The organism is Arthrobacter sp. D2-10, from assembly GCF_054161285.1.
In genome coordinates this window covers 512738-628080 of the sequence record NZ_CP096431.1, presented here as the reverse complement: position 1 = coordinate 628080, position 115343 = coordinate 512738, and the positions used below count along the sequence as shown (strand labels likewise).

Below are 115343 nucleotides of genomic sequence, written 5' to 3'. Positions count from 1 at the left end.
TGAGAAAAGCGCTCTGTTGGGTCTCGTCCTCGTAGTTGACGTCAGCACCGGCGTCGATGAGTCGGCGAGCTTCGGCGACATTGTTTTCCCAGGCCGCCCCGATCAGGTTCCGATTCAGCGCGATCAATTCACCGGGGGCGAGCGACTTTGAAGTAGCTGGTGGGCTGCTCGGCGACACAACTGGAGCAGACTCCAAGGCCTGCGGCGACGGACTCGGTGTGCTTGACGGGCTCGGTGTGCTTGACGCACGCGCGGACGCGGAAGGGGTCTGTTGCGTCGGACCGGATACCTCGCCGTTGTCGCTGCAGCCGGTCATCAGCAGGAGCACGGCAAGAAGACCACCCTTTACGAGGGCCCTCACCGGCACGCCTGCCGCAGGACTACCGAGGTAGCACACCAAACCTTCAGTGGGACCATTCCCATGCCTGCCAGCATACCCGTGCCAAGAATCGGACAACCGTGGGGCCGGTCACGGCTCAGCGGGCGTCACAGGCGGCTCGCTGGGGTCCGGTTACCGATCCGATCGCGCTATGAACGTTTGGCTGAAGCGAATACTGTGGACGGCTTTTTTCTGGTGACTGACAAGGAGGTCCGCTTGGTACCAATCCGGTTCGGGGCCCCCCCGAAGTGCTTAACGTCCTCTACCCCAACAGAGATGTGGAGGCAGAAACATGCGAAACATCATCAAGAAGTCCCTGGCAGTAGGATCCGTTAGCGGTCTGATGCTCGTAGGAGGCGCCGGCATGGCCGGCGCCAACTCTGGGACAGCACTGAGACCCATGTGGACGAGGTCGCCCAGGTGACCGACAACACCATCACCGATAGCGGCAACCTGTCGCTGGATAACATCCTCCACGATGGTGTCGTCGACATCGATGACACCGCGAACGGCAACAACACCAACGTCGACGTTTCCCCGAACGCGGACAGCGATGTGGACGCCGATATCTCGGCCGACACCACGACTGATGGTAGCGAAGACAACGAGGGCCTGCTGGGCGGATTGCTCCAACAGCCCTCACCACTGTGGCGCCTATCCGTCGGGGTGGGCGCCACACCCATGTCCGACTCCTTAGTCTTCCTGCTGCCCTTTCCCATCCTTCGTCGTCGGAGGTGGAACCCTTTTCCAGAGTTTTTGGCGGCGTTGCATACGCCGACAGCAAGCCGTTCTTAGCCTGGGTGAAGGAGTATCACGCTGCGCGGCCAGGATTCGTCACCCCGTAACGCAGTACGGACCAGCGGCCAAATTTTGAATGGTCACTGGTCCGTACTGCGTTATAGATGGAGCGGAAACTAGCCTTTCGAGTCGGTCAGTGTGAACGACAGCGTGGCGACGTTTCCGGCGTCGTCGTACACCTTCAGCTCGTTCACTCCGCTCACCGCACCGAACTTGCCCGGCTTGATGCTGTTCAGCTGAGAGCCCGTCTTGTTCGGCAGATCCCGCTCAACCCCGTTGAGGGTTAGCCGGTCAAGAGTGCCAGCGTCGAACAGGTCGAAGGAGACCTGCCTGTAAGGCTCGCTGCCGTCCTTGTCCTTCGGACTGATCGTGATGGTTGGTGCAGTGGTATCAGCCGGGGCGGGAATCAGGATGTCCTTCCTCTTCTCAGGCAGCTCTGCCTCGTCGCCGAGGTAGAAGCTCGCAAACCCCATCTGGTCGTAGCCGTTGTTCTTGTTGGCGACGCCGTTGCGGTACATCGGATCGTGCATCAGCGTGCGGATGCCGTATTCGGAAGGCGCAAGCGTGGTGACGATACCTAGGCGGTTCCCACTGGCCCGCAACACGAGTTCCTCGCGCCAGTCTCCAAAGAGGTCGGCTTTGAGAGTGGGCGTGCTCTTGTTGCCCGTCGACGTCAGGCCCGTGGCGAGGTACGAGGAGGTTGCGAAGGTCAGGTCATCAACGCTATTGATGTTGGCTCCGTTGACTGCCATGTGCGTCAGTCCGCCGCCAAACCAGATTGCGTTCTGTCCCTGCCCGATGCCCCGCGGAATCGCCGTGGTGGTCAGGATCTCGCCGGTGACCATGCTGCGGACTTCGGTGGTCACTCCGGCTGAACCTGCCTGTGCACCGGGCCAGCGGTTGGAGTAATTGCCAGCCACGCTGCCCTCGTCGTCACTTCCCGCGTAGACGCCGTAGAGGAGCGAATTCTCGTAGATCACCTCGCCCTTTTTGTTCAGTCGCTTGCCCTTCATCGGGTCGTAGCCGGCAGGGCCGGGGATCCAGCCGAGGTGGCGGCCCGTGCGGATGTCATCGAGCAGGTGCTCCTCCATGCCGGACCATTCTCGGATGTTGTTCTCCTTGTCGACGGGGAGCAACGCGCCGCGATCACCGTGGCGCAGTGGAGCCCACTCGTTGAGCGGGTTGTCCCGCACCGCATCGGTGGCGAACTGAAACTTGCCAGCGACCGGTGGGACACCGTTCTGCCCCTCGATGGTGGGCATCACGTCGCCGTTGAGGACCTTGGGCAGGATCTTGGTCTTGTCCTCGTTCAGACCCAGGACCATGGCCTTAAGGACAACTTCATCCCAGCCGTCACCGTCCAGATCCGCGGATTTGGTGTCGTGGTTGCCACGGTTCCGGTAGTCGTACGCTTCCCCTCCGAGTGACCAGTACTGCGGGTCATCCGAATCGAAGCTGGCCTGGAGATTGACCTGGCCGTCCACGATGTTGAAGGCCGCAAGAGTAGTCCGGTGATAGTAGCCGCGCTGCGAAACGGCGTACTTGTTCACTCCGTCAAGAGCAGCGACGACGCCGACGTACCGGTTGGGGCGGTTGCCTTGCGCATCACCGTAGGCTGCCGCCTTCCAGGGGTTCTCAAGCCAGTAGGCTTCTTTTTCGGCCATGATCTGAGCCTTGTAGTCACTGGATGAGGTTCCCGCACCCGGACCGGGGAAGGCCAGATAGGAGTAGTTCCCGCGCTGGGTTGCAGGGGTCATGGCCCAGTTCTCGCCGTCCACGCTTCCCTCATAGGTGAACGGGTAACTCTCACTGTCCAGCAGTTGGCCCTTGCCGGTCTCTGCATCCCACTCGAAGGCCGAGAAGAACTCCTGGTTATCCTTGGCGGGTCCGATCGGACCAACGTGATAGGTCTTGATCCACCGTTTGACTGCAGGATCATTCGGTCCGTCGTTGCCGCCCCCAACCGTTGGGCTCCGGTAGGAGATGCTGAAGCTGTTGAGCAGGGACCAGTACGTGTCCAGTGCCTGCTCGTTCCCGGTGCTGAAGTACTCCTTGAATTTCTTCACGGTCGAGTTCAGGCCGTCCTCACCGCCCACCACCGCGTCCGTAGTGTCGGGATAGACAACGGACTGTGATGCTTCGTCCCAGTTGCCAACCCGTGTTCCCAGCCCGGTCTTGAGCATGAGCTCAGACTTGCCGTCCCCGTCGAAATCTTCCGCGAACAGCGTGGTTTCGTGATCATTGGCTGCCCGCACGTTGTAGCCCATCTCCACCCGGAACATCAGGGCGCCGTCCTGCTTATACACGTCGACGTACTCGGGGGCGGTTGTGGTGTTGCTGCCACCGAAAATGGGTTCGGAGTACATCGGATCCTGCTGGGTGCTGCGCCACTTGACGACGATCTCGTACTCACCGTCGCCGTCGAAATCGCCAACGGTCATGTCGTGGGTTGAGTACGGCGAGCTTTGCGACGTGTGGATCGCGCCCGTGCCGGTCTTTGCGTAGGGAAGTGCTGTGCCGCTGTCCAGGTTCTCGACGTACTTGATGAACTTGGCCTCCAACTCCGCGTAGAGCGCATCGCTGATGAGCCCTGCGGGTCCGAGCGCAGCGGTGGGCTTCCAGCTTTCGCCGTTGTACTGGTTCAGCTTTGTGACCCAGCGGTCGAGGTCGGCGGCGCTGACTGGGGTCTTTTTGTCGTGGGCTTCACGGAAGCCGCGGAGCAGGTCCATGTCCACTACGTACCAGTGCTGGCCCCCCGTGTCAGGGATGACCATGTTGGCCGGGTTGAGGTTAGTGCCGGGCCCGAAGCGGTTGCCCCGGTATGTGAAGTGCGCGAGGGGTACGGATTCCGGTGCCGGCTTGAGCTGGATGAAGTGCGCGGCTCCCCGGTTTCCCTGGCCCGCTTGGCCGGGAAGCGCTGACAGCATCGGCGCGCTCATTCCCTGGCGCTCGCCCTCCTTGCCCTTAATGACAGGTGCCACCTGGTACTCAGAGGTGATCAAGCCGTCAGGGTCGGTGTAGTTGGACGGAGTGACGTCCTCCTTCACCACGCCTAGGTTTGATTCGTAGTTGCTCTCCGGTTGCACGTCCCTCGGTGCAATTGTTGCGATTCGCTGGAAATCGGCGTCCACGTCTTTGCGGTAGATGTTCCAGGACAGGCCGTCCGGTTCGTCTCCTAGGAACCGCCAGCTCAGGAAAATTCCGTCAGCACCCTGAGCTGCGACCAGTCCTCGGGTTAGGCCTTCCATCTGGCGGTGACTGTCTGCGGGACGAGCCTCGGCATCCTGCGGAGTGAAGCCAAAGGTGGACAGGCTCAAGCCCACCACCAGCGACGCACTCCCTAGTTGTCGCATGAGTTTGCGCACTTGTTCTCCTCATTGAGTTCAACAGCTACGGTGAAACGATTCAGTACGAGCGACCATGTGGTCAACCTGGGTCGCACACGGTGCGTGGTGCCAACCCAAAAGTTATCCCCGCGAGGTGCGCAAGCCATAAGCCCAACCTCTCAGAAAACGCTTTCCGCTTATCTTGCCGTTTGCAGCCGTCGCAGCACAAGACCTTGGCGAAACTTAACTAGAAGGGGCTTAGGGCCGGTCTCTCAAATCAAATCCTCGACGCGGCAGACCCGGAAAAGTTACTCTCGGTAATCGCTCTCGTAGCTGGCTCGCTGGCTTGATGGATTTCGAAACCCATAGCAGCCTCAAGGTCTTTGAACGCGTCAGCTTGCACGAGGAGTAGAACGTCGAGGATCTCTTTCGCCCGTTGAAGCCGCCCAAGAAGAGGCACGGTGAAGGATACCCATTGATGCCTCTGCCTGTATGCGAGCTCGGTGTTGTCCTTCTACGCTAAGACGCGGACTGTTGGCTGACGTGTTCCGTTGGATCCCTATCTAGCCAGGCGAGAATCTGAGCCGCTGCCTCCTGTGCTGTGAGATCCCCGTTGTCTAGCCGCATATGCCTGTGTTCAGCTAGGAGTGCGGTTCCTGGCAAAGCCCCGCCAACAGTGGCATTCGTGTCAGTATTCATGAGGAAACGCTCCATATCGCGAACATTGGAGTCGGACCATTCCACGTCGCGCTTCGATCGCTTCTCGGCGAGTCGCAACTCGGTCCGATTCCGTCGCAGGCGCGTGTTCAGGTCCGCTGACAGTTCCACGAATGCTACGTCTGCGCCCTTCTCGACATAGGGGCGGATGTACCTCGAGAGATCATCGGCGTCTGCCTGCTGCTCCAGGCCCCAGACAAACGTGAACAGCAGGTCGGTGCCTGACATGGCTGCTTCCTCGACGACTCCCGCCCGCCATTCGTTGAGTAGGCGGGTGAACGGTGGTGTCCCGTAGTCGAACACTTCGAGCAGGGGCTCGATGAGCGTGTGGTTATGGAACAGGCGGAAGTTGCTCCGCTGAGCGATCTCGCGTCCGACGGTCATTTTGCCGACCGCGGGCGGACCAAAAATCACGAGCAAGCGCATGTAGCAACTCTGCCATAGGGGGTCGCCGACATTCCTCCGCTTGAGATTCGATTGGGCTCTGTGGCTCCGGAAGTGTGGGAGAAGTTCCGACGATCGGAGAGAGTTTTCGTCGCGCGATGAGGGATCGTCTTCTGGTAAGAACGCCGGGCCGCAACCCAAGCAGCGATACAGGCAATCGAACGGTTGTCTCCATCGCTGCTTGAGTGCGCCTGCTTATACGGTCGTGACTTCCGCGGTGCTCCTTGCCCGCTTGGTGGCGGTTACGACTCCGCTTGGAATCTCGCCGTTGAGGACTGCGTCGAAGTTCCGCCAGACTGTTGAGATCCTGCGCTCTACGTTTTCCCAGCCCACGCCGGCCATGTGAGGGGTACAGACGGCCTGGTCTAGTTCCAGCAGCTCGCTGGAAAGGTCCAGGGGCTCATTGGCGTAAACGTCGAGGCCGGCTCCAGCAATCTGCCCTTCGCGCAAGCACTCGATGAGCGCACGCTCGTCGATAACTTCCCCGCGGCCAACGTTAACGAGAACGCCACTCTGTTTCATTAGTGCGAGTTCTTCCCTGCCGATGAGCTTGTCGGATTCGGCGTTCAGCGGGACACTGACGCACACGACGTCAGAGACGGCCATGAGCTCCTCCAGCGGCACCGGCCGGGCTCCAATGAGCTCGGACACGGTCAGCGGAATTTCGGCATTGTCATAGAAGACCACATTGGCGCCGAAACCATGATGTACGACCTTGCCGACCCATCGTCCGATGTTGCCGAGACCGACGATCCCGACAGTCTTGCTGTACAGCTCGGAGTAGGACATCTCGTCCAGATCCTCACGCCATTTCCCATCGCGCATCAATTGCGTGGAGGCCGGGATCCGGCGTAGCAACGTGAGCATCAACGTCACCGCATGCTCAGCTACGGAGATGGAGTGTGTCTTCATTTGAGCCACAGGAACTTCCAACTCATTCAGCACGCCGATCGGCAGCTGGCCATAACCTGAGCTCATGTACTGGATGAATTTCACTTTCTCCGCTGCCCTGAAAACAGCTTCAGGGACGTTGACGCCGGAGATGAGGAAATCGGCAGCAGCCGCTTCCCGGCATATCTCCGACAGGTCGGCATCCAGGGGCATCACTTTCACGCTGTAGCCGACGGGAGTGGAGTCCATGAGGCGATCTATGTAGTCCGCCAGTGGATTCACGAACAAAACTTTGTGTGTCATGACGACGCACCTTTCCTGGTTGTGACAGCCGTGCGTGAGGCAAGGATTTGTGGCTCAACGTTGCGCGTTAGGCGTCACCGCTAGTAGTTGCTTCTGCGACCATGCGGTCGCGCTGGTTACTACGCCGGAAGGGCGCTTACGGCGGGAAGGGCGCCAAGGATCGTCTCCAATACTTCCTGCGTTCCTGCCGTCCCACCGAGGTCGCGTGGAAGCGGGCCTGCTTCCAAAGCCGCCTCAACGGCGCGTTGGATATACCGTGCCACCTGGCTGCACAGTTCGTCACCGTGGCGCTGGCCCAGCCATTCCAGCATCATTGCTGCGGACAGGATCATCGCCGTGGGATTTGCTATTGCCTTGCCTGCAATGTCGGGAGCGCTGCCGTGGGACGGCTGGAACACGCCGTGCGTGAGGCTTACGTCTGCAGATGGCGCAACGCCGAGACCGCCGACCAAGCCTGCTGCAATCTCGGAGACAATGTCTCCGAAGATGTTCTCGGAGACGACCACGTCGTACCGACCGGGGTCGGTGACCATATACATCGATCCGGCGTCAATGTAGTACTTGGCGCTGCCGATGTCCGCGTTCTTGGCTGCGACTTCGTCGAACACCTTCTCCATCAAGACGTTGCTCCGGAGCGCGTTGGACTTGTGAAGCAGCGTCACGTGTCCCGGCGTGCCGCGCTTCCGGCGCGCCCGAGCCTGCGAGAAGGCTACATCGAAGAGTTTCTCGCAGGTCGCCCGGGTGATGGTCATGCGGTCGCTGGCTTGCTCGTTGCTGGGCTCGTGCTTGTCGGCCAGTCCTGCGAACATTCCTTCGGAGGTTTCCCGGATAACGAGCATGTCGACGTTTCCTGCTTTCACAGCGCTTTCCACCCCCGGGAAGAGGCGAACTGGGCGGAGGCTGGAGAACAGTCCATAGTGGGCCCGCATCTCAACCTGGGCGCCCAGTTCAAGACCTTCCGGACCACGCACATCCGGTAGTCCCATCGCACCGAACAGCACAGCGTCCTTCCTGCCGATTTCATCCATATCGGCAGGAGTGATTCTCCGTCCCGTTCGGCGGTATAGGTCGGCGCTGAAGTCGTAGAAGGTGTAATTGAGGCGCAGGCCGTAGCGCTCTTCGCATTCCTTCAATACCGTCAGAGCGGCCTCGACAACCTCGGGACCGATTCCGTCCCCGGGCATGACGGCGATTTCATAGTGGGTCATGGTCTTCCTGCCTTGCTGATTGTCGGGCGCTTCCACGCACGGGCGTCCGATTTGAATGGAGGAGCCTGCTGAAGGATACCGACGGTGGGTATTCTCACTGGATGGGAAGGTAATTCTGCTAAGTGGGAAGACTGTAGCAGGCGATGATCTGGGTCACAAGGGGCCTATCAAGATCCGACCTCCGGCGATTTCCGACCGCTCCCGACGTTTGCCTGTTGATGCCTGACCCCCAGCCTCGCCCTGGCTACGGCCGAATATTCGCATGCAGGAGCCCCTTGGCCAGAAACCTGTTGCGTGCATCACAGGTCTGCTGTTATCGTCTATCCGCCTAATGGAAGGGTCTTCCCACCAGTTGGGATAAGGGTTCCCTTCGTAAGCGGGAACAGTGTGGTGATTCCTCGTAGGGGCCACCCCTTTCCCTTTCTTCAGCGACGTCCTTCTACGCCGGTTACCCAGCGATTTGAAGCCGAATATGCAGCCACAACACCTACTCCTATTCCGTATCGGAGACGATGATGTCTAAAAATCCACACTCGACTGACACGGCGAGCCAAACAACGGACACGACTATGCAGGACAATCACCCCGGCCCCGTCGGCGGTATCAAACATCCGGTCACAAAATCCATCGGTGATCGTCCGGGGACGCACTACCCGGGTAATCTGGGCTTCCGCATCTCGAGCGTTCCGGCACCTCTATACCTGGTTCTGGCTGGCCTGGTCCTCATCGCAGCATTGACAGGCAATTTGCCAGACACAATGGTGGTTGGATTTGCAACCACCATGCTCTTGGGCGGACTGTTCATCTGGCTTGGCAACCTCGTCCCGGTGATCCGTGACTTCGGGTTGCCCACCGTCTTGTGCACCTTCGCACCGGCGACCCTTGCCTTCTTCGGGCTGATGCCGGAGAACATCATCACCGTGGTGCAGAACTTCGTCGACGGATACGGCTTTCTGGACTTCTTCGTCGTTGCCATTATTGCCGGTTCCATCCTTGGCATGCCTCGCACTCTGCTGCTAAAGGCTGGCCCCCGCTTCGCTGTGCCGCTAATTGGTTGCCTCATCTCGACATTCCTTCTGATAGGTCTCCTCGGCGCCGTGACTGGCTTTGGATTCATCGAGGGCATTCTGTTCATCGCGGCCCCGATCATGGCCGGCGGCCTCGGAGTGGGCGCACTACCGATGTCCGAGATGTATGCGGCAGCAACCGGCGGTGACTCGGCAACATTCATGGGTGACCTGATGTCCGCCGTCGTCATGGCCAACGTGGTCTGCATCCTCATCGCCGGCATCTACAACGGACTGGGAAAGCGCAAGAAGCAGTTCTTCGTCGGGTTCAACGGCCACGGACAACTCCTGCGGATCAGTGGCCGCGCAGACGAACTCGCTCTGCCGCCCAAGCGCGATACGTCCTCCTTCATCGCCCTCGGCAAGGGATTGCTTATAGCAGGAGGCCTGTTTGTATTCGGTAACCTCGTTGCGGTCTTCCTGCCGGCCCTGCATCCATACGCCTGGACAATCATCGCAGCGGCCGCAGTCAAAATTTTCGGCCTGCTTCCCCGTGACGTGGAAGACTCCACCGCGGACTGGGGCGATCTGGTCGGAGCTGTCCTAGTTCCCGCCCTGCTGGTCGGTGTCAGCCTCACTTTCATCGACATCACCGAGGTGCTTGCATCCCTGAGTAACCCGATGTTCATCCTGCTGACCGTCTGCACCGTTGTCATCGCGACCACCACATCCGGGATCTTGGGATGGCTGGTGAAATTCAACTTCGTCGAAGCATCCATCACACCGGGCCTTGTGATGGCAGATACCGGAGGCAGCGGCGACGTGGCCGTGCTCAGCGCCGCGAACCGGATGCACCTCATGCCGTTCGCCGCCCTCACCAATCGTCTCGGCGGAGCGCTGGTCCTGTTCGTGACATCCCTGATCGTCCCCTTCCTCGCCCAGTAGGACCCAAGCGACGGCGGTGGCTGAAGAAACCCTCAGTCACCGTGCCGTCGCCCGGCCCGTCACCAAACAAGAGAAGAACATCGCACCATGAGGAGAGCCATGACGAATGCAGGGCCTGAAGTGCCCGGGGGAAACAAGCCCGACCTGCCGGACGAAGGAAATGTCGCCGCCGTCGTTGCGGACGTCGTCGCGGAGCGGGCCGGGCACCTGTTCGGTTTGATGGGCAACGGCAACGTCCATCTCATCAGCCGGCTCACGCGTCGTGGCTTTCCGTTCACCTCTGCCCGCCACGAAGCTGCAACCGTCAGTATGGCTGACGCATACTACCGGGCAACGGGGAGGATCGCGGCTGCAACCACTACCTACGGTGCCGGGTTCGCCAACGCTTACACCACACTGGCCGAAGCTCGAATCGCCAGGATCCCGCTAGTGCTGGTGACCGGTGACGCTCCCTCAAGCGGCCGACGGCCTATGGACATCGACCAACCCAAGGCAGCTGAGGCAGCCGGAGTGATCGCTTTGACCGCGGGGCCCCACAACGCGGCGGCCGTGGCTAACAGGGCTTTCGATCTCGCACTGCGCACAGTTCAACCAGTCGTGCTGTCGATACCCTACGACTGGGCGACGGCGGAACCAGCGGAACCGATGGCGCTTGAACCCCTACCCGAGATGTCGACGTGGCCTGCACAAATCGCACAACTGGACCATGTCGCCAGCTCGTTGTCGCAGGCGCAACGCCCCTTGATCCTCGCCGGCCGGGGAGTGCTGCTGGCTGACGCAACACGTCCCCTGCATGAACTCGGGGATCGCCTTGGCGCATTTTTCATGACCTCGGTCATGGCAGCCAACGCCTTCGACAGCCCCTGGAACCTAGGCCTCGCCGGCGGTTTCACCCGGCTCCACCGCCTTGAGGTTGCCCGACAAGCTGACGTGGTACTGGTCATTGGCGCAAGCCAGAATCTTTTCCAAACCCGGTACGGAACGATGTTCCCGACGGGGACGAAGATCATCCGCGTCGACAACGAACCGGACACCGGAGTACTTCCGGAAGCGGAATACGTTCGCGCCGATATCCTACCGTTCGTCGAGGGCCTCCTCACGCGCATCGACGTGTCTTCTTCGTACCCGCACACCGGCTGGCGGGAGCGAATGCCGGAAGTGGCTGGCGAGGAATTCCGCGCCTCCGTTCCTATCGAAGATCCGCACGAATTCGGCCCCGACGGCCGTCTCAACCCACGCGCCGTCGTCGCGGCCCTCGAAGGAATCCTTCCCAAGGAGCGATCCGTCGTGATGGACGGAGGACATTTCATCGGCTGGGCGCCCATGTATCTGTCCGTACCAGACCCCCAGGCGTTGATTCTTGTTGGCACCGCTTTTCAGTCGATAGGTATGGGCTTCGGATCTGCCGCCGGTGTCTCGGTTGCGCGACCTGAGCGCACCACAGTTCTCTTTACCGGTGACGGCGGTGGCCTGATGGGACTCGCCGATTTTGAGACCTTCATTCGTGCCACACGCAAAGGTGTTGTGGTGGTACTGAATGACTCCGCATACGGCGCGGAGCTCCACCAGTACGCTGTCAAGGGACTACACGAGAAGGCAATGCTCATCGATGAGGTGGATTTCGCCGCCGTCGGTCGCGCGCTCGGGACAGACGGCGCCAAGGCTCTCACCCTTGCGGATCTGCAGCAGCTTCAGGACTGGCTCGCTTCCCATGACACGGGCGTCTTTGTCCTTGACGTTGCAATCTCCCAAAAAATCGTCGCAGAATTCATGGCAGAATCCGTGGCCATCAAAGGTTAGCGAAAACCGTAGGCTTAGACGCATGTCGTCCACAGAGACAAATGGAAGCAACCGGACCCTCGAACGTGCGGCAGCCATACTCGATGCAGTCGGTCGTTCCGCCATCACGGCAAGCGAGTTGGCCCGACGAACTGGTCTGTCCCTGTCCACGGCACACCGTCTTGCTTCGCAGCTCGCCGAATACGATTTTCTCCGCCGTACCGAGAGTGGAACATTCCGTCTGGGAGACCGGTTCGTCCGTTCGGCGCTGGAGAACGCCGGCTTGCCCGTATTACACGACCTGCGTGACCGAACGGGCGAGACCGTCCAATTGTGGGTGAGACGAGGTCATGACCGTATCTGCCTAATCAGTGCCGAGAGCCGCCATGAGCTCCGCGCCACAGTACCACCTGGATTCAGGCTTCCCCTGCCGCTCGGCTCCAGTGGTCGCCTGCTCGCTGCCGAAGAAGACGCACTAACGCAACTCGCATCTGTTGGCTGGGTTGAATCGGTAAGTGTGAGAACTCCAGGACTAGGATCCGTCAGTGCTCCCGTGCGCATCAACGAGGAGATCGTTGCCGCAGTATGCCTCGCCATGCCCCTAGCACGTGTGATTAGCTCCCCCGGGCATGACTTCGGGAACCTCGTCGTCGAAGCTGCAAACAGAATTGCGGAGTCGGCAGGTACACAGAGATGACTTCACCGGAGTCATGATTTCAGGGTGCCCGAGAAGTTGACCTGACGGGACACGACTAAGAACTGAAAACGCCCCTCGAAATCGATCATAAGCAGCGACTGCGGCGCACAAGCCCCCTCCCCAAGAAAGCGTACGGTGACGGATCCATCAGCGTGCAGGTTGGTCCCGGTTCAGCTGAACGGTAACGGCGATGGCTTCCTATCGCTTCCTGGGGTGGCGATACATGTGAATCCCTTCTGTTCTGTGACACGCTGTGGCGAAGCGCTGCGCCCTGGGCCGCTGAATTCCTTTTCAACTGTCATACGAAGCTCCAGCTGCGGACATGATCTCCGACGTAGTGACTAGAGAGCGACCGTCCGAAATCCGGCGTTCGCCATTGACGAGTCGGGGGTGTTCGACGATCTGGCTGAGTTTCGGTACCGGTTGCAGTAGGAGTCATGGCATAGGAATGACCCGCCCCGCATCACCTTGTTCTGTCCGGAGGAGGGACCGTGCGGCGACTCAGAGGGCGAGCTCTCGTAGTAGCGCGGGGAGAACCAGTCAGAACACCACTCCCAGACGTTCCCAACGGTCTGCCACAGTCCGAAGGCGTTCGGCTCATAAGTCTTCACGGGAGCGGTAGTGAGGAATCCGTCTTCGCGTGTATTGGTTCTGGGGAAGGCGCCCTGCCAGATATTGCAGCGCCATTGTCCATCGGGCAGAAGCTCGTTCCCCCAGGGGTAGCGGGCCTGCGATATTCCTCCGCGGCTGGCACACTCCCACTCCGCTTCAGTCGGCAACCGCCGACCAGCCCACTGACAGTATGCGTCGGCATCGTTCCAACTGACATGCACCACCGGATGATCATCCCGACCTGCCAGATTGGACAACCGCCCCTCCGGATGCTGCCAGTCGGCTCCTCGAACCCCGAGCCACCACGGAGTCGCAGGTGGCTGGCCCACAACATCGTCAACGTCCGCCTGCAGCGCGAGATGGAAAACTGCCGATGCAGAAAACTGTTCAGCCTCCGTTTTGTACCCTGTCGCCGCCACGAAGCGCGCAAAGTCGGCGTTGGTGACCGTCGTGGCGTCGATCTGGAAAGCCTCCAATGACACTTCGTGCACAAAAGCTTCGCCATCGAAGGGCCGCCCATCACCGAAAGCATCACCCATAAGGAAAGCACCGGCCGGAATGCTGATCTGCTCGACCCTGTGACTATTGACAGACGTACGGGCCTGACTTACCGGTGCAGCAGCTTCTTGCCTATGTCGCGTAGAAGCAGGCGCACAGCATCCGCGCTCTTCCATGTTGCCCTCCTCAAAAACGCCGTGGGTGCGGGTATAGGATCGATCTAACAATGAGCCGGATAGGCTGGAAGCGCAAGTTATTCACCTCTTGGAGGGGCAGCAATGGGACAGGTCAAGGCACCGCCGCGCATCACTCTGATGGATGTAGCGAACAAGGCAGGCTTTTCCCGTTCCACTGCCTCACTGGTCTTCCAGGAGAGTCCACTGGTCGCAGACACCACCAGGCGCAGGGTGCTTGATGCGGCGCAGGAACTCGGTTATGTCTACAACCGCGGAGCCGCCAGCTTGCGAATGCAGCGCAGCCACACCGTCGGACTGCTGATTCCCGGCCTGAGCAACCCCTTCTTCGCAGACCTGGTTGAGGCAGTCGAAGAGGAGTTCGGCCCCCTGCGGTACACAGTGCTTCTCGGGAACACCCTCGATGATCCCGTACGGCAGGACGCGCTTATCCGGACACTCCTAGAGCATCGAATCGACGGCCTGCTCGTTGTTCCTGCCATCGGTTCCACCTCTAACTTCCTGGAACCACTGGAGCGACTGGGCGTACCGCACCTCGTCTTGACGCGCCATGTCAACGGTGTGCAAGCACCGTATGTGGGGTCCAACGACCGGCTCGCCGGCAGGCTGGCAGCTGAACATCTGCTCTCCCATGGCGTCCAAGAGATCGCCTACTTCGGAGGTCCCGCGGACGTCTACACACGGGTCGACCGCCTCTCCGGCGTGTCCGAAGCGACTGAGAAGTCCGGGGCCAGACTGAACAAGCGCTGGTCCGTTCACACACCGACTTCGAGCACGGCAGGATTCGAGATAACCCAACAGTTGCTACAGGAACACAGACCCCCAGACGGCATCGTCTGCCACAGCGACGCCATAGCGTTCGGGCTGATGCGAGCGCTGAAGGATAATGGCATGGATGTTGGAAGGGATGTGCGCGTCGTCGGTTTCGACGACGTGGAACATGCCAAGAACTGGTCGCCTTCACTTACGTCGGTCTCAGTAGCATCCAAACGCATGGGGGTGGAAGCCACGCGGATGTTGGTTTCGTTGATGTCGGATAGCTCGGACGCCTCCGCACCGGACGCAATCTTCAAGCCAGAGCTACAAATCCGCGAGTCCTGCGGACACTAGATGTGACCCGTGGCACTTGACACACCTCTTCTGGAAGTTTTATGGTTTTTGCATCGATCTAATGGATCGATCCAAACCACTAAGGAGGGCCAATGAGGGCAATCGTCGTCATGTTCGACAGCCTGAACCGCAAGCTCCTCCCGATGTACGGCTCCAATGAAGTACAAGCACCTAATTTCGAGCGACTCGCCGCGCAGTCGGCAACTTTCGACAACTGCTACGCCGGCTCTATGCCCTGCATGCCCGCCCGTCGGGAACTTCATACCGGCCGCTACAACTTCCTGCACCGCAGTTGGGGTCCTCTCGAACCATTCGACGACTCAATGCCAGCCATCTTGAAAGCGAACGGCATCGCCACGCATCTGGCAACCGACCACATGCATTACTGGGAAGACGGCGGCGCCACGTATCACACTCGTTACGGCACCTTTTCTCTGATCCGGGGACAGCAGGGTGATCCATGGAAGGGCAGGGTCGCTGACCCCGCCGTCGGCGAGGACCTCCGTGTGAACCGCAGCGGCACATGGCGTCAGGATCGGATAAACCGCGAATACTTTCGTGGTCTCGGGGATCACCCGCAAACCCTTACGTTCGATGCTGGCCTTGAGTTCATTGCAGACAACAGGGATCAGCAGAACTGGTTCGTCCAGATCGAAACGTTCGATCCGCACGAGCCCTTCTTCAGTGACCCGCAGTTCTCGGATCTCTACCCCTCCAGCCCGGATGCCATCGAGTACGACTGGCCCGAATACATGCAGGTTATCGATGATGACGCAACCTCCGACCTCGTACGCAATCGGTACAAGGCCCTGGTCACGATGTGCGATGCGTCCCTGGGCCGGGTCCTGGACGCTATGGACGAGCACGAACTCTGGGACGACACGATGCTCATCGTGTGCACCGACCACGGGTTCCTCCTGGGCGAGCACGGCTGGTGGGGCAAGAGCGTTCCGCCATGGTACGACGAGACCATCCACACGCCCTTCCTGGTATGGGACCCGCGCACCGACGTTCGTGGGGAGCGCCGCCAGTCGCTGGTGCAGACGATCGATATCGCGCCTACTCTGCTTGATTTCTTTGGGATCGGTCGGCCGGATGACATGCAGGGCCACCCGCTCCAGCAGACCGTGGCGCAGGATACGCCGGTGCGGGACTACGGCCTGTTCGGAGCCTTCGGCGGCCATGTCTCAGTAACCGACGGCCACTACGTTTACATGCGCGCCTGCGTTAACTCCACCAACAGGCCGCTCCTCGAGCACACCTTGATGCCCACCCACATGCGCGGGTACTTCTCAGCAGAGGAACTCCGCGACGCTGAGCTGGTCCCCGGTTTCTCCTTCACGAAGGAGATGCCGGTCCTGCGCACCAACGGAGCCGTCGCCACTAACCCGTTCACCTTCGGGACCCAACTGTTCGATCTGCACAACGACCCCGACCAGCTCCATCCCCTCATTGATGAAGATCTCGAACTTCGAATGGCGAACGCCCTCGTGGCCGCGATGAGGGATAACGAAGCACCGGCAAGCCAGTTCGAGCGATTGGGCCTGCCAGCCGTCGGTGCTGTAGAGACGCATCATCTGCTGTGTGAGGAACAGATGCCCCAGGTACGGCGAGCAACACAACCCGCGCCCGGTCCAGAGGTGTACCCCTCAGCCGAGATCAGCGTCCACTCGCCCATCAAGGAATTACTGCTACACGATTCCGCGGCAGCTGTCCTGAAACGCCACTGCGGGGAATTCACCGCAGGGCCGTTTGCCCGGATCTGCGAGGACATGTCGGCCTACCGAGCGGCCGCCCTGATGATCGGCGTTCTGCCCTGGGACGTCCTGGACAGAATTTCGGACGAACTGCTCGCCCTAAACGTCTCGCATTGAACACGGACAATACCGAGAGAATTCACCACCTAAATCTGGATCGATCCAAAGGAGAATCGTAATGAAACGCACAACACGCCGGGCCACGGCTCTGACCGCCGCTTTCCTCACTGTCGGTATGCTCGCAGGCTGCGGAGGCAGCGGCGGAGGAGCCGACTCGGCCGAGGAAGTAACGGAATTGAACATCCCTGCCGCGGAAACACCGTGGCTGGCAAGCTACCAACAGATCGCCGCGGATTACGAAGCGGAGACCGGTGTCAAGATCAATCTCACAACGTTCCCCTTCGAAGGCCTGCTCACCCAACAGGCCAATGCCGCCCAGAGCGGATCCGGCGCGTTTGACCTGTTCCAGCTCAACGAGCAGTGGGTGGGACAGTTCTACGACAACGAGTGGGTCCAACCCCTGACAGACGTCGATCCCGACTTCCAGTGGGACGAGAACCTGATTGAATTCGACGGTGTGGGCCGGTGGGACGCCGAAGCCCGCACCACCTCGGTGGAAGGTACTCCCTATTCACTGCCGATCAACGGCAACATCCATCTCTTCATGTACCGGAACGATCTGTATGAGCAGCTCGGCCTCGAGGTCCCAACAACCTGGGACCAGGTAATCGAGAACGGCGAGACTGCCATCAATGAGGGCGCTGTCGACAATGGGTATGTGCTGCGCGGCAAGACGCCGTCCTACGATTTCAGCGCGCTGCTGTTCAGTTACGGCGGGAAGTGGTTCCAGGATGAACTTGCTGGCGACTGGACTCCGGCCCTGGACACCCCCGAGGCTGAGGAAGCTCTGACCAAGTTCAAGGAGCTCGCCGAGCTGGGACCGGACGCACCACAGACCGTCGCACAGGCCGAAGCCACCTCCCTGATGCAGGGCGGCAGCGTCCTGCAGTCCACCCTGGTTGCTGCAGTCTCCGCCCCGCTAGAAGACGAGGGTGCCTCCAGGGTTGCCGGCAATATCGGCTACGCACCCCTTCCGGGAGATACGCCGGTCAGCGGAACCTGGACACTCGGAATCCCTGCTGGCCTTGAACCTGCTCGCGCTGAGGCTGCCTATGACTTCCTGACCTGGCTCACCAGCAAGGAAGCCATGGATAAGTGGGCCGAGTACGGCGGAGTGACTACCCGCACCGACGTCGAGAGTGACCGTCCCGAACTCCAAGCCATCGTCGAATCCGCCGATTCCATCCGTGGCGGCCTGCGGTACACCTTCACCCCCCAGATGCTCGAGGTAACTGAGCCGATCATCGGCGAAGTAGTAGCCGGCACAAAGACGGTGGAAGAGGGTCTCGCCGAGATGCAGACCGGCCTCCAAAGGGTAGTTGAAGAAGCCGGGTACACGGAATGACCTCGGCCGCAGTAAGGGGCGCACGGACAACGTCCCGCGACCCTGTCAGCAAGGGGAAGAAGCCCTTCCCCTGGTTCAAGTACCTCACGGTTGCACCGCTGTTCATCTTCGCACTCGTGCTGGTGGCCTTTCCCGTCGGCCAGCTCATTTGGATGGCTTTCGGCGATGTCCGCATGCGAGCAGGATCCTTTGACTGGACCTTCGTCGGCGCAGAAAATTTCGTCCGTATGCTCTCTGATGCCTCATTCGCTAACTCGCTGCGGGTATCGGCGATCTTCATCTTCTTCACTGTCGCATTGACCCTGCTGTTGGGACTCGTCCTGGCGTTGGTGGTTGATCGACTGGTCAGAGTCCAGCAGCTTGCGCAGAACGTCATGATCTGGCCGGCCGTCGTGGCTCCCGTGGTGGTCAGCGTTGTCTGGCTCCTCCTTCTCAGCCCACAAATCGGGCTGCTGAACAAGATACTCAACAGCCTCGGCATGGAGGGACAGGCCTGGCTCGGCGAACCCGTGGGGGCGATGGTGAGCATCATCCTCGTCGATGTCTGGCACTGGACACCCATCGTGTTCCTGTTCATCTACACGGCGTTGAGAGGCCTTGACAGTTCGGTGCTTGAAGCCGCTGAGGTGGACGGCGCGACCTATTGGAAGGCATTGCGGCACATCATCCTGCCCTTACTCGTGCCTGCCATGATCGGCGCGATCGCTATCCGCATCATCATGGGCGTCAAGGCGTTCGATGAGATGTACCTGCTGACCTTCGGTGGACCCGGTGAAGCGACTTCCGTCGTGACCATCTATCTGCGGTCAGTGTTCTTCGAATCATTTCAGTACGGCTACGGGGCCGCTTTGAGTGTGACCGTCGTGCTTCTCGTAGTGGTGCTCCTCGTGCTGACCTTCGCAGCACGCTCAGTGGTAGGGAGGCTTAGTCGTGGCCGTTCGTGAAAGCAATACAAGCAAGTGGTTTACCAACGTCATCCTGTGGGGCGCGGTGCTTGCCACCGTGGTACCCATACTTTGGATGATCGTCGTCGCCTTCCAACGCCCCCGCGCCATCATCACCCCTGGCTGGAGTTTCGAATTCTCGCTTGAGAACTTCGCGTCGGTGTTCGCACCTGGGCAGATTTACGGCCAACAGGTGCTGAACAGCGTGATCATCGTGCTGGCAGCGACGACCATCATTCTTGTGGCCGGCGCGTTCGCCGCCTACAGCCTCAGCCAGCTGGGCTGGTCCTCACGGACCGTCGCCATCGTGCTGTCCGTCGCAGCGCTGCTGCAGGTTATTCCTCCGATGACGCTTGTGCCCGGCCTGTTCGCAACCCTAACGAACCTGAATCTGGTCGGCTCGTTGACGGGTCTGGTGCTGCTCAACGTGGTGTTCAATCTGCCGTTCGCAATCATCATGATCAAGTTCTACTTCGACACATTGCCGTTCGAACTGCGCGAGTCGGCGTCGATCGATGGGGCAAGCGACTTCACCACATTCTCCCGGATCATGCTGCCGTTGGCCGCACCCGGCATCGCCGCCGTCGCGATCTTCACCGCGATCCAGGTCTGGAACGAATTCCTGTTCGGCCTCGTCTTCACGACCGGTGGCGACCAATCTCCCATCACGGTCGGAATCGCCACCCTTATCCAACCGCAGGAGATCAAGTTCGGTGCCATGGCGGCCGTAGGCGTGGTCACTGCGATCCCGATCATCGTGCTGGCCATCGTCGCGAACCGTCAGATCGTTGCCGGCCTCACCGGCGGAGCTGTGAAGGGCTGAACCACCATGAAAGAGCAACCTATGCAACCATCCGGCAGCCAGCCGAACATCGTCCTCGTCCACTGTCATGACCTGGGGGACTGGCTTCCGTGCTACGGCAAGGAAACCATCCCCAGCCCCAACCTCACACGGTTCAGCGACGAGTCGCTGGTCTTCGATTCAGCCTTCGCCACGTCCCCGCTGTGCACACCGGCAAGGTCGTCGCTTTTCTCGGGCCAGATGCCGCACAACAACGGCCTGATGGGCCTGACCCATCAGGGCTGGCAGTACAACACAGGGGTGAGCACCCTGCCCGAAATGCTGGCAGAAACCGGCTACCGAACCGCGCTGATCGGTCTTCAACACGAGGACCTCGACGCGCGAGTGCTCGGCTATGAAGAGGTCCACGGTCTCGGGTTCCTCCCCCGAGCCCTGGAAGTGGCACGTTTGTCACAACGCTGGCTGTCAACCGCGCATGAGGACGCCCGTCCCTTCTTCGCCGCCGTCGGTTTCTGGGAAGTACACCGCCCCTGGCCGGTGGAAGATTACGAGGCGGTAGACCCCGCCGAGGTAGAGGTCCCCGCCTACCTCCCGGACAACGAACACACCCGCAGAGACATCGCCCAGTTCTACGGAGCCATCCGGCAGATGGACGAGGCGTTCGGCCTGGTTCTGGAGGGAATCGAACAGCTTCAGACCAAGAACGAAACCCTGGTTATCTTCACCACCGACCATGGTGTCGCATTCCCACGTGCAAAAAGCACCCTGTACGACGCCGGTGTGAAGGTTGCGTTTCTCGTCCGCCCGCCAGCCTCATGGGGCATTGAACCCGGGCACGTTTCGACCATGGTCAGCCACCTCGATGTCGCGCCGACCTTGCTGGACCTCGCAGGTGCGCCTGTCCCGGACACACTGGAAGGGATCAGCCTGCGATCGCTTCTCCTTCGAGAGCAACAGAATGGCAACGATGAACGCACGCTGGTATTCGAGAAGACGTACCATGACCGCTACGACCCGCTCCGTGGTATCCGTTCGGCTGATGCGAAGTACATCCGCAACTTCGTTGAGGCTCCGCAACTGCCGCTGCCGACCGACCTTGAGGAAAGCGAAACCCGGCGCGGCATGTCAGACGACCACTTGCGTCCGCGACCGGCCGAGGAGCTCTATCTCCTGAAAGAGGACCCCGACGAGCTGAACAATGTCGCGGATGTGCCGGACTTCGAGGGCCTGCGATCACGAATGGCGAAGGCGCTGGAGACGGCGATGCGCCAGTCCAACGATCCAATCCTCGACGGCAAAATACCGGAACCTGTTGTCCCTCATCGTGACGCTCGAGAGGCCAAGCGAGACAAAGTAGACGTCTGATCGCTAGCAACCAGAGTGCCCCGGCTCCTCCCGGTGCCGGGGCACTCCCGACTTAAACAGCACTGGGGTTGAGAGAGTACTACAGGTTCTCGACCTGTGCCTCGGCCGGGAAACTTCTTCCCCTTCACGAGCTTGTGCCCACCTCGTTTGCCCGGGGTCGGTGCCCTGATGGGATGGCAACCGAATCACGTTGGGGACGATGACCGCTCTGACGTTCGCTACAGCATGTACTAACCACCAGACACTTATCCGGGAGCATTACGAGGTGCCGGCATTCTCCAGAGAATCAAAGGCTCATCATCAATACTCGTGGCTCTTTGCCCGAAGCCTGGCCCGTAAGCCGAACGATCAACGTAAAGCCTTCCGGTCCGTCCAACGCGGGAATTGGTAATGCGTCTCGATTCAGGGACAACAAGTCTGAGGCGCTTCTTACCTCGCCGGTTGAGTATCCTCGCCCTGACGCCGCCTCTCAACGCCGGGGTTGGCGAGCTCCTTCCGGACGAAGAAAGGCATGCGACGATGTTTGGTTGCATAGCGCAATACACAGCCGATGCTGCGGTCAAGCGTCTACTAGTCATATTCGTTGTTGCATGTCTGGCTGGGGGGGGCGGAGCGCCAGATGAGCCTCTGCCGGAGCAGGAGCCGCTGTCGCCAATCGTTGAACCTGTCGACGGAGATACTGGCGAAAGTGCCCGTCAGTCCTGCGATAGCGAGCACAACTCCCTAAGTGGAGGCGCCACAACTCCAACGGCAGAATCTGATGCTGACACATCTTCCGGCAGTCCAACCGAAAGGGAATGCGGCGAGCCTCCTGAGGATCTCAGTGAGGATCAGATGAGGAGTGCAAGCCCGGCTCCTATGCCGGTCCGGCCATAATCAGCACAACAAGAAGTGCAACTTAGGTCGGCCCTGGGCTTCAACAAACCACGTAGCCGCTACACAAGCCGAACCCTCTGCGGGGCACTTCGCGGATGCGGCCCAGACAGGTGCCCAACGAATTGCTGCCCGTTCACTTCGAGGTCGCTTCACATGATCGAAACACCGGCATCTTAGGATCTCGTGCAGAAACTGAGTGAGGAAACCTGCAAATGATCTCCGTACAGACAGACAGTCCAATGCGGGCCGACGTCCAACTGCTTCTAGCCGAACATCTGAGCGACATGTACGCGACTTCGCCCGCCGACAGTGTGCACGCCCTTGATCACTCCGCGCTGGCTGCCGCGGGCATCACGCTCTACACCGCCAGAGAACATGGGCTCCTGCTCGGATGCGGTGCGCTGAAGCACCTCTCCCGCCACGAAGCAGAAATTAAGTCGATGCGTACGGCAGCGCCGGCGCGACGACGTGGTGTCGCCGATCTCCTTCTCACCCGGATCATCGCCGAAGCCGCGGCCAAGGGCTATGAGCGCGTGTCGCTGGAAACGGGAACGGAGGACTACTTCGCCGCCGCACGACGCCTATATCAACGACATCGCTTCGAGGAGTGCGCACCCTTCGGTACCTACGTGCCAGACCCGCACAGCACGTTCATGAGCTTGACTCTGAGCCCCTCAAACCTTAATTTCTTTGCGGGGTCACGGAAGGACACCTGAAGGTCAGGTTGACGCAGACGTGCCGCCTCCCGGCGAGCGGCTTCCTAATCTCCCGCGCTCCCTGCCGGCACCTTCCGTGCCTCGTCAACGTCGTCATCGATCAGTTCCGCGTTGACCGCCACTGCCAGGCGGTACGCATCCCCGGCGGCAACGATCACCTGGGCCGCCGGATCCGCTGCATTTCCCACCGCCCACACTCCCTCGACACTGGTGCGTCCGAACTCATCCGTGCTGACACAGCCGTTCTCCAACGTCTGGCAGTCCGGCGCCTTCACGATCGAGGTATCGACCGTTGCTCCCGGTTCATAGAACAGGGCATCGCACGGATATAGCTCTCCACTTTCCAACCGGACGCCGGTCAGGGATTCTGGACCGGCAACCAGCGCCTGCACACGCCCGTCAACGACGCGCACCCCACGGGACCCCAGCGATGCTTGCGCTTCGACATCAACAGAGCTCATCTCGTGTGTGAAGAGCGTGACATCGCTGGAGAACTGCCGAAGCAGGAGGGCTTGCTGGACCGAGCACTCGCCTGTCCCCAGCACGGCAAGCGTCTGGTCCTGGTGCTCCCATCCATGGCAGTACGGACACTGGAACAACCCTCTGCCCCACCGTGCTTCTGCCCCCTCTACATCGGGCAGGACGTCCCGCAAGCCCGTTGCTAGAATCACCTGCCTGGCGGTGAGAGTACGTCCGTCCTCCAGACAGACCCGGCGATCCGGATGAACTTCCTCTGCGGTGGCACTAATAATTTCTACGCCGTAACTCTGGACTTCTTCGCGTGCCAGCTCCAGGAACTTCGCCGGCGGGATTCCGTCACGCGTGAGGTACCCGTGGATGTGGCCCGCACGAATGTTGCGCGGTTCCCCGGCGTCGACGACGGCGACGCGCCGCCGTGCCCGCCCCAGAAGGAGGGCGGCACTCAGGCCGGCTGCGCCGCCGCCGATGACGACGACGTCGTAATGGTCTTCCAGCTTCATGTGCCGTGCCCTCCCATGCCAAGCCGGTCGCAGGACCTACGTGGAGACGTCATTCTCAATGTCTTCGGCAAGATCGTCGACCTTCTCCGGGCGCAGGTGCACTCCGGCTTCGTCGAGTCGCTCCTCGAGGACGTGCGTGACATCATCCTCCACATGGCCGAGCCGTATTTCGGACCGAACGTCCTCGGCAATTTCCTCGACCAGTTCCTCCTGAGCCTCAGGGTCTATGCTCAGCGGTTCCTGGTTGGCGTCGGCGGTCATGCGTCCTCCCTCCCCGGATTCTCGAGCCGGAAGAACGTCGACTGGTTCCCGTCGCTCCGGTTCTCCTGGTAGATGAAGTTCAGCTGGCGCTCGTCAAACGTCTTGAACCACTCTTCCCAGCTGACATGGCGAAGGTTGTCGTCATCTCCGCCGAAGTCGAACCGGAGAACACCAAGGTGGTCACCGTGTTCGGTGCCGTCGACAGTCGCGGGTACCCCTCCGCGTTCCTCTGCCCACTCCTTGATCACCTCGTGATGGGTGGTGACGAGGCTTCGCCCCTCCCGCTCGGGCTCTTCGTCGGGCGAAGTCACTTCCTGGGAGTACTTCAACGATTTCGACGACTCAGGCCCGCGGCGTATCTTCCCACCGTCAGGCCCTGCGCCGAGGTCACCGTCAGAATCGGCATCGGAGTCAGCACCGCCGGAGCCGTCGCCGCTGCGTGCCTCCACGATGGCCTCGACAAGCTCCTCTTTCTTCAACCCAGAGACAGCATCGACGCCAGCGGCCTTTGCTTCCTCACGCAATTCATCGACCTTCATCTCCCGGAGGTCACTTTCGTTGACGTCCGGTGTGTTGGGGGTCTGATTTCCCGGTTGTTGTGCCATGGCAGGATCTCCCTTCTTGTTCAGCGGGGCTGGGCCGGGTTGGTGGGATCACCCTGCGATGGCGGGTTCACGGGTGGACCTGACGTTGCCGGACTTACCGGTGATCCGCCCTGGCTCTGGGATTTCTCCGGTGTCGCTGGATTGGTGGATCCGCTGGGTTCGGCACCATTGCGTAGCGCCTCCAGCCTCTGCTCGAGAACCTGCACAACAGGGAGCCGGTCGCCGTGCGCCCGTTCATAGGCCAAAAGCTGTCCCACTCCGGTTTCATCAAGGCCGTTGATGCGGGTTGGCAAGGTTCCCAGCGGAAGGTGGTCATAGTCCGCTAGGGGAAGGTCGTCGTGTCGTGGTGATTCATTTTGTGCCATGAGATATCACTCCGATGGTTCGGTCGCTACGTCGGTTGGTCCTTCTTCTCCGCTCGTGTCGTCCTCGAGCTCGTCTTCACCTCGGGAGTTGTCCTCCAGATCGGTGTCGATGCCGTTGTTGTCGTCGAACTGTTCAACTTCATCAGGTGACTCTCCGCCACCTGGATCGTCACACCCGGTCAGCAGCACGGCGCTGATGCCCGCAGCAGCTGCCATTGCCCACAATTTGTGCTTCGCCATGATCAGTCCCTTTCTGCTCACATCTTCGGGCGGTTCCACCCTTACCAATAAACAGTATGCTTACTATCTTCGTCTTGTCGACGATTAGGGCACGCGATTTTATAAGCACGCTGATAATCTACGATGAGTACAAATCCAGACAACCGTGACGAAGGAGTCCTGACATGGCGGGCAAATTCGAGCTCTATTTCGACGACGACAAGCGCTACCGCTTCCGGTTGACCGGCGACGACGGCGCCACCCTGATGACCAGCGAGTCGTACGATGACAAGCCCACCGCCGTCTCCGGAATCAACGGCATCCGCGACTGCGCCTCCACTGCGCTGATCAAGGACCTGACCGACGGCGAAGACACCGAATAACTACGAGCGAGCCCGAGGTGACGATGTCCAACAGCCCGGCAGCCAACCTGCAGTCCGCCGCGATGGGAACGGGCATTGGCCCGGTCCTGGACAGGTTCCAGGACGTCGAGCGCATTGCGGTCCTCCGCGGTGGCGGTCTCGGCGATCTGCTCTTCGCCTACCCGGCGCTGAGCGCACTAGCAGCGGCGTATCCCGACGCGTCCATCACCCTGCTGGGACTCCCGTTGCACGCCGAACTCCTCCGCCACCGGCCCGGGCCGGTGGCGGAGGTGGAAGTGCTGCCGTTCGCCTCCGGAGTGCGCCCGGGCCCGGAGGACGGAACGGCGACGGCAAACTTCTTCGCTGACATGCGGTCCCGGCACTTTGATCTTGCAGTGCAGATCCACGGCGGCGGGCGCAATTCCAACCCCTTCCTCCTCAAACTCGGGGCGAGACACACTGTCGGCACGAGGACCCCGGATGCAGTGGCGTTGGAACGCACCCTTCCCTACATCTACTACCAGAATGAATTCCTGCGTTCGCTTGAGGTGGTGGGCCTTGCCGGCGCTGCACCGGTGTCGCTCGAACCCCGGTTGATCGTCACCCCGGAGGAGACGGCGGCCGGGCTTCACCTCACCGGCGCGGGAACACGCCCTCTCCTGGTGATCCATCCCGGCGCAACGGATCCCCGCAGGCGCTGGCCGGCGTCGTCGTTCGCTGTGGTCGCGGCGCGGGCGGCACGGGACGGCAGCGACGTGGTGCTGGTCGGGGACGACGGCGACGCACCGCTGGCCGCGGAAATCGTCCGGATGGCGCAGGCGGAAGCAGCATCAGAGGGGGCGCGCATTCGCTCTCTCGCCGGCCGGCTGTCGCTCAGCGAGCTGACGGGAGTGCTGTCGGTGGCGACCGTCGTCGTCGGTAATGACAGCGGACCCCGCCACCTGGCGCAGGCGGTCGGCACCCCCACAGTGGGTATCTACTGGGTGGGCAACGTCATCAACGCGGGTGCCCTGGGCCGCATGCTGCACCGCGTGCACCTGGCGTGGACCACTCAGTGTGTCGAATGTGGCGTGGACGTAACGCAGGTGGGCTGGACCGCTGAACGGTGCGAGCACGATGACTCATTCGTTCAGCAGATCCAGCCCGATGCGGTCTACGACGACGTCCGGGACCTTACGGCCACGACCCCTCTTCTTCGTGGCAGATAAGCATCTGCCGGATCTCACATCCGCGAGGTTGTGACAGCGCGAAAAGGATTGCGTCAGCCACTCGCCTTGGGTCATTGAGCCGCGAGTTGTCCTGGGGCTTGTACTTCTCGTCCCGGTCATCGAAGAACTTCGTCTCCATGCCGCCGGGAATCATGGTGGTCACGCCCACTTCGCCGGCCATCTCGGCTGCCAGCGCATGACTGAAGCCCACGACGCCGAACTTGGAGGCGCAGTACGCGGTGGCGTCGGCGACTGCCCGGATGCCCAAGGTGGAGGCGATGGTAATCACCCGGCCATGGCTCGTCTTCAGATACGGCAGCGCGGCGCGCACGGTGGAAACGGTGCCGGTGAGGTTGACGGCCAGAACCTTCTCCCACTCAGCTGCCGCTACGTCTTCGAGCCGGCCGCAGCGGTCGATGCCGGCCGCAGTCACGACGGCGTCGAGCCCGCCCAGCGTTTCGGCCGCCTGTTGTACGGCTTGGGTCACGGCGTCCCGGTCCGCGACGTCGACTTCCAGGGCTTTCACGCCCGACGCCCCGCTGATGTCCCGGTCGAGCACCACAGGGGTGCCGCCGGCGTCGAGCACGCGGGCCACGACCGCTGCCCCCAGTCCGGAGGCGCCGCCTGTGACCAGTACGCGGCCGGGGTTGAAGGTGCTGTTGTCAGTAGAAACAGACATGTGATCCTCTCGGTGTCTCTTGCTGGTTACCCGACCTCGGCGAGCGCCGCGGCCAGGGAGGTGGTTGAACGGGCTGGGATGTAGGGGACGGTCACGGTCTGCCCGCCCCACGATCGCAGGAGTGCGGACTCTGGAAGCTCGGTTGCGGAGTAGTCGCCGCCCTTGACCCAGATGTCGGGACGCAGGGCAGCCAGGGCCTCCTCGGGTGTGTCCTCTCCAAAGACGAATACGGCATCGACGCACTCGAGCGCGGAGAGGAGTTCCGCGCGGTCGTCCTCGCCCATGATCGGGCGCTGCGGGCCCTTGAGCCTGCGGACCGACTCATCCGAGTTGAGGCAGACGATCAGGCAGTCTCCGAGCCTTCGCGCCGCGGACAGGGTTCGGGCGTGGCCGGCGTGCAGCAGATCGAAGCATCCGCCGGTGGCCACGACGGTGCCGCCCGCCTCGCGGGTTTCACGGGCAACCCGGAGCGCGTCGACCGCCGGTCCGTGCAGTTGTGTCGGTTCAGGGTCCTCCCCGAGCGCTGACACACCGCCCCGGCCGAGGAACTCCGCCGCCCGCTGGACCGCGGTCTCGACAGCCTCGCCGAGCGTCGTCCCGCCGCCGAGTGCAAGCGCGAGGGCGGAGCAGAACCTGTCACCGGCTCCACACGGATCATTGGCGCCAATCGCGGGCGCCGGCACCAGATGCGGCAGTTCCGCGCTTGTTCCCTGATGGTGGATCAGCGCGCCCCGCTCCCCCAGCGTCACGACGACGGCCTTGCTCTTCCACGTCCGTTCCAGCGCTGCTGCAGCGTCAGCAGCAGCGCGAATGACGTCGGAGGCGCTCCCCTGCGTTGTACCCGATGCCTTCAGTGCTTCACTGAAGTTCGGGGTAACGGCGGCAACTCCGGGCACCGGTTCCGGCCCCGACGGATGCGGGTCCCAAACAACCGGGACACGTCCCGCGACCCGCTCCAGCACTTCCCGCAGCTGTTCGTTCGCTGCAAGCCCGCGCCCGTAGTCGGAAACCAGTACGACGTCGGCCCCTTCCACTGCCTGCAGCATTTCCTCGGTGACGGACGGCACCGGTGCGGCGCCGCAGCCTTCATCGAAACGCACGACGGCGTGGTTCCCCGCGCGCACCCGCGTCTTCACCGGGGTAGGTGCACCGGACGGGCCAGTGACGAGCCGGATGCCGGCGAGTTCCGCGCGGAGGGCGGAGGCGGCGTCGTCGTCGGAGAGCACCGTGACGAGCTCGAGACTGACACCGGACCTGTTGTCCTGCGCATCCTGCTGGAGCATCCGCGCGGTCAGGCCGGCGCCGCCGGCACGCCGCCTGACGGCAGCCACATCCACCACGGGCACCGGAGCGTCCGGGCTCAACCGGCCGGCTTCTCCGGACAAATCCACATCGAGGAGGACATCTCCCACCACGACGATCCTCATGATCCCGCCTCCATAGTCCGGCAGCGCGCCACTTCTGCATCGAACGCCCTGCAGATGGCGTGCAGCGCGATGAGGTGCCCCTCCTGCGCATTGGCCGACCGGGCATCCACGGCCACATGGTCATCGCAGGCCGCGGTCAACGGGTTGGGGCCAGGGCCGGTGAGCGCCCAGCTCGTGATTCCGATCTTCCGGGCCGCTTCAGCCGCGCGCAGGAGGTTGGGGCTCTTGCCGCTCGTGCTGAGGAGCAGCAGTACGTCTCCCTCGCGGCCGTGGCCCTGCACCTGGCGGGCGAAGACGTTGTCGTAGCCGTAGTCATTCGCGATTGCTGTCACCGAGGAGGACTCAGCGTGCAGGGAGATGGCGGAGAACGCCTCTCTCTCGCCGTCGAACCTGCCCACCAGCTCCGCCGTCAGGTGTTGGGCTTCGGCCGCTGACCCCCCGTTGCCTGCGGCGAGCAGGCGCTGGCCGGCCATGAGGCGTCCGGCGAGGTCGACCCCCCAGTCTGCAAGATGGGCGGCAGAGGCCATCAGGGATTCGACCGCCGGCAGCACGTGCTGAAGATGACCCATGACGGCGTCGTAAGCACCGGATCCGGGAGCGCTGAGCGGCGCCGGCTCAGGATGCGGCGGAACGGCGATCAGCGGTTGCCTCCGCCCGGGCCGGACAGTGGCTAGATATTCGGCGCTCATCGGGCGCTCCTTCCAGTGCTCTGCAGATGTGAGTTGGAGGCAAGGGATGACGCCGGCGCCAACCGCGATGTCCTGCGTCGGGTCGGCGTCCGCCCACTGGCCTGGTTGAGCGTCAGCTGGTACGCCTTCTCGGTGTCGGCGGCGATGCGGTCCCAGGAATAGCGCGCATGCACCCTGGCCAGCCCTGCGCTGCCGAGTTCCTTCGCTGCCTCGGGATTCTCGATGACCTGGCGGATGGCTTCGGCGAGCGCCTCGACATCGCGCGGGGGTACGTGCAGCCCGGTCTGGCCGTCCACGACCGTGTCGATCAGCCCGCCCACGGCGGCAGCGATGACCGGGACTCCGCAGGCCATCGCCTCGAGCGGGACTATCCCGAACGGTTCATACCAGGGTGCGCACACCACGGCGTCGGCGCTGCGCAGCAGCTCGGGCATCCGCTCACGGGGCACCTGCCCCTCAAGCACCACGCGGTCCGCGACGCCCAGATCCGTGGCAAGATTCATCAGGCGCCGGGCTTCCGGATCTTCTTCGAGGCGCTTGGCGTCTCCGCTGCCGCCCGCGATCACCAGTTCGACGTCGTCAATTCCGTTGTCTGCCAACCTCCGCAGTGCACGGATCACCAGGTCGACGCCCTTACGCGGCACCAGGCGCCCCACGGTCATGATCCGGTGTGCGCGGCGTCGGGGAGCAGCCGGCCCCTCGGCCCCGAACAGTGTCAGATCCACTCCGCAGGGCGCCACCGACACCCGTGTGCCCTCCACGCCCATGGCCTTCAGCTCAAACACCTCGTCGGAGCAGGTTGCGATCACTCGGTCCGCTTGCCGGCCCACAGAGGGTTCCAGCCAGGCGCGTTCCAGCGGACTCGTGTCCTCTTTGCCCTGGTGCCGACGCTTGACTGTTCCCAGCGCGTGGAAGGTCTGCACCACGGGGACGGCGTAACCGGCGTCGTCCCTCCGGGCGGCGTCGAGTGCCGCGATCCCGGACATCCAGAAGTGCCCGTGCACCAGGTCCGGCGGGCAGGAACCCCAGTCAGCAGCGATGCCGTCGGCGAGCTGGCCCATGAACGGCAGGAGGTCATCCTTGGGGATGGTGGTCGGCGGACCGGCGTCGACGTGAACCACTTCGACTCCTGGCGCAGCCTGGACCCGTTCGGGAAGGTCCGTGCTGTCCCTGCGGGTGTAGACCGTGATGCTGTGCCCGCGCCGTGCGAGCGCCAGTGACAGCGCAGCGACGTGCACATTCTGGCCCCCGGCGTCCACCCCGCCGAGCGCAGCGAGTGGACTCGCGTGCTCGGACACCATGGAAATCCTCATTGTGGTCTCCTTTCCGAAACTGCCAGGACGCGCGAACGCTCAGTGGTGTCCCCCAGGATTTCGTCCCACGCTTCCAGGAACGCCTGCAGGCCATAACGCTCCAGCGCCACCTGCCGCGCCACCTGGCCACGTGACTGCGCCTCCGCCGGATCCTCGATGAGCAGGCGTACTGCGGCGCGCAGTTCATCGGTGTTGGTCGAAATGGCACCTGCTTCCGGCGGCACCGCGCGGGCCGCCTCGGTCGTCGCCAGGGCGACCACCGGCATTCCGAGGTGCATCGATTCCAGCAGCGCAAGGCCAAGTGACGTCCAGCGCAGCGGGTGGACATAGACCCGGCGGCGGGCGAGTTCCGCGTGGAGCTTCGGGGTCGGCAGGTCACCGCAGACCGTCAGCTGCTCCGCACCCAGACCGAGTGCGTTCGGCAGCTCGGCGGTTCCCATGCCGAAGACATCGAGATGAGCTTCCCGGCTGAACAGCGGAAGCAGGTCGGTGCCGGTGACCCGTCCGCGCCGCACCGGCTCATTCACGACGACGGCGGCATGCGGCAGCTCCCCGGTGTAGAGCGGACCGGGGTCCACGATGCCGTGCTCGACCACGGCCGTGGGCGCCATGCCGTTGTCCCAGAAGAGCCGGTTGAAGTGGGTGACGTGGACGATCGGGATCTCGCTCTGCCCGGCGAGGGGATGCAGCGTCGTCGGGATGTCGCCCTTGGGGGTGTTGTGTTCGAGGAAGACTGCGGGAATATCGCGCCCGGGGCGGCGTCCCAGCAGACGCTCAACCTCCTCCAGTTCCTCCAGCCGCTGCAGGACGACGATGTCGGGATTCTCCTCGCGCAGCTGCGCCGGCGGCACCTCGCGCACCGAAGCCGGCCAGTCCCGGCCGGCACGGCCGAGGCCCCACGGACCCCCTTCAGGCGTGGTGGGCAGCAGGTACTCGTGCGCACCATGGACAAACGCATCGGTCCATCCGCCGTGCACGTGCCAGAGCAGTATCCTCATGCGTTCCTCGTTTCTCTTCTGCTGGCCAGGGACGGGATTCCGGAGATCAGCCGCAGCACAGCGGCGTAGGCATCTTCCGGGCTGACATCTGCGAGACAGGGGTGACCGGCCACCGGACAGTCACGGGCCCGGGTGAGCTTGCAGGGCGCGTTCTGATCCCCGAGCAACTCAACCGGCACGCGGTATGGTGCCCACCGGACGGCCGGCACCACCGGTGAGAACAGACTGACGACGGGCGTGCCCACCGCAGCAGCGAGGTGCGCCGGACCGGTATTGCCGACGACGACGACGTCCGCCCCCGCCAGCACCCCGGCCATCGTGCGCAGATCGGTCTGGCCGCCGAGGTCGATGCCGTCAGGGCCGGCGACCGTGGCTGTCAGTTCCGGCTCGCCGTTTCCGCCGGTCACCACCACGCGGTAGCCGGCACCGGTCAGCAGTTCCGCGAGCGCGGCGTGATGCAAAGCCGGCCAGGCGCGGGCGGGGACAGCTGCGCCCGGGTGCAGGACGATGTAGGGACCTTCGCCCACCAGGTGCGTCACGTCGGGGATGCCGTGCACGCGAAGCCGTCCGTCGTCGTCGTCCGGCAGGCAGTAACCTCCGGCGGCGGCAATCTGCAGTGCGCGCTCCGGCTCCGGCTGATCCTCCGGGAAGTCCTCACCGGGTTTGAGCCGTACGTCGAGGAGACTCCCGGCGTAGTCCACCGATGCACCGGTGATGCGCCCGACGCCGGCCAGCCGCAGTACCAGCGCCAAGGGCAGCGGGGACTGGTGGAAGGAAGTGAGGATCACGGCTTCCGTGATACCGGCGTCCGCCACGGCATCCCGCAGGGTATCCAGGTGCCCAGCGGTCACCTCGGGTGCCGGCGACGCGATCCACGGAGAGTTCCAGACGATGACCTCCGACACCCCGGGAAGCAGTTCCGCCCCCGGTGCCCCTTGCGGACCGCACAACATGACGACGCCGGCAGGATCGCTTGCGGCGACGGCCCGGACCGCGGGACCGCACAGGAGAACGTCACCGACGCTGTCCAGGCGCGCCACCAGGACCCGGCCCATCAGGCGGCGCCCCGCAGCAACGCGACTGCTTCTGCGAGCGTGTCTGCCTTCAGCGGCGCGGCATCGATCTCCACCTGGCGGGTGACCGGGGTGGGAACAAGTACGCCCATCGCCCCTGCAGCGGCGGCGGCCTCGACGTCCGCTCCGATGTCCCCGATGAAGGCGACCTCGGAGGGATGCAGCCCCAGCTTCTCGCAGGCGCGCAGAATCATGCCCGGCGCCGGTTTCCGGCAGGTGCAGCCGTCGTCGGGCCCGTGGGGGCAGATCTCCCACACGTCGAAGGGACCCAGCACGGCGTCAACGCGCTGGTTCACTGCTGCAACCTGATGCTCGGTGATCAGTCCGCGCGCGATCCCGGACTGGTTGGTGAGCACACCCAGCGGCACTCCGTCCGCCCGCAGGGTGTTCAGCGTTTCGAGAGCACCGGGCATGGCGACCACGCGGTCCGGGTCGCCGTTGTACGGCACATCGACCACAATGGTGCCGTCCCGATCGAGGAGAACAGCTTTCGGCTCGCTTCTCATACAGGCACTGTTCCCTGAGAAGTGGGAACCTAAACACTTCTCCGCGGAGAAGTTCTTCTCAGGCCCGTTGGAGGTGGACGGCCGCACCGCGCCGGCGGTCCTTTCTGGCAGGATACTTTCATGCTGCCTGACACTGCCGTGGAAGCCCTTGAGCCTGACGGACGCCCTGAAGTACTGGCATTGCGTGCCCTCAAGCTCGGAGATCTCCTGGTCGCGGTCCCAGCTCTGAGGGGCCTACGCCGCGCCTTCCCTGAACACCGCATCCTGTACGCAGCGCAGTCCTGGCTCGAACCGATCGTGCAGCTGACCGGCGCGGTGGACGACTTGCTGCCCACTCACGGGCTCGATGTACCGCTTGCCCTTCGTCCGGGCAGGGTGGACGTTGCCGTGAACCTGCACGGCAACGGGCCCGAGAGCCGCGGGCGGCTTGAAGCTTTGGATGCCTCCCGGCGGATTGGGCACCATGCGCCGGGCTGGTCCGGCCCGGAGTGGGAAGACGGAGTCCACGAGAGGTACCGCTGGGCGCACCTCGTCCAATCCCACGGCATCGACGCCGATCCGTTGGACTACCACCTGCTGCCGCCGCCGGTTCAAAGCCCCGCGCCCGGCGCCGTCGTTATTCACGTGGGCGCCGCCTACGGAAGCAGGCTCTGGCCGGTCAAGCGGTTCGCCGAAGTCGCCCGGGCGCTTTCCGACGCCGGCCAGCAGGTGCTGCTTACCGGCAGCACCGGCGAGCGGCCCCGAGCGGAAGCAGTTGCCCAGGCCGCCGGGCTCGATGAGACCCATGTCGTGGCGGGACACCTTGGGTTGCTGGAGTTCGCGGCCCTGATCTCTTCGGCGTCGCTGGTCATCTCGGCTGATACCGGCGCCGCCCATCTGGCCTCGGCATACTCCCGGCCGTCAGTGGTGCTGTTCGGGCCGGCCCCCGTGGCGGAATGGGGGCCGCCGCCCGGACCGCATCTTGTGCTGACGGACGAATCGGTACGCCGTGGCGAAACCTTCGCCAGTGAACCGGACCCAGCGATTCTCGCAGTAACGCCCGAGGATGTGCTGCGCGCGGCTGCGGAACTGGGTATCTCGCGCTGACACCTTCAGGCGATGCGCGCTGCCGCACCCGTTGCTGCCAGCCCGATTGGTTCGGCGCCCAGTAAGCGTTTCTGGAGTTTCACGAGTGTCCGCGCGAGGAGCCGCGAAACCTGCATCTGGGTCATGCCGAGCCGTCGGGCGATGCGGTCCTGGGTCTCCTCGTGGAAGTAGCGCCGATACAGCAGTTCCCGCTCGCGTTCTGACAGCTCACGCACTGCGGCGCGCAGGGCGAGCACTTCATCGCTCCGGGCGTACTGGTCGTCGCCGGCTGTCAGGACCTCGGCCCAACCCGGGCCCTCCGTCGTTGTATCGAGCGATTCGGGCCGCTGGCTTCCGCCGCAGTTCAAAGCTTCCGCGACCGTTGCCGAATCCTTCTGGAGGTGTTCGGAGAGCTCGTCGAGGGAGGGCTCCCGACCGAGTCGCTGAGCCAGTTCGGAACCCGCCTTGACGGCCGCCGACTTCAGGTCCTGGAGCTCGCGCGGCGGCCGTATCATCCAACAGCAGTCCCGCAGGTAGCGCTTCACTTCGCCTCGAATGGTGGGGACGGCGTACGCGGCGAACTCGATGCCAAGCTCCGGGTCGAAGCGGCGCGCGGCCTTCATCAGTCCTACGTATGCGACCTGGCGGACATCCGCGGCGTCGTTGGAGAAGGGGGAATAGCCCCGTGCTATCCCCTCGGCTATGTGGAGGTGCTCCAGGGCGATGCTCTCCTGCATGGCGGCCTTCAGACTGCCGGACGGCCGCTTGGCTGAGGGGCTGATGCGGGGCTCGGCCTCCCGCGCGGGCGCGACTTCTTGCATACTTTCACCTCGAGTCGGAGACATGGGGCGGTTCTTCTACAGAAGAACATAAGCATGCTGAGCAAAGCAACGCGTTTACTAAATCGTTATCTTAAAAATCTTCTAATCGTTTCTCGACTGCGGTATTGACTACTTCTCCTCGACCAACTAAGGACGGTGCTGGTCAATCACGTACTTCTCCAAGTTCTTCAGAGTCCGTTCCATCGCCGCCGGATGCTTCCTCGTGAAACCCAGCAGCTTCAGGATCGGCTTGCCGAAGACTGCCCGCGCGTCCCATTCCTCTGCGACCAACGTGCCGCCGTCGTGCTCTTTCAGGGTGTAACGCCACACATGGCGCGAAAAGTGCCGCCACGCGATGCGCTTGCCCTCCTCGAATTCCACGACGGTGTTCAGGATTTTGTAGGGCGCACCGATCTTCATATCCATCCCGAAGCGCGCACCGGCGGAAAGGCGCTGAGGCCCGTTGGGCTGCTCACCCGAGACGGTTCCGGAACCGTCGATCACACTATGCAGGGCCGGGGTGGCCAGGACCTCGAAGACGGCGGCGGCAGGGGCAGGGATGAATCGCTCCCGGCGGATCAGGTAAGGGGTGGCCATAGGTTCATTCTCCATCGAGTGGGCGCCCACAACCGCACTTCCCCCAAAGGGTGGTCATGAGCGCCCACTCGATGCGGCAAACGCCGTGGATCCTCAGCTCACGGCGTTGGTCTGCGCAGGGTCCGGCGCTATGCCTGCCTCCCGCTCCACCCGGGTGTCCCGCTCGATGACGGTCGACAGCGCCTTTTCATGGACGAACGCGAGGAGGATCGCAGCCATGACACCGACGGGCGCCATGTAGAGGAACAGTGGAGTGAGCGCATCGTTGTAGGACTGGATGATCGGCAGCTGCAACGCTTCAGGCAGTGCATTGACCAGCTCCGGCGTCAACGAGTTGGCGCCGCCCTGCAGCGCCGTGCCGCCCGCGGGGAGCCGCTCGAGCAGCAACTCCCCCACCCGTGCCGTGAAGAGGCTGCCGATGACGGCGGACCCGAGAGTGGCGCCGATCTGCCGGAAGTAGTTGTTGGACGCCGTCGCTGTTCCGACGACGCGGTTCGGGAAGGTGTTCTGCACGATCAGCACCAGAATCTGCATGCTCAAGCCCAGCCCGGCGCCCATGATGGCGATGAAGACGCAGATCAGCCACACGGGCGTCGTCGGGGTGATGGTGGAGAGCAGCAGCAGCGCTACGGAGACCCCGACGGAGCCCACTATCGGCATCCACTTGTAGCGGCCCGTCTTGCTGACGAGGACTCCAGAACCCGTGGAGGTCAGGATCAGTGCGCCCATCATCGGGATCATCAGCAGTCCGGCGTTCGTGGCGCTGGCCCCGGTGACCATCTGGAGATACGTCGGCAGGTACCCAATGGCGCCGAACATGGTCACGCCGATGAGCAGTCCCCCCGCAGTGGTCAGGACGAAGTTGCGTTCCCGGAACAGGTTCATCGGGAGGATCGGCTCCTTGGCCCTGCGCTCGACCGCGACAAAGAGCGCTCCGGTGATAACGGCGAGCGCAAAGAGTCCGAGTATCTGCGTTGACAACCACGGATACTGGGTACCACCCCAGGTGCCTACCAGGACCAGCGACGTCGTCGCGATAGCGAGCAGCACCATTCCGGCCACATCGACATGGGGGTGGACCCGTTCACGCGCAGGCAGGTGGAGGAAGAACAGCACCACGACGATCGCCAGAACACCCAGGGGCATGTTGATCCAGAACATCCAGCGCCAGCCCGGACCTTCGGTGAACCAGCCGCCCAGCAGTGGTCCCGCGACTGAGGCGATCGCGAACACTCCGCCCATGGCACCCATGTACTTTCCGCGCTCCCGGGCGGGAACGACGTCGGCGATGATGGCCTGGGAGAGGATCATCAAACCACCGCCGCCCAGACCCTGCACAGCGCGTCCGGCGATCAGCCACTCCATATTCGGGGCGAGACCGCCGACGACGGAGCCCGCCATGAAGATGGCGATCGCCAGGAGCAGGAGGCTTTTGCGCCCCATCAGGTCGCCGAGCTTGCCGTAGATCGGCATGACGATCGTGGCGGCGAGGATGTAGGCGGTGATGACCCACAGCATTTGGTCGACACCGTTGAGTTCACCGACGATCGTGGGAAGCGCCGTACTGAGGATCATCTGGTTCAGTGCGGCCAGAAGCATGGACAGCATGAGGCCGACGAAGAGCAGAAGCAGGCCCGACTCTTTGCGTGCAACGGTTGTGGTCATCGAATTTCCTCAAGTACTTCCCGGAGCAGCGCGGTGGCGCCGTCGAGTGCGGAGAACTGGTTCTCAATGGTGGGTGAGTCAGCTGCCTGCTGGAACGCGTACCGCATGGGTGCACCGGCAACGAGGACGATCATGCGGGCCACGTCTTCCCCGGAATTGCGGCTGAGCGCGGCCTGCCAACGGCCGGAATCGGTAAGCGCAGCAGCGACGACGTCCCGGACCAACTGTTCCACGCGCAGGAAGTACGCGTACCGACGCTGGCGCAGGAACGGGTAGGCGGTCAGCACCTCAACGCGCCGGCTCATTTCCGGCTCGCCGCCCTCGGTGGAATGTACGACGGCGATGAGCAAACGCGATACCTGCTCCAAAAGATCATTCTCGGGAGAGAAATCCTGAAGCAGTCCGTCATCGATACTGGGCTCCTGCAGCCCGAGGATCGCGTCTTCCTTGGTGCTGAAGTAATTGAAGAACGTCCGGGGAGAGACGTTGGCGTCGGCAGCGATCTGCTCAACCGTCACGGCCTCCGGCCCCTCCTGGAGCGTGAGGCGGGTTGCGGCGTCGTGAAGCGCGGCCCAGGTTTCGGTGCGCTTACGCTCCCGAAGGGAAACTAGTTGACTCACCGAACCATTGTGTCACGCAACTAAATTTTGCACAACTGCAAGGTTGCATTCGTGCAAAGCGGACCCCTGCCAAATGATTACCAGCAAGGGTTATAACGGCTCCGTGACTGGGAGATGACCTCCATGCCCGGGACGATGTCGTCGTGGGCGAACTTAGGCGCTGCCTTCCTCTGCTGCCTGACGAGGTGCACCCATCGGCGTTTCACCATAGTCTGGCCACGTGGGTACAAGCACCGTTAGATCCGGCGAACAGATTGACCGACAGGCGCGCATTCTCGAAGCGGCGATGGACCTGCTGTCGCGCCACGGGATTTCGGGCGTTAACATGCGCGCCGTGGCGCGCGAAGCCGGTGTAGCGCTGGGGCTTGTCAACTACTACTACCAAGACAAGGCGTGCTTGATTCGTGCCGCTCTGCATCGTATTGACGAGCACGACCTCATGCTGGTCGAGCCCGACCCTGATTTGCCTCCCGACGATCAGCTCCGCAAAGCTCTGCGGCGCGTCGCGGGCGCCGAACTTTTGACCACTCGATATTTGTCGCTGCGTCTCCACCTTTGGGCCTTGGCTCAGGCCAGCGAGGACTTCGCACAGATCAATGCGGTGGCGTTCGAGCGATATCTCGATGGACTCGCGACTCTGATAGGGAGTGCCAAGCCCGAGCTTTCCCATGATGAGTGCAGGGAACGGGCAGCCGACATCGTCGTCGTACAGAACGGTATGTGGCTAACTGCGCTCCTCGGCGTAGACCAGGCATCAATTCAGCGAAACATCGCCCACACCGAGAACATAGCCTTCGCCCCTTCGCGCAAGAACGAGCGTGAGCAGAGCGAGCTCAAGGATTTGTAGGGCCCGCTGGCTCGCGACACAGCTTTGGATCCACTGGTGGACCAACGTTCAAAGTGAATCTTGAACGTTTGTTCAACGTGCACTAATCTGTCTGGTATGAGCTACGCCACACAATCCACGGATACCGCATGCACTCTATTCATCAATGGCTCGTGGGAGCCTGCGGAGTCCAGCGCGATGCGTGAAATTCGCAACCCCGCCGACGGTGAATTGGTCGCCACAGTGTCAGAGGCCGGCAGGGCGGATGCCGAGCGGGCCATCGCTGCCGCCCGCGCGGCCTTCGACTCTGGAGTCTGGTCTTCGGTCCCGGCACCCGAGCGCGGTGCCTTCCTACTAAGGGTTGCCGCCGAATTGCGTGATCGCCGCGAGAAATTCGCCCGCGCCGAGTCTCTCGACACCGGAAAGCGGATCATCGAAAGCCGAATCGACATGGACGACATCGCCGCCTGCTTCGAATATTTCGGCAGGATCGCAGGCCAACAGCCAGGCCGCGTGGTCGACGCCGGGGACTCCACCGTCGTGAGCAGGATCGTCTACGAGCCAGTGGGGGTCTGCGGCCTGATCACGCCCTGGAACTACCCCTTGCTTCAAGCGGCGTGGAAGATCGCCCCGGCATTGGCGGCCGGCTGCACCTTCGTCCTCAAGCCGTCCGAGCTGACCCCGTCCACCGCGATCCTGACCATGCAACTGCTGCAGGACCTGGGACTGCCCGACGGCGTCGCCAACCTCGTGACCGGTGTCGGCGCGGAGGCGGGCGCACCACTCTCGGAACACCCCGACGTCGACCTGGTCTCCTTCACCGGTGGGCTGGAGACCGGCAAGCGCATAGCCGCGGCTGCCGCCGGCACCGTGAAGAAGGTGGCGCTGGAGCTCGGAGGCAAGAACCCCAACGTGATCTTCGCCGACGCGGACTTCGACGCCGCCGTCGACAACGCGCTGAACGGGGCATTTGTGCACTCCGGGCAGGTGTGCTCCGCCGGCGCGCGACTGGTGGTCGAGGAATCGATTGCCGAGCGCTTCGTCGATGAGCTGGTCCGCCGTGCCCAGGACATCCGCATCGGCGGCCCGTTCGATGAAGCTGCCGAGACAGGGCCGCTGATTTCGGCGGCTCACCGCGAAAAGGTACACACCTACGTTCAGCGCGGACTGGAGGAGGGCGCGCGACTGCGGTGCGGTGGCGCGGCGCCTCAAGGAGAGCAGTACGACGCCGGATTCTATTACGAGCCAACCGTCCTGGACCATGTGCAGAAGGGGATGTCCGTCGTCGTCGATGAAGCTTTCGGTCCGGTGGTGACCGTTGAGACCTTCCGAACCGAGGATGAGGCGGTCGCAACCGCCAACGACACGATCTACGGGCTGGCCGGGGCTGTCTGGACACAGGACGCCGGCAAGGCCCAGCGTGTGGCGGGCCGACTGCGGCACGGCACCGTCTGGATCAACGATTATCACCCCTACCTCCCGCAGGCCGAGTGGGGCGGCTTCGGCCAGTCCGGCGTCGGCCGCGAGCTCGGGCCTACCGGTCTGGCCGAATACCAGGAATCGAAGCACATCTACCAGAACACCAACCCGCAGGTGACGGGCTGGTTCTCGGAGCACGGCAAGGAGAACTAGATGCATATCGAAAACGTCGAGAACCTCAACAAGCGCGAGTTCGACTACATCGTCATCGGCGGCGGGTCTGCCGGAGCCGCAGTAGCCGCCCGGCTTAGCGAGGACCCCGCCGTGTCCGTGGCACTGGTGGAGGCCGGTCCTGACGACCGCGGGATACCCGAAGTACTGCAGCTTGACCGCTGGATGGAGCTTCTGGAATCCGGCTACGACTGGGACTACCCAATCGAACCGCAGGAGAACGGCAACTCCTTCATGCGCCACTCCCGTGCCAAGGTTATGGGCGGCTGCTCCAGCCACAATTCCTGCATCGCCTTCTGGGCACCGCGCGAAGACCTGGACGAGTGGGAGTCAAAGTACGGCGCCACCGGCTGGAATGCTGAGACCGCCTGGCCGCTCTACCAGCGGCTGGAAACCAACGACGACGCCGGCCCCGATGCGCCGCACCACGGAGACTCCGGACCTGTGCACCTGATGAACGTGCCTCCGGCGGACCCCACCGGCGTCGCACTCCTGAAAGCCTGTGAACAGGCCGGCATCCCCCGAGTCAAGTTCAATACCGGCACCACGGTAATCAACGGCGCGAACTTCTTCCAGATCAACCGCCGTGCAGACGGCACTCGCTCCTCCAGCTCAGTCTCCTATATCCACCCGATCATCGAGCGCGGGAACTTCACCCTGCTGACCGACCTGCGCGCCCGACAGTTGGTTTTCGATGCGAATAAGCGCTGCACCGGCGTCGATGTTGTGGATTCTGCGTTCGGCCGGACCCACCGGCTCTCCGCGCGCTGCGAGGTCGTCCTGTCGACCGGCGCCATCGACTCGCCGAAGCTGCTCATGCTCTCCGGTATTGGGCCCGCCGCGCACCTCGCCGGGCACGGCATCGAGGTCCTGGTCGACTCCCCCGGCGTCGGCGAGCACCTGCAGGACCACCCGGAAGGTGTTGTGCAGTTCGAAGCGAAGCAGCCGATGGTACAGGTCTCGACGCAGTGGTGGGAGATCGGCATCTTCACACCTACCGAGGAGGGCCTGGACCGCCCGGACCTGATGATGCATTACGGCTCCGTCCCGTTCGACATGAACACCCTGCGGTACGGCTACCCGACCACGGAGAACGGCTTCAGCCTCACCCCGAACGTCACGCACGCCCGCTCCCGCGGCACGGTCCGCCTGCGCAGCCGGGACTTCCGGGACAAGCCGATGGTGGACCCGCGGTACTTCACTGATCCGGAGGGCCACGACATGCGCGTCATGGTCGCCGGTATCCGCAAGGCCCGTGAAATCGCTGCCCAGCCCGCCATGGCGGACTGGACCGGCCGAGAGCTCTCGCCCGGCGTCGAAGCGCAGACCGACGAGGAACTGCAGGACTACATCCGCAAGACCCACAACACCGTGTACCACCCCGTGGGGACCGTCCGAATGGGACCAGCCGATGACGAGATGTCTCCCCTTGACCCCGAGCTGCGGGTCAAGGGCGTCACCGGCCTGCGCGTCGCCGACGCCTCTGTGATGCCCGAACACGTCACCGTCAATCCCAACATCACCGTCATGATGGTCGGAGAGCGCTGCGCCGACCTCATCCGCGCCAGCCGTGCGAGCGAAACAACGACGGCGGAGGCGCGGCTCAGCGCGGTTCTCGCCTGACCGTCAGCGGGCGTAGTGCGGGCTCCGGACCCGTTATGCGAACCCGGTGGAGGGGTGCATCCTGCTCCCTCCACCGGGCCTTTCCGTATGAGCTCGGGTCGTGCGCGCGGAGCTGGCTTGATCTTGAATTCTTCCTATTCACAAGTCTTGAACGTATGTTCAATCTGATCTACTCTCCTCATATGACCTACGCCACACTTTGCGGAGTCGTTCGGGCTCCTCGCAGGGGATCCGGCGGAGGCACAGCAAGACCAGGCAAAACACTTGGGGGAAACGGCCGGAGGCCCACAATCGCTGCCTGCCGTTGATTTCGCCCGCGTCCAATGGCGGTCACGGGTAATAACCATCGTGCTTTTCTGACGTAGGAGTCCAAATATTGGAACGCAACAAGAGTGCTGATTCATGCGGCATGGACGAGTGCGGCTACGTTGATAGCCCACGACGAATGTCCGCGGTTGCCACAATGTGCCCGGATCTGAGTCTGCCCCGTGCCATTTCCGCCTGCACGAAACATCGCCACGACGTGCGGTGCACAACGAGAGGGACGAAATGAGTCAGATAACCGACACTTCGCCCGTAACAGCTAGTGGAGACGGCGACACGACTCCCGCGGCTCGAACCCGCGTCAATTGGACCGTCTTCATCGGATCGGCCGCCGGGATCCTCGCAATCGCCATTTGGGCCATGAGCGACGCCGCAGGCGCTGAGGCCCTGATCGGCTCCATGGTCGCCTGGGTATCCACCAACATGGGGTGGTACTACTTCCTGATCGTCACCGTGGTGGTGGTGTTCGTCCTGGTCATCGCCCTGACCCGGGTGGGCAAGACGAAACTCGGCCCGGACCATTCGAAGCCGCAGTTCAGCATGTTCACCTGGGCGTCGATGCTCTTCGCAGCGGGCATCGGCATCGACCTGATGTTCTTCTCGGTGTCCGAGCCCGTGACCCAATATCTAGCTCCCCCGCAGGGTGACGGCAGCACCGTCGAGGCCGCCCGGCAGGCCATGGTCCTTACCCTGTTCCATTACGGCATCACTGGCTGGGCTCTTTACGCGCTCATGGGACTGGCCCTCGGCTACTTCGCCTACCGGCATAATCTGCCCCTGAGCATCCGCAGCGCCCTGTACCCGATCTTCGGCAAGAAAATCAACGGCCCGCTCGGCGACGGCGTGGACATCGCAGCCCTCCTCGGGACCATCTTCGGCATCGCCACCTCCCTGGGAATCGGCGTCGTGCAGCTTAACTACGGACTCAGCCTCATGTTTGGGCTGCCCGAGAACGTCGCCGTGCAAATCGGCCTGATCGTCGTGGCCGTTGTCATGGCTACCGCGTCTGTGCTCTCGGGCGTCGAAAAGGGAATCCGCCGGCTCGCCGAGCTGAACGTGATCCTTGCACTCGGCCTCATGGTGTTCATCCTCCTGACCGGCAAGACCAGCTTCCTGTTAGACGGAATCATTCAGAACACCGGCGACGTGCTCAGCCGGTTTCCGGCCATGACACTGGACGCCTTCGCCTACGACCGGCCCGGCGACTGGCTGCAGGGCTGGACACTCTTCTTCTGGGCCTGGTGGATCGCCTGGGCTCCCTTCGTCGGGCTCTTCCTCGCGCGCATCTCCCGTGGCCGCACCATCCGCCAGTTTGTGCTGGGCACCCTCATGGTCCCCTTCGCGTTCATCCTGGTGTTCATCTCGATCTTCGGCAACAGTGCCCTCGACATCGTGATGAACGGCAATGCCGCCTTCGGGGAAACAGCGATGGCCCAGCCGGAGCGCGCATTCTATGGCCTCCTCGAGCAGTACCCCGCGGCGCCGCTGATCATCGGCGTAGCCACCTTCACCGGACTGCTCTTCTACGTCACCTCCGCCGACTCAGGTGCTCTCGTCATGGCCAACTTCACGAGCCACCTGAAGGACGCCGGCGCCGACGGACCCAAGTGGCTGCGCGTCTTCTGGGCCCTGGTCACCGGACTCCTGACGCTCGCCATGCTGACCGTCGGCGGAGTGACGACGCTGCAGAATGCGACGATCATCATGGGTCTACCGCTCTCGATCCTGCTGCTGTTCATCATGCTGGGCCTCTACAAAGCACTGCGCGTGGAGAACTCGCTGGCGGACAGCTACCGTTCGAGCCTGCCGGGAATCATCTCCGGCCATAGCGCGGACGGATCGTCGTCACGAACGTGGCGGCAGCGCCTCCACCGCGCCATGACCTACCCGGGTCCGAAGCAGGCGAACCGCTTTGTGGATACCGTGGCGCTGCCCGCGTTGCAGGAGGTGTACGACGAGTTGAAGGCGCAGGACGCCGACGTGACCCTGGCGACGGGTATCGTCGAGACCTGCGGCATCCGCCACGTCGACCTTCTGGTGAGGCTCTGCGATGAGCGCCCGTTCAAGTACCAGATTTACCCGGTTCAGTACGACACCCCGTCCTACGCGCCCGGAAATGCCGGGCTCGAATCGAAGTACTACCGGATGGAGGTCTTCTCCCTGGAGGGCAGCCACAGCTATGACCTCGCCGGCTACAGCAAGGAACAGGTCATCACCGATGTCCTGGACCACTACGAAACCCATCTCGAATTCCTGCACCTGAACCGCGCGGTTCCCGGTACAACGGCCGTCATCGAGGACCAGGCTGCCAAGGACAACTGGGAATCCGACTTCCTGCATCAGGAGGAGACAAAGTGACACGGCGCCTATTTCCGCGCGAAAGCCGGGCGTCGAGGTCGGAGTGATCCATCCTCACTCCGCTGAGCCTTGCTGGTGATGCCATAGGACCGTCCACCCAGAGGAAGGCCGCCATCGCACCCCACGGCGGCCTCCCTCTGAGAGGACGGTAAAAGGGCGGCAAGGTCCCGGACGTAAGACTCTTGCCATCGGCCCGAGGACACGCAACTTCCGCAGGGAGCTCCCTCAATTGCGGGGTGGACCTGTCACTAGGAACTGATCGCTGCGGGCGGTCTTTCCCCGCTGAGCACGGCCAGCACGTTGTCTGCGGCGAGCATTGCCATGGCGGTGCGGGTCTCAACGGTGGCGGAGCCGAGGTGCGGCACGAGGGCTACGTTCTCGAGCTCGAGCAGCCCGGGATGCACGCTGGGCTCGTTCTCAAACACATCCAGGCCTGCGCCCGCGATCTGTCCGTCACGCAGCGCGGACGCGAGTGCCGCTTCGTCGACGATCGGTCCCCGCGCGGTATTGATGAGGTACGCCGAATCCTTCATCGAAACCAGTTGTTCGGCGCCGATCAGATGATGCGTGGCAGGACCGTAGGGGCAGTGCAGCGAGACGACGTCAGAAATGGCCAGCAACTCGTCGAGCTCTACCCGCCGGGCGCCCAGTTCAGCGGCTACCCGGGGATCGATCTCGCTGCGCGACTGGTAGACGATTTCCATGCCGAAGGCTCTGGCCCGGCGAGCGGTCGCCTGCCCGATGCCGCCCATACCGACGACGCCGAGGGTCTTGCCCTGCAGACTGCTCCCGAGCAGGAAGAACATGCCCCACTTCCAGGCCTGACCCGAGCGGATGATCCGTTCCCCCTCGCCGAGCCTGCGGGTCGCCATGAGGATCAGCCCAAACGCGATGTCGGCTGTGGCGTCCGTGAGAACCCCGGGAGTGTTGGTGGCCACGATGCCCCGCTGGGAACAGGCAGGCACGTCGATGTTGTCATAGCCGACTGCGACGTTCGCGACCATTCTAAGCTGCGGTCCGGCGGCGTCGAGCAGCTCGGCATCGATGCGCTCGGTGAGCAGGCTCACCACGGCATCCGCCCCGGCTACCCGGCGCAGGAGCTCCTCACGGCCGATCGACTCCGAGCCCTCCCACGCATCGACCTCATGCTCGGCGCGAAGCTTTTCAATAGCGGCTTCGGGGACCCGCCCCGTGACGACGACCCGGCTCATGCCGTCTCGATCCACTTGCGCAGGCGGCCAAGTCCGTCGCGGATATCGGCGACGTCGATGCCCGAGTATGCAAGCCGGATGTACTGCCGCTCCTCGCCGGGCTGACGGCGCCCGAAGTGTTCCCGCGTACAGAAGGAAACGCCGGTCTCATGCAGCGCTGCGGAGGCGAAATCACCGACTGCCGCGTACCCCAGGCGCTCCATGACCTCGGTGACGTCGGGGAAGAGGTAGAACGTCGACTGCGGCACTGCTACGTACATCCCGGAGATGTCGTTCACGAGTTCGCAGGCGGCATCCCGCCGCTCGCGGAGAATATCGAGCATTTGCTGGACGGGTTGCTGGGTGCCACGGAGCGCTTCGATGCCGGCCCACTGCACGTAATGCGTTGTGCATGACTCATCGTTGGTGTTGAGCGTGCTGAGGACTTTGGCGATCTCGACCGGGGCGACGGCGCAACCGAGGCGGGATCCGGTCATGGCGAACTTCTTGCTGAACGTATAAAGGATCACCGTGCGCTCGGCCATGCCGGGAAGTGACGCGATCGAGGTCGAGACACCCTCATAGCGTGTCTCGAAGTACGCCTCGTCGGAGAGCACCCAGAGGTCGTGCTCCTGTGCGAGCTGCGCGATAGCCTCCCGCTCGGCCTCCGTCGACTCCGCCGAGATGGGGTTCTGCAGGTCATTGTAGATGATCGCTACCGTGTTCGGGGTGATGGATGCCCGTACCTGGTCGAGGTCAATCGCGAAGCCCTGACTCGTGGGCACATAGCGGTACGGAACCGCCGTACCGCCCAGGTACTCGATCTGCGATTCGTAGATCGGGAAGCCCGGGTTGGGATAGAGCACTTCCTGGCCAGGGTTCATGACCGCCTGCAGGAACTTGGTGATGACCGGCTTGCCGCCCGTCATCACAACGACGTTGTCGGGCTTGAACTTAACACCTCTCCGGGACCCGATATCGTCGGCGAGAGCCTCACGCAACGGCGGGATGCCGGGGCCCGGGCAGTAGCCCGTGTACCCGTCTGCGATCGCCCGGTTCATCGCCTCGACGATATGCGGGGCAGTCGGGATGTTGATGTCGCCCAGATGGAAGGGGTACACGAGGTTTCCCTTCGCCTTCCAGGCGGCTGCGGCCTGTGCGACGCTGAAGGCGGTCTCGGTGCCCAGACGTTCGAGCCGGTGCGCGAGTTGCTGCATGCCGTTCCACTCCTCATCGAGTTGGCGATCAAAGTTCAGGTAATAAATGGTGCTCAGGCGATGGAAGCTGTCAGGCGCTCAGCACTCGATGACGTTCACCGCCAGGCCTCCGCGGGAAGTTTCCTTGTACTTGCTCTTCATATCCGCTCCAGTGTCGCGCATCGTTTTGATGGCTTTGTCGAGCGACACCTTGTGGCTGCCGTCGCCGTGCAGGGCAAGGCGGGCAGCGTTGATGGCCTTCACGCTGGCGATGGCGTTGCGCTCGATGCAGGGGATCTGCACCAGCCCGCCCACCGGGTCACAGGTCAGGCCGAGGTTGTGTTCGATACCCACTTCAGCGGCATTTTCCACCTGGGCAGGTGTCCCGCCCAGCACTTCGCAGAGCCCGGCGGCGGCCATGGAGCAGGCCGAGCCCACCTCACCCTGGCAGCCGACTTCCGCTCCTGAGATGGAGGCATTGATTTTGAACAGGATTCCGACGGCGGCTGCGGCAAGCAGGAAGCGGACCACGCCGTCGTCGTTGGCGCCGGGGACGAACTTCACGTAATAGTGCAACACTGCAGGAACGATGCCTGCTGCGCCATTGGTCGGTGCGGTGACTATCCGCCCGCCGGCAGCGTTCTCCTCATTCACGGCCAGCGCGAACAGGTTCACCCATTCCATCGCGCGCAGCGGGTCGGTCACCCCGGTGTCCGCCGTCAGGGTCTGGAATAACGACGGCGCCCGCCGTCGAACGCTGAGCCCGCCCGGAAGTATCCCGTCCGCGGTGCAGCCGTTGTCAACGCATTCGCGCATGACCGCCCACAGTCCCAGCAGCTTTTCCCGCAGCTCCGCTTCGGTCCGCCACACCAACTCGTTGGCGAGCATCACGTCGGAGATGGACATGCCTTCACGGCTGCAAATCGCCAGGAGCTCGTCCGCGGTGTTGAAGGGGTACGGCAGGACAGTCGCGTCGGCAACTACCTTGTCACCGGCGTCGGCGTCCCCGTCAACAACAAATCCGCCTCCGATTGAATAGAAGCTTCGTTCACTCAGCACAGATCCGGCATGGTCCAAAGCGCGGAAGGTCATGCCGTTGGGATGTGCGGGGAGGGATTTGCGCCGGTGCAGCACCACGTCCTCGTCCCAGTTGAAGTCCACCCGGTGGTCGCCGCCCACCCACAGCTCTGCGTCCAGGGCAGCGGCGGCCACCTGGTCATCCGCGGTGGAGGTATCCACGGTTTCAGGCTCCAGCCCCTTGAAGCCCAGGACCACGGCCTTGTCCGAGCCGTGACCCCTTCCGGTCGCACCGAGGGAGCCGAACAGCTCGGCCTGGACCCGCCTGGTGGAGCTCAGGTGTCCGTCTCCCTTGAGGCCGTCGGCAAACAGCTTCGCTGCCCGCATCGGGCCCACCGTGTGTGACGACGACGGCCCGATGCCCACGGAGAACAGGTCCAGGACGCTGAGGGCCATTCAGGGAACCTCAGGCGAGGCGTACTCCCGCATCGCGTCCAGAAGCCAGTGACCCAGGAAATCAGCGAACGACGCGCGGGGGAAAAGCCGGTAGCTTTCGTCACCGGTCTTCCACAGCACCACCGGAATGTTGCCGATCTCCGTCGACAGGGCGGTGCCGGCCTTCAGCACGCGCGGGTGCAGGTCCAGGGAGCATCCCTTCTCAAGTACAGCCCGCGCCCGCGGTCCCCTCAGTTCAAAGGTGGTGCGGTTGGCGGAGAGATCCACCACCTGGCCGGCCCCGTCACCGAGTGCTTCCCGGAGAGCCTGGATGAGGTCTCCGCCTAGGGACTCGTGCGCTTCGCGTGGTGCCACTACCAGGAACTCTTCAGGCCCGAGCCACAGCACCGACGTGTCCCCGTGATCGCTGACGTCACCACACGCTGCGGGCAGCCCGCCGGTGATGGAGACGATGCGCTCTCCGGCGTCGCTCGTACGATTGATTCGGAGGCCGACCATGGTCAGGAAGACCACTTCGGACAGCTCCACCACGCCGCGGACAGACCCGGTTTCAAAGTCTGCCCGGAGCTGGGCGGCTGGGCTGACACGGAGGGAGAGATTCTTCTCGTAGGAGGTTGCGGGTGCTGCTGTTTCAGCCATCTTTGCGGGTCCCTTCGGGGTCAAATAGCACGGTTTCGGCGACGACGACGTCCACGAGTTGGTCGCCGGCGGCCGCCACCAGGGTTTCGCCGATGCGGTTACGGCCGTTTCTGATCAGTGCCAGGCCGAACGACCTGCCCAGGGCCGCGCTGTGATAGCTGGAGGTGACGAAGCCCTCCATCGGGACCGGCCCGTAGGCGGGGTTGGTGGAGCGGCCCTTTTCCACGAGCTGGGTTCCTTCCGGCAGCCGCAGCGTCCCGTCCACGGGTAGAACGCTGACCAGGTGCTTGCGGTCCTCGCGCCGGGCATCGGCCCGGGAGTAGGAGCGCTTACCGATGAAGTCCTTGGCCTTGGAGACGACCCATTCCATCCCGGCATCCTGGGGGGTGACGGTTCCGTCCGTGTCCTGACCCACGATGGGGTAGCCCTTCTCGGCGCGGAGCACGTGCATGGTTTCGGTGCCGTAGGGAGTGATGTTGAATTCAGCACCGGCGGCTGCGACCGCTTCCCACGTGTTGAGCCCGTACCAGGCCGGCACGTTGATCTCGTAGGCGAGTTCACCGGAGAACGAAATCCGGCAGACCCGGGCGCGCACGCCGGAGGCGAGCGTCGTTTCACGGAAGGTCATGAACGGGAACGCTTCGGCTTCCAGTCCCCCGTCGGCGGCCAACTCCGGCGCCACCTTGGCAAGGACCGCGCGGGATTTGGGCCCGACGACGGCAATCGTGCTCCACTGTTCGGTCACCGAAGTGCAGTGCACATCCAGCTCAGGCCACTCGGTCTGCAGCCATTCCTCCAGCCAATCCAGCACCTTCGCGGCGCCGCCGGTGGTGGTGGTCATGAAGTAGGTCTCCTCGTCCAGGCGCAGCGTCACGCCGTCGTCGAAGATCATGCCGTCCGCCAGGCACATGACACCGTAACGGGCCGAGCCCGGGGCGAGCTTTTTGAACGCGTTGGTGTAGATCCGGTTCAGGAACTCACCGGCGTCCTTGCCCCGGATCTCGATCTTGCCCAGGGTCGTGGCGTCCATGAAGCCCACAGACTCACGGACGGCCGCGCACTCACGCAACACGGCCGCGTCCATGTCCTCCCCGTCCTGCGGGTAGTACCAGGGCCGCTTCCACTGCCCCACGTCCTCGAACAGGGCGCCCTTCGCGACGTGCCAGGGGTGAATGGACGTCTTGCGGGCGGGGTCGAACAGCTCCCCGCGCTGGCGTCCGGCCAATGCCGCGAACGCCACCGGAGTGAACGGTGCGCGGTAGGTGGTGGTGCCAATGTCGCCGATGCCACGGGAGGCCTCACCGGCGGTACGCAGCGCGGCCGCGATGACGCCGATTGCGTTGACACCGGAAGTCTTGCCCTGGTCATTGGCGGTGCTGATGGAGGTGTAACGCTTGATGTGCTCCACCGAGCGCATGCCGGCTCCGGTCGAGCGCAGCACGTCAGCAACTGACTGGTCGCGCTGGAAATCCACGAAATGTTGGTGCCAGTCATCCGGAGTTCCCGTCTCACCGGGGACCAGCCACAACTGCCGGGTCGGGGCGGACGCCTTCGGCTCCGCCAGCGGTGACGGCACGACGGCGGACGCGAACCCGGCTGCGATGGCAGCCGACGCGCCGGCGGTGATTCCCTCGGCCAGGCAGTCTGCGGTGCCGAAGGAACCGCGTCCGGAGCCGACGATCTGCTGATTGGGTACCACGGTGCTCGGCACAAAGGCGGCCAGCTCGTCGTCCCAGCGCAGCTTTCCCTGCCGCTGGGAGTGCAGGTGCACCAGCGGGCTCCAGCCGCCGGAAACAGCGAGCAGATCGCAGGCGACCTGTTCAGTGCCGGAGGTGAGCTCGCCGTCGTCGTTAATGGCGCGGACGGTCACACCGTTCAGGCGGCCGCTGTTGTCGGCAGAGGTGTTCGCCACTGCGCTGCCGGTCAGCACCCGTGTGCCCGCTTCGACGGCGGCCGCTGCCACCTCGCTGAGCTGGGGACGGGCATCCACGACGACGGAGACGTTCACGCCGGCGCTGCGGAGGTCAGCGGCAAGGGCGTAGGCGCTGTCATTGGTGGTGCTGATGACCACGCGCTGCCCGGCGGCCACGGCGTAGCGGTTCAGGTAGCTGCGGACGGCGGAGGCGAGCATGATGGCGGGCCGGTCGTTGTTCTCGAACACCAACGGACGTTCGTGGGCGCCGGGGGCCAGTACAACCTGGCTCGCACGGATGTGCCAGATACGCTGGCGGGAGACTCCCGACGGCGCGGGCGAGGACAGGTGGTCGGTACGGTTCTGGACGGCGATGACATAGTTGGCGTCGTAGGCGCCGAAGGCCGTGGTGCGGTTCAGGACGGTGGACTCGGAGCCGGAAACGAGTTCGGCTTCCACGTCCGCCACCCACTCCAGGGCCGGCTTGCCCTCGATGGTCTCGGCCAGGTCCGGTGCTGTGGAGCCGGACAGGAGCGAGCCTCCCAGCTCAGGCTGGTCGTCCAGCAGCATGACACGGGCACCGGTCCGCACGGCTTCCCGGGCCGCGGCCAGGCCTGCGGGGCCGCCGCCGATAACCAGGACATCAGTGTGGACGTACTTCTTGTCGTACTCGGCATGGTCCTCCTCCGGGTCAAGCTTGCCCAGGCCGTTGAGGAGCTCTGCCTTCAGCCCATCCACCAGAGTGACGGTGGTGGCGGGAAGCATTGACTCGGCCACGTGGCCCGGGAAGCGCGGCTCCACCTTGACCATGGCGTTGGATTCCTCGACGCCGGCGGACATGATGCCGCGGGCGCGGCTCTCGTAGAGCGAGTTGCCAACGGCGATCCGGCCGTTGGCGATCAGGGCCGAGGCCAGGGTGTCGCCGGGATGACCCGTGAATTCCTCACCGTCCACGGTGAAACGCCAGGAGATGGTTCGGTCGATGCGTCCGCCGGCTGCGAGGCGTGCGTTTTGGGAAGTCACTTGGTTGCTCCTTCCGGGGCTGTGGTGCTGGAGATGCTGGTGGCGGAGGTGCTCGTGCCGGAAATGTCCGGAGCTGCGCTTCCGGTGGTTGTGCTGTCAGCGGCGGTGCTGGCAGTGCCGGTATCGGCAGTCCGCTGCCCGGCAGCATCGGGCCGGGGCGTACCCATCGGGTACACCGCCTGGATGTCGTAAGTCAGCGTGTCACGGAGCATGTTGAACCACTGACGGCAGCCCGTGCTGTGCAACCAGCGCTCGGCGAAGGAGCCCTTGGTGTTGTCCCGGTAGAACAGGAACTCGGCCCACTCACGGTCGGTCAGCTCATGGGGGTTTTCCGGGTAGGCAACGTGGGCCTGGCCACCGTAGTGGAACTCGGTCTCGTCACGCGAGCCGCAATTGGGGCAGGAGATGAGCAGCATGTGCGTCTTCTTTCTGGAGAGCGTCGGTCGCTGGCGGCTAGTGGGCGACGGCAGCAGCGCCGTGTTCGTCGATCAGCGCACCGGTTTCGAAGCGTTCCAGCGCAAACGGCTTGTTCAGCCTGTGCGGAGCGCCCGTAGCGATGTTGTGGGCGAAGGTGAGACCCGCAGCCGGTGTTCCCTTGAACCCGCCGGTGCCCCAGCCGCAGTTCACGAACATGTTCTCCACCGGGGTGTTGCCCACGATGGGGGACGCGTCCAGGGTGGTATCCACGATGCCACCCCAGGTCCGCAGAACGTGGGCACGGGCAAAGATCGGGAAGAGCTCAACCGCGGCTGCCATCTGGTGCTCGATCACATGGAACGAGCCCCGCTGGCCGTAACCGTTGTAGGAGTCCACACCGGCACCCATCACCAGTTCGCCCTTGTGCGCCTGCGAAACGTAGACGTGCACGTGATTGGACATGACCACCGTGGGGTGGACCGGCTCGTGCAGCTCAGAGACGAGCGCCTGGAGCGGGTGGGATTGGATGGGGAGACGGAAGCCGGCCATCTCGGCCAGGACAGAGCTGTGTCCCGCGGCGCACAGGCCCACTTTCCCTGTATTGATGGTGCCCCGGTTGGTTTTGACGCCAACCACCCGGTTGCCGTCCTTGACGAAGCCGGTGACTTCGCAGTTCTGGATGATGTCCACGCCCAGTTCGTCGCACTTGCGCGCGAACGCCCATGCGACATGATCGTGCTTGGCGATGCCTGCCCGCGGCTGGTAGGTGGCGCCCATGACGGGGTAACGGATGTTGTCATTGATGTTCAGGATGGGGCAGAGTTCCTTGACCTGCTGGGGGTCAAGCCATTCGGCGTCCACACCGTTGAGCTTGTTCGCTCCCACGCGCCGGACGCTCTCCCGCACATCACCCAGGGTGTGGGCGAGGTTCATGACCCCTCGCTGGCTGAAGAGGAAGTCGTACTCGAGCTCTTCCGGCAGGATTTCCCACAGCTTGAGGGCCTGCTCGTAGATGGCTGCGCTCTCGTCCCACAGGTAATTGGATCGGATGATCGTGGTATTGCGGGCCATGTTGCCACCAGCCAGCCAACCCTTTTCCAGGATGGCGATGTTGGTCATTCCATGGTTCTTGGCCAGGTAGTAGGCCGTGGCAAGACCGTGCCCGCCGCCGCCGACGATGACCGCATCATAGGAGGACTTGGGCTCGGGGTTGTGCCAAAGGAAATCCGGGTGCTCCGGAAGCAGATCGGCCATCATGCCACCTCGGTCGCGTCGGAGGAAAGGTTGGGGTAGAGCGGGAACTTGCCGGCCAGGATTTCAACCCGCTGCCGGAGTTCCGCCACAGTCTCGTCGTTGAACTCGCGCTTGAGTGCTGCGGCGATAATGTCAGCGACCTCGGTGAATTCCGCCTCTCCGAACCCACGCGTGGCGAGTGCCGGCGTTCCGATGCGAAGACCGGAAGACACCATCGGCGGACGCGGGTCGAAGGGCACGGCGTTGCGGTTGACCGTGATGCCGATCCGGTGCAGGCGGTCTTCGCCCTGTTGCCCGTCCAGCTCGGAGTTGCGCAGGTCCACCAGGATCAGGTGGACGTCGGTGCCGCCGCTGACGACGGTGGCACCGGACTCGGCGACGTCATCAGCGAGAAGCCGCTGGGCGATGATCCGGGCACCTTCCAGGGTGCGCTCCTGGCGTTCCCTGAATTCGGGCTCCGCTGCCAGCTTGAATGCGACAGCCTTTCCGGCGATGACATGTTCCAGGGGGCCGCCCTGCTGGCCGGGGAAGACTGCGGAGTTCACCTTCTTGGCAATGGCGGCGTCATTGGTGAGGATCACTCCCCCACGCGGGCCGCCGAGTGTCTTGTGCGTGGTGCTCGTGACAATGTGTGCATGCGGGACGGGGCTGGGGTGCAGGCCAGCTGCCACCAGTCCGGCGAAGTGCGCCATGTCCACCATCAGGTAAGCACCGACCAGGTCGGCGATGCGACGGAACTCAGCGAAATCCAACTGCCGGGAGTATGCGGACCAGCCGGCCACAATCAGCTGCGGCTTGTGTTCAATGGCCAGGCGTTCCACCTCCGCCATGTCGATCAGCATGTCCTCTTCGCCGACGCCGTACGGAACAACCTTGTAGAGCTTGCCGGAGAAGTTGATGCGCATGCCATGGGTGAGGTGCCCGCCGTGCGCGAGGTTCAGCCCGAGGATGGTGTCTCCGGGCTGAATGAGGGCGAACATTGCCGCTGCGTTGGCCTGGGCACCTGAGTGGGGTTGCACATTGGCGAATTCAGAGCCGAACAATGATTTCAGACGGTCGATGGCCAACTGCTCGATCACGTCAACGTGTTCGCAGCCGCCGTAGTAACGCTTGCCTGGGTAGCCCTCTGCGTACTTGTTGGTCAGGACCGATCCCTGCGCCTCCATGACCGCAGTCGGCGCAAAGTTTTCGGAGGCGATCATCTCCAGGGTGCCCTGCTGGCGCAGCAGTTCCTGCTGCACAGCGGCGTGGACCCGAGGATCCGTCTCTGCGAGCGAGCGAGTCAGAACGTCGACCATCATTTCTCCTAAGCCGTATCTAATATCCGCTTGATATATTAGTTATTTGGCTCAAGTATGCTACCGGCAGCAGCGAGAGTCAACACCTCAGGTGATTCCCCTCACCCAACCGGCTTAGGCGGCGAAGAGAGCCTCGCGAATCGCATGTTCGAAACCGATGACGTGAGCCCTCGCCAGTTCAGCAGCTTTTGCTTCATCACCGTCGACGACGGCACGCAGCAGATCCACATGCTCATGCACGTGCTGGGAAAGGTCGGGAAGCCGGTCCAGGACCATGCACCAGATACGGGTTGCAAGATTGTCGTAGCGGATCAGGACGTCTTCGAGATGGGGATTGGCAGCGGCTGCATAGATACCCTGGTGCACCTGCGCATCCAGCTGCAGGGTTTCGACGGCAGACGCCGACGCGATATCGAACGTCTCAAGAGCATGCATAACTGACCGCAACCGCTCCCTCGCCGCGTCCGTTGCTATCCGCGCCGCCCGGGAGGCGGCGAGGGGCTCGAGTTGGGTACGAATCTCCGAAATGTACGCAAGGTCGGTAACCTCCACCCGAGTGGCGAAAGTTCCCCTCCGGGGGTAGGAAACAACCAGGCGGTCCAGCTCCAGCCGCTTCAGCGCTTCACGCACCGGCGTCCGGCCCACTCCAAGATCCCTGGCGAGCAGGTCGTCATTGAGGAGATCGCCGGGCCTGATCTTCAAGGTCAACAGCCGGTCCCTGATGTTCTCGTATGCCACGTCTGCCAATGATTTTCTGGGCGTCTCATCGTCGACCGCAAGAGCCTCAAGAACCATAACGCCAACCCCTCTTCTCCAAAATGCGAAGCTATTGACCCCGCCCCTCCAACCAGTATACGCTGATTGCCAGCCCTAATATATCAGTATGTATTTTAGGAATATATCTAGAGGAGAAGACATGACCCTCATGGCATCCGATTCATCCACCAGCATCCTTCCCGAGCCAGAGGCCCGCCCGCAGGAACAGACGAGGAAGTTTGTTCTCACACTGTCGTGCGTCGAGCGCGCAGGCATCGTCCAGGCGGTCACCACGTTCCTCTTCGAGCGCGGGTTCAACATCGACGAACACCAGCAGTTCGACGACGGACTTCGTCAGACACTGCATCTGCGTACAGCCTTCTCGGGTTCCCCCGAGTACACGCCCGAAAGGCTCAATGAGGAGTTCAGCGCGATCGCAGATCGCTTCGAGATGAAGTTCAGCTTTCACGACGAAACCAAGCAACGCATCCTGGTCATGGTTTCCAAGTTCGGGCACTGCCTGAACGACCTGATCTTCCGCTGGCGCGGCGGCAGCCTCGGCGGCGATATCGCCCTGGTGGTATCAAACCATGAGACTCACCGTGCCATGGCCGATGCAGCAGGCCTTCCCTTCATCTACCTCCCGGTGACTCCGGAGACAAAGGCAGACGCCGAAGCGAGACTGCTGGAACTGGTGGACGAGCATGATATCGATCTCGTGGTGCTCGCCCGGTACATGCAGGTGCTCTCCGACGGCCTGTGCCGGGCACTGGAAGGCCGCGCCATCAACATTCACCACTCGTTCCTGCCGGGCTTCAAGGGCGCACGGCCTTACCACCAGGCCTACGACCGCGGTGTAAAGCTCGTAGGGGCCACTGCGCACTATGTGACGGCGGATCTGGATGAGGGACCGATCATTGAGCAGGAAGTTATCCGAGTGGATCACACCTACGGACCCACCACCCTTTCGACGGTGGGCCGGGACGCAGAAGCCCTCGCACTCTCACGCGCCGTCCGCTGGCACTGTGAACACCGCGTGCTGCTGGATCAGACCAGCACCGTCGTGTTCCGGTAAGCACGCCAACTGAAGCAGCAGAGTCCAAAGACGAAAATCAGCAGGAGAAAGCACATGGCATCGACGCCGCGCATTGTCATCATCGGAGCCGGAATCGTTGGCACCAACCTCGCCGACGAACTGGTCTCACGGGGGTGGAACAACATCACAGTCCTAGACCAGGGGCCGCTGAACATGCCGGGGGGTTCAACGTCCCATGCCCCAGGGCTTGTCTTCCAGACGAACCCCTCAAAGACCATGGCGCTCTTCGCCAAATACACGGTGGAGAAGCTTTTGTCCCTCACCGAGGACGGCGTGAGCTGCTTCAACCAGGTGGGCGGCCTTGAAGTTGCCACCACAGAAACGCGCCTCGCTGACCTGAAGCGCAAGCTGGGATATGCAGCGTCCTGGGGCATCGAAGGCAAGATCCTCACCCGTGAAGAGTGCAAGGAGCTCTACCCCCTCCTCAATGAGGAAGGCATCCTCGGCGGGCTTCACGTCCCGACTGACGGTCTGGCCAGCGCTGCCCGCGCCGTGCAACTGCTGATCAAGCGGACGGAGGCCGCGGGAGTCAAATACCTCGGTAACACCGCAGTCACCGGGATTGAACAGTCAAACCGCCGGGTCACCGGCGTCGAGACGTCCGACGGCGTCATCCCCGCCGACATCGTTGTCTCCTGCGCCGGTTTCTGGGGCGCCAAGATCGGAGAGATGATCGGCATGTCTGTCCCCCTGCTCCCACTGGCCCACCAGTACGTGAAGACCACTCCCGTGCCGGCGCAGCAGGGCAGAAACGCATCGCCCAACGGCGCTTCCCTGCCCATCCTGCGCCACCAGGACCAGGACCTCTACTACCGCGAGCACGGCGACCGCTACGGCATCGGTTCCTATGCCCATCGCCCCATGCCCGTGGACCTCGACGAGCTCGGCAACTATGAGCCCGCCACGATCACCGAACACAACATGCCGTCACGGCTGGATTTCACTCTGGAGGACTTCCTCCCTGCGTGGGAGGCCACCAAGCAACTGCTTCCCTCACTGCGGGAAAGCGACATCGAAGACGGCTTCAACGGGATATTCTCCTTCACCCCCGACGGTGGCTCCCTGGTGGGTGAATCCAAGGAGCTGGACGGATTCTTCGTGGCTGAAGCAGTGTGGGTGACCCATTCCGCTGGTATCGCCCGCGCTGTCGCCGAGCTCCTGACCACCGGGAAGTCGGAAATTGACCTGGGCGATTGCGACATCCACCGCTTCGAAGAAGTCCAGCTGACCCCCGAATACGTCAGCGAAACGTCGCAGCAGAACTTCGTGGAAATCTACGACGTCCTCCACCCGCTCCAGCCCAAGCTTTCCCCCCGCAATCTCCGCGTGAGCCCCTTCCACGCACGCCACAAGCAGCTCGGTGGGTACTTCCTTGAGGGCGGCGGATGGGAACGCCCCTACTGGTTCGAGTCCAACGCGGACCTGCTGAAGGAAATGCCGGCCGAATGGCAGCCGCCGGCTCGAGACGCCTGGTCCGGGATGTTCAGCTCACCCATCGCCGCCGCCGAGGCGTGGAAGACCCGCACGGCGGTAGCCATGTACGACATGACCCCGCTCAAGCGCCTCGAAGTCTCCGGGCCGGGGGCCCTGAAACTCCTCCAGGAACTCACCACCGCGGATTTGAACAAGAAGCCCGGCGCAGTGACCTACACCCTGCTGCTCGATCACGCCGGCGGCATTCGAAGCGACATCACGGTGGCGCGACTGAGCGAAGACACCTTCCAGCTCGGCGCGAACGGCAATATCGACACCGCCTACTTCGAGCGCGCCGCCCGTCACCAGACCCAATCCGGCACCGCCGACGACTGGGTCCAGGTTCGGGATACGACCGGCGGCACCTGCTGCATCGGCCTGTGGGGACCCCTCGCCCGTGACCTCATCGGCACTGTCAGCAGTGATGACTTCAGCAATGACGGCCTTCGATACTTCCGCGCCAAGAAGGTAGTCATCGGCGGCGTCTCAGTCACCGCGATGCGCTTGTCCTACGTCGGCGAGCTGGGTTGGGAGCTCTACACCACCGCTGACAACGGGCAGCGTCTCTGGGATGCCCTCTGGAAGGCCGGTCAGCCGTTCGGTGTCATCGCAGCAGGCCGCGCAGCGTTCAGCTCGCTCCGTCTCGAAAAAGGCTACCGCTCGTGGGGCACTGACATGACCACGGAGCACGATCCCTTCGAAGCAGGCGTCGGTTTCGCAGTGAAGATGGCCAAGGAGAGCTTCGTCGGAAAGGCCGCCCTCGAGGGCCGGACAGAGGAGAATTCCGCCCGCCGTCTGCGCTGCCTGACGGTCGACGACGGACGCAGCATCGTGTTGGGCAAGGAACCTGTCTTCTACAAGGAGCAGGCGGTCGGCTACGTCACCAGTGCTGCGTACGGCTACACCGTTGCCAGGCCAATCGCCTACGCGTACCTTCCGGCCGCTGTTTCCATCGGCGATTCGGTTGAAATCGAGTACTTTGGGCGCCGTATCCAGGCAACGGTCACAGCTGATCCGCTCTACGACCCCACCATGACCAGGCTCCGCGGCTAGTAACCGCGGTCCACCAGTGCAGGCGGCCCGGCCCCATCCCCTGCAACCAGGGGCCGGGCCGCCGTTGTTCCCCGGCACCTTCAATCCAGCCGAGCCGACTCGAGCTTTAGCCCAGGAAGACACATGATCAGCTCAGAAACAATCGACGACTACCTCACCCGGCTTGCCTCACGCGAACCCACACCCGGGGGCGGGGCCGCCGCGGCCCTTCATGCCGCCCAGGCGGCGGCTCTGGTTGCAATGGTCGCCAGATACACCACCGGCGGAAAATACGAACAGCATGCCGAACTCGTGAACAGAATCATCAGTGCCGCTGATGAGCTGGTGGCGCAGGCGCTGCGCCTATCGGACGCGGATCAACAAGCGTTCCAGGGCGTCATCGATTCATACAGACTTCCTTCCGGGACGGACGAGCTCAAAGCGGCACGGACGGCGCGCATCCAGGAGGCTCTCATCTCGGCCGCTGAAGTCCCCGCGCAGCTCGTCGGGCTTGCCGGTGCCATCGTGGATCTCGGATCCGAGCTGTTTGAAGTGGCTAATGCCAGTGTTATCAGCGACATTGCCGCAGCCGCAGATGCGGCCCGCGCGGCCGCAACCACCGCACGCGTCAACATAGACATCAATGTGGTGGCAGTCAAAGATCCCGCTACCCGTTCTCAGTTGGCTGAGCAGACTGACGGGCTCGAGGAGAAAGTCATCCTGGCGGCCGACTCCCTCGTGGAGCGCGTACGCGGAAGGATCCTCAGTTGAGCGCCGCACTTCTCACCGGCAAAGCACTCGCGGGGCTGATCCGGCAGGAGGCTGAGGAACAAGCGAGGAAGCTTGAGGCTGACGGGGTGCGCCCCACGCTGGGGGTAGTGGTGGCCACCGACGACAGTTCCACGCACTGGTACGTGCGGTCCATCAAAAGGGCCGCGGAAAGTGCGGGAATCAACTGCCGGATCGTGGACCTCGGTCGTGATGCCACCGGGCCCGTTGTCGCCTCCGTATTGAGGGACCTCAGCGCAACAGCGTCGGTACACGGCATCATCCTCCAGACACCTCTGCCTGCCGGCGTCCGGACCGAGGAACTGGTTGGCCATATTGCCCCCGAGAAGGACATCGACGGAGCGAATCCCCTGAGCCTTGGGCGTCTGGCTGTGGGCCATCGTTCGTTCGCTCCCGCGACAGCGCGCGCAGTGGTGGAGCTTCTTGACCACTTCGACATCCCCGTCGCGGGACGGAACGTCGTCGTCGTCGGGCGTTCCGCGGTGGTTGGAAAGCCGCTGTCGCTGCTGTTGCTGCACCGCGATGCTGCGGTCACGGTCTGCCATTCCCGGTCGGGGCCGCTGGAGAAATACACAAGGTCGGCCGACGTCGTGGTTGTCGCGGCAGGCCGTGCCGGCCTGCTGACCGGCAGCCACATCTCCAACGATGCGGTAGTGATCGACGTCGGCACAAATGTGCTTGCCGACGGCTCTCTCGTGGGGGACGTCGATGATGCCAGCGTGCGCGATACTGCCGCGGCTCTGACCCCGGTTCCAGGTGGCGTCGGTTCAGTCACTACCTCCCTGCTTCTCCTGCACACCATCGAAGCCGCGCGGGAGCAGTCAACCGCTCTGGTCCGGGAAGCTGTCGGGTGATCCACAGCGGGCACAACTGTGATCCGGTTGAACCCGTCGTCGTCTCCGTCCACGGGGCGGATACGCCCGAAGGGCAGGCGTTTGTTACCGCCCTGAGGAAGGCGCTGGATTACTCCTACAGGGTGCGGACGCTTGAGAACCACACCGGGGTGCACGCGTTGGGTGAGTGCCCGGACATTGTCTTTGAGTCCCCGGCCCCCGTTGAAGGCCGGCGCCCGGCGCTGCAGATACTCCTCGGAACTGACAGAGCCGCACCGGTTGATGTTGGTGCAGATGCTGACATCACGGTCGTGGATCCTCTGCACCCGGATGCGCCGCTGCGAACCGCCGAAGCCATGGCCTCACTGCCCACCCTGGATGCGATCGGCGGTCTGGGGACGCCCCTACCCGCACCCGGCCTCCAGCATGTGGAGCTGCTGGACTACCCGGACCCGGAAGCTGTCTTCCAGGAGTTGTACGGGCAGTCCGGTCACCGGGTCTGGCTGGACAGCTCGAACCGTGCGGCGGCGGATGCGGTGGAAGGACGAAACCGGTTCAGCATCATGGCTGACGATTCCGGCCGGCACGGGATGCGGGCACACCATGAAAACGGCGTGACCACTGTGGAGTCGAATCTCATCGTCACCCGGGTGCGCGGCCCCTTCTTTGCCTGGCTGGACAGAATATGGGGCCGCACTAGGGCGGCCCGGACTCCCGAGCTTCCCCCCGGGCTGGGGTTCGCCCTTGGCTGGCTCGGGTATCTCGGTTATGAACTCAAACGCGAATGTGGCGGCAACACCGTGCAGTCATCGCTGCCGGATGCTTCCCTGATTCGGTGCAGCCGTGCTGTGGTTTTTGACCATCGGACACGACGCATATACCTGCTGACGGAAAGCGGGCGGGAAGGCCAGCGGTGGTGTGAAGATGCTGCCCGGCGTATCCGACGCCTGCCTCACGTCCCGGCGCCCCTCACTAGCGGCTTGCCTACCGTGCAGTTCAGCGCGGCTGATTCCGGCGAGTCATACCTTCAGAAGATCGCTGCATCCCAGGATGAGATCAGGCAGGGGAACTCCTACGAGGTCTGCCTTACGACGCAGTTATCCAGCGACACCCACGGAAGTCTCGATCCATGGGAGTTCTACCGGAAGCTCCGCCGGGCCAGCCCTGCCCCGTTCGCAAGCTACATACAGCTGGGACCGGTCACCATCGCAAGCTCCTCACCGGAGCGGTTCCTCAGCATCACCGCAGACGGTCGGGTGCGTGCCGAACCCATCAAGGGAACACGACGGCGTGACCCGTCACCGACGGTCGACAGGCATCTGAAGCATGACCTGATGACTTCCGTCAAAGACCGGGCCGAGAACATCATGATTGTCGACCTGATGCGAAACGACCTGTCCCGCCATGCCCTACCGGGAACAGTATCCGTCACACGGCTTTGCGAACTGGAGACGTATGCGACAGTGCACCAATTGGTCAGCACCGTCGAGGCCACCATCGCGCCCGGACGCTCAAGGGCGGCTGTTGTGGCAGCCGCGTATCCGCCGGGATCCATGACAGGTGCTCCCAAGATCAGCAGCATGGATATTCTCGACAGACTTGAGTCCGAACCGCGCGGCCCGTATTCGGGTGTGGTCGGCTATTTCTCACCCAACGGCGCAGCAGATTTATCCGTCACGATCCGCAGTGCCGTGTTTCATAAGTCCGCCGCCGGCGTTCAGCGGCTTTCTGTGGGAATCGGTGGAGCGATCACAGCCGACTCCCATCCCGAGGAGGAACTTGCAGAAATCCATACGAAAGCCAGGGCCATCCTCGGCGTTCTCAGGACCGGCTTCCCCAGCTGAGCTGACGCTGTTTCCTTCCTCGGGCGTTACAGGACAGCCCTGATCAGCTCCTCGAAATCGCTGACGTGCTGGGTTGTCAGTCGGACTGCGGATTCGGAATCCCCTTCGGCGATACATTCGAGCAGTTTGATGTGTTGAGCGATATGCTCGGACACCGGCGGAAGCTTCTCCAACACCAGGCTCCAGATTCTCGTCGCAAGGTTGTCGTACCGGATGAGGACGTCCTCGAGGTGGCGGCTTCCCGTGGCCCTGTAGATCATCCGGTGCACCCGCATATCCAGCCGCATCAACTCCTTCTGGGACTGCATTTCCGGCAGACGGCGCGCCACCTCCTGCGCGAATTCCTTCAATTCCTGCCTGAGCTGCGGCGACGCCATCCGCGCCGCCCGCGATGCTGCTGCAGGCTCCAGCAGCTGGCGGATTTCGGATATCTCGGCGAGATCAGTGATATCCACGCCCGCTGCAAATGTGCCCCGGCGCGGATAAGCGACCACAAGGTGGTCGCTCTCAAGCCGTTTCATCGCCTCGCGGATCGGCGTCCGCCCTACACCCAGGCGCCTTGAGATGACCTCATCGTTGAGAGGTTCTCCCGGTTTGATGTCGAGCACGATCAATTCGTCGCAGAGAATCCGGTAGGCGTAGTCGGCGAACGATTCATTGTCATGCCTCGTCTGCACGTAGGAATCTTCTCCCCCCACTGCTAATTCGCCAACGTTTGCCATCCTCGAAGTCTCCTCCCGCACTACGGTGAACCTTGACGCAAGGCCCTTTGCGTACATGGTATGCCCATGACTGATATATCTGGACGGCGCGTGGCGATCACTTCAGGCGCCGCGGGGACTCCACTGTCCGCGGCCGGACGAAACGCTCGGACACATGGCTGCCATTAAGGAAAAGTCTGGACATGGCCCCAGTCCTGCCATATCATTTGCTGATATATCTATAAGATATCAAACCGTTTCGTGTTCCGGCACGAGACGTCGACGGCAGCACGATGATCACAGAATCGGACGAGGCCACCAACCTACCGCCCGGTCCGTCTCCCGAGGGTCTGCTTTCACCGCAGGCCCATGCCTCACCGAGCAAAGGACCCGCTCATGGCTTTTGATAGTGACCTGAAACCCCATACGCCCGAGGACATGCCTGCTAACAACGGGGTAGCAGCAGGGCCTCCGCGCAACGAAGGACCTGACAGTGGGGAGGCGAACAAAACAGTCATAACTGTCTCCGACGAAGCAGACAGTAATCCCGTCGCCCTTGACCCGGAGGAAGGAGGCACTGCGCCTTCGACGGACGACGAGTACCAGGAAATTCTCGAAGAGCTACGTCACGCCAAGACCGAGCGAGCCGTTGCGGATCGTCGGAACCATAAGCTCATTCTCGACAAGATCACGTTCGGGATCACAGGCGTCATTGCCATTGCCTTCGTTATCTGGGGCTTTGCGGGACGCGACAGTCTGGCCGATACATCCACAGGGGCCCTCAACTGGGTCATGGAGTACACAGGATGGCTGTTCATGCTCCTGGCATCGCTCTTCGTAATCTTCGTCCTGTGGTTGGCCCTGGGCAAGTTCGGCAATATCCCGCTCGGCAAAGATGGTGAAAAACCCGAATTCCGTACGGTCTCATGGGTCGCGATGATGTTTGCCGCCGGCATGGGCATCGGGCTGATGTTTTACGGAGTAGCCGAACCGCTTTACCATTACATCTCTCCGCCGCCCGGCACCGTGGACGGACGGACCCCCGAGGCCGTCCAGACCGCTATGGCCACCTCGATCTTCCACTGGACGCTCCACCCCTGGGCCATGTATGCAGTTGTCGGCATCGCTATGGCCTACGGCACGTACCGTTTGGGTCGCAGGCAACTCATCTCCGTCGCCTTCACGTCGATCTTCGGCATCAGGACGGTCGAAGGTCCAATCGGGAAATTCATCAACATCCTGGCTATTTTCGCCACCTTGTTCGGCACCGCTGCATCGTTGGGTCTGGGCGCTCTGCAGATTGGCAGCGGCATGACATCCAACGGTTGGCTGGGCGAGATTGGCACCCCCGTGCTCGTGGTGATTGTCACCATCCTTACCTTGTGCTTCGTGGCTTCGGCCGTCTCTGGCATCAGTCGCGGCATCCAGTGGCTTTCGAACATCAATATGGTCCTCGCCGTCGTCCTCGCACTGATCGTCTTCATCGCCGGACCGACCCTTTTCATCCTCAACCTCATCCCATCAGCGGTCGGCGACTACGCCCGCGACCTGGCCGAGATGTCTTCCCGGACTGAAGCGGTCGGTGACGAGTCCCTGCGTACCTGGATGACCAGCTGGACAATCTTTTACTGGGCCTGGTGGATCTCCTGGACGCCGTTCGTAGGACTTTTCATCGCCCGCATCAGCCGCGGCCGCACCATTCGCCAATTTGTTACCGGTGTGCTCTTGGTTCCCAGCGTCGTCAGCGTCATCTGGTTTGCCACCTTCGGCGGCGCCGCCTTCCACGTCCAGCAGGAAGCCGACGAGGCGAATGCCCCCGGCCTAGTCACCATGGTCGACGCGGCACCGACCGTCAATTTCGACGGAGCACTCTTCGACCTGGTCAAGAACCTGAGCATGCCTGACTGGGCTACCACTGCCGTTATTGTGCTGGCCATGGTCCTGGTCGCTATCTTCTTCATCACGGGCGCCGACGCTGCCTCAATCGTGATGGGATCGCTCAGCTCCAACGGCGCCGAGCAACCCCGCCGCGGAGTGGTCATCTTCTGGGGCTGCCTCACCGGCGCAGTGGCGGCGGTCATGTTGCTGGCCGGCGGCGATGAACCTTCGGAAGCCTTGAGTGGCCTGCAACGAATCACCATCGTGGCAGCCCTACCGTTCGTCATTGTCATGATGTTGCTCTGCTTCGCCCTCACCAAGGACCTGCGTCGCGATCCCCTGTCCTTGCGGCGTCGTCTGGCCACATCCGTAGTAGAGCGGGCCATACGTACCGGCGTGGAACAACACGGTGGCGTGCAGTTCGACCTCGTGACAAAGCACGACTGCGCCGAGAAGTGCCCGGATCCAGACTGCCTGGGAGCGAATCCGACAGGGAGCATTCCGACAGTCGAGCCCCGCATCCGTAGCCAGGCGGTTAATGACCGCGAATAGCGAGCCGTGGTAGCAGCTCACTTCGGCGGCACGCGGCTCTCCGGCCCGTGCCGCCGAGGCATGTCTGTACGGAAAAAACACCTACGAAGAAGATTGCTGCGCTTGTCCTAGCCACGCGGGCTTGTGTGCATCAAGCCTCAGAGATCGTCCTCGGGCCGGGCGGTGACGATCCGATTGGCGTTGACCTGGAGGATGCCGAGCGACTCCTGAATCAGGGGCGAGGTGATGCTGCCCTTGCGCACTGCAGCGACAATGCGGCGGGCGGGGCTGCCCTTTCCGGTAATACGCAATCGAACGACGTTTTCGGCACTGTGCAGGGGTGCCAGCCGCGGCAGGAGCCCCACGCCGAGCCCGGCACCAACGAAGGCAATCTGCGTTTCCCATTCAACCGCCTCGTGGGCGATGCGCGGCGTCACACCAACTGCCGTGAACGCCGCGGTGAAGAGGGAATGGTAGGTGGAACCGGCAGCCTCCGTGATCCAGGGTTCCGACGCCAGCTCTTCGAGCGTCACCATTTCCCGCGACGCTAACCGATGGTCAGAGGGCACGATCACATCCAGGGGATCGTCAAGCAGTGCGGTCTGCTCGAAGCGCGGATCGTCCTCCACATGGGTGTCGGACTGCATTGCGACGATAACCGCGAGGTCGATTCGCTCCGCAACCAACAGGTCGAAGCAGCGGGACGGATTGGCCTCAAGCACCTGCACCTCCAATAAGGGGCGTGTTGAGCGCAGCGTAGCGGCCAGCGGTGCGAGTAACCGCGCGGCCGCCGTGGAGAATCCGCCGAGACCCAGGTGGGATTGGACCTGGTCACCGGCTTCCAGGGCCGCGGCGCGCAGGCTCTCCCATGCCGCAACGAGACTGTCGGAGCCGGCCACGAGATGACGGCCAGTGGCGGTCAGCCGCACACCCCGTCCGTCCTTCGTCAGTAGCTGCATTCCAAGAGCGCGCTGGAGCTCTCTCAATTGGGCGGAGACGGCGGAGGGAGAGTAACCAGTGAGCTCTGCGGTCGCGCCAACGGTGCCGCATCGGGCGAACACCCGAAGGGTGATGAGTCGCGAATCAATCATGCACTAATTGTGCACCGTTACCTGCCAAAGTCTGCGCTTTTATCGCAGGGGGATCGTGTCTAATCTCATACCTATAACGATTCTGCAAACGCCCCGGTTGTGCTAAACGGCCCATGGTTTCCACGAATCCCCCACTTGCCCGCCCCTCCCGGGAGGAAATACATGTCTGCTCCAGTGAACGTGCCCCTGAATTCACGCGGAAAACTTGCCTCATCACTGCCTGCCGAGCAGTTGGCGGAAATCTCCGAGTTGTTCGCCTTCAGGCGCCAGGGGTACTCACTCGATGCCCCCTTCTACACCGATCCCACGATTTTCAGCATCGACATGCAGGCCATCTTTGGCCAGCACTGGATTTTTGCCGCCAGCATCGCTGAACTGCCGGAACCGGGCGACTACGTCACCGTCGACTACGGCCCGTATTCCCTGATCGTTCTGCACAATGACGACGGCGGGGTGAACGTCCTGCACAACGTGTGCCGCCACCGCGGCGCCCGCGTCCTGACCGAGCCCGCGGGGACCACAGGCAACCTGGTGTGCGGCTACCATTCCTGGACCTACTCGCCCGACGGCAATCTGATTCACGCCTCGGCACCCGGGGAGACGAAGTTCGACAAGGGCTGTTTCGGTCTCAAGCGTGCCCACAGCCGCATGGTAGCCGGATTGATCTTTGTCTGCATTGCGGACGAACCGCCGGCAGATTTTGACGAGACGTCCAAGATCTTCGAGCCTTACCTCGCGCCCCACGATCTGTCGAAGACGAAAATCGCCTATCAGCAGAACATCATCGAAGAGGGCAACTGGAAGCTCGTCATGGAGAACAACCGTGAGTGCTACCACTGCGACGGCCACCCGGAGCTAGCCTGCTCCCTCTTCCCCACCTGGGGCCTGACAGAAGGCCTCATCCCGGCCCATCTCGAGGAAGTGTGGGACCGCAACAAGGAAGCGCAGTCCTCGCTCGAAGAGCGTTGCCGCCGCTATGGCCTCCCCTACGAGGTCGTCGAGGAACTTGACACGCGCGTAGCGGGAATCCGCATCTCACGGGAATCGCTCGACGGTGAAGGCGAATCGTTCTCCCCTGATGGGCGCAGGCTCTCCAAAAAGTTGCTCGGTGACTTGCGGGACTTCCGCCTTGGCCGGTGCTCGATGCACCTGCAGCCCAACAGCTGGTTCCATTTCCAGGGCGACCACGTCATTACGTTCGGCGTCTTCCCCGTCAACGAACACCAGACACTGGTGCGCACCACCTGGCTGGTGGCCGACGACGCCGAGGAAGGCGTCGACTACGATCTCGAGAAACTCACATACACCTGGAAGCAGACGAACCTCCAGGACAAGGCGTTCGTGGAGCTGTGCCAGAGGGGCGCCGGCAGCCCCGCCTATGAGCCCGGCCCGTACATGAAGAGCGAATACCAGGTGGAGGCGTTCATTAACTGGTACGTGCAGCGGGTGCAGGAGCACTTGGCATGATTGAAATCCTCACGCAGGCGGCAATCCAGGAGCCACAGCGCATTCGCGGTCTTGAGATGCCGTGGAACAGGGTGCTGGGCAGCACCGAGGGACCTGCCCGTGCCGCCCACGCGTTGGGCCCCTGGCATCCGCAGGAGTTCATGGCGGAGTGTGTCGAGATCGTTCCCGAGGTGGGTGGCATGAGGACCTTCGTGTTCCGCCGCTGCGATGGTGCCCCGCTGGCGTTCCGTGCGGGACAGTACGTGAACGTTGCCTTTCCCGTGAACGGCGAGGACCAGGATCCGGTGGACCGCAGCTACTCCCTGTCCAGCTCGCCCACGCGGCCGTGGACGTTCGACATCACGGTCAAACGTGATCCCGCTGGACAGGTCTCACCGTGGGTGCACGAGAACGTCAAGCCCGGCATGGTCCTTGAGATGCTTGGACCGGTCGGGGCATTCCACCTGCCCGACGCCGACCGCCGGGCACGGTTTCTCCTGCTGGCCGCCGGTGCAGGCATCACCCCCATCATGTCGATGGTGCGGACCATCCACTCGCTGCCCGGGCAGGCCGATGTTGTGGTGCTCTACCACGGAGCCGCGGCCGGAGGCTTTGCCTTCCACCTGGAGTTGGCCTACATCGCCTCCGTCGACTCGCGGATCAAGGTTTTCTACTCCCTGGGCGACCGCAGCATGCCCGAGGGGTGGGAAGGGCTCACCGGAAGGCTGACGGCGGCCATGCTTGAGGAGGTTGCTCCCGACGCCAACGGTCGCCAGGTTTATGCCTGCGGCCCCGAAGGTTACCTGAACACCGCCACCGAACTCCTCAAGAAGGTGGGCGTGGATGACACCTCCATTCACATGGAATTCTTCTCCGGGGACCGCCAGACGATTCTTGAGTACCAGGCGGAGCTCGCGTTCGCAGTCGACATTGCGGAGGAAATCGCCGAGGAGATCGCCGATTCCGCCGAGGACTACTATGAGAGCCAGCCCGCCGCCTTCGGACTCTACGAGCCCGGCTATGACGCTGATGGACCCCTGGAGGCCACGGGGCTGCCGCTGGAAACCATTGGCCCGGATGCAGCCGGCCCGGAAGCCACAACCGGCGCTTCCGACGTGGCGCCGGAACCCGGGTCCCCCGACACCTCGAGCTTCGACACGGTCGGAGCGGGAAGCCTCACTCTGTCGTTCATTCGCACCGGCGTCAATGTACGCGTTGACCCCGACCAACACATCCTTGAGGTGGCCCAGCGGGCGGGGGTAAGGATCGGTGCGAACTGCAAGGAAGGCATGTGCGGCTCCTGCAAGGTCGTCAAGCTCTCCGGAGAGATAGAGATGAACCACCAGGGCGGGATCCGGGCGCGGGAAATCGATGCAGGCAAGTTCCTGCCCTGTTGCTCCACCGCGCGGACCGATATGGTGATCGATGCATAGCGGTTTCCACCGCTCCGGTTGCGAAAATCGTTGAAAACCATCCGCGCCAGTCATCCCACTCTTGGAAGAATCTCCCCTGCCCCTGGGGCCGGACTCCCTTGTACCAGGGGCAGACAGCACCACCGGGTGAGGCGGATACTAAGGGTGTCGGCACGCTTGGAGGAGGGTGGCGTATGAAAGCATCAGTCGGCGACCGCATCCTTGTTCACGGAGCTCACGTGGATGACGCGGAACGCGAGGGTGAAGTGCTGGAGACCCGCGGCGAGGGCGGCGCACCGCCGTACCTGGTCCGCTGGTCCAACGGCTCGGAGGGCCTGGTGTTTCCCGGTCCCGGAGCGGAAATCCGCACCACCGGTTCATGACCGGCAGCGGCAACAAACCCAACAACGACGGCGGCCGTTACCTTTCGCTAAAAAGGTAACGGCCGCCGTCGTACTGGTTTGCTAGGGGTGAACCCTAGAGCGCTGCGTAAACTTCACGCAGCAGGCGGGCTGTCTCGGACGGGGTCTTCCCCACCTTGACGCCGGCGGCCTCGAGGGCCTCCTTCTTCGCCTGTGCGGTGCCGGCGGAACCGGACACGATGGCGCCTGCGTGGCCCATGGTCTTGCCCTCGGGCGCGGTGAAGCCTGCAACGTAGCCGACAACCGGCTTGGTCACGTTGGCCTTGATGAACTCGGCCGCGCGCTCCTCAGCGTCGCCGCCGATCTCGCCGATCATGACGATCGCCTTGGTCTCGGGGTCGGCTTCAAACGCCTCGAGCGCGTCGATGTGGGTGGTGCCGATGACCGGGTCGCCGCCGATGCCGATGGCGGTGGAGAAGCCGAGATCCCGCAGCTCGTACATCATCTGGTAGGTCAGCGTGCCGGACTTCGAGACGAGGCCTACACCTCCCTTGCCCGTGATGTTGGCCGGGGTAATGCCGACCAGCGATTCCTCGGGGGTGATGATGCCGGGGCAGTTCGGCCCGATGAGGCGGGTGATCTGCTTGCCGTTCTCATCCACGCGGGATTTTGCCAGCGCCCAGAACTCTGCGGAGTCCTGCACGGGCACGCCCTCGGTGATGATGACGACGAGGCCGATTCCGGCGTCGATGGCTTCAACGACGGCGTCTTTGGTGAACGCCGGCGGGACGAAAACGATGGAAACGTCAGCACCGGTTTCGGCGATGGCTTCCTTCACCGTGCCGAAAACAGGCAGGGTCACGTCACCGTGGGTGACAGTGGTACCGGCCTTGCGTGCGTTCACGCCGCCGACGACCTGGGTTCCGGCCTTGAGCATCAACGCAGTGTGCTTGGTTCCCTCGCCGCCGGTGATGCCCTGGACGATCACCTTGGAGTCTTTGTTCAAGAAGATAGACATATGTGTTCCTTAGTCCTGGAGTCGCGACCGGTCAGCGAGCGGCGTAAGCCAGCTCGGCAGCCTTGTCGGCGCCTTCGTCCATGGTGTCGGCGAGGGTGACCATCGGGTGGTTGGCCTCGGCGAGGATGCGGCGGCCCTCTTCGACGTTGTTGCCGTCCAGGCGCACCACGAGGGGCTTGTTTTCCTTGTCGCCAAGGATCTCCAGCGCCTTCACGATGCCGTTGGCTACCGCGTCACAGGCGGTGATGCCACCGAAGACGTTCACGAAGACGCTCTTGACCTGCTCGTCGTTGAGGATGACGTCCAGGCCTGCGGCCATGACCTCGGCAGAGGCTCCACCACCGATGTCGAGGAAGTTCGCGGGCTTCACGTTGCCGTGCTTCTCGCCTGCGTAGGCAACGACGTCGAGCGTGGACATGACGAGCCCAGCGCCGTTGCCGATGATGCCGACCTGACCGTCAAGCTTGACGTAGTTGAGGTCGTTTTCCTTGGCCTTGGCCTCCAGCGGATCCGTGGAGTCCTTGTCCTCGAGCTCGGCGTGGCCCTTCTGGCGGAAGTCAGCGTTCTCATCGAGGGTGACCTTGCCGTCCAGCGCGAGGATTTCACCGGCACCGGTCTTCACCAGCGGGTTCACCTCGACCAGGGTGGCGTCTTCCTTGGTGAAGACGTCCCACAGCTTCAGGATGGTGTTGGCTACGCCCTCACGGAGCTCCGGCGCGAATCCGGCGGCTTCGATGATCTCGTCGGCCTTCGCGCGATCGATACCGACGGCGGGATCGACGGCGATACGTGCCAGCGCTTCGGGACGCTCAACTGCGAGCTGCTCGATTTCCATGCCGCCCTCTACGGAGCACATGGCCAGGTAGTTGCGGTTCGCCCGGTCCAGCAGCACGGAGAAGTAGTACTCCTCAGCGATGTCTGCGCCCTGGGCGATCATCACCTTGTGGACTGTGTGGCCCTTGATATCCATGCCGAGGATTGCGGACGCGTGCTCGAAAGCTTCGTCCGGCGTCTTGGCTACTTTGACGCCGCCGGCCTTACCGCGGCCGCCAACCTTGACCTGCGCCTTGACGACGACAACGCCGCCAATCTTCTCGGCTGCTGCTTTTGCTTCTTCCGGGGTGTGCGCCACGATGCCGGCAAGCACGGGGACGCCGTGAGCCTCGAATAGATCGCGCGCCTGATATTCAAACAGGTCCACTTATCTAGTGTCCTTCTACGTCGAAGTAGGTTTACACAGGGAACTCTAGCCCCTTGGCTCGGAACGCCTTTCCCAGACTACCGGTTTCGTGAGTAAGCACACAGTTCTATGAGTTGTAGAAAAGTAACCTCGTCGGTTACCGTCACGGCCTACTGTGCAGGGAGCGCTTCGAACGCATCGACCGAGGCCACGAAGCCCAGTCCGGTCTCCGATTCGGCGCATACGAGGCCGCGGTCAGTGCCTCCACACCGGAAGCCATTCAATTCGACGGCTGTACCGTCCTCAAGGAGCGGCAGCCGCGAAAGCTGGCTGTCCCCGCCGTCCGCGCCGGGACCGAGTTCAGCTTCCATCAGGGTCATTCCCACCCGGCAGCCGCCGTAGGAGACCCGCTCAGCTGTAAGCAGGATCGTGCCGCCCTTGAACCCCAGGTTGGTGCCGTGACAGTTGTCCGTGACTTTTGCGGGTTCGGGATAACGCGTGAGTTCGCAGTACACGGCCGGCACTTCTAGCACCGTGTCATCACGCTCTCCGCCTGACAGCCGCGGGTCCACCGGGGAGTTGATGATACCGCCCTGCTCGGTGGTGATCGCGCAGTAGGTGGTGCGGTCTTCGGTCAGGAATGCGACGACGTCCTCGCCGAAGTTCTGCAGCTCAGACACGGGCAGTTCCGGCATGGCCGCCAGTTCCTCCCGCGGTGCGAGTTCCGATTCCGGGGTTGGCGCCGGGCTGGCTACCGGCACTTCTACACAGCCGGCCAGCGCCGCCATGATGAACAGCGCACAACCGACGACGACGGCCCGCATCCGCGCGCGCTTCAGCACTCCCCCAGTGGCTGGCTGCATTCCCCGTTACCCGACCTTGGTCAATGGAGCGTAACGGAGCAGGAGCCGCTTCTCTCCAACGTCGAAGCGGACCTTTGCCACCATTTTGTCGCCGCCGCCCTCGACAGCCAGGACAGTGCCGTTGCCGAAGGTGGAGTGGTTGACCTTGTCTCCCGCCGAAACAGCAACCACCTCTTTCTGGGGCTGCACCCTGCCGGCCGCCTTGCCTGGAAGTCCACGCCCGGACTCGTTGCCGCCCGCTGCTCCCGCACCCCAGTAGGAGCCGCTGAACCGCGGACCACTGATGCTCTGTCCACTGGTCCATGCCGGTTTCGCGGCGCCCTCGCGCTTCCAGTGGATGAGCTCTTCAGGAACTTCTCCCACGAACTGGCTCGCCGGGTTGTACTGGCTCTGCCCCCACAGGCTCCGCACCTCCGAACGCGTGATGTACAGCCGCTTGCGTGCTCGAGTGAGACCGACGTAGGCCAAACGCCGTTCTTCCGCGAGCTCCTTCGGGTCGGTGGCGGACCGCTGATGCGGGAAGATGCCCTGTTCCATGCCGGTCAAAAAGACCACCGGAAACTCGAGGCCCTTGGCTGTGTGCAGCGTCATCAGGGTGACGACGCCCTGCCTGCGTGCTTCCTCGACGGCCTTTTCCACGTCCTCGCCGGCACCGGCGGGCGCGTCCGGGATCTGGTCAGCGTCAGCGACGAGTGAGACCTGTTCGAGGAAGTCCCCCAGAGTTCCCTCCGGGTTGTCGATCTCATACTCGCGCACCACCGCGACGAGCTCCGCGAGGTTTTCCACCCGGGACTCGTCCTGCGGATCACTACTGGTGCGCAACTGTGCGAGGTAACCCGTCTGCTCAAGGACAGCTTCCAGGGCAGCGGAAGCACCTGAACCGGCCGCGACCTCTGCCAGGTCGTCAATGAGCTTTACGAACGACGCCACTGCGTTCACCGACCGGGTGGCCATACCGGGCGCCTCATCGGCCCGCCGGAGCGCGTCCATGAAGCTGACGCGGTCACGTTCGGCGAGCGCCGCGATAGCGTACTCCGCCCTGTCACCGATTCCGCGCTTGGGTTCGTTGAGGATACGGCGGAGGTTGACGACGTCGTCCTGGTTGACCAGGACGCGCAGGTAGGCGAGCGCGTCCTTGATCTCCTTGCGCTCGTAGAAGCGGGTTCCGCCGACCACCTTGTACGGCAGCCCGACCCGCATCAGGATTTCCTCGATCGAGCGGGACTGGGCATTGGTCCGGTAGAACACTGCGACGTCCCCGGGCCGCAGGTTTTCCTCATCCTGCAGGCGGTCGATCTCGTCAGCGATGAAGCGCGCTTCCTCGTGCTCGTTTTCGCCGACGTAGCCGATGATTTTCTCGCCGTTGCCCTCGGCAGTCCACAGCCGTTTCTCGGGCCGGTTCGGGTTGCGCGAAATCACGGCGTTGGCAGCGTTGAGGATGTTCTGGGTGGAGCGGTAGTTCTGCTCCAGCAAAATGGTGTGCGCGTTCGGGTAGTCCTCCTCGAACTCCACGATGTTCCGCACGTCGGCGCCGCGGAACGCGTAGATGGACTGGTCGGAGTCACCCACGACGGTCAGCTCGGCGGGTTCCTCCACGTTCTCACCTGCGACACCTACGATCTCCCGCACCAGGGCGTACTGCGCATGGTTGGTGTCCTGGTACTCATCCACGAGGACGTGGCGGAACCGGCGCCGGTAGTAGTCCGCGACACCGGGGAAGGCGCGGAACATGAAGACGGTCTGTGCGATCAGGTCATCGAAGTCCATTGCGTTGGCCTGACGGAGCCGTTGCGCATACCCCTTGTAGACTTCCGCGACCGCCTGCTCAAAGGGGTCGGAGAAGTTGGCGGTCGAGGCGTACTCTTCCTCGTCGATGAGCTCATTCTTCAGCGCGGAGATCTTGTGCTGGATAGCCTTGGGCGCAAACCGCTTCGGATCGAGGTCGAGGCCCTTGGCCACGAGCGTGATCAGGCGGAGGGTGTCCGCTGAGTCGTAGATCGAGAAGTTGGAGTTCAGGCCGATGGACGTTGCCTCACGGCGAAGGATACGCACGCAGGAGGAGTGAAACGTGGAGATCCACATGCGCTTTGCGACATCACCCACCAACCCCTCAATGCGCTCCCGCATCTCTGCAGCAGCCTTGTTGGTGAACGTGATGGCCAGGATCTGGCCGGCGTGCGACCGGCCGGTAGCCATGAGGTAGGCGATGCGATGGCTGAGCACGCGGGTTTTGCCAGAGCCCGCTCCGGCCACGATCAGCAGCGGAGAGCCGCTGTGCCTGACTGCTTCCTCCTGCTGCGGGTTCAACCCGGCAAGGAGTTCCTGTGCGCGCACTTCATCGACGAAGCCGCCACGACGGGGGTGCTCGGCCACATCCGATGAGGACGAGGGCGCAGAGCCGCGTCGGGCTGCGGAGGGTGTACTGAGGTGCGGATCGAAAAGCAAGTCCATGGTGCCTTTAAGTCTAGGCGCTGGCACGGACAGAACCGGTCCGCCGTCGTCGTGCGGGGTTATGCCTGCAGCGGGCAGGAGCGGATAAGGGGCTCGGACACGGCACTGCCCGCCGGATCGAAGGATCCGGCGGGCAGTGTGCGAACGGGTCGGAACTACTTTCTGGCGGTTTCCCGATCCTCCGGCTCCGTCCCCAGTTCGAGGAGCTTGCCGCTTTTGCGGTCGGCGAGGTAAGCCTTCATTTCCCGCTTGATCACCGGCAGGAGCATGTAGACACCGAGCAGGTTCACGAACGCGCAGATGAAGAGTGCGGAGTCCGCGAACGTCAGGACCTGCCCGAAGGTGAGGACCGTTCCTGTCACCGTGAAGAACAGGAAGATCACCTTGTAGAGGACCTCCGACATCTTGCCGCGTCCGAACAGGTACTCCCAGGCCTTGAGCCCGTAGTAGGACCAGGTGATCAGCGTAGAGAAGGCGAACAGCGCCACAGCAACGGCGAGGACGATGGGGAACCAGTCGATCACGGTAGCGAAGGCATCCGAGGTCAGGATGACGCCGTCGGGGGCTCCTTCGCCTGCCTGGACCTGATCGATGCCTGCCTGCAGACTTGGCGCGCCGGCAATGACGATCGTCAGGGCGGTCATGGTGCAGATGATCACCGTATCGACCAGGGGCTCGAACATCGCCACGAAGCCCTCGCTGACGGGCCGACGGGTCTTCACCGCGGAATGCGCGATCGGCGCCGAACCGAGGCCCGCTTCGTTCGAGAAAGCTGCGCGTTGGAAGCCAACGATCATGACACCTACAACGCCGCCCGCCATTCCTGCCGGCGCGAAGGCGCCTTCGATGATTTGACCGAACGCAGTTGGAACCTGGTCGAGATTCACAATGATGACAAACAGGCATGCAGTGACGTAGATGATGCCCATGGCCGGCACCAGCTTGCTGGTGGTGGCACCGATGGACTTGATTCCACCGAGGATGACGGCGCCAACCAGTGCGGCCAGGATGATGCCGAAGATCAATGCGGCGCCCGGGCTTCCGAGGAATCCGTCCGTACCGCCGGTGACTTCCTGCACCTGGGCGAACGTCTGGTTCGCCTGGAACATGTTGCCGCCCGCAATGCCGAAGATAAGGATGGCAACCGCGAAGATTCCGGTGAGGATTTTCGCCGGCCACTTGCCGAATTTCGCGAACGCCACCGGAAGGTATTTGAAGGGGCCGCCGGAGACGGTGCCGTCCTCGTGCACCTCCCGGTACTTCACACCCAGGGTGCACTCTGCGAACTTGGTGCACATACCCAAGAGACCCGCCAGGATCATCCAGAAGGTTGCACCGGGCCCGCCCAGCGCCATTGCTGCGCCGACACCGGCGATGTTTCCAAGCCCGACTGTGCCCGACAAGGCCGAAGTGAGAGCCTGGAAGTGGGGGACTTCCCCGGGATCGTCCTTGGCGGAGTAGCGCCCACGAATCACCTCGTAGGAGACCTTCAATCCCCGAAACTGGATGAAACCGAAGTAGATGGTAAAGATGACGGCCGCAGCGATGAGCCACGCGACCACGACGGGGAAACTGACTTCTCCAATGGTGATCGGGAAGAACACGACTGCGGAGAACCACGTAGCGACAGGTTCGAAAACGGCGTCAATGGCGTCCTCGATGGCTGCAAGCCATCCCACCTGATCTGCGACGGAAGACATGGGGAGTGTTTGGTTTATGACCATCCGTTAAACAAACACCGCTTTGGGTTGTGATTGCAATCACAGGCCGGGGCTCGCGGTCATCGTAATCAAAACGAGACCAAAAACGCACTAGATTTTCCGGAGCTGTTGCTGCAAGGTAACCGTCTAGCATGGAGCCATGGGCAAAACCAAGGCACAGATCGCTCGCAAGCACGGCCGGGCAGCCGCCGGGCTACCGGGCTCCCCCATCGCTGACCGTCCCGCCCCTCCCCGCCATAACGGCAATCTCATCCTCATCCCTGCGGTGGCGGCGGCACTGTTCCTGTTCTGGTACTTCCACTTGCTCACGTTGCCCCAGATGACCCAGCTGTCGGGCGGCCTGAGTATGCCGGACATGCTCCTCGGCGGTTACGACGTGCCGTACATCGAGCAGCTCAGGTCCGCCATGGACACCGCAGCGCTGGGCCAGTTGAGCTACGTTCACAAAACCGCCGGCACGCTCTTCCCGCTACTCTTCGGATTGGCCTGGCTTCTGCTGGTTCAGCTCAACGTTTCACGGCGATGGCTCCGCTGGGCACTGTGGAGCCCGGTTCTCCTCTTTGTCGTGGTTGATCTGTGGGAGAACGTCGCAATCGATTCGGCCCTGGCTGCGCCCGACGCCGGTTCGGTCGCCCTCGCGTCCACGCTGACAGTCACTCGGTGGGTGCTTTTTGCAGCAAGCTGCGCAGCCGGCCTGCTCGCTGTGCTGCTCCGCCACCGGGTGCGGTCACGCACCTGAGAAGACTGTAAGCTGGTACCGCTCACAGCACCGTTCGGCACTGTGCAGTACCCGCCTCTGTAGCTCAGTAGGATAGAGCGTCCCTCTCCTAAAGGGAAGGCCGTCGGTTCGATTCCGGCCAGGGGCACAATCCACATGGGTACACCTCCCCATGGCACCGTCCCTCGCACTGCATTAGCTTGTCAGCATGGGGAAAATCTCGGCAGTACCTGCGCCCTCGCGCGCAATCAGAGTCTCACCGACCGCCTGGGCGCTCGCCCTCGACGCCGTCGATCCGGTACAGGTTACCGCTCATGGGTCCACCCACCAGTCGGCTGGTTCACAGGCGAAAAAGTCGATCAAGAACCTCGACGCAGAAACACGCGAAGATGCCTGGAAAGAGCTGCAGGGCCTGGGCGTAGCGGAAGGCAAGGTCCTCTCCAGGGTGTGGGCCGACGCACTGCAAGCGGTGCTTCGGCCGGTCACGCTTCTGCGGTTGTCCGCCGCCTATCTGGGCATCGCCTGCAACAGCGATTTCTCCATCTCGGGCGCCCAGGGTGTGGCGGTGCTGCGTAGGAGCACCATCGGTCCAGGCAACGACGGCGGCCTTCGCGCACTCGCGCACGAGCCCGCACTTGAGGTTGCGCTCTTCGACGTTGCCCAGATCTGGGGAGCGATTGCGCCGGTTCTCCCGCCTCTTGCCGAGTTGCGGGCGGACGCGGTTCAGGTCCGAGGCACCTCAGATGACGCCCCCCGGATACCACTGAGCCCGGCCGAAGCCGCCAACATCCCGGAAGAAGCTATTCTCAGCGCGGCCATGACTACGCGCGCGGGGAGCAGACGGCAGGTGTGGGCGGCCCGGTGGTCGGTCAGCGAGGGTACGCTCTACTCCACGCGGACGCCCCATGGCGCCGTCATACTCACCCCGCAGCATCCCGGTCACGTGGCTCGCGAGATCACGTACGCCCTGGCCGGCGCTTACGAGTTCGCCGCTGGAGTGTCGGCGAGCGCATGAGCCGAACGATCGGCATGGATCCGTCCCAGGTCCGGCAGCTGGCTCGCTTCCTGGAGAATGCTGCGGGAGATCTTGAACTCCTTGGAGTGCAGGTATCCGGGAGAATCTCGTCGATCCCATGGCAAGGTTCGGATGCTGACTCGTTCCGCTCCGGTTGGTCGGCCCGGCATCGTCCGACGCTGACCCGGATTGCGGACTCACTGCGCCAGGCCGCTCTTGTTGCAGCTGAAAATGCCGATGCCCAGGATCAGACCAGTGACGCGGCGTCAGCCGGCTCCGTGGCCGCGGCTGCGGAGGGCTCGGCGCCCGGCAGCGCTGATACCCGACCCGAGAATACCGCCGGCGGCTGGCTGGCCGACGGCTGGGACTGGGTTACCGATGGAGCCGGTTGGGTTGCTGAGACGTCTGACGATACCGTGGACTGGTTCCAGGACCGCGCGGAGTTGGGCTTCGGGAACATCCAGCGGTCCTTCATGGATTACGGCGAGCAATCGGCGCACCTGGTGTCTTTGCTCGATCAATGGGTGGGTGGTAGCCCACCGACGCTGATGGAACTCGCTGCCACCGGCATGCTGATCCGCGGGGAATGGACGGAAGCGAAACTGACCGTCCTGACGCTGGGCCAGTGGGACCTGCCCCTTCTCGACGATGGCAGCGCGTGGGCTGGGGAAGCGATCCCCGTAGGTGTGTCAACGAGCGGCACAGGCCTGTCCGCTTCCGGGCATGCTGAAGGGGTGCTGCCCTCCGACCTGCGAGCGATAGCGATGAATACCGGGCAGGCGTACTCGGATCGCCAGGTGGAATCGAGCGTCGACGGATCGGTCAGGATCACGCGCATCGACGGACCGTCCGGCCCGTCCTACATCGTGAACATACCGGGCACCCAGGAGTGGAGTCCGGCGACTTCCGGCACCGCGGCAGATCTGACAGGCAACCTGGTCACAGCTTCCGGACAGATGTCGACGGCGTCAGACGCAGTCGCCTTGGCCATGGAGCGGGCAGGCATAGAACCCGGTGCGCCGGTCATGTTGGCGGGTCACTCCCAGGGCGGGATGACGGCAGCCGCCCTGGCCGCTGACCCTGCTTTCAGTGCACAGTTCAACGTCACGAATGTTATGGCCTATGGCTCTCCCATAGACGGCACGGCCATACCCGCGGAAATCCGTGTCATTGCTTTTCACCACGAAGATGATGTTGTCCCGATGCTGGATCTGGGTGGGGCACGCATCGATGGTACTACCGCGGGCCAATCATCCAGTGTCCAGATAACACTCCCAAATCCCCCGAACACCGGATGGTGGGACGTCGCGGGCCGACACGACTTCAACGCCTACGAAGCTTCCATATCGGACGCTGAAAACGATCCCGGGAGTGCGGCAGCGCAGTACGCTCGGGACCGGTCTACCGAACGGTTTCTGACGAACGATCCCCCGCGCGTAGAGTCCTTCGTGATCCCGATCGAGAGGCGCTAGTGAAGAGATTCACCCGCAGTGGTGCGGCGGTGCTGCTGTGTCTGATGCTGTCCGGATGCGGCCCGTCCAATCCCGAAGAGAAGTACCGGGAGGCCATCGCGACGGTCGACGGCGTGCAGGATGTAATCGTGGATTGGAACGAGAACGGTACGGGCAGCAGTACCCGTATTACGATCTCGGCCGACAGCAATGATCAGGCCGAGCTCGACCGGATACTTGACGAGAGCTTGCGTGCCTTCGCTGACAGTACAGAGCCCGGGGAGTACACCACTTTGAGCTATCAGGTTCTTTCCCAGGACCAGTCCGTCACTCTCACGCCCGACGATCTGGGCGCCAACATGCGAGGCCTGGACGAGATCCGCGAGCACTACGGCCTGGAGTAGCTCCGCGCAGCCGTTTGCTTCAGCGCGCCCTCGGGCCGTTCACTTGTTGCATGTCCCTTCTCTTCGTGCGCCGCATCGCGCAACTGATTGTGGGTGTCTTCTTCTACGGCATCTCTATTGCGATGATGGTTCGCGCCGGCATTGGTGTCTCTCCCTGGGACGTACTGGGGCAGGGAGTTTCGGTACAGAGCGGCATCCCGTTCGGCATCACGACGGCTCTCATCGGGCTCGCTGTACTGCTGCTCTGGATACCGATCCGTCAGAAGCCGGGCGTGGGAACGGTCATCAACGCCGTGTTTGTGGGTGCCAGCGCTGAGATCGGCCTTGCCTTCATACCGGAGCAGACCGTCCTGTGGCTGCAGATCCTGCTCTTCTCCGGCGGTTTGGTGCTGCTTGCGGTAGCGACGGGCCTGTACATCGGCGCACGCATGGGGCCCGGTCCGCGTGACGGACTGATGACCGGGATCCACCAGAAGTGGGGCTGGCCCATCTGGGCTGTTCGTACCTCCATCGAGGTGACGGTGCTGGTGACCGGCTGGATCCTTGGCGGAACCGTTGGAGTCGGCACAGTGGCTTTTGCGCTGCTCATCGGTCCTATGGTTAACGTGACCCTGCCCCTCCTGCGCGTTCCCGAGAAGCCGAGGGACGTACGGCTCGAAGGAGACGCTCCGACGACCTGCACGGCAGGCTGACCGCCGTTCCCCACAAGGGCTGGTCAGGCGCTAGGAGCAGTGAGTGCTTCAGCAGGCTCATCCGGCGCAACACTCTTCTGCACGGCGAACTGCGTGCGATGCAACTCGGCGTAGCGGCCTGACTTTTCAAGCAGCTCATCGTGAGTGCCCTGCTCCGCGATGCGTCCGTCCTCGATGACCAGGATCTGATCCGCGCTTCGAATGGTCGACAGCCGGTGGGCGATGACCAGAGCGGTGCGTCCTTCGAGTGCCTCGGTAAGTGCTGCCTGCACGGCCGCTTCCGACGTCGAATCCAATGCCGCGGTGGCTTCATCCAGAATCACGACGCGCGGCTGGGCCAGGAGGAGCCTCGCGATGGTCATGCGCTGCCGCTCCCCGCCGGACAACCGGTACCCGCGCTCGCCGACCATCGTGTCCAGTTGATCCGGTAGAGACCGGATCAACGGTTCCAGGCGCGCGCGGCGGACTGCGTGCCAGAGCTCCTCGTCCGTGGCGTCGGGGCGCGCCAGACGAAGGTTGGAAGCGATCGTCTCGTGGAAGAGGTGTCCGTCCTGAGTCACCATTCCAAGCGTGTGGCGCAGCGACTCGAAGGTAACGTCACGGACGTCCTTTCCGCCGATTCGCACCGCGCCCTCGTCAACGTCGTAAAGCCTGGCCAGGAGTTGCGCGATGGTGGATTTGCCCGCACCCGAAGTACCCACCAGTGCTACGGTCTGCCCGGGCTCTATCCGGAAGCTGATGCCGTGGAGCACTTCCTCACCGCCACGGGTATCCAGCACCGCAACCTCCTCTAGGGAGGCCAGCGAGACGCGCTCTGCCGACGGATAACCGAAGCGAACCCTGTCAAATTCAACCGCAACCGGTCCGTCCGGGATAGTTCCGGCGTCGGGCTTTTCCTTGATGAGGGGATCAAGGTCCAGGACCTCGAAGACTCGCTCGAAACTTACCAGCGCGCTCATGATTTCCACGCGGGCGTTGGCCAGGGAGGTCAACGGCGCGTACAGGCGGGTGAGCAGCAGCGCCAGCGTGACCACCTCGCCGGTGTCCAGCACGCCGCCGAGGGCCAGGGAACCACCGAGCCCATACACCAGGGCCAGGGCAAGGGCGGAGACGAGCATCAGGGCGGAGAAGAACACGAACTGCAGCATCGCGGTCCGCACGCCGATGTCCCGCACTCTTGCCGCCCTGACGCGGAACTCCTCTGACTCCTCGTCCGGCCGCCCGAACAGCTTCACCAGCGTGGCCCCGGGAGCCGAGAACCGCTCCGTCATCTGTGTGCTCATGGTGGAGTTGTAGTCGGCCGCCTCCCGGCGGAGAGCCGCCAGCCTGCTGCCCATCCTGCGCGCGGGCAACAGGAAGATGGGCAGCATGATGATCGCCAGTACGGTCACCAGCACCGAGGTGCTCAACATGACGATCAGGGTAAGAATCAACGCGACCAGGTTGCTGACGACGCCGGACAGCGTGCCGCTGAAGGCCTGTTGGGCGCCGATCACGTCATTGTTGAGCCGGCTGACCAGGGCCCCCGTGCGGGTTCGGGTGAAGAATGCAATCGGCATCTTCTGGACGTGATCAAAAACCGCAGTGCGCAGATCGAGAATGACTCCCTCACCGATCCGGGCGGAATACCAGCGGGTCAGTAGTCCGACGCCGGTGTCGGCGACAGCGACGATCGCAATGACGATAGCGAGCCACACGATGGTGCTGACGGCGGCCTCGGCGATGATGGCGTTCACTACCTGCCCAGCCAGGACAGGCGTGGCCACCGCCAGAAACGCCGACACCACGGATAGCGCGATGAAGAGCACCAGCTTGAACCGGTACGGCACGGCGAAGGACAGGATCCGCTTGAGCGTCTCCTTCGAGAATTTGTTGCTGCCGTTCTTGGCGGAGGAGATCCGGTAAAGGGAACTCCAGGCCGCGCCTTCCATGCTCATGGTTCGTCTCCCGGTAGTGGACTTCAAGCTTAGGTCCGGCTGCGGACAGTTTCCGTCCGCGGAGCCCCATCGTGCTGGTGCTGCCCGCCGAGAGCTTCCCTGACCAGAGGAAGGACCTCGGTACCCAGGAGTTCGATTGACTCCAGAACCTGTTCCTGCGGAACCGATGAGAAGTCGAGCTGGAGGATATGCCGGTCATGTCCCATGGCTGCGTGTGTCAGGACGATCTTCTCCGCCACTTCCTCGGGTGTGCCGACATAGAGCGCACCGGTGCGGGCTGCCTGCATGTTGTAGGTGACTCCGCTGGGCTTCGGGAAACCGCGCTCGGCGGAAATGCGCGTCATGCTGTCGAGCCAGTAAGGCTTGAAGGTCTCCTTCGCCCCGTTCCGGAGGACCAGCCCGACGCCGCTCACGCCCACCCGTGGAATCCCGCCGGACGCGCCGTCGAACTCTTCGCGGTAGAGCGCAGCGTGCTGCGCGAAGTTGTTCACTGCACCGCCCAGGAGGGCGTAGATCACCGGCTTCCCCAGCCGTGCGGCCCGGACCGACGATGACGGCGTACCGCCGGTAGCGATCCAGATGTCCAGATGTTCGCGGCTTGGCCGGGGCAGGATCAGGGCGTCCTGCAGCGGAGGCCGGAACTGCCCGGACCAGGTAATCCGATCTGCGGCATCGATGCGCAGGAGAAGATCGATCTTCTCCTCGTAGAGAGCGTCGTAATCCTCCAGCGCTGCCCCGAACAGGGGGTAGGACTCGATGAAGGATCCCCTCCCCGCTGTGAGCTCTGCACGTCCGCCTGACAGCAGATCCAGGGTTGCGAACTGCTGGAACACGCGCACCGGGTCCTCGGTGCTGAGCACTGTCACGGCCGAGCCAACATGAATGTTCCGCGTCTGGGCCGCAGCGGCGGCCAACACGGGCACCACCGACGACACGGCATAATCCGGTCGGTGGTGCTCGCCGATACCGAAGTAGGAGAGGCCAACCTCGTCCGCAAGTCGCGCCCGCTCCAGCAAGTCGGCCATCCGCTGTTCCGGCGAAACCCGTTCGCCTGTCACGGGGTTGGGGTGAATGTCGCCGAAGCTGAAGATGCCGAGTTCCATACTGGTGTGCAACTCCGCCCGGGGTACCGCTATTCCGCGCTGATGCGCCGCGGATGCGTGTAGCAGTTCAACGTTTGCCCGCGGCTGAAACCGACGAGGGTGATGCCTGATTCTTCCGCAAGGTCGGCAGCCAACGACGAGGGCGCACTCACCGCTGCGAGCATCGGTATTCCAGCGAGGTGGGCTTTCTGCACCAGTTCGAACGAAGCACGCCCAGAGACCTGCAGGATTGTTCCGCGGAGGGGCAGCTTTCCTTCCCTCAGCGCCCAACCGACAACCTTGTCCACAGCGTTGTGGCGTCCTACGTCCTCCCGAAGGCAGAGCAGTTCTCCGTCGCGGGAGAATAAACCGGCTGCGTGTACGCCCCCCGTACGGTCGAAGAGCTTCTGCTCGTTCCGGAGCAGGTCCGGCAGGGAGGCGAGAACCGCGAGGTCAACCGCGCCGTCGTCATCGTGCACGTCGAAGCGGGCAGATTTCCGCACCGCATCGATCGAGGCGGTCCCACAGATTCCGCACGAACTGGACGTGTAGACATGCCGCTCCATGCCGGTATCCGGTAGGGCGACATCCGGCCGGAGCTGCGCCTCGACGACATTGAAGGTCTGCCGACCATCTTCGTCAACGCCGGCACAATAGCGGAGCGCGAGGATCTCCCCGGGTTCGGCAACCACACCTTCTGAAACCAGGAACCCTGCCACGAGGTCGAAGTCATCACCGGGGGTGCGCATGGTGACGCTGAAGGCACTTCCGCCGAGCCGGATCTCGAGCGGCTCCTCCCCTGCAAGCCGGTCTTCCCTCTGGGTCGCCGGGCCGTCCAGCCTGTAACGCGTGATGCGGCGCCGGTTCAATACTCTCGTCATCATTTATCTCCCGCCTGAGCCTGGATTGAGCCTAGTTGACACTGCGGCGGTCGGGTACCGGCCGTTCGGGTGTCTTTGGGGACCTCTGCAGTGGACAATAGGGGCAGGTAGGAACACTCAGTGCTGAGAAGCCACCAGGAAGGATGCCCCCGATGACACGATCCAACCCTCCCGTCGAGGAAGCTGACGAGAACAACCTTGAGGTGGACAAGCCCAAGGACTGGGCAGCCGGTTTGCCCGGGGTCTATCACTCGATGCAGCCCGCGCTCAAGCACATGGGGATTGAACGCAGCGCACGTACCCTGCTCAGGATGAACCAGAAGCAGGGTTTCGACTGTATGAGCTGCGCCTGGCCGGACCCGTCGGACCACCGCAGCACCTTCGAGTACTGCGAGAACGGCGCCAAGGCGGTGACCTGGGAAGCCACACCGGTGACCGTGTCGTCGGAGTTCTGGGCGGAGCATTCAGTGACTGAGCTGCGCGGACGTTCCGAATACTGGCTTGGCATGCAGGGGCGGCTCACCGAACCCGTGTACAAAGCCGCCGGTGACGATCACTACCGGCCCATCACCTGGGACAGGGCCATCAACATCGTCGCGGACAAACTGAAGAGCCTCGATTCACCCGACGAGGCAGCTTTCTATACGAGCGGCCGCGCCTCGAACGAGGCCGCGTTCATCTACCAGCTCTTCATCCGCGGGCTAGGCACCAACAACCTGCCTGACTGCTCCAATATGTGTCACGAATCTTCCGGCGTCGCTATGGGACAAACGATCGGTATCGGCAAAGCGACGGTGGCCTACAACGACTATCTCAACTCTGACCTGATGATCGTGATCGGCCAGAACCCCGGGACCAACCACCCGCGCATGCTCAGCGCCATGGAGAAGCAGAAAGAGAACGGCGGGAGCATTGTCGCTGTCAATCCCCTGCCCGAGGCCGGACTGCGACGCTTCAAGAACCCGCAGAAGCCCAAAGGTGTTGTAGGCCGCGGAACCGATCTGGCCGACCAGTTCCTGCAGATCCGCGCAGGCGGGGACATGGCTCTCCTTCAGGCGCTCTCGAAGCGCGTGCTCGATGCCGAAGACCGGAATCCCGGAACGGTGCTGGATCACGAGTTCCTTGCGGAGTACTGCGAAGGTCTGGACGAACTGCGCGCGCACCTGGCCCATCTGGATGAGCAGACGGTGCTGGAGGCCACAGGCCTGCGCTCGGAGGAGATCGACGAACTCGCGGAGCGCTACATCAGGTCAGAGAAGACCATCATCACCTGGGCGATGGGCGTGACCCAGCAGAAGAACGGGGTCGGCACGATCAAGGAGATGATCAACCTGCTCCTCCTCCGCGGCAACATCGGGCGGCCTGGTGCGGGTGCGTCACCGATCCGTGGGCACTCGAACGTCCAGGGTGACCGTACGATGGGAATCTGGGAACAGATGCCGCCGTCGTTCCTCGACGCGCTGGGCAAGGAGTTCTCCTTCGAACCTCCGCGCGAGCACGGAGTGGACGCGGTGGCCGCCGTGAGGGGAATGCGCGACGGCGAAATCAAGTTCTTCCTCGCACTCGGCGGGAACTTCGTTGCCGCCATGTCCGACACCGCTGCCACAGAAGCAGCAATGCAGAATCTCGAGATGAATGTGCAGATCTCGACGAAACTGAACCGGTCGCACACCGTCGTCGGGCAGGAAGCATTGATTCTTCCGACGCTTGGCCGTACCGAGATTGACCGCCAGGCAACCGGGCCCCAGTTCGTCTCCGTTGAGGACACGGTGAGCGCGGTTCATTCCTCCGAGGGCAGGGTTGAACCGGTGGCGCCGGGACTGCTGTCCGAGATCGCAATTGTCAGCAGGTTGGCGCGCGCCACCCTTGGTGACCGCATTGCGGCCGACTGGCAGGGATTCGAGGATGATTACGACCGCATTCGCGACCATATCGCCCACGTCGTGCCCGGCTGTGAAAACTACAACCGCCGTATCCGTGAGAAGGACGGCTTCCTGCTGGCGAACGGTCCGCGCGATGCCCGGAAGTTCAGCACCGCCAGCGGCAAGGCGTTGCTCACAGTCAATGAGCTGGACCCCATGCAATGCCCGCCCGGCCGGCTCATTCTGCAGACCATGCGTTCGCACGACCAGTTCAACACCACGATCTACGGTTACAACGACCGGTACCGCGGCATCAAAAAGGGCCGGCACGTGGTCTTCGTCAACCCGGAGGACCTTGCTGACCTGGGCTTCAAGGACGGTGACCTGGTCGACGTTCATGGCGAGTATGCGGATGGCAAGGATCGCGTCCTGCGGAAGTTCCGCGCCGTGTCCTACCCCACCGCCCGCGGGTGCGCTGCCGCGTACTACCCGGAGGGGAACGTCCTGGTGCCGCTCGACGACACGGTCAAGGGCAGCAACACCCCTGTCTCCAAAGGCGTCATCGTCCGGTTGGAACCGGCAGCAGACGGCCCTGCGGGAGGTGCGGGCGAGGAGAACAAGCAGCAGGACATGCCGGCAACCGTCTGAACGGGAGAAGACGCTCCGAAACGGGCGAACAGGCGTGGGACCGGGTGAGCGGTATCAGCTGAACCAGGGCAGCTGCAGCGCCACGACCTTCTCGTCCGGCTCGCACCCCTGCTCAGGCACCACCAGGACGCCGTCGGCGTCGGCGAGTCCGCGCAGCATGCCCGATCGGTGATGAACGGTGGGCATGGCCCGTCCAGTCTGATAGCGATAGGGCACCAGGCGCGTCCGTCCGGGCAGCGCGTCGAACGACTCTCCGACCAGAACCGACCGCGATTCCGGAAAGTCTGCTCCACGCAGGCCTGCCAGCAACGGCGCCCCTACCGTGAACAGCGCCATCATTGCAGCCAACGGATTACCGGGCAGGCCGACGAAGAACCGCCCGTCAGGCAGGCGCGCCAAAAGAGTAGGGTGCCCCGGCCGCATAGCGATGCCATCGATGATGAGTTCCGCTTCAAGCACGGTCAGCGCTCGGCGGATGTGGTCGGCGTCGGATGCGCCGGTGCCGCCGGTGCTGATCAATACGTCCCCGGACGATCGCGCCAGCGACACCTCGTCCATGGCTTCGGCGCTGATGGCCGCCACGACGTCGTCGAGATCATCCCGTGCCCGGCCCACGGTGTCCACGTGGCCGCCCAGCATAGTGATAAGACCGGGTAGCTGGGGGCCGAAGGTGTCCCGCACCTGTCCGGGTTCCGGCAGGCCTGCTTCGATAACCTCGTCGCCGGTCAGCAGCAATGAGACGCGCGGTGCGCGCAGAACGGGCAGGGTGTCATAACCGCATACCGCGGCGAGCGCGATCTGCGCCGGATTCAGGACCGATCCCGCGGCGATAGTCTCTGTTCCTTGCGCCGCTTCCTCGCCGGCGGGTCGGATGTGTTCGTTCTCGCGTGGCTCGTCCGGGCGTGCCCGCTCGTTGCGGTTCAACACGCCGTCGCGGATGGCCCCGTGCTCGGTGCGGAGGATACCCGTAGCCCCGGGCGGGACAACACCGCCGGTGAGGATGAAGGTTGCCTGACCCGGCTCCAGGGTGGCGTATCCCGATTTCTTGTGTTCGTGCGCCCGGTGCCACGGGCTCTCATCCACCGGGACGGGCGTCACGAGCGTCCAGGGCGGCTCCCCTGAGAGCGCCCAACCGTCCATGGCGGACGACGCATAGTGCGGTATGGGCTGCAGTGCCACGGCGGGCTCAGCCAGCGTCTGGCCTAGCGCATCCGCCAGTTTGACGGTCTGCACGGGTTTGGGTGTAGCTGACTCATATGCCAGCCTTCGGGCGTCCTCCCACGTGACCTCGTGTCCCGAACCGCTCATCGGCGGTCCTCCGCCGCAGTTACCGGCGGGCAGGCAGATGCGGCTGCCTGCAGAGCGGACCGCATGGCCGTTACGCTGTCCGCCTGGCCGATCCCAACTGCCATCCCTGCGGCATATCCGGCGATGAACGTGGTCAGCGGTGCAGCGGGGCGAACCACGGAGTGCGCCGCCTTCCCCGCCAGGGCGAGGACTGCGTCGACATCTACCTCAATGTCCTCAAGTTCGAACATCTCCAGCAACGTCTCGCTCCACTGCCTGAGCAGGCGATCCCGATCCTCCATGGTGAACCCTCTCGCTATTTACCCGCATCCGGCGCCTCCGCCCTGAAGTTTCGGGCATCGGACCACGTATCGATATCAATGGTTGAGCCCGCGGGAACGTCAACTGGACTCCATGTCACCCTAGCAAGGAGGGCACGCATGGACAGGTTTCTTACTTCCTCCTGATCAACCGCCGTCGCAAGGTCCGCCCACCGATACAATGCGGCAAGCGGTTGGTCCCTCCCGCCGTCGTGCGCCAGTACGGACGCATTTGTAGCGAGCGCGCCCGCGATGAGCGCTGGCAGCGCCTCGTTGATCCGGGGCATGTCGCAGGCGAGCACAAGCACCCAGGGCGCCGGATCGGGGCTCAAATGTACGACGGCGGCGCTCACGGCCGCGGCCGGCCCGCCAAACGGCGGTTCCTCACGGATCAGCTCTACCCGCGCCGGCATCTCGGGTGCCCGATCACCGACGACGACAAGCCGCCTCGCCGCACGGGCTGCTTCGCAGGTGTGGGCAAGCAGCGTCGAGCCGCTGATTCTCAAGGACGCCTTCGGTACCCCGCCTAGACGGGAAGACCTGCCCCCGGCCAGCACCACGGCGTCGAACGACAGCTCTTCGGTAGCCGGACCCTCGGTAGCGGGCCCGTTCACGCGGCGTTGTCTGCCGGCAGGAATTCGCTCCACTGCGGCGAGGGCTTCTCCAGCTCCCGGATCTGCCACGACGTGCCGCGGGGCGGCCTGGGAACTATGCGAAGGGACCAGCCGAGCGTGGAAAGCGTCTTGTCGCCCTTTGCGTTGTTACAGCGAAGGCAGCAGGCCACAAGATTCTCCCAACTGTCCTCTCCACCGCGGGAACGCGGCACCACGTGATCTATGGTTGAGGCGGCCTTGCCACAGTATGCGCACAGGTGATTGTCACGGCGCAGCACTCCGCGACGCGTCGCGACGGAACTGCTGCGGTATGGGATTTTCACGTACCGGTTGAGCAGAATGACTGACGGTCGCGACAAGACTTCGTTGGGGCCGACAACCGGGTCTTCACCTTCTGCCACGACGCTCGCTTTACCGGTGAGGACAAGGACGAGTGCCCGGCGGAAGGTCACCACCGCCAGTGGTTCGTATCCAGCATTCAGAACGAGAGTGCGCATGCACATTCCTCTTTGCCGTCCATAGCTGCAGGATCAGAGGAACTCCTGGCGCCCTGCGAAGCTACAGCGAAGGTACTTCGGATTAACAGTGCAAGGGTAAGCCGTTGCTACAAGGATTCGTCAATCGCCACTCTGTGCCGGCGGAGGAAAACGATAGGGCCCCCTGCCGTGCGGCAAGAGACCCTATAAACGTTTGCTGACCAGCAATCAGCCGCCGACGCGGATGTAAACTCCACCCGATCCGAGCTCGGCCGGGGCGATGACCGTCTGGTTTCCGTTGAAGCCACCGTGAACTGCCTGGCCTCCACCGATGTAAACGGCAATGTGAGCTGCGCCCATGCCGCCGTCTGCGTAGTAGATCAGATCGCCGGGGATCGCTTCAGCGGCGCTGACCGTGCGGCCAAGGGAGAGGTAGCCGGCCGGCCAGCCGTGGAAGTTGATCCCAGCGGCAGCGAGAGCGTTGCTGGCAAGGCGTGTGCAGTCCTGGGTTACACCGAGCTGAGCCTTGGCGGCAGCAGCGATGGTGGCGGCCACGCCGGACGATACCTCGGGTGCTGCGGGGGCGGGCTTCTCGGCGACAGCTGGCTGCGCAGCAACAGTGGCCGTTGCTTCCACTGCGACTGCAGGCGCGGCTTGAACTGCGGCCTCAACAACCGGAACCTCAACCGGAGCGGCTTCAACGGTCTCCGCCTGCGGCTCTATAACAGCAGGCGCTGCCACTGTAGGAGCTGCCACAGCCTTCACGGCGGTCTTGTTGAACGAGATCTCAGCGTCAGCCGGCGCCTGGACCGGAGCCTTGACGGCCTGGACCTCAAGCGCGGTGGTGACGGTGTTGCGTTCCGACGGAAGTTCGACCGCGTTTGCGGCGACACCGCTGGTCAGAACGAGACCGGAAGCTGCCGCAATGACGGCTGCCTGGCGTCCCACTCCCCCAGCGTTGTCGCTGACGGCGCGTGCGATGGATGAGAGGTGGGCGGAACGCTGCACTTCGGCGCGGTGGCGCGCGATGGCACGGGTATTCGAGGTCATGTGTGTGTGCTCCAGGTAACTGGTTCTAGCTAACGCGGACGAAGCTGTAGCCGGAGAGGTCGGAAAGGCTGTGAAGGCCGGTGTTCATACCGTTCAGGCCACCGCTGATGACCTGGCCGTTGCCGACGTAGATGGCAACGTGACCGCCCGAGACCACGAGGTCACCGGGTGCGGGAGTGGATACTACGGAGCCGAATGCGAAGAAGTCGCTCGGTGCGATATCCCCGACGGACTTGCCGATGGAGCGAAGAGCCTTTTCAACCATGGCGGTGCAATCCTGCGCAACGCCGATCTGGGAGTAAGCGGATCCGACGAGTGCTGCACCGACCCCGCTGGATGTAGGCGCTTCGACAGGGGCTGGAGCCTTCACTGCGGCGGCCTCGACCTTGACCTCGGGCTGGGCGACGGCTGCAACCTCTACGGCCTCAACCTCCACTGCGGCCGGAGCGGGTGCTGCTTCGACGACCTCTGCCTGCGCAGCTTCGACCGGAGCAGCCTCAACGGGAGCAACTTCGATCTCGGGAGCAGCGACGGCTTCGACGGCTGCGCGCTCGAATGAAACTGCTGCATCCGCGGATGCGCTGACGGCGGTTGGCTGAGCGACTGCGCTGAGGGTTCCGACGGCCTGGGCTGAACGCTGGGCGTCAGATGCGCCGTGAGCGGGAAGACCGGCGGTGAGTACGAGGCCGGAAGCGGCGACGATGACTGCTGCCTGGCGTCCTACGGAACCTGCGTTAGAAGAAACAGCCTTCGAAATGGCTGCGAGCGAGTTTGTATGAGCCGGCACCGCACGGTGGCGGCCCAGCGCAGAGCTGTTTGACACGTTAAATTGCCTCTCCCTACGCCTGCGAGGTGAGCTGTCGGATTCGGATGGGAGTCACCCGGCCGCGGATCGTCTCAGATCCAGCGACTTAACCCCAAGGACTTCTGAAGAAGAAGCCCGCAATTGGTTCCCCCGCCCCTGCCATGCGATTGTTGCGAACGGATCTCGTGCAGTGGCAGAGCTAGGCGATCTGCGCGAGAGTGCCAAACCCCCTGCGATTTGGCACGAGTGAAACGGTACATCAGAAAATCAGGTATGTCACATTCAGGTCACGGAACGGTGTGTTCATGGTTACGACGACCTGAGCAACGGCTCAGAGCCAGCCCATTGGGTCGACGTTCTTGCCGTCGACAAGCACCTCAAAGTGCAGGTGGCAGCCCGTTGAGGCACCCGTCGAACCCACCCGGGCGATGGCTTCCCCGCGGTCCACAACCTGGCCCACAGTGACATCCATCGCCGACAGATGGTTGTAGGTGGTCTCCAACCCGTTGGCGTGCTTGACCACCACACGGTTGCCGCCGCCGTAGGCATGCCAGCCCGCGAACGTCACGGTGCCGGCCGCTGCTGCTCTGACAGCAGTGCCGCAGGCCTCGCTCATGTCCTGCCCGGTGTGGAGCTCCCCGGCACCGGTGATCGGGCTCACCCGGGTCCCGAAGGGCGAACTCATCACCACGTGGTCCAGCGGCGCGGAGAGCGATCCCTTCGACTCATCCGCCACGATGTCTCCACCTGATGCAGAAACAATCTCCACGAGCTTGGCGTCCGGATCGAACTTGCCGTGAAGGGCAGCGCGGTCAAACGAAACCTCGGCGCCCGCGGCCGCCTGGATGGGTTGCGGCTCTGCCTGCTCGGCCGAAGCGGCGGCAGCTACCTGAGCCTCTGCGGGCACGACTGCGGCGGTGGTGGGAAGTGCGACGGTCAGTACCATGCCCGATGCGGCGGCTGCAATGGCGACCTTCTGGCTGATCCCGGCGAAGGAGACGTCGCGGCGAGCGGTGACAGCGCGTCGTCGTCGTTCAATCCTCTGGCCATCGCGGGGGCGCAGCGCCGCTGGCTGCGCGAACGTTCCGCTGCTCACGGACGCAACGGAACCAGTGCGGGCTTCACACCGTGACATTGGAGCGGCTGCACAGCGAGGCGCCTCTGGCACCGTCAGACGTGGCGAAGCCGGGGAAGGTGAAGACACCGGGGCAGGCGAAGCGGCTGCGTGCACCGCTGCCTGACTGGCGATTCGCTCGGCCCGCTCCCGCCTGTGGGCGTCGCGTGGCCGCGCTTCAGCGACCGGGGCGCTGGCACGGCGGCGCCCCGAAGCAGTGTTCGACAAGGAGACCCTCTCTCATTTCCGCCTGCGAAGTTAGCTGTCGGATTCGAGTATGAGAAAACTCGGCCCGGATACGCGCGTAGTGGCAGCACCCGGACTTCACCCCAAGGTCATGGCAAGCCATCACCGGTTGTGGGTCCTCCGCCCCTGTCCATCTTTAAACACTGCGTTCGCTGACAGGGTTAGGCATGCGAACCAGGTAACGCTGAAGTATCAGCGCCAGGGATTAACTATAGCTCGGACGGACCAAAAGTAATCATTCCGTAACCATGCTGTGGATATCCTTCGGGAATCCAGCGGGTCTGTCCGGACCGTCGGGGCGGAAACTAAACCGCGACGAAAACGTGCGACGCGACTTCGGGCGGAAGCTCCAATGCACCTTCGACATCGGGCACCCGCACGGACACGTATTCGCCTACAGCCTGCAGCGTCATGCGAGCTCCGGGACGGAGGCCGCCCTCGTCGAGCTGGGTCAGCAACTCAGGATCAACCTGGATCGGCTCAGCGAGACGTACGAGGGTCACGCTCGATCCCGGGACGTATGTTGCCATGGCCTCTGTGAGAGTGCACACACCCATTGTCTGGAGCTCGGAGGGAGTACCCCCGATTGCTTCGAGGCCGGGAATCGGGTTGCCGTAGGGCGACTGCGTCGGCTGACCGAGCAGCTCATACAGCCTCCGCTCAACGCGCTCGCTCATCACATGTTCCCAACGGCATGCCTCGTCGTGGACGTACGCCCAGTCGAGGCCGATGACGTCAGAAAGCAGCCGCTCCGCCAGCCGGTGCTTGCGCATCACCTCAGTGGCCCGCCGGCGTCCGAGCTCCGTCAGCTCGAGATGACGGTCCCCGGTCACGATCACCAGTCCGTCGCGTTCCATGCGGCCGACCGTCTGCGACACCGTTGGCCCGGAGTGCCGAAGCCGCTCGGCAATCCGCGCGCGCAGAGCAACAATGTTCTCTTCCTCGAGCTCAAGGATGGTCCGCAGGTACATCTCGGTGGTGTCGATGAGGTCCGTCATGCGGGGTTCAGCTCCTTGGCACTGGTGCGGTTTGAGCGTTGATGCGGCGGCGGCAGCAGCGCCCCGAAAACGGGCGACCGTCGTCATCCCTACGCCCCACAAGGTTAACCCATATAGGTTTGCCGCTTTGACTGGGACGCATCAGTACGGTGTTGTGCACTCCCATCGGTCACAATGCGCCGGCGCTGCGGCGGCTGGGGCAGAATGGTCTGCGAGACCCCACACCAAGCAACCGTCCTGGAGTAATCATGAGCACTTCCACCGACATCCGCATCCCAACCGAGCTGCTGCCGAAGGATGGACGGTTCGGCGCAGGCCCCTCCAAGGTCCGTCCGGAGCAGCTGGAAGCCCTGAACCGTGCGGGGACTGACCTGCTCGGAACGTCCCACCGCCAGGCTCCTGTCAAGAACCTGGTCGACTCTGTGCGGTCAGGGCTGATGGACTTCTTCCGTGCCCCCGAAGGGTATGAAGTTGTTCTGGGCGTCGGAGGGTCCACAGCGTTCTGGGATGTTGCCTCCTTCGGGCTGGTGGAAGCGCGTGCCCAGCACCTCTCGTTCGGCGAGTTCGGTTCGAAGTTCGCTGCAGCAACCTCGAAGGCGCCCTTCCTCGAAGACTCGACTGTCATCAAGTCCGAGCCGGGGACCCGACCCGCCCCCCAGGCCGAGTCCGGCGTCGACTTCTATGCCTGGCCCCAGAATGAGACCTCGACAGGGGTCGCAGCCCCCGTTGAGCGTGTGGCCGGAGCTGACGAGGGTGCGCTGATCGCGGTCGATGCGACCTCTGCTGCGGGCGGACTTGCGGTGGATGTGTCCCAGGCTGACGTTTACTACTTCGCACCGCAGAAGAACTTCGCGTCCGACGGCGGATTGTGGCTTGGACTGTTTTCTCCTGCAGCGCTGGAGCGGGCTGCGTCGATCAAGTCCTCGGGCCGCTGGATTCCGGATTTCCTCGACCTGCAGACGGCCATCGACAACTCGCGTCTGAACCAGACGTACAACACGCCTGCTCTCTCGACCCTGGTGACTCTGAACGCGCAGATCGAATGGCTCAACGGGAACGGCGGCATCGACTTCGCCGCGCAGCGCACTGCCGACTCCGCAGGACGCATCTACAGCTGGGCGGAAGCCTCGTCCATAGCGACCCCGTTTGTACAGAACCCGGACCACCGCTCCAACGTCATCGCCACCATCGATTTCGATGAGAGCGTCGACGCGTCGGCGGTGGCCAAGACCCTGCGCGCCAACGGGATAGTAGACGTCGAGCCGTACCGGAAGCTGGGCCGCAACCAGCTGCGGATTGCAACGTTCGTGGCGATTGAGCCCTCCGACGTGTCGGCGCTGCTGGAGTGCATCGATTACGTAGTTGAGCGCTCCTAGCCGTCACTCTCCGGCGTGTCCCGTGCCGTGGCGGCCAGGGTCAACCTGAGCCGCCTCGGCTCCGAACGCACGAGGCGAACTGTTACGTGATGGGACCGCCAAACCCACACGAGCCCGGCTACAGCAGCCACGAAGCCCGACGCGGCGGCCACCACCAGGCCCCACCGAGGGCCGAAGGCATTGGTCACCCATCCCACGATCGGTGCTCCGATCGGTGTTCCGCCGAGGAAGATGGCGAAGTACAGTGCCATGACGCGGCCGCGCATTTCCTGCGCCGTAGTGGTTTGAACGTACGCGTTCGCGCTGGTCATGAGGGTCAGGGCAAACAGTCCCACAGGAATCAGCGTCACGCCGAAGAGCCACACTGAAGGCGCAAGCGCAGCTAGCAGGCAGGCCAGGCCGAATGCGCCGGCAGCTCCGAAGATGAACCTGAGACGTGGCCGTTCCCGCCGGGCCGAGAGCAGGGCGCCGGCCACAGAACCCACGGCCATGATTGACGACAGGGTGCCGAAGATACCGGCGTCCGTGTTGAACTCGGTCCGGGCCATCGCCGCAATGTAGACGGCGAAGTTCAACCCGAACGTCCCCACAATGAAGATGGCAAACATCACCATCATCAGGTCGGGCCGAAGTCGCACGTACCGGAAGCCTGCCCGGATCCTGCCACGCCCAGGCGCTGACCTCTTGAGAACGCGCAATTCTCCTTGCCGGATTGTCACGAGGGCAAAGATCATTGCACCGAAGGTCACAGCGTTGATGAGAAAGACCCACCCCGGACCGACGGCCACGGTGAGCAGCCCTGCAACAGCGGGCCCGAACATCCGGGCCCCGTTGAAAGAGGCGCTGTTGAGGGCCACCGCGTTGGGGAGGTATTCGTCGCGTACCACTTCCGAGACAAAGGCCTGACGGGCCGGAGCGTCAATTGCGGCTACTACTCCCAGCGCAAGAGCGAATGCATAGACGTGCCAGAGTTCTGCCAGGCCAAACACGACCAAAAGCCCAAGGCCGACACCGAGCGCGGCCATCGCGGCCTGCGTTCCGATCAACAGCTTCCGGCGATCGACCGTGTCGGCTATCAGACCCGCCCACGGGGCAATGAAGAGCTGCGGACCGAGCTGCAGGGCCATGACGATACCCATCGCCGCGGCGTCCTGATCCGTGAGGATGTCGTAGACGAGCCAGTCCTGGGCCGTGCGCTGCATCCAGGTGCCGATATTGGAGATCAGTGCACCGATGAACCAGAGCCGGTAATTGTGGATGTGCAGGGATCGGAACATGCCCATCAGGCAACCGTCCTTCCTGCAGCCCTCCACACCCTAGGCAACTGGGGATTCGCCCCCGGGAGTGCTCGGATCATCGGCATCGGGGTCCGGGGAGCCGGTCCCGGCCGATCCCCTTTCGACGGGCTCACTGTCAGCAGGTTCGTCAGCTGCAGGTTCAGGTTCAGCATGCGCGCTGTCAGCAGTGTCTTCTTCAGGGTCCACGTCTGCTTCCATGACGGGGTCCACTTCGGCGGCCTCCGCTGAATCGCCGGCCGCTGTTTCCTCCGCGGTTTCCTCCGCGGTGTCTTCCGGGCGGACGCGTTCGGACCACGGGACCCAGTCGGGGGCCAGCAGGGCGTCCGCAGAAGGCAACAACCCGACCTCGCAGACGGTAACGTCCTTGCCACGGGGAACCCGGGCGAGCGTCGCAAACCAGTGCCAGCCCACGTAACCCGGAACATTGGCCGCGAAACGGTGCGTGACGAGCCTCTCCGCCTCCGGGACGACGCCCAGATGCTCACCCACGGGTGTTCCGTCGGCGATCTCCAGCACACCGTTCCGTGCGGCGTCCACAGCGGCAGCCAATACGGCGTCGGGCTTGGACGGCTTCCGGGCGGGGCGGCGCTTGGCAGCGGGAACCGCGGATGCCACGGCTCCCGGTGCTTCCGCTGGTTGAGCCTCCCCGGACTCCGTCGATGCTGGAGATTCAGTCATTGGACCTAAACGTCCAGGTCATCCGCGACGGCGCGCAGCACCGCAGCAACCTTCGCGGAGTGCGACTTGTCGGGGTACCGACCGCGGCGCAGACCGTTGGACACGTCGTCGAGCAGGCGGATCAGGTCCTCGGTGATGACGGCCATATCTTCCGCCTTCTTCCGTGTCGCCTTGGCTACAGACGGCTGGGCATCAAGGATGCGGGCCGACAATGCCTGCAGGCCCTTGCGTCCATCAGCGACGCCGAACTCGAGCCGGGCCCCCACCTTCACCTCTGTTACTCCGGCAGGGAGCGCGGAGGCATGCAGGAATACTTCCTTGCCGTCATCCGTCGCCAGAAAGCCGAAACCCTTTTCAGAGTCGAACCACTTCACCTTGCCGATAGGCACGTAATTACCCCGTTCTCGTACTGCTGGTGCGCAGGCCGTGAGTTACCGACGAATCGATAGGAATCGACGCGATGTCGGTGAACTGGCCGTACGCAGCGAAAAAGTCTGCCTTAACAGGATACCGGCACCGGTGAGGGGAATGGACGATGAGCACCCTTGTACGCTAGGAGCATCATGATGCAGAACCCATCCTCCGTTCCTGACGCGAACGACGGCGCCAGTCCCCTCAGGGAGGCAAAAGGCACCCCTCGAAGCGGGCGCATCCTGTTGATTGCCGCGGTCACGCTCGCAGCTGTCGGCCTCATTTCGCTCGTGGCCGTCCTCGTGTCTGCGTGGATGGGCATGCAGCCGTGGCCGGGATTCATGGCCGCCGCGTATTTTTGCCTGCCTCTGGCCTTCCTGCTGATGCTCGTCAGCGTCGTCAGCAGCGTTATTTCCCGCGGCCGCAGTTAACTCACGCGCAGCCGTCGGTGTCCGGCCACACTACTCGCCCCGCCGTTCCCCGGTGCGAGTAACGTTAATGTGGTGTCCGCCATCCGTGCCCTAGCCGAAGATCTGGCGTCCCGCAGCGACTCCGAACTCCGCCAGCTGATGGCCGCACGCCCCGACGTGGTGCTTCCGCCCGTTCCGGACTTTGCCGCCCTCGCGGCACGGGCGTCAACGCGGGTCAGTGTGCAGCGCGCGCTCGAAACTCTGAGCGCCCCCCAATTGATGGTGTTGGAGGCCGTAGTCCTTACAACGAATCTTGACGGCGAAGTCGGCAGCACGGCAGCAACCCTCAAGACGGTGATCGGCTCGACGACCGCCAAGATTCTCGAGCCCTACCTCGCGCAGCTCCGGGACATCGCCCTTGTGCGGTCCGGTCGTTTGTCGAGGAGCCGGCACTCTTATTTACCACTGGAGACGCTCCAGGAAGCGCTCGGCCCCTATCCGGCAGGGCTGGGGCGTCCGCTCGCAATGCTGGTGCAGCAGTACCCCGAGTATGGCGAGCGCATCAGGACCGGGCTCGAACGCCTGTATGCGTCGGCGGTACCCCGACCGACGGGCTTACCGGCCGGCAGCGATCCGGCGACCGAGCTCGCTCGAGTGCTTGAAGAATCCTGGGACGCGGTTCTTGCAGCGGTTCCGGAGAAAGCACCGGACCTGCTGGCAAAGCTCGCAGCTTCGCCGGTGGGATCAGCCAAAGCCGGCGCAGCATCGGGGACGGTAACGCGGATTGAGTGGCTCCTCGAGAACGGACTGCTCATCCGGCTCGACGCGAACCACGTGGAGCTACCCCGCGAGGTGGGAATCGCGGCGCGTGGCGGCCTGATCATTCCTTCCCTGCCGGTAACGCCGCCTGAACCGCGCCTGAACTCGGTACGGGTGAGCCTTCGGGACAACGCCGCCTTCGGGGCCGTGGCCGAGACACTTCGGCTGGTCACGGAGCTCCTGGCCGCTGCGCAGTCCGAACCCATAGCGACGCTGCGCACGGGAGGAGTGGGCGTCCGTGAAGTCCGTCGGCTCGCGGACTCGCTTCGTGTGGAGCGCGAACAGGTGGTCTGGCTGCTTGAGCTGGCCGCACTCGCGGGGCTCATCGCACTTGACCCGGACAGCTCGCGCTGGACGGCCGCGGCGAGCGGGTCCTGGCACCTTTCTGAACGTCACGAGCAGTGGCTTCAACTGGTGCGCGCGTGGCTTGATGCGGAACGTGCTCCTTCCCTCGTGGGAGGTCGGCTGCCCAGCGGCAGCACCGTCAATCCGCTGTCATCGGAGGCGAGCCGGACCGACGCGCCGGCCGTCCGCCGTCGTGCGTTGTCTGCGGCTCTGGCGATCTCAACGGAAGCAGCAAACGACGACGGCCGCGCGTGCGTTCTCGACGCATCCTCCCTGATCGAGAGGCTCACCTGGCAGCAACCCCGCCTCCGCCGCCGCTTTTCCCGGCTGGTCCCTGGGATGGTGGTGGAGATGGGGCACCTCGGCCTGCTCGGTTCCGGCGCCTTGACTGACCTCGGAGGAGCAGTCGCGGAGGACCGGTTCGATGACGCCGTTGAGGCTCTTCGCGATGCCCTCCCTGAACCGCTCACCCACTTCATGCTGCAGGCCGACCTGACCGCAGTGGCGCCTGGTTATCTTGAGCCCCAGGTCGCCCGTGAACTTGCCCTGCTCGCCTCTGCCGAGGGACAGGGCCCGGCAACTGTGTACCGGTTTTCCGCCCAGTCGGTGCGGCGTGCCCTCGACACTGGTCAGGACGCCGCAGCCATTCTGGCCTTCCTTGAGAAGCACTCTGCCACGAACGTTCCGCAACCGCTGCGCTACCTCGTGGAAGACACCGCCGCCCGCTACGGGTCGCTGCGCGTCGGTCCCGCCTTCAGCTACGTTCGCAGCGATGACGACGCCGCTCTGACGGCACTCCTCGCGGATCCCGCAGCCGCGGCGCTCGGGCTTGTCCGGCTTGCACCAACCGTCGTGACGGCCCAGGCTACGCCTGCCGAACTTGCCTCAGCACTGCGCGAGCTCGGCTACTCCCCCGCGTTGGAGGGGGGCGCTGAAGTGAGGCAGCCGATTCGGAGTGCCGGATCGACGCCGTCGTCGTCTGCGGTGCGGACCAACCCGTGGGTGCTGACCGAGGAAGACCTCGAAGCGCAGATGAGGGTGCTGCGGGGCAGCGCACGGCCAGGTCCGGGAGGGGGCGCCGAGAGTGAGGCGATGATCGGCCTCGAGACGCTCCGGACAGCCATCCGGACCAAGAGGGCGGTCCGGATGGGCTTCGCGGACAGCTCCGGGAATTCCACCCGGCAGGTCTTTGTTCCACTGTCGGTTCATGCGGGACGGGTGCGCGTTTTCGACCCGGAGAACGAGACCGAGCGCGTGATTTCCGTGCATCGGATTATGGATGTGGAAACTGTGGAAGGGGCTTCAACGGATGCCTAACGGGCCGCTTATTGTCCAGAGCGACAAGACCGTCCTGCTGGAGGTTGATCACGAGCAGGCCACCGAAGCGCGGCATGCCATCGCAGCGTTCGCGGAGCTGGAGCGCGCTCCAGAGCATGTGCACAGCTACCGGCTCACGCCCCTTGGCCTGTGGAATGCCCGCGCCGCCGGGCTCGACGCCGAGCAGGTCCTGGACACGCTGCTGAAATACTCGCGCTTCCCGGTGCCGCACGCGCTCCTCGTCGACATTGAGGAAACCATGTCGCGCTACGGGCGGCTGCGCCTGGAGAAGGACGCCCAGCACGGCCTCGTCCTGCGCACCAACGACTATCCCGTGCTTGAGGAAGTGCTCCACGCCAAAAAGATCGAGCCCCTCCTCGGTCCCCGGATCGACGGTGAAACCGTGGTGGTGCACTCCTCCCAGCGCGGGCAGCTGAAGCAACTCCTGCTGAAGCTCGGGTGGCCGGCAGAGGATCTCGCCGGCTACGTCGACGGCACGCCGCACCCCATCATGCTCAACGAGGACGGCTGGACCCTGCGCCCGTACCAGAAGGTGGCTACGGAGAACTTCTGGGCGGGCGGCTCCGGCGTCGTCGTGCTTCCGTGCGGCGCGGGAAAGACACTGGTGGGCGCCGCGGCGATGGCGACGAGCTCCACCACCACGCTCATCCTCGTGACCAACACGGTGTCGGCGCGGCAGTGGAAGGACGAACTGCTCAAGCGGACGTCGCTGACTGAGGACGAGATCGGCGAGTACTCCGGATCCGTCAAGGAGGTCCGGCCCGTCACCATCGCCACCTACCAGGTGCTCACCCTGCGCCGCGGCGGACTGTACCCCCACCTCGAGCTGCTTGACGCCAATGACTGGGGCCTTATCGTGTACGACGAGGTCCACCTGCTGCCTGCACCGATCTTCCGCATGACCGCTGACCTTCAGGCGCGGCGGCGCCTCGGTCTCACGGCGACCCTCGTGCGTGAGGACGGCCGGGAGGGAGAAGTGTTCTCCCTGATCGGCCCCAAGCGCTATGACGCGCCCTGGAAGGACATCGAGGCGCAGGGATACATTGCGCCGGCAGACTGCGTGGAGGTTCGGGTTGACCTCCCCCGCGATGAGCGGGTGGCCTACGCCATGGCCGACGACGGCGACAAGTACCGCCTGTGCGCCACCTCCGAGACGAAGGCCTCTGTCGTTGAGAAGCTGGTCGCCTCGCACAAGGGTGAGCAGCTGCTGGTCATCGGTCAGTATATTGACCAGCTCGACGAGCTTGGCGAACGGCTCGACGCGCCGATCATCAAGGGTGAGACATCCGTCAAGGAACGCCAGCGCCTGTTCAACGCTTTCCGCTCCGGAGAACTGCACACCCTGGTCGTCTCCAAGGTTGCCAACTTCTCGATCGACCTCCCCGAGGCCTCGGTGGCCATCCAGGTGTCGGGCTCGTTCGGATCGCGCCAGGAGGAAGCCCAGCGGCTGGGACGCCTGCTTCGCCCCAAAGGCGACGGACGAGCAGCACGGTTCTACACCGTCGTCGCCCGTGACACCCTCGACCAGGACTTCGCCGCCAAGCGGCAGCGCTTCCTCGCCGAGCAGGGATACGCGTACACCATCATGGACGCGGCGGATATCCCGCAGGGGTGACAGCAGCCTCGTCAGGCTGACCCGCGGCTCCCGCGCATTCGGGTAACATCCAGACAACTCCCAGCATCTGGGAGCAGACTGGGAGTCGTGAATAAATCAGGACCTGAAGCAAAACTGCTTGTAGTCGACGACGAGCCGAACATCCGGGAACTGCTCTCCACCTCCCTGCGCTTCGCCGGATTCGACGTCGTTGCCGCCGCCAACGGACGCGACGCCCTCGCCGCCGCCGAAACCCACAATCCGGACCTCGCCGTGTTGGACGTGATGCTGCCGGACATGGACGGTTTCACTGTCACGCGCCGGCTCCGTGCTGCCGGGCGCCACTTTCCCGTCGTATTCCTGACGGCCCGCGATGACACCGATGACAAGGTCACCGGGCTCACGGTGGGCGGCGATGACTACGTCACCAAGCCGTTCAGCCTGGACGAGGTGGTCGCCCGCATCCGGGCTGTCCTTCGGCGGACCCGCCCGCTTGAGGACGACGGCGCCGTCATCCGTGTCGATGACCTCTCACTCGATGATGATGCTCACGAGGTCCGCCGTGGGGGTGAGGTGATTGACCTGTCCCCCACGGAGTTCAAGCTGCTGCGCTACCTGATGATGAACCCCAACCGTGTGCTGTCCAAGGCGCAGATCCTCGACCACGTGTGGGAGTACGACTTCAATGGAGATGCCTCCATCGTGGAGTCCTACATCTCTTACCTCCGCCGCAAAATCGACAAGAACCCAGACGCCCCCGCACTCATCCAGACCAAACGCGGCGTCGGCTACCTGCTGCGCACCGCCGACAAGCGGTAACCCACTATTCCCATAGCCGCTGTGACTCGCCCCTGGAAATCCGCTTCCCTCCGCACGCAACTGATTGCCATCATGACCCTGCTCATGGTGTTCACGGTTGCCATCACGGGCATCGTAACCATCTCGCTGCTCCGGAACAGCCTGGTGGTCCAGATGGACAAGGACATACAAGCGAACGCCCAGTCGGTGACCAACAGCATCGGCGCTATTGGGAGCGACACGAACCAGAACCTGCTCCGCTTCTACGGGCTGTGGCTCGACGAGAACGGGGAGTCGATCCGCTCGACACACTCCCCCGACGCCCTCGAGGTGCCGGTTATTCCGCGCCTTAGCAGGGAGGAAGTCGAGGCGATGAACCTGGATGCCTTCACCGTCCCGGGAAGCCGGAATGAGAGCGAATGGCGCGTCATCGTGTTCCCGCTGATTGAGGAGGACAGCTCGGTTGCCGTGGCGACCCGCATGTCCACCGTGCATGACACCGTCTCCGAAGCCGGCCGCATCATCTTCACCGTCGGGCTGTTCTCCATCGCTGCCGCCTCGATTGTCGCGTACTTGGCGGTCACCCGGCAGTTCCGTCCGCTCAGCAGGGTGGAGCGGACCGCAGCGGCCATCGCGGGCGGGGACCTTTCCCGCCGCGTCGAGGTTGAGCGCCCGGCAACAGAGGTGGGCAGGCTCTCCCGGTCGCTGAACGCGATGCTCTCGCATATCGAGTCGGCATTCGCGGCGCGCATGGAGTCGGAACGGAAGATGCGCCGCTTCGTCGCGGACGCGTCCCACGAGCTGCGTACCCCCCTCGTGACCATCCGTGGATTCTCGGAGCTGTACCGCCACGGCGCCCTGCAGAATGACGAGGACGTCAAGGCCGCCATGGGCCGCATCGAGAGCGAAGCAAAGCGCATGGGTCAACTGGTCGAGGACCTGTTGACGCTCGCCCGCATCGACGAGCAGCGGCCGCTGGAAGCCCAGCCGCTTGATCTGCTTGTATTGGGGAACGATGCCGCCATGGACGCCCGTGCCATCGCTCCGGACCGGACAATCAGAGTGATCGGACTCGACGGCGGACCGGCAAGGCACGCTCCGACCGTCGGCGACGAAGCCCGCCTCCGCCAGGTTGTCGCGAACCTGATGACCAACGCCCTGAGATACACGCCGGAGGGCTCCCCGATCGAGGTTGCGGTCGGCGTCGCGCCTGTCATCCACGGCAGGAGCGATGCCGTTATCGAGGTGCGGGATCATGGTCCCGGCATCTCGGAGGAGGACGCTTCCCGGGTCTTCGAACGGTTCTACCGGGCGGATTCGTCCCGCTACCGCGAGACCGGCGGCACCGGCCTCGGTCTCGCCATCGTCGCCGCACTGGTGGCGCAGCACGACGGAAGCGTCAGGTTGGAGGAGACACCCGGTGGCGGTGCCACGCTTTCGATCCGGCTGCCGCATGACCCGGAAAGCAGCCTTTCCGAAGACGCTTGACCGTGCACGGTTCAGGAGCCAACGCGACCATTCCTCCCCAAAACACCGAATGCCAGCGGCTTACACACATCCTGAATTCATGGCTCCCCCTGATATTCCCCGCACCCTAGCGTCATGAGGGCAAGCATCCGCAGTACAAGGATTTCAGGAGGAACCCATGACCTACTTCAACGTCAACACGGACTCGCTGGCCGCCAAGAGCGCTGACGTGCAGAACACCATCGCGCGTCTCCAGTCCGAAGTGAACGCCATGCAGTCCGGGCTCCGCTCCCTTGAGTCAGAGTGGCAGGGACAGGCGTCCCAGAACTTCCAGCAACTGGTGACGGACTGGCGTGCAACGCAGTTTAAGGTTGAGGAGTCCTTGGCGAGCATCAACCAGGCACTCGCTGTCGCCACCGAACAGTACAGCCAGGCGGAGCTAAGCAACGCCCGGATGTTCATGCACTAATCCGCGAGCGGGCGGAGCACGAACGCCGAAGGCCGGCCACCCGTTCTCGGGTGACCGGCCTTCTGTGTCTTCGCAGACGTGTCTCTGCAGGCGGTGCCTTCGCAGACGAACCTGCTCAGCGAAACTGGGGCTTAGAAGCCGCCCATTCCGCCCATGCCGCCCATGTCGTCGCCGCCGCCGGCGGGAGCCGCCTTCTCAGGCTTGTCCGCGACAACAGCTTCGGTGGTGAGGAAGAGACCAGCGATGGAGGCAGCGTTCTGCAGTGCAGAGCGGGTCACCTTCACGGGATCGTTCACACCGGCAGCGAGGAGGTCCTCGTAGTCACCGGTTGCAGCGTTGAGACCGTGGCCAGCGGGCAGGCCGCGAACCTTCTCGATCACGACGCCGGGCTCAAGGCCGGCGTTGAAAGCAATCTGCTTGAGCGGAGCGTCGATGGCGATGCGGACGATGTTCGCACCGGTTGCCTCGTCACCTTCAAGGGTCAGGTTGGCGAACGCCTTGGCGCCGGCCTGGATCAGGGCCACGCCGCCACCGGCGACGATGCCTTCCTCGACTGCAGCCTTCGCGTTGCGGACGGCGTCCTCGATGCGGTGCTTGCGCTCCTTGAGCTCAACCTCGGTTGCTGCTCCGGCCTTGATGACTGCAACGCCGCCGGCCAGCTTGGCCAAGCGCTCCTGCAGCTTCTCACGGTCGTAGTCGGAGTCGGAGTTTTCGATCTCGGCGCGGATCTGTGCAACCCGGCCGGCGATCTCCTCGGCGTTGCCTGCACCCTCGACGATGGTGGTCTCGTCCTTGGTGACAACAACCTTGCGTGCCTGGCCCAGGAGGTCCAGGGTGGCGTTCTCCAGCTTGAGGCCAACTTCTTCAGCGATGACCTGGCCACCGGTAAGGATGGCGATGTCAGCGAGCTGCGCCTTGCGACGGTCACCGAAGCCCGGAGCCTTGACGGCGACGGACTTGAAGGTGCCGCGGATCTTGTTGACCACGAGGGTGGCCAGGGCTTCGCCCTCGATGTCTTCGGCGATGATCAGCAGCGGCTTGCCGGACTGCATGACCTTCTCGAGGACAGCAACAAGGTCCTTGACGTTGGAGATCTTCGAGTTGACGATCAGGATGTAAGGGTCTTCAAGGACCGTCTCCTGGCGCTCTGCGTCGGTGACGAAGTAACCGGAAATGTAGCCCTTGTCGAAGCGCATACCTTCAGTGAGCTCAAGCTCCAGGCCGAAGGTGTTCGACTCCTCGACGGTGATGACGCCTTCCTTGCCCACCTTGTCGAGGGCTTCAGCGATGAGGTCACCGATCTGCTGGTCGCCCGCGGAGATCGAAGCCGTGGCCGCGATTTCTTCCTTGGTCTCAATTTCCTTGGCGGAGGAGAGGAGTTCGGCGGTGACAGCGTCAACAGCCTTCTCGATGCCGCGCTTGAGGCTCAGCGGGTCAGCGCCGGCGGCCACGTTGCGCAGGCCTTCCTTGACCAGTGCCTGGGCGAGGACGGTAGCGGTGGTGGTACCGTCACCGGCGACGTCGTCAGTCTTCTTGGCAACTTCCTTGACGAGCTCAGCGCCGATCTTCTCGAAGGGATCGTCAAGTTCGATCTCCTTGGCGATGGAAACGCCGTCGTTCGTGATGGTGGGAGCGCCCCACTTCTTCTCAAGGACAACGTTGCGACCGCGGGGGCCCAGCGTAACCTTGACTGCGTCAGCGAGGGTGTTCAACCCGCGCTCGAGGCCGCGGCGTGCCTCTTCATCAAAAGAAATGATCTTGGCCATAACGGCGTAGGTCCTTTCGGGACGGTCATGCTTATCAGCTGCTACCGACCTGTGATGCCCGCGACGGACGGGCGGACCCGGGAGGATCTCTGTACCTACCGAACCAGCCCTCACCACAGAGGTTGCCTTGTTCACTCACTCGGGTGCCGTCTTAGCAGTCGTCACCTCTGAGTGCTAACTCAATAATTAGCACTCTCGCACCGTGAGTGCAAGCTGTTCGCCCGTGGAAAAACAACGACGACGGTACGCTCCCCGCCGGAAAGCGCGCCGTCATCGTTCGGTATTGAGTGGGTCTATTCAGGATGCGAGCCGCACAGCCTCAGCCTGCGGCCCCTTCTGACCTTCTCCGATCTCGAATTCCACCCGCTGGCCCTCATCGAGAGCGCGGTAGCCATCCATCTGGATTGCGGACCAATGTACAAACACATCTGCCCCGCCCTCATCGACGGTGATGAAGCCATATCCCTTTTCAGCGTTGAACCATTTCACGGTTCCCTGCGCCATGCTGTTCTCCCACTATGTAGACCCCCCGCGTAGCTGTTGATTGCGGGGCTGAAATACATCTAATCCCACTTCTCGGCGACAGTGACGCAGAACACAGTGAATGTTATTGATCCTTAACCCGACTGCTCACTGGAAACCGGGACCGACCACAACAGTGATGTTGCCGAACCCTGCATTGCCCTGGACGGCCCCGATACCGAGGGCCGCTGCGAGTGCTTCAGCCGTCGGTCTCTGCTCCTCGCCGTTGTAGAGGACGATGGATCCCTGCAGCTGCTCGCCGGACCAGTTACCGACTTGGGTAACGCTCCATCCGTCAGCCTGCAACCGGCCCGCGGCGGTGCTGGCCAACCCGCTGACCGTCGTTGCATTCAGCACGGCGACTGGCTGCGCCCGGTCGACCGCCGCGGCCGTCTCGGTTGCCTCCGGAGTGGGCTCCGGCTCGGACGTTGGATCCTCTTCGGGAGTGGGTTCAGTGCTGGGCGTTTCCGGCTCAGCAGGTGCCGCGGATTTGCTGGGCTCTTCACTCGGCGTCCCGCTCCTCGCCTCATCGGCCGTGATGGACGGCATTGGCGCGGCGGTGCTGCTTTGAGGGGTCACCTGGCTGGCCTGTCCGAGGCCGAGGCGCGGGAAGAGGAAGTAGGCCGCCAACCCAACGGCAAGGACAAGTAGGCCGGCAACAATCTTCAGGGGCAGTCCGCTCGATCGCGGAGGGACCAGCCGCTCGCGATGAACTCCCTGCCGTGCGGCGGATTCGGGCACACGGTCGAATTCGTCGCGCGGGTACTGGGTCATGTGACGGGAAATCCTTGGCTCGAGATGGGCGTAGTTGCTAAACGTCCACGCCAAGACGGCGCGCCGAACGGGCGCGTTGGCGGGTCGTACGTAGTCTACGCAATCTCTTCACGAGCATGGGATCGTGCGCGAGGGCTGCTTCGGTATCGATGAGTGCATTGAGGATCTGGTAATAGTGCGTGGCGGAAAGATCAAACATCTCCCGGATGGCCTGCTCCTTGGCGCCGGAGTACTTCCACCACTGACGCTCAAGTTCGAGAATCCGCTGCTCGCGCTCACCCAATCCCGATTCCGGGTTGCCCGCCACCCCTTCACGGTTCATGTCTGCTGCCGCGTTCTGCATGCCCACGACACACCGTCCCATCCACTATTTCCGCTCGAGGTTCCTGATCCATGGTAAAGGCGAATCACATCATTGTCATTTACCGACAACTGCAGCCGCAGCGCCCGTCCGCGCCAGAATAAGACTATGAACGACGACGGCACGCCCACCCTGCCCTTCCCTGCATCGCCTGCCGCTGAACTCCCGTTCGCGGCGCTCCCGTTCGCTGCTCCGGCCACTCTGAACGACGTCATGGCACCGGGCTGGGCAGAGGCGCTGCGGCCGGTTCAGCCGCAGGTCCATGAACTGGCCCGGGCCCTGGCCGAAGAGCAGCAGCGCGGCGCGCAGCTCTTGCCCGGCCCCGACCTCATCCTTCGGGCTTTCACCTATCCGCTCAGCCACGTCAAGGTCATCATCGTGGGTCAGGATCCCTATCCCAGACCCGGCCATTCAGTGGGCCTGGCCTTTTCTGTGACCAGACGGACCAAACTTCCCCGGAGCCTGGTGAACATCTATAAGGAACTGGCTTCGGACCTGGACGCTCCTGCACCTGCCCATGGCGATCTTTCCGGGTGGGCGGATGAAGGAGTCTTCCTGCTCAACCGGGTCCTCACCGTGCGGGCAGGTGAAACCGGGTCCCACCGCAAGCTCGGCTGGAACGCCGTCACAGATGCTGCCATCCGTGCACTGGTCGCCCGAGACCAGCCGTTGGTGGCGATCCTCTGGGGTCGGGAGGCCGCACAGCTGAAGCCCCTGCTGGGATCGACGCCGCTCATCGAGTCCGCACATCCCAGCCCACTGTCCGCGTCCCGCGGCTTCTTCGGCTCGCGTCCCTTCAGCAGAGCGAATGCCCTGCTGGCCGAACAGGGCGCCGCACCCGTGCACTGGTTGCGGGGCTAGCGCGGATCAGCGGCGGCGGTTACGACGCCGTTCGTTGCTGCTCAGCTTCTTGGTGAACGGCCGCGCCAGGTTGTCGCCCAGCACCACGCCCCCGGCGATCGCCAGGATGATGGTCAGCGCGTTGAACAGCCCGATGGCACCTGCCCCGGCAACCCCGGTCTCGGTCGTGAGGTTATACATGGACCGGAAGATCGTGAGTCCGGGATAAAGGAACATCACCGCCGGCACGGCCACCACGAGCTGAGGCGCTCCCATGCGCAGCGCCATGATTCTCGCGAGCATGCCTATCAGCACGGCAGCGATGGCGGGGGCGAGACGGTATCCAACGCCAAGGCTCACCACCAGCGAGTAGAGCAGGTATCCGGCCATTCCGATGAGCGAGGTCGGGACGACGAGGCTCATGTCCGTCTGCTCGGCGATGCAGATCATCGCGACGGCTACGAAAACAAGTAGGGCAACCACGGGAAGCGGATACTGCGATCCCTCCGACGTCGTCACGTCCAGCTCCGGAATGCCGATGAAGGTTCCCATCACCAGCGCGACGGCGATGCCGGAGACCAGCCCCGCGAAGACAAGGAAAGCGGAAAGGAATCGTCCCGCTGCCGTGACGGGGAATCCGTTTATCGCGTCCTGGGTAGCGGACACCAGCCGACCGGTAGGCAGGAGCAGCAGGATTCCGCCCACCACCACAAGGGCGGGAGCGATCGGAACGTTAAGCCACCACATCAGCATTGCTATGAAGGTCACGAGGGCTGCCGATGTCGCGGTGGCGAAAAACTCCGGTACTCTCCAGCGTCCGAGCTGGCGCGAGAACAGGTCGACACCGATGCAGCTTGCGAAGGAGATGAGGGAACCGAGCGGTCCACCGCCGATGAAGGCCACGATTGCAGCGGCGAATACGCCGAAGGCCGCGGTCACCATCCACCGTGGGAACGGCTTGGGCCTGTGCGTAATCTCATCCAGCCGCCTGATGGCTTCAGCCCGGTCGACGCCGCCGTCGACGATGTCGGTTACCAGCTGGTGCACACGGGTGAGGCCCGCATAATTGTTGGTCCACGAGCGCACAACCCGCAGAACCGTGGTTGGTGTCTGGTCCTTCGCCGAGTAGTTGAGCACCACCGACTGGTTGGTGATGTCCACTTCGATGTTGTCGAGTCCGAAGGCGGCGGTGACGGCAATGATGCTCGTCTCGACCTCCAGCGCGCCCGCACCGTAGCGGAACATGGTCTCCGCCAGACTGAGGGCGAAATCGAGCGTGCGCCGGGCGCCGACGTCGGGCCCACCCACCTGGATCGTGGGGTTGGCGTAGGGACTGCCTGCGAGCCGCTCGACAAGGTTCATCGCCTGGGTGGGAGGAGATTCACCCTGGACCAGGCGGCGCAGCATCTTGCGCGCGGCAAGCTGTGAACGGTCCGGACGGCCGGGACGGGCCGTCTGAGGGGTGATCGGCAAGGCGTCAGTCGGGTTGGCCTTCGGGGGCTGGCCGGCTTTCCTCGCTATTTTGGACTTGGCCTTGCCCGGCACGGCCGGCGGCCTCACGACGGGCAGCTGCTCGGCCACCGGGGAGGGGTTGGTATCCGGGCTCCGGCGCTTGTCGGCACCGGTCTTGTCTGCCACTTCTAGCCCCTTCCTGACCCGGGCGTGTTCCCCACTCCCGAGGTGTTGCGGTTTAGTAGAACGGTTGGTGCGTGCGGCGCCAATACACCTGCCGCATGACCCGCTCGCCCAGTTTCTGCCATGCACGGTACTTCATCGGGCTGAGCACCAGGTCATAGCAGCCAACGAAGTCCGTGACCGTTTTGGTGAAACTTGTCTTGAAGAGACCGAGACCGTGATGCTGGTGGTTCTTGTCTTTCAGCTGGTCACTTGGCGGCGTGCCACAGAAATCGTATTCAACAATATTGTGCTCGCTTTTGAGGTCATTGATTGCCCGCCACTGAACGAGATGAGAATCACCGTACTGGGAGCGCCCCGGCCTGGAGCCGCCGTCCTTGTAAGTGCCCTTCCGTCCGTAATTGATGACGAACGCACCTACCGAAGGTTCACCGTCCTCATACACGAAGTAGAGCCGACCCTGCCCTGCAGCAACGAAGTTCGACCAAAAGCGCTGGTAGTACTCGAATGAACGCAGGCGCGCCGCCGAGCGGTCCTCAATGTGCGCCATGAGGCCGTACATCGTGCGGAAGTTCTCGTCCGTGGGCTCCATCCGTTCAACGGTGACGCCTTCACGCTCCGCACGCCGGACAGCGTTGCGCCCCCGTGAGTGAAGGTTGCGCAGCAACTGGTTGGGTTCGGGAGTGGTATCGAGAATTGCGGTGTGGTCATTGGGCTGCAGGTTGAAGGCCTTGACCAGACCTGCGCGCCGGAAGAGCGTGCGCACGTCCTCGCTGTCGACGATATCCGGCTCCACCTTCACGGCGAATACTGATAGCCCGGATTCGCGGATGAAAGCACTGCAAGCCTGCAGGACCGCGGGAACATCCTCGGGTGCGGCCACGTCCGGACCCTTGATGAGGTACCAGAGGCTCCCGAGCAGGGGGACCTTTTTTTCCAGGACGAGGTTATAGGTGGTGTATTCCGCTGATTCAAAGGCCAGGAAGAGCGGCTTCCAACCATGATGGGACTTGACCTCGGCGAAAGCCGCAGACTGCAGGAGATTGCCGCCGTTCGGGTTGGCTGTGACCAGAGAATCCCAGTTCTTGCGTTCTTCCTCGGTGGCAAATCGCGCGGTAAACGTACCCATGGTCCTCAATCACAACTGGTCGGCAGGCGTCGATTCAGTGTAGCCGTTGGCGGTGCCAGGCTTACGTCACCGGACTCTTGCCCTATACCGGTGGGCAAGCACGTGGATAGCATCGAAATCATGGAATTCAGATACCTCGGAAACAGTGGACTCAAAATCTCGGAAATCACCTACGGAAACTGGCTGACGCATGGTTCCCAGGTGGAGAACGACGTCGCCACCCAGTGTGTGCGCGCGGCTCTCGACGCCGGAATCAGCACCTTTGACACCGCCGACGTCTACGCGAACACCGCCGCTGAAACTGTTCTCGGCGAAGCCCTCAAGGGCGAGCGCCGGCAGTCCCTTGAGATCTTCACGAAGGTCTGGGGAGCCACCGGCCCCAAGGGCCACAACGATTCGGGGCTCTCCCGCAAACACATCATGGAGTCCATCGACGGCTCGCTGAGCCGGCTGCAGACTGACTACGTGGACCTGTACCAGGCCCACCGCTATGACCATGAGACACCTCTTGAAGAGACCATGCAGGCCTTTGCCGACGTTGTGCGGCAGGGCAAGGCGCTCTATATCGGTGTCAGCGAATGGACGGCGGACCAGCTGCGCTCCGGTCATGCGCTGGCGAAGGAACTGGGCTTCCAGCTCATCTCCAACCAGCCGCAGTACTCGATGCTGTGGCGGGTGATTGAGGAGAAGGTCGTGCCGACGTCGGAGGAGCTCGGCATCTCACAGATCGTATGGTCTCCCGTGGCGCAGGGTGTGCTGACCGGAAAGTACAAGCCCGGCCAGGATCCCGAGAAGGGGTCGCGCGCGGCTGATGAGAAGGGCGGCGCTGACATGATCAAGCGCTGGATGTCCGATGAGGTTCTCACCGGTGTGCAGAAGCTGCAGCCGCTCGCGGACGAAGCAGGTCTGAGCATGGCGCAGCTCGCGATCGCCTGGGTGCTCCAGAACCCGAACGTCGCGTCAGCGATTATCGGTGCATCCCGTCCCGAGCAGGTTGAATCGAACGTCGCGGCCGCCGGTGTCACGCTGGAGCCTGCTCTCCTCAAGAAAATCGATGAGGCTGTGGGGCATCTGGCGGAAACGGATCCTGCAAAGACCACCTCACCCGACAAGCGCCCCTCGTGAGGCTCGCGGTCACCGGATCGAGCGGCAAGCTCGGGCGCAGCGTCGTCGCTGGGCTGCGTGAAGCGGGACACGAAGTGCACGGTTTCGACCTGCACGGCGAGCGCGGCCCGGGTTTCCTGTCCATCGATCTGACCAATTATGGCGACGTCGTAGACGCGATCATGGGAGTGGACGATCGGCACTCGGGGTTCGACGCCGTCGTGCATTTGGCCGCCGTTCCGGCGCCGGGTCTGCGCCCGGATGCTGCCACCTTCCACAACAACATGCTGGCGACGTACAACGTATTCCAGGCGTGCCGCCGGGCCGGCATCCGGCGCATTGTGTACGCCTCCAGTGAGACTGTTCTCGGGCTGCCCTTCGATCAGGATCCTCCGTATATCCCAGTCGACGAGCAGTATGACGCGCGTCCCGAAAGTACCTATTCGCTGGTGAAACACCTTGAAGAGCAAATGGCTATCCAGTTCACCCGCTGGGATCCGGCCCTGAGCATCACGGCGCTGCGATTTTCCAACGTCATGGACCCGGAAGACTACGCGGATTTCCCGTCCTTCGATGCCGACCCCCTGCTGCGGAAGTGGAACCTCTGGGGCTATATCGACGGCCGGGACGGAGCACAGGCCGTGCTTCGGGCTCTTGAGAACG

At 63.3% G+C, this 115343-nt stretch carries 101 protein-coding genes, 1 tRNA gene and 2 riboswitches (2 of these 104 running past the window's edge); of the genes, 44 read left to right on the top strand and 58 right to left on the bottom strand.

Annotation, left to right across the window (positions count from 1 at the left end; genetic code table 11):
* Positions 1 to 361 carry the start of an ankyrin repeat domain-containing protein gene (locus tag M1D74_RS03010; RefSeq protein ID WP_458116422.1) on the bottom strand. The gene continues 377 nt to the left of window position 1, outside the view, so the window shows 361 of its 738 coding nt (coding positions 1-361); its start codon is at positions 359 to 361; the stop codon falls past the left edge of the window.
* Between the two features lie 420 nt (positions 362 to 781).
* Between M1D74_RS03010 and M1D74_RS03005 the strand changes: the two genes are divergently transcribed.
* On the top strand, positions 782 to 1174 hold the full coding sequence (locus M1D74_RS03005; RefSeq protein WP_458116421.1) for a hypothetical protein: 393 nt from the start codon (positions 782 to 784) through the stop codon (positions 1172 to 1174).
* A gap of 119 nt (positions 1175 to 1293) precedes the next feature.
* On the opposite strand, the gene M1D74_RS03000 is transcribed toward M1D74_RS03005, so the two are convergent.
* The 4 genes from M1D74_RS03000 to M1D74_RS02985 all read right to left on the bottom strand — a co-directional run bounded on the left by M1D74_RS03000 (position 1294) and on the right by M1D74_RS02985 (position 8066).
* The gene (locus M1D74_RS03000; protein WP_458116420.1) at positions 1294 to 4542 is read right to left on the bottom strand and encodes a rhamnogalacturonan lyase family protein; all 3249 of its coding nucleotides are present in this window, start codon (positions 4540 to 4542) and stop codon (positions 1294 to 1296) included.
* A gap of 480 nt (positions 4543 to 5022) precedes the next feature.
* A complete protein-coding gene (locus tag M1D74_RS02995) occupies positions 5023 to 5646 on the bottom strand; it encodes an AAA family ATPase (protein ID WP_458116419.1) in 624 nt (207 codons plus the stop codon).
* Positions 5647 to 5859: 213 nt separating this feature from the next.
* Complete coding sequence (locus M1D74_RS02990) at positions 5860 to 6858, bottom strand: NAD(P)-dependent oxidoreductase (RefSeq protein ID WP_458116418.1); 999 nt, start codon at positions 6856 to 6858, stop codon at positions 5860 to 5862.
* A gap of 119 nt (positions 6859 to 6977) precedes the next feature.
* Positions 6978 to 8066: an isocitrate/isopropylmalate dehydrogenase family protein gene (locus tag M1D74_RS02985; protein ID WP_458116417.1), complete on the bottom strand. Its 1089-nt coding sequence runs from the start codon at positions 8064 to 8066 to the stop codon at positions 6978 to 6980.
* A 569-nt stretch (positions 8067 to 8635) separates the two neighbouring features.
* Here M1D74_RS02985 and M1D74_RS02980 point away from each other — a divergent pair.
* From M1D74_RS02980 to M1D74_RS02970, 3 genes are all read left to right on the top strand, one after another.
* Complete coding sequence (locus tag M1D74_RS02980) at positions 8636 to 10018, top strand: 2-hydroxycarboxylate transporter family protein (RefSeq protein ID WP_458116416.1); 1383 nt, start codon at positions 8636 to 8638, stop codon at positions 10016 to 10018.
* A gap of 99 nt (positions 10019 to 10117) precedes the next feature.
* On the top strand, positions 10118 to 11818 hold the full coding sequence (locus M1D74_RS02975; protein WP_458116415.1) for a thiamine pyrophosphate-binding protein: 1701 nt from the start codon (positions 10118 to 10120) through the stop codon (positions 11816 to 11818).
* On the top strand, positions 11730 to 12494 hold the full coding sequence (locus M1D74_RS02970) for an IclR family transcriptional regulator (RefSeq protein ID WP_458116414.1): 765 nt from the start codon (positions 11730 to 11732) through the stop codon (positions 12492 to 12494). Before M1D74_RS02975 ends, M1D74_RS02970 begins: the two co-directional genes overlap by 89 nt.
* Before the next feature lie 341 nt (positions 12495 to 12835).
* Here the strand turns inward: M1D74_RS02970 and M1D74_RS02965 are convergent, their stop codons facing one another.
* Positions 12836 to 13780, bottom strand: coding sequence for a formylglycine-generating enzyme family protein (locus M1D74_RS02965; RefSeq protein WP_458116413.1), 945 nt, complete (start codon positions 13778 to 13780; stop codon positions 12836 to 12838).
* A gap of 102 nt (positions 13781 to 13882) precedes the next feature.
* On the opposite strand from M1D74_RS02965, the gene M1D74_RS02960 reads away from it, so the two are divergent.
* The 7 genes from M1D74_RS02960 (at position 13883) to M1D74_RS02930 (ending at position 22833) form a co-directional block, all read left to right on the top strand.
* Positions 13883 to 14908 carry a LacI family DNA-binding transcriptional regulator gene (locus tag M1D74_RS02960; protein ID WP_458116412.1) on the top strand — a complete coding sequence of 342 codons (1026 nt, stop codon included), beginning with the start codon at positions 13883 to 13885 and terminating at the stop codon, positions 14906 to 14908.
* A 92-nt stretch (positions 14909 to 15000) separates the two neighbouring features.
* Entirely contained in the window at positions 15001 to 16782 is a 1782-nt protein-coding gene (locus M1D74_RS02955) for a sulfatase (RefSeq protein ID WP_458116411.1), read from the top strand.
* A gap of 61 nt (positions 16783 to 16843) precedes the next feature.
* Positions 16844 to 18130, top strand: a complete 1287-nt coding sequence (locus M1D74_RS02950) for an ABC transporter substrate-binding protein (RefSeq protein WP_458116410.1) — start codon at positions 16844 to 16846, stop codon at positions 18128 to 18130.
* Positions 18127 to 19074 (top strand): carbohydrate ABC transporter permease, encoded by a 948-nt coding sequence (locus M1D74_RS02945; protein ID WP_458116409.1) that lies wholly within the window; start codon positions 18127 to 18129, stop codon positions 19072 to 19074. The genes M1D74_RS02950 and M1D74_RS02945 overlap by 4 nt, the downstream gene beginning before the upstream one ends.
* Entirely contained in the window at positions 19061 to 19897 is an 837-nt protein-coding gene (locus M1D74_RS02940) for a carbohydrate ABC transporter permease (RefSeq protein WP_458116408.1), read from the top strand. Before M1D74_RS02945 ends, M1D74_RS02940 begins: the two co-directional genes overlap by 14 nt.
* 6 nt (positions 19898 to 19903) lie before the next feature.
* The gene (locus M1D74_RS02935) at positions 19904 to 21241 is read left to right on the top strand and encodes a sulfatase family protein (RefSeq protein WP_458116407.1); all 1338 of its coding nucleotides are present in this window, start codon (positions 19904 to 19906) and stop codon (positions 21239 to 21241) included.
* A gap of 1088 nt (positions 21242 to 22329) precedes the next feature.
* Positions 22330 to 22833, top strand: a complete 504-nt coding sequence (locus M1D74_RS02930) for a GNAT family N-acetyltransferase (protein WP_458116406.1) — start codon at positions 22330 to 22332, stop codon at positions 22831 to 22833.
* 44 nt (positions 22834 to 22877) lie between these two features.
* Here the strand turns inward: M1D74_RS02930 and M1D74_RS02925 are convergent, their stop codons facing one another.
* From M1D74_RS02925 to M1D74_RS02905, 5 genes are read right to left on the bottom strand one after another with little or no spacing between them, the layout of a single operon-like run.
* On the bottom strand, positions 22878 to 23813 hold the full coding sequence (locus M1D74_RS02925) for an NAD(P)/FAD-dependent oxidoreductase (protein ID WP_458116405.1): 936 nt from the start codon (positions 23811 to 23813) through the stop codon (positions 22878 to 22880).
* Positions 23814 to 23849: 36 nt separating this feature from the next.
* Positions 23850 to 24074, bottom strand: coding sequence for a hypothetical protein (locus M1D74_RS02920; RefSeq protein WP_309071519.1), 225 nt, complete (start codon positions 24072 to 24074; stop codon positions 23850 to 23852).
* Positions 24071 to 24679: a Rho termination factor N-terminal domain-containing protein gene (locus tag M1D74_RS02915; RefSeq protein ID WP_309071520.1), complete on the bottom strand. Its 609-nt coding sequence runs from the start codon at positions 24677 to 24679 to the stop codon at positions 24071 to 24073. Before M1D74_RS02915 ends, M1D74_RS02920 begins: the two co-directional genes overlap by 4 nt.
* 20 nt (positions 24680 to 24699) lie before the next feature.
* Positions 24700 to 25044 (bottom strand): hypothetical protein, encoded by a 345-nt coding sequence (locus M1D74_RS02910; protein WP_309071521.1) that lies wholly within the window; start codon positions 25042 to 25044, stop codon positions 24700 to 24702.
* Positions 25045 to 25050: 6 nt separating this feature from the next.
* Positions 25051 to 25284 (bottom strand): hypothetical protein, encoded by a 234-nt coding sequence (locus tag M1D74_RS02905; protein ID WP_309071522.1) that lies wholly within the window; start codon positions 25282 to 25284, stop codon positions 25051 to 25053.
* Between the two features lie 164 nt (positions 25285 to 25448).
* Between M1D74_RS02905 and M1D74_RS02900 the strand changes: the two genes are divergently transcribed.
* Together M1D74_RS02900 and M1D74_RS02895 are read left to right on the top strand one after the other, a co-directional pair.
* Positions 25449 to 25646: a YegP family protein gene (locus tag M1D74_RS02900; protein ID WP_309071523.1), complete on the top strand. Its 198-nt coding sequence runs from the start codon at positions 25449 to 25451 to the stop codon at positions 25644 to 25646.
* Positions 25647 to 25669: 23 nt separating this feature from the next.
* Positions 25670 to 26833 carry a glycosyltransferase family 9 protein gene (locus M1D74_RS02895; protein ID WP_458116404.1) on the top strand — a complete coding sequence of 388 codons (1164 nt, stop codon included), beginning with the start codon at positions 25670 to 25672 and terminating at the stop codon, positions 26831 to 26833.
* Here the strand turns inward: M1D74_RS02895 and M1D74_RS02890 are convergent.
* The 7 genes from M1D74_RS02890 to M1D74_RS02860 are packed head-to-tail and all read right to left on the bottom strand — an operon-like array spanning position 26799 to position 33518.
* Complete coding sequence (locus tag M1D74_RS02890; protein ID WP_458116403.1) at positions 26799 to 27512, bottom strand: SDR family oxidoreductase; 714 nt, start codon at positions 27510 to 27512, stop codon at positions 26799 to 26801. The genes M1D74_RS02895 and M1D74_RS02890 overlap by 35 nt on opposite strands.
* Positions 27513 to 27538: 26 nt before the next feature.
* Positions 27539 to 28939: a PfkB family carbohydrate kinase gene (locus M1D74_RS02885; protein WP_458116402.1), complete on the bottom strand. Its 1401-nt coding sequence runs from the start codon at positions 28937 to 28939 to the stop codon at positions 27539 to 27541.
* On the bottom strand, positions 28936 to 29628 hold the full coding sequence (locus M1D74_RS02880) for an SIS domain-containing protein (RefSeq protein WP_375164417.1): 693 nt from the start codon (positions 29626 to 29628) through the stop codon (positions 28936 to 28938). The genes M1D74_RS02885 and M1D74_RS02880 overlap by 4 nt, the downstream gene beginning before the upstream one ends.
* A complete protein-coding gene (locus tag M1D74_RS02875) occupies positions 29625 to 30941 on the bottom strand; it encodes a glycosyltransferase (protein WP_458116401.1) in 1317 nt (438 codons plus the stop codon). Before M1D74_RS02875 ends, M1D74_RS02880 begins: the two co-directional genes overlap by 4 nt.
* Positions 30938 to 31939 carry a glycosyltransferase gene (locus M1D74_RS02870; protein ID WP_458116400.1) on the bottom strand — a complete coding sequence of 334 codons (1002 nt, stop codon included), beginning with the start codon at positions 31937 to 31939 and terminating at the stop codon, positions 30938 to 30940. The genes M1D74_RS02875 and M1D74_RS02870 overlap by 4 nt, the downstream gene beginning before the upstream one ends.
* Positions 31936 to 32994 (bottom strand): glycosyltransferase family 9 protein, encoded by a 1059-nt coding sequence (locus tag M1D74_RS02865; protein ID WP_458116399.1) that lies wholly within the window; start codon positions 32992 to 32994, stop codon positions 31936 to 31938. The genes M1D74_RS02870 and M1D74_RS02865 overlap by 4 nt, the downstream gene beginning before the upstream one ends.
* Positions 32994 to 33518, bottom strand: a complete 525-nt coding sequence (locus M1D74_RS02860; protein WP_458116398.1) for a D-glycero-alpha-D-manno-heptose-1,7-bisphosphate 7-phosphatase — start codon at positions 33516 to 33518, stop codon at positions 32994 to 32996. Before M1D74_RS02860 ends, M1D74_RS02865 begins: the two co-directional genes overlap by 1 nt.
* A 120-nt stretch (positions 33519 to 33638) precedes the next feature.
* On the opposite strand from M1D74_RS02860, the gene M1D74_RS02855 reads away from it, so the two are divergent.
* Positions 33639 to 34604 (top strand): glycosyltransferase family 9 protein, encoded by a 966-nt coding sequence (locus M1D74_RS02855; RefSeq protein WP_309071531.1) that lies wholly within the window; start codon positions 33639 to 33641, stop codon positions 34602 to 34604.
* Positions 34605 to 34609: 5 nt separating this feature from the next.
* Here the strand turns inward: M1D74_RS02855 and M1D74_RS02850 are convergent, their stop codons facing one another.
* The 4 genes from M1D74_RS02850 to M1D74_RS02835 form a co-directional block, all read right to left on the bottom strand.
* Positions 34610 to 35404, bottom strand: a complete 795-nt coding sequence (locus tag M1D74_RS02850) for a sigma-70 family RNA polymerase sigma factor (protein WP_458116397.1) — start codon at positions 35402 to 35404, stop codon at positions 34610 to 34612.
* Between the two features lie 147 nt (positions 35405 to 35551).
* Positions 35552 to 36001 carry an SRPBCC family protein gene (locus M1D74_RS02845; RefSeq protein ID WP_458116396.1) on the bottom strand — a complete coding sequence of 150 codons (450 nt, stop codon included), beginning with the start codon at positions 35999 to 36001 and terminating at the stop codon, positions 35552 to 35554.
* Between the two features lie 93 nt (positions 36002 to 36094).
* Positions 36095 to 37666, bottom strand: a complete 1572-nt coding sequence (locus M1D74_RS02840; protein ID WP_458116395.1) for an MDR family MFS transporter — start codon at positions 37664 to 37666, stop codon at positions 36095 to 36097.
* A complete protein-coding gene (locus M1D74_RS02835) occupies positions 37663 to 38286 on the bottom strand; it encodes a TetR/AcrR family transcriptional regulator (protein ID WP_458116394.1) in 624 nt (207 codons plus the stop codon). Before M1D74_RS02835 ends, M1D74_RS02840 begins: the two co-directional genes overlap by 4 nt.
* A 220-nt stretch (positions 38287 to 38506) precedes the next feature.
* Here M1D74_RS02835 and M1D74_RS02830 point away from each other — a divergent pair, with 220 nt between their 5' ends.
* From M1D74_RS02830 to betT, 4 genes are all read left to right on the top strand, one after another.
* Entirely contained in the window at positions 38507 to 39133 is a 627-nt protein-coding gene (locus M1D74_RS02830) for a TetR/AcrR family transcriptional regulator (protein ID WP_458116393.1), read from the top strand.
* A 96-nt stretch (positions 39134 to 39229) separates the two neighbouring features.
* Positions 39230 to 40744, top strand: coding sequence for an aldehyde dehydrogenase family protein (locus M1D74_RS02825; RefSeq protein ID WP_458116392.1), 1515 nt, complete (start codon positions 39230 to 39232; stop codon positions 40742 to 40744).
* Entirely contained in the window at positions 40745 to 42385 is a 1641-nt protein-coding gene (locus M1D74_RS02820; protein WP_458116391.1) for a GMC family oxidoreductase, read from the top strand.
* A gap of 549 nt (positions 42386 to 42934) precedes the next feature.
* Positions 42935 to 45067, top strand: a complete 2133-nt coding sequence (gene betT, locus M1D74_RS02815) for a choline BCCT transporter BetT (RefSeq protein WP_458116390.1) — start codon at positions 42935 to 42937, stop codon at positions 45065 to 45067.
* A 248-nt stretch (positions 45068 to 45315) separates the two neighbouring features.
* On the opposite strand, the gene M1D74_RS02810 is transcribed toward betT, so the two are convergent.
* From M1D74_RS02810 to M1D74_RS02770, 9 genes are all read right to left on the bottom strand, one after another.
* Positions 45316 to 46278, bottom strand: coding sequence for a 2-hydroxyacid dehydrogenase (locus tag M1D74_RS02810; RefSeq protein WP_458116389.1), 963 nt, complete (start codon positions 46276 to 46278; stop codon positions 45316 to 45318).
* Entirely contained in the window at positions 46275 to 47474 is a 1200-nt protein-coding gene (locus M1D74_RS02805) for a pyridoxal phosphate-dependent aminotransferase (RefSeq protein ID WP_309124130.1), read from the bottom strand. The genes M1D74_RS02810 and M1D74_RS02805 overlap by 4 nt, the downstream gene beginning before the upstream one ends.
* A 78-nt stretch (positions 47475 to 47552) precedes the next feature.
* Positions 47553 to 48926, bottom strand: a complete 1374-nt coding sequence (locus M1D74_RS02800; protein WP_458116388.1) for an L-serine ammonia-lyase — start codon at positions 48924 to 48926, stop codon at positions 47553 to 47555.
* Positions 48927 to 49565, bottom strand: a complete 639-nt coding sequence (locus M1D74_RS02795; protein ID WP_458116387.1) for a sarcosine oxidase subunit gamma — start codon at positions 49563 to 49565, stop codon at positions 48927 to 48929. It lies immediately after the preceding gene.
* Positions 49558 to 52500, bottom strand: coding sequence for a sarcosine oxidase subunit alpha family protein (locus M1D74_RS02790; RefSeq protein WP_458116386.1), 2943 nt, complete (start codon positions 52498 to 52500; stop codon positions 49558 to 49560). Before M1D74_RS02790 ends, M1D74_RS02795 begins: the two co-directional genes overlap by 8 nt.
* On the bottom strand, positions 52497 to 52916 hold the full coding sequence (locus M1D74_RS02785; protein ID WP_458116385.1) for a sarcosine oxidase subunit delta: 420 nt from the start codon (positions 52914 to 52916) through the stop codon (positions 52497 to 52499). Before M1D74_RS02785 ends, M1D74_RS02790 begins: the two co-directional genes overlap by 4 nt.
* Before the next feature lie 37 nt (positions 52917 to 52953).
* The gene (locus M1D74_RS02780) at positions 52954 to 54174 is read right to left on the bottom strand and encodes a sarcosine oxidase subunit beta family protein (protein WP_458116384.1); all 1221 of its coding nucleotides are present in this window, start codon (positions 54172 to 54174) and stop codon (positions 52954 to 52956) included.
* Positions 54171 to 55469, bottom strand: a complete 1299-nt coding sequence (glyA, locus tag M1D74_RS02775) for a serine hydroxymethyltransferase (RefSeq protein ID WP_309070204.1) — start codon at positions 55467 to 55469, stop codon at positions 54171 to 54173. The genes M1D74_RS02780 and glyA overlap by 4 nt, the downstream gene beginning before the upstream one ends.
* A 114-nt stretch (positions 55470 to 55583) precedes the next feature.
* Positions 55584 to 56264 carry a GntR family transcriptional regulator gene (locus M1D74_RS02770; RefSeq protein WP_458116383.1) on the bottom strand — a complete coding sequence of 227 codons (681 nt, stop codon included), beginning with the start codon at positions 56262 to 56264 and terminating at the stop codon, positions 55584 to 55586.
* A 121-nt stretch (positions 56265 to 56385) separates the two neighbouring features.
* Between M1D74_RS02770 and purU the strand changes: the two genes are divergently transcribed.
* The 5 genes from purU to pabB all read left to right on the top strand — a co-directional run bounded on the left by purU (position 56386) and on the right by pabB (position 63292).
* The gene (gene purU / locus M1D74_RS02765) at positions 56386 to 57300 is read left to right on the top strand and encodes a formyltetrahydrofolate deformylase (protein WP_309124633.1); all 915 of its coding nucleotides are present in this window, start codon (positions 56386 to 56388) and stop codon (positions 57298 to 57300) included.
* A gap of 54 nt (positions 57301 to 57354) precedes the next feature.
* Positions 57355 to 59847, top strand: coding sequence for a GcvT family protein (locus M1D74_RS02760; RefSeq protein WP_458116382.1), 2493 nt, complete (start codon positions 57355 to 57357; stop codon positions 59845 to 59847).
* Between the two features lie 123 nt (positions 59848 to 59970).
* A complete protein-coding gene (locus M1D74_RS02755; RefSeq protein WP_309070190.1) occupies positions 59971 to 60597 on the top strand; it encodes a cyclodeaminase/cyclohydrolase family protein in 627 nt (208 codons plus the stop codon).
* The gene (locus M1D74_RS02750) at positions 60594 to 61469 is read left to right on the top strand and encodes a bifunctional 5,10-methylenetetrahydrofolate dehydrogenase/5,10-methenyltetrahydrofolate cyclohydrolase (protein WP_458116381.1); all 876 of its coding nucleotides are present in this window, start codon (positions 60594 to 60596) and stop codon (positions 61467 to 61469) included. Before M1D74_RS02755 ends, M1D74_RS02750 begins: the two co-directional genes overlap by 4 nt.
* Complete coding sequence (gene pabB / locus M1D74_RS02745; RefSeq protein WP_458116380.1) at positions 61466 to 63292, top strand: aminodeoxychorismate synthase component I; 1827 nt, start codon at positions 61466 to 61468, stop codon at positions 63290 to 63292. The genes M1D74_RS02750 and pabB overlap by 4 nt, the downstream gene beginning before the upstream one ends.
* Positions 63293 to 63318: 26 nt before the next feature.
* On the opposite strand, the gene M1D74_RS02740 is transcribed toward pabB, so the two are convergent.
* Positions 63319 to 64014, bottom strand: a complete 696-nt coding sequence (locus tag M1D74_RS02740) for a GntR family transcriptional regulator (protein WP_309070187.1) — start codon at positions 64012 to 64014, stop codon at positions 63319 to 63321.
* Between the two features lie 375 nt (positions 64015 to 64389).
* On the opposite strand from M1D74_RS02740, the gene M1D74_RS02735 reads away from it, so the two are divergent.
* Positions 64390 to 66423, top strand: coding sequence for a BCCT family transporter (locus M1D74_RS02735; RefSeq protein WP_458116379.1), 2034 nt, complete (start codon positions 64390 to 64392; stop codon positions 66421 to 66423).
* 137 nt (positions 66424 to 66560) lie between these two features.
* Here M1D74_RS02735 and M1D74_RS02730 read toward each other — a convergent pair whose 3' ends face one another.
* Positions 66561 to 67493 (bottom strand): LysR family transcriptional regulator, encoded by a 933-nt coding sequence (locus M1D74_RS02730; protein WP_458116378.1) that lies wholly within the window; start codon positions 67491 to 67493, stop codon positions 66561 to 66563.
* A 162-nt stretch (positions 67494 to 67655) separates the two neighbouring features.
* Between M1D74_RS02730 and M1D74_RS02725 the strand changes: the two genes are divergently transcribed.
* The 3 genes from M1D74_RS02725 to M1D74_RS02715 all read left to right on the top strand — a co-directional run bounded on the left by M1D74_RS02725 (position 67656) and on the right by M1D74_RS02715 (position 70734).
* Positions 67656 to 68960, top strand: coding sequence for an aromatic ring-hydroxylating oxygenase subunit alpha (locus M1D74_RS02725; RefSeq protein WP_309070184.1), 1305 nt, complete (start codon positions 67656 to 67658; stop codon positions 68958 to 68960).
* Positions 68957 to 70372: a ferredoxin reductase gene (locus tag M1D74_RS02720; protein ID WP_458116377.1), complete on the top strand. Its 1416-nt coding sequence runs from the start codon at positions 68957 to 68959 to the stop codon at positions 70370 to 70372. The genes M1D74_RS02725 and M1D74_RS02720 overlap by 4 nt, the downstream gene beginning before the upstream one ends.
* A 173-nt stretch (positions 70373 to 70545) precedes the next feature.
* The gene (locus M1D74_RS02715) at positions 70546 to 70734 is read left to right on the top strand and encodes a DUF1918 domain-containing protein (protein ID WP_026544655.1); all 189 of its coding nucleotides are present in this window, start codon (positions 70546 to 70548) and stop codon (positions 70732 to 70734) included.
* Positions 70735 to 70828: 94 nt separating this feature from the next.
* On the opposite strand, the gene sucD is transcribed toward M1D74_RS02715, so the two are convergent.
* From sucD to M1D74_RS02690, 5 genes are all read right to left on the bottom strand, one after another.
* Positions 70829 to 71731 carry a succinate--CoA ligase subunit alpha gene (gene sucD / locus M1D74_RS02710; protein WP_309070181.1) on the bottom strand — a complete coding sequence of 301 codons (903 nt, stop codon included), beginning with the start codon at positions 71729 to 71731 and terminating at the stop codon, positions 70829 to 70831.
* Positions 71732 to 71762: 31 nt separating this feature from the next.
* On the bottom strand, positions 71763 to 72932 hold the full coding sequence (sucC, locus tag M1D74_RS02705; RefSeq protein ID WP_309070180.1) for an ADP-forming succinate--CoA ligase subunit beta: 1170 nt from the start codon (positions 72930 to 72932) through the stop codon (positions 71763 to 71765).
* Positions 72933 to 73081: 149 nt separating this feature from the next.
* Positions 73082 to 73774, bottom strand: coding sequence for a hypothetical protein (locus M1D74_RS02700; protein WP_309070179.1), 693 nt, complete (start codon positions 73772 to 73774; stop codon positions 73082 to 73084).
* Between the two features lie 6 nt (positions 73775 to 73780).
* Positions 73781 to 76225, bottom strand: a complete 2445-nt coding sequence (gene pcrA / locus M1D74_RS02695; protein WP_309070178.1) for a DNA helicase PcrA — start codon at positions 76223 to 76225, stop codon at positions 73781 to 73783.
* 155 nt (positions 76226 to 76380) lie between these two features.
* Positions 76381 to 77925, bottom strand: a complete 1545-nt coding sequence (locus tag M1D74_RS02690) for an alanine/glycine:cation symporter family protein (protein ID WP_309070177.1) — start codon at positions 77923 to 77925, stop codon at positions 76381 to 76383.
* A gap of 160 nt (positions 77926 to 78085) precedes the next feature.
* Here M1D74_RS02690 and M1D74_RS02685 point away from each other — a divergent pair, with 160 nt between their 5' ends.
* The 6 genes from M1D74_RS02685 to yczE all read left to right on the top strand — a co-directional run bounded on the left by M1D74_RS02685 (position 78086) and on the right by yczE (position 82226).
* Positions 78086 to 78685: a hypothetical protein gene (locus tag M1D74_RS02685; RefSeq protein WP_458116376.1), complete on the top strand. Its 600-nt coding sequence runs from the start codon at positions 78086 to 78088 to the stop codon at positions 78683 to 78685.
* A gap of 53 nt (positions 78686 to 78738) precedes the next feature.
* A tRNA-Arg gene (locus M1D74_RS02680) sits at positions 78739 to 78812 on the top strand.
* 60 nt (positions 78813 to 78872) lie between these two features.
* The gene (locus tag M1D74_RS02675) at positions 78873 to 79679 is read left to right on the top strand and encodes a hypothetical protein (RefSeq protein WP_309070175.1); all 807 of its coding nucleotides are present in this window, start codon (positions 78873 to 78875) and stop codon (positions 79677 to 79679) included.
* On the top strand, positions 79676 to 81151 hold the full coding sequence (locus M1D74_RS02670; protein ID WP_458116375.1) for a WXG100 family type VII secretion target: 1476 nt from the start codon (positions 79676 to 79678) through the stop codon (positions 81149 to 81151). Before M1D74_RS02675 ends, M1D74_RS02670 begins: the two co-directional genes overlap by 4 nt.
* A complete protein-coding gene (locus M1D74_RS02665) occupies positions 81151 to 81534 on the top strand; it encodes a hypothetical protein (RefSeq protein WP_458116374.1) in 384 nt (127 codons plus the stop codon). Before M1D74_RS02670 ends, M1D74_RS02665 begins: the two co-directional genes overlap by 1 nt.
* 50 nt (positions 81535 to 81584) lie before the next feature.
* The gene (gene yczE / locus M1D74_RS02660; RefSeq protein WP_309070172.1) at positions 81585 to 82226 is read left to right on the top strand and encodes a membrane protein YczE; all 642 of its coding nucleotides are present in this window, start codon (positions 81585 to 81587) and stop codon (positions 82224 to 82226) included.
* Between the two features lie 23 nt (positions 82227 to 82249).
* Here the strand turns inward: yczE and M1D74_RS02655 are convergent, their stop codons facing one another.
* From M1D74_RS02655 to fdhD, 3 genes are read right to left on the bottom strand one after another with little or no spacing between them, the layout of a single operon-like run.
* The gene (locus M1D74_RS02655) at positions 82250 to 84163 is read right to left on the bottom strand and encodes an ABC transporter ATP-binding protein (RefSeq protein WP_309070171.1); all 1914 of its coding nucleotides are present in this window, start codon (positions 84161 to 84163) and stop codon (positions 82250 to 82252) included.
* Between the two features lie 29 nt (positions 84164 to 84192).
* Entirely contained in the window at positions 84193 to 85266 is a 1074-nt protein-coding gene (locus M1D74_RS02650) for an LLM class flavin-dependent oxidoreductase (RefSeq protein WP_458116373.1), read from the bottom strand.
* A gap of 29 nt (positions 85267 to 85295) precedes the next feature.
* Entirely contained in the window at positions 85296 to 86126 is an 831-nt protein-coding gene (fdhD, locus tag M1D74_RS02645) for a formate dehydrogenase accessory sulfurtransferase FdhD (protein WP_309070203.1), read from the bottom strand.
* A 152-nt stretch (positions 86127 to 86278) separates the two neighbouring features.
* Between fdhD and M1D74_RS02640 the strand changes: the two genes are divergently transcribed.
* Positions 86279 to 88636 carry an FdhF/YdeP family oxidoreductase gene (locus M1D74_RS02640; RefSeq protein ID WP_458116372.1) on the top strand — a complete coding sequence of 786 codons (2358 nt, stop codon included), beginning with the start codon at positions 86279 to 86281 and terminating at the stop codon, positions 88634 to 88636.
* Positions 88637 to 88690: 54 nt separating this feature from the next.
* On the opposite strand, the gene M1D74_RS02635 is transcribed toward M1D74_RS02640, so the two are convergent.
* The 8 genes from M1D74_RS02635 to M1D74_RS02600 all read right to left on the bottom strand — a co-directional run bounded on the left by M1D74_RS02635 (position 88691) and on the right by M1D74_RS02600 (position 95546).
* Positions 88691 to 89944, bottom strand: a complete 1254-nt coding sequence (locus M1D74_RS02635; RefSeq protein ID WP_309070168.1) for a molybdopterin molybdotransferase MoeA — start codon at positions 89942 to 89944, stop codon at positions 88691 to 88693.
* Positions 89941 to 90225, bottom strand: a complete 285-nt coding sequence (locus tag M1D74_RS02630) for a DUF6457 domain-containing protein (protein ID WP_309070167.1) — start codon at positions 90223 to 90225, stop codon at positions 89941 to 89943. The genes M1D74_RS02635 and M1D74_RS02630 overlap by 4 nt, the downstream gene beginning before the upstream one ends.
* 14 nt (positions 90226 to 90239) lie before the next feature.
* Positions 90240 to 90857 (bottom strand): molybdenum cofactor guanylyltransferase, encoded by a 618-nt coding sequence (mobA, locus tag M1D74_RS02625; RefSeq protein ID WP_458116371.1) that lies wholly within the window; start codon positions 90855 to 90857, stop codon positions 90240 to 90242.
* Positions 90854 to 91354, bottom strand: a complete 501-nt coding sequence (locus tag M1D74_RS02620; protein ID WP_309070165.1) for an HNH endonuclease — start codon at positions 91352 to 91354, stop codon at positions 90854 to 90856. Before M1D74_RS02620 ends, mobA begins: the two co-directional genes overlap by 4 nt.
* A 207-nt stretch (positions 91355 to 91561) precedes the next feature.
* Positions 91562 to 92383 (bottom strand): NlpC/P60 family protein, encoded by an 822-nt coding sequence (locus M1D74_RS02615; RefSeq protein WP_458116370.1) that lies wholly within the window; start codon positions 92381 to 92383, stop codon positions 91562 to 91564.
* 25 nt (positions 92384 to 92408) lie between these two features.
* Positions 92409 to 93206 (bottom strand): hypothetical protein, encoded by a 798-nt coding sequence (locus M1D74_RS02610; RefSeq protein ID WP_458116369.1) that lies wholly within the window; start codon positions 93204 to 93206, stop codon positions 92409 to 92411.
* Positions 93207 to 93211: 5 nt separating this feature from the next.
* A riboswitch (cyclic di-AMP (ydaO/yuaA leader) is annotated at positions 93212 to 93373 on the bottom strand.
* Between the two features lie 146 nt (positions 93374 to 93519).
* Complete coding sequence (locus M1D74_RS02605) at positions 93520 to 94284, bottom strand: M23 family metallopeptidase (protein ID WP_458116368.1); 765 nt, start codon at positions 94282 to 94284, stop codon at positions 93520 to 93522.
* Between the two features lie 250 nt (positions 94285 to 94534).
* A riboswitch (cyclic di-AMP (ydaO/yuaA leader) is annotated at positions 94535 to 94724 on the bottom strand.
* A 129-nt stretch (positions 94725 to 94853) separates the two neighbouring features.
* Entirely contained in the window at positions 94854 to 95546 is a 693-nt protein-coding gene (locus M1D74_RS02600; RefSeq protein WP_309070161.1) for a metal-dependent transcriptional regulator, read from the bottom strand.
* Between the two features lie 248 nt (positions 95547 to 95794).
* Here M1D74_RS02600 and serC point away from each other — a divergent pair, with 248 nt between their 5' ends.
* Positions 95795 to 96922, top strand: a complete 1128-nt coding sequence (gene serC, locus M1D74_RS02595; RefSeq protein ID WP_458116367.1) for a phosphoserine transaminase — start codon at positions 95795 to 95797, stop codon at positions 96920 to 96922.
* On the opposite strand, the gene M1D74_RS02590 is transcribed toward serC, so the two are convergent.
* From M1D74_RS02590 to M1D74_RS02580, 3 genes are read right to left on the bottom strand one after another with little or no spacing between them, the layout of a single operon-like run.
* Entirely contained in the window at positions 96919 to 98205 is a 1287-nt protein-coding gene (locus tag M1D74_RS02590) for an MFS transporter (RefSeq protein ID WP_458116366.1), read from the bottom strand. The two genes, serC and M1D74_RS02590, sit on opposite strands and share 4 nt — an antisense overlap.
* Positions 98206 to 98238: 33 nt before the next feature.
* Positions 98239 to 98898, bottom strand: a complete 660-nt coding sequence (locus M1D74_RS02585) for a DUF3027 domain-containing protein (protein ID WP_309070158.1) — start codon at positions 98896 to 98898, stop codon at positions 98239 to 98241.
* Between the two features lie 5 nt (positions 98899 to 98903).
* Positions 98904 to 99287, bottom strand: coding sequence for a cold-shock protein (locus M1D74_RS02580; protein ID WP_309070157.1), 384 nt, complete (start codon positions 99285 to 99287; stop codon positions 98904 to 98906).
* A gap of 174 nt (positions 99288 to 99461) precedes the next feature.
* Between M1D74_RS02580 and M1D74_RS02575 the strand changes: the two genes are divergently transcribed.
* The 6 genes from M1D74_RS02575 to M1D74_RS02550 all read left to right on the top strand — a co-directional run bounded on the left by M1D74_RS02575 (position 99462) and on the right by M1D74_RS02550 (position 106549).
* A complete protein-coding gene (locus M1D74_RS02575; protein WP_458116365.1) occupies positions 99462 to 99740 on the top strand; it encodes a hypothetical protein in 279 nt (92 codons plus the stop codon).
* Between the two features lie 72 nt (positions 99741 to 99812).
* On the top strand, positions 99813 to 102200 hold the full coding sequence (locus tag M1D74_RS02570) for a helicase-associated domain-containing protein (RefSeq protein WP_458116364.1): 2388 nt from the start codon (positions 99813 to 99815) through the stop codon (positions 102198 to 102200).
* Positions 102193 to 103836: a DNA repair helicase XPB gene (locus M1D74_RS02565; RefSeq protein WP_458116363.1), complete on the top strand. Its 1644-nt coding sequence runs from the start codon at positions 102193 to 102195 to the stop codon at positions 103834 to 103836. Before M1D74_RS02570 ends, M1D74_RS02565 begins: the two co-directional genes overlap by 8 nt.
* An 87-nt stretch (positions 103837 to 103923) precedes the next feature.
* Complete coding sequence (locus tag M1D74_RS02560; RefSeq protein WP_309070153.1) at positions 103924 to 104634, top strand: response regulator transcription factor; 711 nt, start codon at positions 103924 to 103926, stop codon at positions 104632 to 104634.
* A 21-nt stretch (positions 104635 to 104655) separates the two neighbouring features.
* On the top strand, positions 104656 to 106101 hold the full coding sequence (locus M1D74_RS02555; RefSeq protein WP_309123705.1) for a sensor histidine kinase: 1446 nt from the start codon (positions 104656 to 104658) through the stop codon (positions 106099 to 106101).
* A gap of 157 nt (positions 106102 to 106258) precedes the next feature.
* On the top strand, positions 106259 to 106549 hold the full coding sequence (locus M1D74_RS02550) for a WXG100 family type VII secretion target (RefSeq protein WP_309070151.1): 291 nt from the start codon (positions 106259 to 106261) through the stop codon (positions 106547 to 106549).
* Between the two features lie 131 nt (positions 106550 to 106680).
* Here the strand turns inward: M1D74_RS02550 and groL are convergent, their stop codons facing one another.
* The 4 genes from groL to M1D74_RS02530 all read right to left on the bottom strand — a co-directional run bounded on the left by groL (position 106681) and on the right by M1D74_RS02530 (position 109954).
* The gene (gene groL / locus M1D74_RS02545; protein WP_309070150.1) at positions 106681 to 108315 is read right to left on the bottom strand and encodes a chaperonin GroEL; all 1635 of its coding nucleotides are present in this window, start codon (positions 108313 to 108315) and stop codon (positions 106681 to 106683) included.
* Between the two features lie 297 nt (positions 108316 to 108612).
* Entirely contained in the window at positions 108613 to 108819 is a 207-nt protein-coding gene (locus M1D74_RS02540) for a cold-shock protein (RefSeq protein ID WP_309070149.1), read from the bottom strand.
* A 126-nt stretch (positions 108820 to 108945) separates the two neighbouring features.
* The gene (locus M1D74_RS02535; RefSeq protein WP_458116362.1) at positions 108946 to 109611 is read right to left on the bottom strand and encodes a LytR C-terminal domain-containing protein; all 666 of its coding nucleotides are present in this window, start codon (positions 109609 to 109611) and stop codon (positions 108946 to 108948) included.
* A gap of 37 nt (positions 109612 to 109648) precedes the next feature.
* Positions 109649 to 109954, bottom strand: a complete 306-nt coding sequence (locus M1D74_RS02530) for a DUF3263 domain-containing protein (protein WP_375164438.1) — start codon at positions 109952 to 109954, stop codon at positions 109649 to 109651.
* A gap of 126 nt (positions 109955 to 110080) precedes the next feature.
* On the opposite strand from M1D74_RS02530, the gene M1D74_RS02525 reads away from it, so the two are divergent.
* Positions 110081 to 110833, top strand: coding sequence for a uracil-DNA glycosylase (locus M1D74_RS02525; RefSeq protein ID WP_458116361.1), 753 nt, complete (start codon positions 110081 to 110083; stop codon positions 110831 to 110833).
* 6 nt (positions 110834 to 110839) lie between these two features.
* On the opposite strand, the gene M1D74_RS02520 is transcribed toward M1D74_RS02525, so the two are convergent.
* Together M1D74_RS02520 and M1D74_RS02515 are read right to left on the bottom strand one after the other, a co-directional pair.
* Positions 110840 to 112450, bottom strand: a complete 1611-nt coding sequence (locus tag M1D74_RS02520) for a threonine/serine ThrE exporter family protein (protein WP_458116360.1) — start codon at positions 112448 to 112450, stop codon at positions 110840 to 110842.
* A 52-nt stretch (positions 112451 to 112502) separates the two neighbouring features.
* Positions 112503 to 113576, bottom strand: a complete 1074-nt coding sequence (locus M1D74_RS02515; RefSeq protein ID WP_458116359.1) for a lipid II:glycine glycyltransferase FemX — start codon at positions 113574 to 113576, stop codon at positions 112503 to 112505.
* A gap of 120 nt (positions 113577 to 113696) precedes the next feature.
* Here M1D74_RS02515 and M1D74_RS02510 point away from each other — a divergent pair, with 120 nt between their 5' ends.
* Both M1D74_RS02510 and M1D74_RS02505 read left to right on the top strand, forming a co-directional pair.
* Positions 113697 to 114701, top strand: a complete 1005-nt coding sequence (locus tag M1D74_RS02510; RefSeq protein WP_309070145.1) for an aldo/keto reductase family protein — start codon at positions 113697 to 113699, stop codon at positions 114699 to 114701.
* Positions 114698 to 115343: the 5' portion of an NAD-dependent epimerase/dehydratase family protein gene (locus tag M1D74_RS02505; protein ID WP_458116358.1), read on the top strand. The gene runs 206 nt beyond the window's last position; the window shows 646 of its 852 coding nt (coding positions 1-646); it begins with the start codon at positions 114698 to 114700; its stop codon lies beyond the right edge, outside the window. The genes M1D74_RS02510 and M1D74_RS02505 overlap by 4 nt, the downstream gene beginning before the upstream one ends.

Coding starts and splice junctions, on each gene's coding strand:
- M1D74_RS02995 (WP_458116419.1), bottom strand. CDS start 5,646: ATGCGCTTGCTCGTGATTTTTGGTCCGCCCGCGGTCGGCAAAATGACC.
- M1D74_RS02990 (WP_458116418.1), bottom strand. CDS start 6,858: ATGACACACAAAGTTTTGTTCGTGAATCCACTGGCGGACTACATAGAT.
- M1D74_RS02985 (WP_458116417.1), bottom strand. CDS start 8,066: ATGACCCACTATGAAATCGCCGTCATGCCCGGGGACGGAATCGGTCCC.
- M1D74_RS02980 (WP_458116416.1), top strand. CDS start 8,636: ATGCAGGACAATCACCCCGGCCCCGTCGGCGGTATCAAACATCCGGTC.
- M1D74_RS02975 (WP_458116415.1), top strand. CDS start 10,118: ATGACGAATGCAGGGCCTGAAGTGCCCGGGGGAAACAAGCCCGACCTG.
- M1D74_RS02970 (WP_458116414.1), top strand. CDS start 11,730: ATGACACGGGCGTCTTTGTCCTTGACGTTGCAATCTCCCAAAAAATCG.
- M1D74_RS02965 (WP_458116413.1), bottom strand. CDS start 13,780: ATGGAAGAGCGCGGATGCTGTGCGCCTGCTTCTACGCGACATAGGCAA.
- M1D74_RS02960 (WP_458116412.1), top strand. CDS start 13,883: ATGGGACAGGTCAAGGCACCGCCGCGCATCACTCTGATGGATGTAGCG.
- M1D74_RS02955 (WP_458116411.1), top strand. CDS start 15,001: ATGAGGGCAATCGTCGTCATGTTCGACAGCCTGAACCGCAAGCTCCTC.
- M1D74_RS02950 (WP_458116410.1), top strand. CDS start 16,844: ATGAAACGCACAACACGCCGGGCCACGGCTCTGACCGCCGCTTTCCTC.
- M1D74_RS02945 (WP_458116409.1), top strand. CDS start 18,127: ATGACCTCGGCCGCAGTAAGGGGCGCACGGACAACGTCCCGCGACCCT.
- M1D74_RS02935 (WP_458116407.1), top strand. CDS start 19,904: ATGAAAGAGCAACCTATGCAACCATCCGGCAGCCAGCCGAACATCGTC.
- M1D74_RS02930 (WP_458116406.1), top strand. CDS start 22,330: ATGATCTCCGTACAGACAGACAGTCCAATGCGGGCCGACGTCCAACTG.
- M1D74_RS02925 (WP_458116405.1), bottom strand. CDS start 23,813: ATGAAGCTGGAAGACCATTACGACGTCGTCGTCATCGGCGGCGGCGCA.
- M1D74_RS02920 (WP_309071519.1), bottom strand. CDS start 24,074: ATGACCGCCGACGCCAACCAGGAACCGCTGAGCATAGACCCTGAGGCT.
- M1D74_RS02915 (WP_309071520.1), bottom strand. CDS start 24,679: ATGGCACAACAACCGGGAAATCAGACCCCCAACACACCGGACGTCAAC.
- M1D74_RS02910 (WP_309071521.1), bottom strand. CDS start 25,044: ATGGCACAAAATGAATCACCACGACACGACGACCTTCCCCTAGCGGAC.
- M1D74_RS02905 (WP_309071522.1), bottom strand. CDS start 25,284: ATGGCGAAGCACAAATTGTGGGCAATGGCAGCTGCTGCGGGCATCAGC.
- M1D74_RS02900 (WP_309071523.1), top strand. CDS start 25,449: ATGGCGGGCAAATTCGAGCTCTATTTCGACGACGACAAGCGCTACCGC.
- M1D74_RS02895 (WP_458116404.1), top strand. CDS start 25,670: ATGTCCAACAGCCCGGCAGCCAACCTGCAGTCCGCCGCGATGGGAACG.
- M1D74_RS02890 (WP_458116403.1), bottom strand. CDS start 27,512: ATGTCTGTTTCTACTGACAACAGCACCTTCAACCCCGGCCGCGTACTG.
- M1D74_RS02885 (WP_458116402.1), bottom strand. CDS start 28,939: ATGAGGATCGTCGTGGTGGGAGATGTCCTCCTCGATGTGGATTTGTCC.
- M1D74_RS02880 (WP_375164417.1), bottom strand. CDS start 29,628: ATGAGCGCCGAATATCTAGCCACTGTCCGGCCCGGGCGGAGGCAACCG.
- M1D74_RS02875 (WP_458116401.1), bottom strand. CDS start 30,941: ATGAGGATTTCCATGGTGTCCGAGCACGCGAGTCCACTCGCTGCGCTC.
- M1D74_RS02870 (WP_458116400.1), bottom strand. CDS start 31,939: ATGAGGATACTGCTCTGGCACGTGCACGGCGGATGGACCGATGCGTTT.
- M1D74_RS02865 (WP_458116399.1), bottom strand. CDS start 32,994: ATGGGCCGGGTCCTGGTGGCGCGCCTGGACAGCGTCGGTGACGTTCTC.
- M1D74_RS02860 (WP_458116398.1), bottom strand. CDS start 33,518: ATGAGAAGCGAGCCGAAAGCTGTTCTCCTCGATCGGGACGGCACCATT.
- M1D74_RS02855 (WP_309071531.1), top strand. CDS start 33,639: ATGCTGCCTGACACTGCCGTGGAAGCCCTTGAGCCTGACGGACGCCCT.
- M1D74_RS02850 (WP_458116397.1), bottom strand. CDS start 35,404: ATGCAAGAAGTCGCGCCCGCGCGGGAGGCCGAGCCCCGCATCAGCCCC.
- M1D74_RS02845 (WP_458116396.1), bottom strand. CDS start 36,001: ATGGCCACCCCTTACCTGATCCGCCGGGAGCGATTCATCCCTGCCCCT.
- M1D74_RS02840 (WP_458116395.1), bottom strand. CDS start 37,666: ATGACCACAACCGTTGCACGCAAAGAGTCGGGCCTGCTTCTGCTCTTC.
- M1D74_RS02825 (WP_458116392.1), top strand. CDS start 39,230: ATGAGCTACGCCACACAATCCACGGATACCGCATGCACTCTATTCATC.
- M1D74_RS02820 (WP_458116391.1), top strand. CDS start 40,745: ATGCATATCGAAAACGTCGAGAACCTCAACAAGCGCGAGTTCGACTAC.
- betT (WP_458116390.1), top strand. CDS start 42,935: ATGAGTCAGATAACCGACACTTCGCCCGTAACAGCTAGTGGAGACGGC.
- M1D74_RS02810 (WP_458116389.1), bottom strand. CDS start 46,278: ATGAGCCGGGTCGTCGTCACGGGGCGGGTCCCCGAAGCCGCTATTGAA.
- M1D74_RS02805 (WP_309124130.1), bottom strand. CDS start 47,474: ATGCAGCAACTCGCGCACCGGCTCGAACGTCTGGGCACCGAGACCGCC.
- M1D74_RS02800 (WP_458116388.1), bottom strand. CDS start 48,926: ATGGCCCTCAGCGTCCTGGACCTGTTCTCCGTGGGCATCGGGCCGTCG.
- M1D74_RS02795 (WP_458116387.1), bottom strand. CDS start 49,565: ATGGCTGAAACAGCAGCACCCGCAACCTCCTACGAGAAGAATCTCTCC.
- M1D74_RS02785 (WP_458116385.1), bottom strand. CDS start 52,916: ATGCTGCTCATCTCCTGCCCCAATTGCGGCTCGCGTGACGAGACCGAG.
- M1D74_RS02780 (WP_458116384.1), bottom strand. CDS start 54,174: ATGATGGCCGATCTGCTTCCGGAGCACCCGGATTTCCTTTGGCACAAC.
- glyA (WP_309070204.1), bottom strand. CDS start 55,469: ATGGTCGACGTTCTGACTCGCTCGCTCGCAGAGACGGATCCTCGGGTC.
- M1D74_RS02770 (WP_458116383.1), bottom strand. CDS start 56,264: ATGGTTCTTGAGGCTCTTGCGGTCGACGATGAGACGCCCAGAAAATCA.
- purU (WP_309124633.1), top strand. CDS start 56,386: ATGACCCTCATGGCATCCGATTCATCCACCAGCATCCTTCCCGAGCCA.
- M1D74_RS02760 (WP_458116382.1), top strand. CDS start 57,355: ATGGCATCGACGCCGCGCATTGTCATCATCGGAGCCGGAATCGTTGGC.
- M1D74_RS02755 (WP_309070190.1), top strand. CDS start 59,971: ATGATCAGCTCAGAAACAATCGACGACTACCTCACCCGGCTTGCCTCA.
- M1D74_RS02740 (WP_309070187.1), bottom strand. CDS start 64,014: ATGGCAAACGTTGGCGAATTAGCAGTGGGGGGAGAAGATTCCTACGTG.
- M1D74_RS02735 (WP_458116379.1), top strand. CDS start 64,390: ATGGCTTTTGATAGTGACCTGAAACCCCATACGCCCGAGGACATGCCT.
- M1D74_RS02730 (WP_458116378.1), bottom strand. CDS start 67,493: ATGATTGATTCGCGACTCATCACCCTTCGGGTGTTCGCCCGATGCGGC.
- M1D74_RS02725 (WP_309070184.1), top strand. CDS start 67,656: ATGTCTGCTCCAGTGAACGTGCCCCTGAATTCACGCGGAAAACTTGCC.
- M1D74_RS02720 (WP_458116377.1), top strand. CDS start 68,957: ATGATTGAAATCCTCACGCAGGCGGCAATCCAGGAGCCACAGCGCATT.
- M1D74_RS02715 (WP_026544655.1), top strand. CDS start 70,546: ATGAAAGCATCAGTCGGCGACCGCATCCTTGTTCACGGAGCTCACGTG.
- sucD (WP_309070181.1), bottom strand. CDS start 71,731: ATGTCTATCTTCTTGAACAAAGACTCCAAGGTGATCGTCCAGGGCATC.
- M1D74_RS02700 (WP_309070179.1), bottom strand. CDS start 73,774: ATGCAGCCAGCCACTGGGGGAGTGCTGAAGCGCGCGCGGATGCGGGCC.
- pcrA (WP_309070178.1), bottom strand. CDS start 76,225: ATGGACTTGCTTTTCGATCCGCACCTCAGTACACCCTCCGCAGCCCGA.
- M1D74_RS02690 (WP_309070177.1), bottom strand. CDS start 77,925: ATGTCTTCCGTCGCAGATCAGGTGGGATGGCTTGCAGCCATCGAGGAC.
- M1D74_RS02685 (WP_458116376.1), top strand. CDS start 78,086: ATGGGCAAAACCAAGGCACAGATCGCTCGCAAGCACGGCCGGGCAGCC.
- M1D74_RS02675 (WP_309070175.1), top strand. CDS start 78,873: ATGGGGAAAATCTCGGCAGTACCTGCGCCCTCGCGCGCAATCAGAGTC.
- M1D74_RS02670 (WP_458116375.1), top strand. CDS start 79,676: ATGAGCCGAACGATCGGCATGGATCCGTCCCAGGTCCGGCAGCTGGCT.
- yczE (WP_309070172.1), top strand. CDS start 81,585: ATGTCCCTTCTCTTCGTGCGCCGCATCGCGCAACTGATTGTGGGTGTC.
- M1D74_RS02655 (WP_309070171.1), bottom strand. CDS start 84,163: ATGAGCATGGAAGGCGCGGCCTGGAGTTCCCTTTACCGGATCTCCTCC.
- M1D74_RS02650 (WP_458116373.1), bottom strand. CDS start 85,266: ATGGAACTCGGCATCTTCAGCTTCGGCGACATTCACCCCAACCCCGTG.
- fdhD (WP_309070203.1), bottom strand. CDS start 86,126: ATGACGAGAGTATTGAACCGGCGCCGCATCACGCGTTACAGGCTGGAC.
- M1D74_RS02640 (WP_458116372.1), top strand. CDS start 86,279: ATGACACGATCCAACCCTCCCGTCGAGGAAGCTGACGAGAACAACCTT.
- M1D74_RS02635 (WP_309070168.1), bottom strand. CDS start 89,944: ATGAGCGGTTCGGGACACGAGGTCACGTGGGAGGACGCCCGAAGGCTG.
- M1D74_RS02630 (WP_309070167.1), bottom strand. CDS start 90,225: ATGGAGGATCGGGATCGCCTGCTCAGGCAGTGGAGCGAGACGTTGCTG.
- M1D74_RS02620 (WP_309070165.1), bottom strand. CDS start 91,354: ATGCGCACTCTCGTTCTGAATGCTGGATACGAACCACTGGCGGTGGTG.
- M1D74_RS02615 (WP_458116370.1), bottom strand. CDS start 92,383: ATGACCTCGAATACCCGTGCCATCGCGCGCCACCGCGCCGAAGTGCAG.
- M1D74_RS02600 (WP_309070161.1), bottom strand. CDS start 95,546: ATGACGGACCTCATCGACACCACCGAGATGTACCTGCGGACCATCCTT.
- serC (WP_458116367.1), top strand. CDS start 95,795: ATGAGCACTTCCACCGACATCCGCATCCCAACCGAGCTGCTGCCGAAG.
- M1D74_RS02590 (WP_458116366.1), bottom strand. CDS start 98,205: ATGGGCATGTTCCGATCCCTGCACATCCACAATTACCGGCTCTGGTTC.
- M1D74_RS02585 (WP_309070158.1), bottom strand. CDS start 98,898: ATGACTGAATCTCCAGCATCGACGGAGTCCGGGGAGGCTCAACCAGCG.
- M1D74_RS02575 (WP_458116365.1), top strand. CDS start 99,462: ATGATGCAGAACCCATCCTCCGTTCCTGACGCGAACGACGGCGCCAGT.
- M1D74_RS02565 (WP_458116363.1), top strand. CDS start 102,193: ATGCCTAACGGGCCGCTTATTGTCCAGAGCGACAAGACCGTCCTGCTG.
- M1D74_RS02550 (WP_309070151.1), top strand. CDS start 106,259: ATGACCTACTTCAACGTCAACACGGACTCGCTGGCCGCCAAGAGCGCT.
- groL (WP_309070150.1), bottom strand. CDS start 108,315: ATGGCCAAGATCATTTCTTTTGATGAAGAGGCACGCCGCGGCCTCGAG.
- M1D74_RS02540 (WP_309070149.1), bottom strand. CDS start 108,819: ATGGCGCAGGGAACCGTGAAATGGTTCAACGCTGAAAAGGGATATGGC.
- M1D74_RS02535 (WP_458116362.1), bottom strand. CDS start 109,611: ATGACCCAGTACCCGCGCGACGAATTCGACCGTGTGCCCGAATCCGCC.
- M1D74_RS02530 (WP_375164438.1), bottom strand. CDS start 109,954: ATGCAGAACGCGGCAGCAGACATGAACCGTGAAGGGGTGGCGGGCAAC.
- M1D74_RS02525 (WP_458116361.1), top strand. CDS start 110,081: ATGAACGACGACGGCACGCCCACCCTGCCCTTCCCTGCATCGCCTGCC.
- M1D74_RS02515 (WP_458116359.1), bottom strand. CDS start 113,576: ATGGGTACGTTTACCGCGCGATTTGCCACCGAGGAAGAACGCAAGAAC.
- M1D74_RS02510 (WP_309070145.1), top strand. CDS start 113,697: ATGGAATTCAGATACCTCGGAAACAGTGGACTCAAAATCTCGGAAATC.